Annotated in this window: 110 protein-coding genes, 2 pseudogenes, 3 riboswitches and 1 other annotated feature (1 of these 116 cut by a window edge); of the genes and pseudogenes, 28 read left to right on the top strand and 84 right to left on the bottom strand. The window is 47.7% G+C overall.

Translation table 11 applies throughout. The annotated features are described in order from the left end of the window. Positions 1-150: 150 nt before the first annotated feature. Both KNO99_RS06130 and KNO99_RS06125 read left to right on the top strand, forming a co-directional pair. Positions 151-372, top strand: coding sequence for a DeoR family transcriptional regulator (locus tag KNO99_RS06130; RefSeq protein WP_074033475.1), 222 nt, complete (start codon positions 151-153; stop codon positions 370-372). A 103-nt stretch (positions 373-475) separates the two neighbouring features. Beyond that, positions 476-1,102 carry a DUF3885 domain-containing protein gene (locus tag KNO99_RS06125; protein WP_214746364.1) on the top strand — a complete coding sequence of 209 codons (627 nt, stop codon included), beginning with the start codon at positions 476-478 and terminating at the stop codon, positions 1,100-1,102. Between the two features lie 70 nt (positions 1,103-1,172). Here KNO99_RS06125 and KNO99_RS06120 read toward each other — a convergent pair whose 3' ends face one another. Both KNO99_RS06120 and KNO99_RS06115 read right to left on the bottom strand, forming a co-directional pair. Next, positions 1,173-1,883: a pseudouridine synthase gene (locus tag KNO99_RS06120; protein ID WP_214746361.1), complete on the bottom strand. Its 711-nt coding sequence runs from the start codon at positions 1,881-1,883 to the stop codon at positions 1,173-1,175. After that, a complete protein-coding gene (locus KNO99_RS06115; RefSeq protein ID WP_214746358.1) occupies positions 1,883-3,580 on the bottom strand; it encodes a putative polysaccharide biosynthesis protein in 1,698 nt (565 codons plus the stop codon). Before KNO99_RS06115 ends, KNO99_RS06120 begins: the two co-directional genes overlap by 1 nt. Before the next feature lie 143 nt (positions 3,581-3,723). Between KNO99_RS06115 and KNO99_RS06110 the strand changes: the two genes are divergently transcribed. After that, a complete protein-coding gene (locus KNO99_RS06110; RefSeq protein WP_214693360.1) occupies positions 3,724-4,989 on the top strand; it encodes a BaiN/RdsA family NAD(P)/FAD-dependent oxidoreductase in 1,266 nt (421 codons plus the stop codon). A gap of 117 nt (positions 4,990-5,106) precedes the next feature. Here the strand turns inward: KNO99_RS06110 and KNO99_RS06105 are convergent, their stop codons facing one another. The 5 genes from KNO99_RS06105 to KNO99_RS06085 form a co-directional block, all read right to left on the bottom strand. Beyond that, positions 5,107-6,099, bottom strand: a complete 993-nt coding sequence (locus KNO99_RS06105; protein WP_214746355.1) for a DUF2268 domain-containing putative Zn-dependent protease — start codon at positions 6,097-6,099, stop codon at positions 5,107-5,109. Between the two features lie 159 nt (positions 6,100-6,258). Next, positions 6,259-6,771 carry a pyrophosphohydrolase domain-containing protein gene (locus KNO99_RS06100; RefSeq protein ID WP_214693364.1) on the bottom strand — a complete coding sequence of 171 codons (513 nt, stop codon included), beginning with the start codon at positions 6,769-6,771 and terminating at the stop codon, positions 6,259-6,261. A gap of 17 nt (positions 6,772-6,788) precedes the next feature. Beyond that, positions 6,789-7,916: a hypothetical protein gene (locus KNO99_RS06095; protein ID WP_251130970.1), complete on the bottom strand. Its 1,128-nt coding sequence runs from the start codon at positions 7,914-7,916 to the stop codon at positions 6,789-6,791. A 117-nt stretch (positions 7,917-8,033) separates the two neighbouring features. Beyond that, positions 8,034-10,439, bottom strand: coding sequence for a leucine--tRNA ligase (gene leuS, locus KNO99_RS06090; protein WP_214746349.1), 2,406 nt, complete (start codon positions 10,437-10,439; stop codon positions 8,034-8,036). A gap of 39 nt (positions 10,440-10,478) precedes the next feature. After that, positions 10,479-10,694, bottom strand: a binding site (T-box leader). A gap of 39 nt (positions 10,695-10,733) precedes the next feature. Next, the gene (locus tag KNO99_RS06085; protein ID WP_243834736.1) at positions 10,734-11,924 is read right to left on the bottom strand and encodes an MDR family MFS transporter; all 1,191 of its coding nucleotides are present in this window, start codon (positions 11,922-11,924) and stop codon (positions 10,734-10,736) included. A 179-nt stretch (positions 11,925-12,103) separates the two neighbouring features. Between KNO99_RS06085 and mnmL the strand changes: the two genes are divergently transcribed. Further along, entirely contained in the window at positions 12,104-13,078 is a 975-nt protein-coding gene (gene mnmL / locus KNO99_RS06080) for a tRNA modification radical SAM protein MnmL/YtqA (RefSeq protein ID WP_214746346.1), read from the top strand. Further along, positions 13,032-13,604, top strand: a complete 573-nt coding sequence (gene mnmM, locus KNO99_RS06075) for a tRNA 5-(aminomethyl)-2-thiouridylate-methyltransferase MnmM (protein ID WP_214746343.1) — start codon at positions 13,032-13,034, stop codon at positions 13,602-13,604. Before mnmL ends, mnmM begins: the two co-directional genes overlap by 47 nt. A 31-nt stretch (positions 13,605-13,635) precedes the next feature. Here mnmM and KNO99_RS06070 read toward each other — a convergent pair whose 3' ends face one another. Both KNO99_RS06070 and KNO99_RS06065 read right to left on the bottom strand, forming a co-directional pair. Further along, on the bottom strand, positions 13,636-14,349 hold the full coding sequence (locus KNO99_RS06070) for an alpha/beta hydrolase (protein WP_074033486.1): 714 nt from the start codon (positions 14,347-14,349) through the stop codon (positions 13,636-13,638). Between the two features lie 88 nt (positions 14,350-14,437). Continuing rightward, positions 14,438-14,908, bottom strand: coding sequence for a GNAT family N-acetyltransferase (locus KNO99_RS06065; protein WP_214746340.1), 471 nt, complete (start codon positions 14,906-14,908; stop codon positions 14,438-14,440). Between the two features lie 164 nt (positions 14,909-15,072). Between KNO99_RS06065 and KNO99_RS06060 the strand changes: the two genes are divergently transcribed. After that, complete coding sequence (locus KNO99_RS06060; protein ID WP_214746338.1) at positions 15,073-15,594, top strand: hypothetical protein; 522 nt, start codon at positions 15,073-15,075, stop codon at positions 15,592-15,594. Positions 15,595-15,638: 44 nt separating this feature from the next. On the opposite strand, the gene metK is transcribed toward KNO99_RS06060, so the two are convergent. Next, complete coding sequence (metK, locus tag KNO99_RS06055) at positions 15,639-16,847, bottom strand: methionine adenosyltransferase (RefSeq protein ID WP_214746335.1); 1,209 nt, start codon at positions 16,845-16,847, stop codon at positions 15,639-15,641. Positions 16,848-16,979: 132 nt separating this feature from the next. After that, positions 16,980-17,099: riboswitch (SAM riboswitch) on the bottom strand. A gap of 322 nt (positions 17,100-17,421) precedes the next feature. Between metK and pckA the strand changes: the two genes are divergently transcribed. Further along, on the top strand, positions 17,422-18,993 hold the full coding sequence (gene pckA, locus KNO99_RS06050; RefSeq protein WP_214746332.1) for a phosphoenolpyruvate carboxykinase (ATP): 1,572 nt from the start codon (positions 17,422-17,424) through the stop codon (positions 18,991-18,993). Between the two features lie 25 nt (positions 18,994-19,018). On the opposite strand, the gene KNO99_RS06045 is transcribed toward pckA, so the two are convergent. From KNO99_RS06045 to KNO99_RS05990, 12 genes are all read right to left on the bottom strand, one after another. Then, complete coding sequence (locus KNO99_RS06045; RefSeq protein ID WP_074033491.1) at positions 19,019-19,783, bottom strand: alpha/beta hydrolase family protein; 765 nt, start codon at positions 19,781-19,783, stop codon at positions 19,019-19,021. Beyond that, entirely contained in the window at positions 19,764-20,237 is a 474-nt protein-coding gene (ytkD, locus tag KNO99_RS06040) for an RNA deprotection pyrophosphohydrolase (protein ID WP_074033492.1), read from the bottom strand. The genes KNO99_RS06045 and ytkD overlap by 20 nt, the downstream gene beginning before the upstream one ends. 99 nt (positions 20,238-20,336) lie before the next feature. Beyond that, entirely contained in the window at positions 20,337-21,689 is a 1,353-nt protein-coding gene (locus KNO99_RS06035) for a glucose-6-phosphate isomerase (RefSeq protein WP_074033493.1), read from the bottom strand. Positions 21,690-21,795: 106 nt separating this feature from the next. Next, on the bottom strand, positions 21,796-22,959 hold the full coding sequence (locus KNO99_RS06030) for an iron-containing alcohol dehydrogenase (protein WP_074033494.1): 1,164 nt from the start codon (positions 22,957-22,959) through the stop codon (positions 21,796-21,798). Between the two features lie 74 nt (positions 22,960-23,033). Further along, positions 23,034-24,026 (bottom strand): Gfo/Idh/MocA family protein, encoded by a 993-nt coding sequence (locus tag KNO99_RS06025; protein WP_214746329.1) that lies wholly within the window; start codon positions 24,024-24,026, stop codon positions 23,034-23,036. A gap of 101 nt (positions 24,027-24,127) precedes the next feature. After that, complete coding sequence (gene yugI, locus KNO99_RS06020; RefSeq protein ID WP_074033496.1) at positions 24,128-24,520, bottom strand: S1 domain-containing post-transcriptional regulator GSP13; 393 nt, start codon at positions 24,518-24,520, stop codon at positions 24,128-24,130. A 197-nt stretch (positions 24,521-24,717) separates the two neighbouring features. Then, on the bottom strand, positions 24,718-25,962 hold the full coding sequence (locus KNO99_RS06015) for a lysine N(6)-hydroxylase/L-ornithine N(5)-oxygenase family protein (protein ID WP_214746325.1): 1,245 nt from the start codon (positions 25,960-25,962) through the stop codon (positions 24,718-24,720). A 58-nt stretch (positions 25,963-26,020) separates the two neighbouring features. Beyond that, entirely contained in the window at positions 26,021-27,205 is a 1,185-nt protein-coding gene (locus KNO99_RS06010; protein WP_214746323.1) for an aminotransferase, read from the bottom strand. Beyond that, positions 27,202-27,696 (bottom strand): Lrp/AsnC family transcriptional regulator, encoded by a 495-nt coding sequence (locus KNO99_RS06005; RefSeq protein ID WP_074033499.1) that lies wholly within the window; start codon positions 27,694-27,696, stop codon positions 27,202-27,204. The genes KNO99_RS06010 and KNO99_RS06005 overlap by 4 nt, the downstream gene beginning before the upstream one ends. A 2-nt stretch (positions 27,697-27,698) precedes the next feature. Next, entirely contained in the window at positions 27,699-28,499 is an 801-nt protein-coding gene (locus tag KNO99_RS06000) for a glycosyltransferase family 2 protein (protein ID WP_214746320.1), read from the bottom strand. Next, positions 28,496-28,744 (bottom strand): NifU N-terminal domain-containing protein, encoded by a 249-nt coding sequence (locus KNO99_RS05995; RefSeq protein WP_012726804.1) that lies wholly within the window; start codon positions 28,742-28,744, stop codon positions 28,496-28,498. The genes KNO99_RS06000 and KNO99_RS05995 overlap by 4 nt, the downstream gene beginning before the upstream one ends. A 13-nt stretch (positions 28,745-28,757) precedes the next feature. Beyond that, the gene (locus KNO99_RS05990; RefSeq protein ID WP_214746317.1) at positions 28,758-28,988 is read right to left on the bottom strand and encodes a DUF1871 family protein; all 231 of its coding nucleotides are present in this window, start codon (positions 28,986-28,988) and stop codon (positions 28,758-28,760) included. A gap of 546 nt (positions 28,989-29,534) precedes the next feature. Between KNO99_RS05990 and KNO99_RS05985 the strand changes: the two genes are divergently transcribed. The 3 genes from KNO99_RS05985 to KNO99_RS05975 are packed head-to-tail and all read left to right on the top strand — an operon-like array spanning position 29,535 to position 33,328. Beyond that, positions 29,535-31,775 (top strand): ribonucleoside-diphosphate reductase subunit alpha, encoded by a 2,241-nt coding sequence (locus tag KNO99_RS05985; RefSeq protein WP_214746505.1) that lies wholly within the window; start codon positions 29,535-29,537, stop codon positions 31,773-31,775. A 49-nt stretch (positions 31,776-31,824) separates the two neighbouring features. After that, positions 31,825-32,331 carry a flavodoxin domain-containing protein gene (locus tag KNO99_RS05980; RefSeq protein ID WP_214746314.1) on the top strand — a complete coding sequence of 169 codons (507 nt, stop codon included), beginning with the start codon at positions 31,825-31,827 and terminating at the stop codon, positions 32,329-32,331. Beyond that, positions 32,288-33,328: a ribonucleotide-diphosphate reductase subunit beta gene (locus tag KNO99_RS05975; RefSeq protein ID WP_214746311.1), complete on the top strand. Its 1,041-nt coding sequence runs from the start codon at positions 32,288-32,290 to the stop codon at positions 33,326-33,328. Before KNO99_RS05980 ends, KNO99_RS05975 begins: the two co-directional genes overlap by 44 nt. An 85-nt stretch (positions 33,329-33,413) precedes the next feature. Here KNO99_RS05975 and KNO99_RS05970 read toward each other — a convergent pair whose 3' ends face one another. Both KNO99_RS05970 and KNO99_RS05965 read right to left on the bottom strand, forming a co-directional pair. Beyond that, the gene (locus tag KNO99_RS05970) at positions 33,414-35,318 is read right to left on the bottom strand and encodes an N-acetylmuramoyl-L-alanine amidase family protein (RefSeq protein ID WP_214746308.1); all 1,905 of its coding nucleotides are present in this window, start codon (positions 35,316-35,318) and stop codon (positions 33,414-33,416) included. A gap of 122 nt (positions 35,319-35,440) precedes the next feature. Continuing rightward, positions 35,441-36,229, bottom strand: coding sequence for a MazG nucleotide pyrophosphohydrolase domain-containing protein (locus KNO99_RS05965; RefSeq protein WP_251130969.1), 789 nt, complete (start codon positions 36,227-36,229; stop codon positions 35,441-35,443). Positions 36,230-36,314: 85 nt separating this feature from the next. Here KNO99_RS05965 and ytvI point away from each other — a divergent pair, with 85 nt between their 5' ends. Continuing rightward, positions 36,315-37,448: a sporulation integral membrane protein YtvI gene (ytvI, locus tag KNO99_RS05960; RefSeq protein ID WP_214746302.1), complete on the top strand. Its 1,134-nt coding sequence runs from the start codon at positions 36,315-36,317 to the stop codon at positions 37,446-37,448. 10 nt (positions 37,449-37,458) lie between these two features. Here ytvI and KNO99_RS05955 read toward each other — a convergent pair whose 3' ends face one another. Next, a complete protein-coding gene (locus KNO99_RS05955) occupies positions 37,459-38,118 on the bottom strand; it encodes a DUF429 domain-containing protein (protein WP_214746299.1) in 660 nt (219 codons plus the stop codon). Positions 38,119-38,250: 132 nt separating this feature from the next. Next, positions 38,251-39,693, bottom strand: coding sequence for a leucyl aminopeptidase (locus tag KNO99_RS05950; protein ID WP_214746296.1), 1,443 nt, complete (start codon positions 39,691-39,693; stop codon positions 38,251-38,253). Between the two features lie 325 nt (positions 39,694-40,018). Here KNO99_RS05950 and ptsP point away from each other — a divergent pair, with 325 nt between their 5' ends. Then, entirely contained in the window at positions 40,019-41,737 is a 1,719-nt protein-coding gene (ptsP, locus tag KNO99_RS05945; protein ID WP_214746293.1) for a phosphoenolpyruvate--protein phosphotransferase, read from the top strand. 50 nt (positions 41,738-41,787) lie between these two features. Here the strand turns inward: ptsP and KNO99_RS05940 are convergent, their stop codons facing one another. The 6 genes and pseudogenes from KNO99_RS05940 to KNO99_RS05915 all read right to left on the bottom strand — a co-directional run bounded on the left by KNO99_RS05940 (position 41,788) and on the right by KNO99_RS05915 (position 49,252). After that, a complete protein-coding gene (locus KNO99_RS05940; RefSeq protein WP_214746289.1) occupies positions 41,788-42,621 on the bottom strand; it encodes an aldo/keto reductase in 834 nt (277 codons plus the stop codon). A 127-nt stretch (positions 42,622-42,748) separates the two neighbouring features. After that, positions 42,749-44,788 carry a glucose-specific PTS transporter subunit IIBC gene (ptsG, locus tag KNO99_RS05935; protein WP_214746287.1) on the bottom strand — a complete coding sequence of 680 codons (2,040 nt, stop codon included), beginning with the start codon at positions 44,786-44,788 and terminating at the stop codon, positions 42,749-42,751. A 136-nt stretch (positions 44,789-44,924) separates the two neighbouring features. Beyond that, positions 44,925-46,424 (bottom strand): annotated as a pseudogene (gene ptsG, locus KNO99_RS05930) (glucose-specific PTS transporter subunit IIBC); the annotation flags it as partial. A 221-nt stretch (positions 46,425-46,645) separates the two neighbouring features. Continuing rightward, positions 46,646-47,491 (bottom strand): glucose PTS transporter transcription antiterminator GlcT, encoded by an 846-nt coding sequence (gene glcT, locus KNO99_RS05925; protein WP_214746281.1) that lies wholly within the window; start codon positions 47,489-47,491, stop codon positions 46,646-46,648. A 104-nt stretch (positions 47,492-47,595) separates the two neighbouring features. Next, on the bottom strand, positions 47,596-47,913 hold the full coding sequence (locus KNO99_RS05920) for a YuiB family protein (RefSeq protein ID WP_214746279.1): 318 nt from the start codon (positions 47,911-47,913) through the stop codon (positions 47,596-47,598). A gap of 127 nt (positions 47,914-48,040) precedes the next feature. Then, positions 48,041-49,252 (bottom strand): NAD(P)/FAD-dependent oxidoreductase, encoded by a 1,212-nt coding sequence (locus KNO99_RS05915; protein WP_214746276.1) that lies wholly within the window; start codon positions 49,250-49,252, stop codon positions 48,041-48,043. A 263-nt stretch (positions 49,253-49,515) separates the two neighbouring features. Between KNO99_RS05915 and KNO99_RS05910 the strand changes: the two genes are divergently transcribed. Then, complete coding sequence (locus KNO99_RS05910) at positions 49,516-50,493, top strand: NAD(P)/FAD-dependent oxidoreductase (RefSeq protein WP_074033516.1); 978 nt, start codon at positions 49,516-49,518, stop codon at positions 50,491-50,493. 39 nt (positions 50,494-50,532) lie between these two features. On the opposite strand, the gene KNO99_RS05905 is transcribed toward KNO99_RS05910, so the two are convergent. Together KNO99_RS05905 and KNO99_RS05900 are read right to left on the bottom strand one after the other, a co-directional pair. Continuing rightward, positions 50,533-51,387 (bottom strand): NAD-dependent epimerase/dehydratase family protein, encoded by an 855-nt coding sequence (locus KNO99_RS05905; RefSeq protein WP_214746273.1) that lies wholly within the window; start codon positions 51,385-51,387, stop codon positions 50,533-50,535. 114 nt (positions 51,388-51,501) lie between these two features. Beyond that, positions 51,502-51,858 (bottom strand): HesB/IscA family protein, encoded by a 357-nt coding sequence (locus KNO99_RS05900; protein WP_214746270.1) that lies wholly within the window; start codon positions 51,856-51,858, stop codon positions 51,502-51,504. Positions 51,859-51,956: 98 nt separating this feature from the next. Next, a riboswitch (FMN riboswitch) is annotated at positions 51,957-52,099 on the top strand. 163 nt (positions 52,100-52,262) lie between these two features. Here KNO99_RS05900 and KNO99_RS05895 point away from each other — a divergent pair. Next, the gene (locus KNO99_RS05895) at positions 52,263-52,850 is read left to right on the top strand and encodes an ECF transporter S component (protein WP_214693438.1); all 588 of its coding nucleotides are present in this window, start codon (positions 52,263-52,265) and stop codon (positions 52,848-52,850) included. A gap of 70 nt (positions 52,851-52,920) precedes the next feature. After that, positions 52,921-53,493, top strand: a complete 573-nt coding sequence (locus tag KNO99_RS05890; RefSeq protein WP_214746267.1) for a nucleotidyltransferase family protein — start codon at positions 52,921-52,923, stop codon at positions 53,491-53,493. Positions 53,494-53,531: 38 nt separating this feature from the next. On the opposite strand, the gene KNO99_RS05885 is transcribed toward KNO99_RS05890, so the two are convergent. Both KNO99_RS05885 and KNO99_RS05880 read right to left on the bottom strand, forming a co-directional pair. Continuing rightward, positions 53,532-54,743 carry a NupC/NupG family nucleoside CNT transporter gene (locus KNO99_RS05885; RefSeq protein ID WP_214746264.1) on the bottom strand — a complete coding sequence of 404 codons (1,212 nt, stop codon included), beginning with the start codon at positions 54,741-54,743 and terminating at the stop codon, positions 53,532-53,534. Positions 54,744-54,945: 202 nt separating this feature from the next. After that, positions 54,946-55,182: a YuzB family protein gene (locus KNO99_RS05880; RefSeq protein WP_074033523.1), complete on the bottom strand. Its 237-nt coding sequence runs from the start codon at positions 55,180-55,182 to the stop codon at positions 54,946-54,948. Between the two features lie 98 nt (positions 55,183-55,280). On the opposite strand from KNO99_RS05880, the gene KNO99_RS05875 reads away from it, so the two are divergent. Beyond that, entirely contained in the window at positions 55,281-56,336 is a 1,056-nt protein-coding gene (locus KNO99_RS05875; RefSeq protein WP_214746262.1) for an NAD(P)/FAD-dependent oxidoreductase, read from the top strand. A gap of 242 nt (positions 56,337-56,578) precedes the next feature. Further along, complete coding sequence (locus KNO99_RS05870; protein WP_214746259.1) at positions 56,579-58,009, top strand: S8 family serine peptidase; 1,431 nt, start codon at positions 56,579-56,581, stop codon at positions 58,007-58,009. A 91-nt stretch (positions 58,010-58,100) separates the two neighbouring features. Here the strand turns inward: KNO99_RS05870 and KNO99_RS05865 are convergent, their stop codons facing one another. The 3 genes from KNO99_RS05865 to KNO99_RS05855 form a co-directional block, all read right to left on the bottom strand. Continuing rightward, positions 58,101-59,387, bottom strand: a complete 1,287-nt coding sequence (locus KNO99_RS05865) for a globin-coupled sensor protein (protein WP_214746257.1) — start codon at positions 59,385-59,387, stop codon at positions 58,101-58,103. A 155-nt stretch (positions 59,388-59,542) separates the two neighbouring features. Continuing rightward, positions 59,543-60,826, bottom strand: a complete 1,284-nt coding sequence (locus KNO99_RS05860) for a globin-coupled sensor protein (protein WP_214746254.1) — start codon at positions 60,824-60,826, stop codon at positions 59,543-59,545. 136 nt (positions 60,827-60,962) lie between these two features. Then, entirely contained in the window at positions 60,963-61,250 is a 288-nt protein-coding gene (locus KNO99_RS05855) for a YuzD family protein (RefSeq protein WP_251130968.1), read from the bottom strand. 128 nt (positions 61,251-61,378) lie between these two features. Between KNO99_RS05855 and KNO99_RS05850 the strand changes: the two genes are divergently transcribed. Further along, positions 61,379-61,606, top strand: a complete 228-nt coding sequence (locus tag KNO99_RS05850; protein WP_012726833.1) for a NifU family protein — start codon at positions 61,379-61,381, stop codon at positions 61,604-61,606. A 19-nt stretch (positions 61,607-61,625) separates the two neighbouring features. Here KNO99_RS05850 and KNO99_RS05845 read toward each other — a convergent pair whose 3' ends face one another. Both KNO99_RS05845 and KNO99_RS05840 read right to left on the bottom strand, forming a co-directional pair. Further along, positions 61,626-62,405 (bottom strand): TIGR01457 family HAD-type hydrolase, encoded by a 780-nt coding sequence (locus KNO99_RS05845; RefSeq protein ID WP_214693457.1) that lies wholly within the window; start codon positions 62,403-62,405, stop codon positions 61,626-61,628. A gap of 4 nt (positions 62,406-62,409) precedes the next feature. Beyond that, positions 62,410-62,853, bottom strand: coding sequence for a DUF86 domain-containing protein (locus tag KNO99_RS05840; protein WP_214693459.1), 444 nt, complete (start codon positions 62,851-62,853; stop codon positions 62,410-62,412). A gap of 158 nt (positions 62,854-63,011) precedes the next feature. On the opposite strand from KNO99_RS05840, the gene glpX reads away from it, so the two are divergent. Continuing rightward, complete coding sequence (glpX, locus tag KNO99_RS05835; protein ID WP_047795127.1) at positions 63,012-63,992, top strand: class II fructose-bisphosphatase; 981 nt, start codon at positions 63,012-63,014, stop codon at positions 63,990-63,992. Positions 63,993-64,036: 44 nt separating this feature from the next. Here glpX and KNO99_RS05830 read toward each other — a convergent pair whose 3' ends face one another. The 8 genes from KNO99_RS05830 to KNO99_RS05795 all read right to left on the bottom strand — a co-directional run bounded on the left by KNO99_RS05830 (position 64,037) and on the right by KNO99_RS05795 (position 70,993). Continuing rightward, positions 64,037-64,708 (bottom strand): DUF975 family protein, encoded by a 672-nt coding sequence (locus KNO99_RS05830; RefSeq protein ID WP_214746248.1) that lies wholly within the window; start codon positions 64,706-64,708, stop codon positions 64,037-64,039. Positions 64,709-64,811: 103 nt separating this feature from the next. Next, the gene (locus KNO99_RS05825; RefSeq protein WP_214746245.1) at positions 64,812-65,117 is read right to left on the bottom strand and encodes a hypothetical protein; all 306 of its coding nucleotides are present in this window, start codon (positions 65,115-65,117) and stop codon (positions 64,812-64,814) included. Positions 65,118-65,280: 163 nt separating this feature from the next. Then, positions 65,281-65,649, bottom strand: coding sequence for a YutD family protein (locus tag KNO99_RS05820; RefSeq protein WP_074033531.1), 369 nt, complete (start codon positions 65,647-65,649; stop codon positions 65,281-65,283). A gap of 48 nt (positions 65,650-65,697) precedes the next feature. Beyond that, positions 65,698-67,044 carry a bifunctional metallophosphatase/5'-nucleotidase gene (locus tag KNO99_RS05815; protein WP_214746242.1) on the bottom strand — a complete coding sequence of 449 codons (1,347 nt, stop codon included), beginning with the start codon at positions 67,042-67,044 and terminating at the stop codon, positions 65,698-65,700. A 9-nt stretch (positions 67,045-67,053) separates the two neighbouring features. Next, the gene (locus KNO99_RS05810) at positions 67,054-67,899 is read right to left on the bottom strand and encodes a DUF72 domain-containing protein (RefSeq protein ID WP_214746239.1); all 846 of its coding nucleotides are present in this window, start codon (positions 67,897-67,899) and stop codon (positions 67,054-67,056) included. A gap of 11 nt (positions 67,900-67,910) precedes the next feature. Continuing rightward, positions 67,911-69,092: an MFS transporter gene (locus tag KNO99_RS05805; RefSeq protein WP_214746234.1), complete on the bottom strand. Its 1,182-nt coding sequence runs from the start codon at positions 69,090-69,092 to the stop codon at positions 67,911-67,913. 105 nt (positions 69,093-69,197) lie between these two features. Further along, entirely contained in the window at positions 69,198-70,517 is a 1,320-nt protein-coding gene (gene brnQ, locus KNO99_RS05800; RefSeq protein WP_214746231.1) for a branched-chain amino acid transport system II carrier protein, read from the bottom strand. Between the two features lie 203 nt (positions 70,518-70,720). Then, positions 70,721-70,993 carry an acylphosphatase gene (locus tag KNO99_RS05795; RefSeq protein ID WP_214746228.1) on the bottom strand — a complete coding sequence of 91 codons (273 nt, stop codon included), beginning with the start codon at positions 70,991-70,993 and terminating at the stop codon, positions 70,721-70,723. Between the two features lie 92 nt (positions 70,994-71,085). Here KNO99_RS05795 and KNO99_RS05790 point away from each other — a divergent pair, with 92 nt between their 5' ends. Beyond that, on the top strand, positions 71,086-72,468 hold the full coding sequence (locus KNO99_RS05790) for an alanine/glycine:cation symporter family protein (protein ID WP_214746225.1): 1,383 nt from the start codon (positions 71,086-71,088) through the stop codon (positions 72,466-72,468). Between the two features lie 35 nt (positions 72,469-72,503). On the opposite strand, the gene KNO99_RS05785 is transcribed toward KNO99_RS05790, so the two are convergent. From KNO99_RS05785 to KNO99_RS05715, 15 genes are all read right to left on the bottom strand, one after another. Then, the gene (locus KNO99_RS05785) at positions 72,504-73,487 is read right to left on the bottom strand and encodes an L-lactate dehydrogenase (protein ID WP_214746222.1); all 984 of its coding nucleotides are present in this window, start codon (positions 73,485-73,487) and stop codon (positions 72,504-72,506) included. Positions 73,488-74,038: 551 nt separating this feature from the next. Further along, positions 74,039-74,461: a DUF6678 family protein gene (locus tag KNO99_RS05780; RefSeq protein WP_251130967.1), complete on the bottom strand. Its 423-nt coding sequence runs from the start codon at positions 74,459-74,461 to the stop codon at positions 74,039-74,041. Then, a complete protein-coding gene (locus KNO99_RS05775) occupies positions 74,458-74,892 on the bottom strand; it encodes a hypothetical protein (protein ID WP_214746219.1) in 435 nt (144 codons plus the stop codon). The genes KNO99_RS05780 and KNO99_RS05775 overlap by 4 nt, the downstream gene beginning before the upstream one ends. Positions 74,893-74,975: 83 nt before the next feature. After that, complete coding sequence (locus KNO99_RS05770; protein WP_214746216.1) at positions 74,976-75,356, bottom strand: YciI family protein; 381 nt, start codon at positions 75,354-75,356, stop codon at positions 74,976-74,978. 2 nt (positions 75,357-75,358) lie between these two features. Continuing rightward, the gene (locus KNO99_RS05765) at positions 75,359-76,627 is read right to left on the bottom strand and encodes an RNA polymerase sigma factor (protein ID WP_214746214.1); all 1,269 of its coding nucleotides are present in this window, start codon (positions 76,625-76,627) and stop codon (positions 75,359-75,361) included. 205 nt (positions 76,628-76,832) lie between these two features. Continuing rightward, positions 76,833-78,230: a Fe-S cluster assembly protein SufB gene (sufB, locus tag KNO99_RS05760; protein WP_047795116.1), complete on the bottom strand. Its 1,398-nt coding sequence runs from the start codon at positions 78,228-78,230 to the stop codon at positions 76,833-76,835. A gap of 19 nt (positions 78,231-78,249) precedes the next feature. After that, the gene (gene sufU / locus KNO99_RS05755; RefSeq protein WP_026825487.1) at positions 78,250-78,684 is read right to left on the bottom strand and encodes a Fe-S cluster assembly sulfur transfer protein SufU; all 435 of its coding nucleotides are present in this window, start codon (positions 78,682-78,684) and stop codon (positions 78,250-78,252) included. Next, positions 78,674-79,894, bottom strand: coding sequence for a cysteine desulfurase (locus tag KNO99_RS05750; protein ID WP_214746211.1), 1,221 nt, complete (start codon positions 79,892-79,894; stop codon positions 78,674-78,676). Before KNO99_RS05750 ends, sufU begins: the two co-directional genes overlap by 11 nt. A 1-nt stretch (position 79,895) precedes the next feature. Then, positions 79,896-81,164, bottom strand: coding sequence for a Fe-S cluster assembly protein SufD (gene sufD / locus KNO99_RS05745; protein WP_214746208.1), 1,269 nt, complete (start codon positions 81,162-81,164; stop codon positions 79,896-79,898). Positions 81,165-81,176: 12 nt separating this feature from the next. After that, positions 81,177-81,938 (bottom strand): Fe-S cluster assembly ATPase SufC, encoded by a 762-nt coding sequence (gene sufC, locus KNO99_RS05740; protein WP_143180266.1) that lies wholly within the window; start codon positions 81,936-81,938, stop codon positions 81,177-81,179. A gap of 178 nt (positions 81,939-82,116) precedes the next feature. Then, positions 82,117-83,331: an MDR family MFS transporter gene (locus KNO99_RS05735; protein WP_214746205.1), complete on the bottom strand. Its 1,215-nt coding sequence runs from the start codon at positions 83,329-83,331 to the stop codon at positions 82,117-82,119. 100 nt (positions 83,332-83,431) lie between these two features. After that, positions 83,432-84,265: a MetQ/NlpA family ABC transporter substrate-binding protein gene (locus tag KNO99_RS05730; RefSeq protein WP_214746202.1), complete on the bottom strand. Its 834-nt coding sequence runs from the start codon at positions 84,263-84,265 to the stop codon at positions 83,432-83,434. Positions 84,266-84,295: 30 nt separating this feature from the next. Further along, a complete protein-coding gene (locus tag KNO99_RS05725; protein WP_012726857.1) occupies positions 84,296-84,958 on the bottom strand; it encodes a methionine ABC transporter permease in 663 nt (220 codons plus the stop codon). Then, positions 84,948-85,976: a methionine ABC transporter ATP-binding protein gene (locus KNO99_RS05720; protein ID WP_214693486.1), complete on the bottom strand. Its 1,029-nt coding sequence runs from the start codon at positions 85,974-85,976 to the stop codon at positions 84,948-84,950. The genes KNO99_RS05725 and KNO99_RS05720 overlap by 11 nt, the downstream gene beginning before the upstream one ends. A 77-nt stretch (positions 85,977-86,053) precedes the next feature. Continuing rightward, positions 86,054-86,160, bottom strand: a riboswitch (SAM riboswitch). 449 nt (positions 86,161-86,609) lie between these two features. After that, complete coding sequence (locus KNO99_RS05715; protein ID WP_214746199.1) at positions 86,610-86,867, bottom strand: thioredoxin family protein; 258 nt, start codon at positions 86,865-86,867, stop codon at positions 86,610-86,612. 177 nt (positions 86,868-87,044) lie between these two features. On the opposite strand from KNO99_RS05715, the gene KNO99_RS05710 reads away from it, so the two are divergent. After that, the gene (locus tag KNO99_RS05710; RefSeq protein ID WP_214746196.1) at positions 87,045-88,103 is read left to right on the top strand and encodes a PTS sugar transporter subunit IIC; all 1,059 of its coding nucleotides are present in this window, start codon (positions 87,045-87,047) and stop codon (positions 88,101-88,103) included. A 45-nt stretch (positions 88,104-88,148) separates the two neighbouring features. On the opposite strand, the gene gcvH is transcribed toward KNO99_RS05710, so the two are convergent. The 6 genes from gcvH to KNO99_RS05680 all read right to left on the bottom strand — a co-directional run bounded on the left by gcvH (position 88,149) and on the right by KNO99_RS05680 (position 95,203). Continuing rightward, on the bottom strand, positions 88,149-88,532 hold the full coding sequence (gcvH, locus tag KNO99_RS05705) for a glycine cleavage system protein GcvH (protein WP_026825478.1): 384 nt from the start codon (positions 88,530-88,532) through the stop codon (positions 88,149-88,151). Positions 88,533-88,580: 48 nt separating this feature from the next. Continuing rightward, complete coding sequence (locus KNO99_RS05700; protein ID WP_214693491.1) at positions 88,581-88,934, bottom strand: arsenate reductase family protein; 354 nt, start codon at positions 88,932-88,934, stop codon at positions 88,581-88,583. Positions 88,935-88,981: 47 nt separating this feature from the next. Continuing rightward, entirely contained in the window at positions 88,982-89,713 is a 732-nt protein-coding gene (locus tag KNO99_RS05695) for a hypothetical protein (RefSeq protein ID WP_214746161.1), read from the bottom strand. Between the two features lie 89 nt (positions 89,714-89,802). Continuing rightward, positions 89,803-91,587, bottom strand: a complete 1,785-nt coding sequence (locus KNO99_RS05690; protein WP_214746158.1) for an acyl-CoA dehydrogenase family protein — start codon at positions 91,585-91,587, stop codon at positions 89,803-89,805. A 13-nt stretch (positions 91,588-91,600) separates the two neighbouring features. Then, positions 91,601-92,773, bottom strand: a complete 1,173-nt coding sequence (locus tag KNO99_RS05685; RefSeq protein WP_012726865.1) for an acetyl-CoA C-acetyltransferase — start codon at positions 92,771-92,773, stop codon at positions 91,601-91,603. 18 nt (positions 92,774-92,791) lie between these two features. Next, entirely contained in the window at positions 92,792-95,203 is a 2,412-nt protein-coding gene (locus tag KNO99_RS05680; RefSeq protein WP_214746155.1) for a 3-hydroxyacyl-CoA dehydrogenase/enoyl-CoA hydratase family protein, read from the bottom strand. Positions 95,204-95,417: 214 nt separating this feature from the next. Here KNO99_RS05680 and KNO99_RS05675 point away from each other — a divergent pair, with 214 nt between their 5' ends. From KNO99_RS05675 to KNO99_RS05660, 4 genes are all read left to right on the top strand, one after another. Then, the gene (locus KNO99_RS05675; RefSeq protein WP_214746151.1) at positions 95,418-96,320 is read left to right on the top strand and encodes an SDR family oxidoreductase; all 903 of its coding nucleotides are present in this window, start codon (positions 95,418-95,420) and stop codon (positions 96,318-96,320) included. Positions 96,321-96,440: 120 nt separating this feature from the next. After that, on the top strand, positions 96,441-96,983 hold the full coding sequence (locus KNO99_RS05670) for a YcxB family protein (RefSeq protein WP_214746149.1): 543 nt from the start codon (positions 96,441-96,443) through the stop codon (positions 96,981-96,983). Positions 96,984-97,022: 39 nt separating this feature from the next. Next, positions 97,023-97,595: a YcxB family protein gene (locus tag KNO99_RS05665; protein WP_214746146.1), complete on the top strand. Its 573-nt coding sequence runs from the start codon at positions 97,023-97,025 to the stop codon at positions 97,593-97,595. 26 nt (positions 97,596-97,621) lie between these two features. Beyond that, positions 97,622-97,954: a hypothetical protein gene (locus KNO99_RS05660; protein WP_214746143.1), complete on the top strand. Its 333-nt coding sequence runs from the start codon at positions 97,622-97,624 to the stop codon at positions 97,952-97,954. Between the two features lie 53 nt (positions 97,955-98,007). On the opposite strand, the gene KNO99_RS05655 is transcribed toward KNO99_RS05660, so the two are convergent. From KNO99_RS05655 to KNO99_RS05640, 4 genes are all read right to left on the bottom strand, one after another. After that, positions 98,008-98,925 carry a proline dehydrogenase family protein gene (locus tag KNO99_RS05655; RefSeq protein ID WP_214746140.1) on the bottom strand — a complete coding sequence of 306 codons (918 nt, stop codon included), beginning with the start codon at positions 98,923-98,925 and terminating at the stop codon, positions 98,008-98,010. Positions 98,926-99,082: 157 nt separating this feature from the next. After that, positions 99,083-99,754 carry a PAQR family membrane homeostasis protein TrhA gene (gene trhA / locus KNO99_RS05650; RefSeq protein WP_051829405.1) on the bottom strand — a complete coding sequence of 224 codons (672 nt, stop codon included), beginning with the start codon at positions 99,752-99,754 and terminating at the stop codon, positions 99,083-99,085. 95 nt (positions 99,755-99,849) lie between these two features. Continuing rightward, positions 99,850-101,292: a carbon starvation CstA family protein gene (locus tag KNO99_RS05645; protein WP_214746137.1), complete on the bottom strand. Its 1,443-nt coding sequence runs from the start codon at positions 101,290-101,292 to the stop codon at positions 99,850-99,852. A gap of 175 nt (positions 101,293-101,467) precedes the next feature. Beyond that, on the bottom strand, positions 101,468-103,753 hold the full coding sequence (locus tag KNO99_RS05640; RefSeq protein WP_251130966.1) for a bifunctional 2',3'-cyclic-nucleotide 2'-phosphodiesterase/3'-nucleotidase: 2,286 nt from the start codon (positions 103,751-103,753) through the stop codon (positions 101,468-101,470). A gap of 142 nt (positions 103,754-103,895) precedes the next feature. Here KNO99_RS05640 and KNO99_RS05635 point away from each other — a divergent pair, with 142 nt between their 5' ends. Next, on the top strand, positions 103,896-104,132 hold the full coding sequence (locus KNO99_RS05635) for a hypothetical protein (protein ID WP_214746134.1): 237 nt from the start codon (positions 103,896-103,898) through the stop codon (positions 104,130-104,132). A 160-nt stretch (positions 104,133-104,292) separates the two neighbouring features. Here KNO99_RS05635 and KNO99_RS05630 read toward each other — a convergent pair whose 3' ends face one another. The 4 genes and pseudogenes from KNO99_RS05630 to secA2 all read right to left on the bottom strand — a co-directional run. After that, entirely contained in the window at positions 104,293-104,781 is a 489-nt protein-coding gene (locus KNO99_RS05630) for a hypothetical protein (RefSeq protein ID WP_214746131.1), read from the bottom strand. A gap of 21 nt (positions 104,782-104,802) precedes the next feature. Further along, entirely contained in the window at positions 104,803-106,137 is a 1,335-nt protein-coding gene (locus KNO99_RS05625) for a hypothetical protein (protein WP_214746129.1), read from the bottom strand. Between the two features lie 100 nt (positions 106,138-106,237). Then, on the bottom strand, positions 106,238-106,681 hold the full coding sequence (locus tag KNO99_RS15490) for an SLAP domain-containing protein (RefSeq protein ID WP_371743047.1): 444 nt from the start codon (positions 106,679-106,681) through the stop codon (positions 106,238-106,240). After that, positions 106,679-107,125: pseudogene (secA2, locus tag KNO99_RS15485) on the bottom strand (accessory Sec system translocase SecA2); the annotation flags it as partial. The pseudogene secA2 and the gene KNO99_RS15490, both read right to left, overlap by 3 nt. A gap of 236 nt (positions 107,126-107,361) precedes the next feature. Here secA2 and KNO99_RS05615 point away from each other — a divergent pair. Both KNO99_RS05615 and KNO99_RS05610 read left to right on the top strand, forming a co-directional pair. After that, entirely contained in the window at positions 107,362-108,657 is a 1,296-nt protein-coding gene (locus KNO99_RS05615; RefSeq protein ID WP_214746126.1) for a Y-family DNA polymerase, read from the top strand. Continuing rightward, on the top strand, positions 108,654-108,983 hold the full coding sequence (locus tag KNO99_RS05610; RefSeq protein ID WP_214746123.1) for a YolD-like family protein: 330 nt from the start codon (positions 108,654-108,656) through the stop codon (positions 108,981-108,983). The genes KNO99_RS05615 and KNO99_RS05610 overlap by 4 nt, the downstream gene beginning before the upstream one ends. Here the strand turns inward: KNO99_RS05610 and KNO99_RS05605 are convergent. The 6 genes from KNO99_RS05605 to KNO99_RS05580 form a co-directional block, all read right to left on the bottom strand. Continuing rightward, positions 108,980-110,536, bottom strand: coding sequence for a SulP family inorganic anion transporter (locus KNO99_RS05605; protein WP_251130964.1), 1,557 nt, complete (start codon positions 110,534-110,536; stop codon positions 108,980-108,982). The two genes, KNO99_RS05610 and KNO99_RS05605, sit on opposite strands and share 4 nt — an antisense overlap. Before the next feature lie 133 nt (positions 110,537-110,669). After that, positions 110,670-111,752, bottom strand: a complete 1,083-nt coding sequence (locus tag KNO99_RS05600) for a hypothetical protein (protein WP_251130963.1) — start codon at positions 111,750-111,752, stop codon at positions 110,670-110,672. Positions 111,753-111,919: 167 nt separating this feature from the next. Beyond that, the gene (locus tag KNO99_RS05595; protein ID WP_214746117.1) at positions 111,920-112,561 is read right to left on the bottom strand and encodes an ABC transporter ATP-binding protein; all 642 of its coding nucleotides are present in this window, start codon (positions 112,559-112,561) and stop codon (positions 111,920-111,922) included. Between the two features lie 11 nt (positions 112,562-112,572). Then, a complete protein-coding gene (locus KNO99_RS05590; protein ID WP_214746114.1) occupies positions 112,573-114,066 on the bottom strand; it encodes a hypothetical protein in 1,494 nt (497 codons plus the stop codon). 12 nt (positions 114,067-114,078) lie between these two features. After that, on the bottom strand, positions 114,079-114,858 hold the full coding sequence (locus tag KNO99_RS05585; RefSeq protein WP_214746112.1) for an ABC transporter permease: 780 nt from the start codon (positions 114,856-114,858) through the stop codon (positions 114,079-114,081). Positions 114,859-114,861: 3 nt separating this feature from the next. Then, a protein-coding gene (locus KNO99_RS05580; RefSeq protein ID WP_371743046.1) for a permease prefix domain 1-containing protein crosses the window boundary here: on the bottom strand, positions 114,862-115,343 show its 3' portion. The gene runs 259 nt beyond the window's last position; only the last 482 of its 741 coding nucleotides appear in the window; the start codon falls outside the window, past its right edge; its stop codon occupies positions 114,862-114,864.

Genomic DNA, 115,343 nt, shown 5'->3' with positions numbered 1-115,343 from the left:
TTTACAAACAGATTGTTCGTGCTTTCTGCTTGCATTTTTGTACAGGAGCGGTATACTAAAGGTGTAATTTTAGAAAATAACAATTTTATATTTCATTTTGTCGTCTGTAGGTATGGTTTATCATTATTCTACACATTGGGAGGTTATCCAATGAAAGGCTCAACAGATCGGATGTTAACGCGCATCAAGTCCATTTATTTGTTCATCAATGAAAGGGAGACAGTTACCACTTCAGAACTAGTAGAAGAGTTCGGTATTACGTCGCGCACTGTGCAACGTGATTTGAACGTGCTTGAGTACAATAATCTTGTGGAGAGCCCTAGCCGTGGCACGTGGACTTCATCGAAACGTTCACTCAAGACGGCAAATTGAAACGTATATGTAGATTCAAGAGACCTGACATTCAGGTCTCTTTTTTATGAAAGAAGGTCTTGTGGTTTTGGATTGTATCAAATGTTCAAGATGAGGTGATGATGTGAAAGAAGAAATAATGAAGTACATAGATAATCATTTTTCAAACCGCTCTGGAGAAGTCCATCTAAGATTCGAACTCGGCGAACCGTATAAAAACGGAACGGATGAGAGAATAGAGCAAGTGGTAAAAAGAGTGACAACATTGTTCGAGGAAGTGTTTCAATCTGATGATTACATCCATATCTTTATCAAGGATTGGAACGAAACAGAGGACATCATGTTCGGGAATACCACTCCCGAATATTTGTATGGTTTATTCATGAAGCAACAGATTGAAGAAGAAACGTTATTCGAATTAGATGAAGATATAGACGAAAAAACAGGGGAAATTATAGAAATCAAACATGAATATAAAGCGAAATTTGTATCCTCGCAGATAAAGTCAATCTCTTACGAGAAAATCCTTAGAGGTATAGGAAATTACGAGCAAGGAAGAGAACCTTCTATTGGACAAACGGTATACTTTATAAGCACTGAAAAGAACATCGTTTTTCATATGTATGATGATCGAGGTTGTACCATAAGTTCAAATGAAGTTGAACCATTAGTCCCTTTATATCACAAATACAACGACTGGTTAGTTAACTATTGGCGTGCTGATTTTGATGCCATTTTCAAAAAGATATGATCGAAAATTAGAGCTTTTTATACAAAAAGAGAATCCGCCCAATTGGGCAGATTCCCTCTCACCTCTTTAATTATTGAAGAAACAATTGAACTTCTTCTTCCGTCAACTCACGATATGCCCCGAGCTCAAGCGTCTCATCGAGTTCAAGCTCCCCGATTTGTACACGCTCCAATCGCTCGACGTGTTTGCCTACCGCTGCGACCATTCGTTTCACTTGATGATATTTTCCTTCAGACAATGTGAGACGAATGACAGAGCGACGCCCGCTCCGACTCAAAATCTCGAGTCGGGCTGGCTTCGTCGTATATCCATCCTCTAATTCGACGCCGTTTGCAAACGACTTGATGTCGTCCACGGTCATCTCTCCATCGACTTCGGCGATATACACCTTGTCGACATGTTTTCGTGGTGACATGAGCGCATGATTGAACGCGCCGTCGTTCGTGATGAGGAGAAGGCCTGTCGTATCTTTATCGAGCCGTCCGACCGGGAAAAGGTCGTAATGGGCATACTCCGGATCAATTAACTCGATGACTGTCGTCTCGACTTGATCTTCCGTCGCACTGATGACCCCTTCCGGCTTGTTCATCATGAAATAGATGAATGGACGATATTCAACGACTTCCCCGAACACCGTGACTCGCTCTGATTCTGGGTTAACGTGCCGTTTCGCATCTTTTACAGGTGCATCATCGACTCGTACTGCCCCTTGTTTTAATAGGATTTTTACATCTTTTCGTGACCCATATCCCATGTTCGATAACAATTTATCAATTCGCATTATCCGTTCCTCCGATATTCAAAGCGTTTCCCTAATAATTTCCCTGCAAGATGGCTGCGCCAGCCGAGATATCCGTATACGAGAATCCCGACGATGACACCGACGATTGTCGCAAAGATGTCATTTCCCCAACTCGCTTCATCTTGCAACGTGACGAGAAGAGAAAGGTAAACAGCCGCAAACATCGCCGCCCCCATCAAGAACATCAAGATGGTCCGACGAAGCAATTGCTTATACGGGAAGTGAAGAGAGCGCTGAATCATCCAAACCATGAGCACGATCGCCACGATGTATCCAGCAATCGTCGCATAACCCGCACCGATGCCACCGAGCCAATAGACGAACGGCACGTTCAGGGCGAGTTTCGCCAATAGCCCCATCGATGTAGCAAAGATGGTGAAGTACTGACGGTTAATCCCTTGGAGGATCGCAGCCGCAACCGAGTAATAGGCTAAGAAGAAAGCACTCGGTGCATAATGAAGTAAATACACCCATCCTTCACGGTCTCCCGGGAACAACGTCCCAAACAGCGGCTCCGCGAGAGCCACTAGACCGATGACAGCAGGAATTGTCACGAAGAACGAGACTTGGAAAATATGATTGACTTGATTTCGTACCTTCAGCATATCTCCTGTCGTGAAGGAACGGGTCACGAGCGGGATGGTCGCCATCGAGACACTCGCCGCAATCGACACGGGGATCAATACAATTTTATGTGCGTTTCCAGTTAAGAATCCATAAGCTGAAGTCGCTTCGGATACGGTCGCACCCGAACTGAGTAATGTATTGACCATCGTCAACTGATCAATCAGCTGATAGAGAGGGGTCGATACCCCGACCATCACGATTGGGATCGAGTAACTGAGCAACTCGAGTAACAACGACTTCATCGAACGGACAGGTGTGCCCGCTGGATTATCCGTCTGACGATGGATGTCTTTTCGACGCTTCCAATACATCATGAGTACGACGAAACTACCGATCGCCCCGACAAAAGCACTGAACGTCGCAATCGTGACGGCAATGACTTTCAATCCATTCAGTTCAGTCGTCTCGACGGATTGCGTCCCTCCAAGAGCATTCGCGATTGGTCGAATGAAGTCAGAGTCCGCAAAGACGAACAAGACAAGCATCGTCCCGCTGAGAAGAAATAGAATGCGTACAATCTGTTCGACGACTTGTGAGATTGCCGTCGGAGCCATGTCTTGATGTCCTTGGAAATAACCACGAACCATACTCATCGCTGGGATGAGTAGTAACGCAAAACTGACGCTTCTCGTCACGAGTGTGAGCGAGTCAATGTATTGCTGATTGTTCTCCGAATTTCGGACCATCAGCTCGGATAGCCATGGTGCCGCAAAAAAGAGTAATAAAAAAGCGACGACACCGGTCGCAAGCATCAGCTTCATTCCTTGTCGGAACAATCGTTGACTCGTTCCGTACTCTCCTAGTGCATTGTATTTGGCGATAAATTTCGAGACGGCAACAGGAATCCCTGCCGTCGATATGGAGATCATGATTGCGTAATACGTATATGCAGCTTGATACAACGTCACTCCGGCAATCCCGACCATCGCTTGGAACGGGAATGTGTACAACAGCCCTAACATCCGGGAAATCAAGTTTCCCGCCGATAAAAGAAGCGTTCCTTTGACGAAGGAGGCTCTTCCTGAATCCTGTTTGGCGCTTGATGACATGAGGCACCTCCATCTATAAATCAACTATTCATATGAATTCGGTTTTACAAAACAACCGCTTCTCATTATACTCTTACTGTTACGGATAATAAAGTTACGATAATTTTACTAATCATATAGATGAAGAAATGAGGAGATTTTACATGAAAGATGTCATCGTCATCGGCGGAGGTCCAAGCGGACTTATGGCCACGTATGCAGCTGCAAAGAGCGGCGCATCGACCTTGTTGATTGATAAAGGGTCTAAACTCGGTCGGAAACTAGCGATTTCAGGTGGAGGGCGTTGTAATGTCACGAACCGAAAACCAATCGATGAATTGATTCAGTTCATCCCTGGGAACGGCCGCTTCTTATATAGCGCCCTCGCCCAGTTCGACAACCAATCGATTATCGACCTCTTTACAGGATTCGGCATCCCACTGAAAGAAGAGGATAACGGGCGCATGTTTCCTGTGACGGATAAGGCACAAGACGTGGTCAACACATTGCTTCGTGCCATTGAAGACCTCGGTGTCGAGATTCGAAAAAAAGCAGAAGTTAAAACGCTTCATTTTAATGAAGAAAACGAGTTTCACGCGGTCGAGTTGATGGACGGTGAAATGATTGAAGCGAAAGCATGTGTCGTCGCGGTCGGTGGACAATCCGTCCCCCACACCGGGTCGACGGGTGACGGTTATCCGTGGGCACAAAAAGCCGGGCATACGATTACGGAACTATTCCCGACAGAAGTGCCGATCAAGTTGAACGATTCGTTCATCGGAACGAAACAACTTCAAGGATTATCGTTACGTGACGTCGCGTTGACGGTACACGGCAAAAAGGGGAAAGCCATCAAGACGCACCAAGGTGACATGATTTTTACCCATTTCGGGATCTCTGGTCCAATCGCACTCCGTTGCAGTCAATACACAATCAAAGAGCGGAAGCGCAGCAAAGAGCAAGTCGTCCTTTTGTCACTCGACTTCTTCCCGGACACATCACGAGATGCGCTCGTCCAAGAACTGTGGAACCAAGTGCAGAGCCAACCGAAGCGTGCCGTTAAAAACGTATGGAAAGGCTATATCCCCGAGCGACTTCTTGACTTGTTGCTAGAAGAACTCGCATTTGGAGAAGAAGACGCCAGTCAGTTGAAGAAGCAATCCGTCATTGATTTCGCAACGCGTTTAAAAATGTTCGAGATGCACGCCGTTGGGACACTCGACTTTGACAAAGCATTTGTCACAGGTGGTGGCGTTTCGGTTAAGGAAGTTGCGCCACAGACGATGATGTCAAAGAAAGCACCAGGTCTCTTCTTTGCCGGTGAAGTGCTCGACATTCATGGATACACAGGTGGCTACAACATCACGGCTGCCTTCACAACGGGACATTGTGCCGGATCGCACGCAGCTGAACTGGCGACAGAGCGATAAAGGGTTCGGCCCAACGCATCGTCTGCGTTCTATCGTGATCACTAAAGCATATATGCACAATCAAAAGGCTTGATCCTGTCTCATTCAGGGTCAAGCCTTTTAACATTCTTTTTCAACTTAATTTTCCAATCCCATCACATCTCGATATTTATATCCTTCTAAAATTTCATGACCTTCTTTGAACGTCCATTCGGGAATCGACAGCTCTGGGTGCGCCGTCAAATAGTCATGGAGCACATCCCTCCCTAGAATATAGTTACTCCAACGTGGCATATCTTTTTGATAATTACCAACTGCAAAATCGGTATAGGTTGTTTCATAATCATTCACTCGGCTCGCGATGTGTTCCATGGTCGCTTCATCAATCTCTACATTCCACGGGGGAGTCACATCTTTGACGATGTGATCAGCAAACGTATCGGCTTTTCCTTCAATGATGACAGAATCGAGAATTGTTTTAAGACGGAACCCAGGGTGATTCTGAACAATCAGATGATGATACTCGTGAGCCGTCGTATAGGCTAGCACACCTTTATCAAAATCTGTATCGAGAAACAAGATGAATGCGTCCTTGTACGCCGCTCCTGCTACACCTTTCAACGGTTCACTATCGTAGAAAAATTCAGGATTATAAGGGGCAACAAACACCGTACCTTTCTTTTTAGGAAAGATTTGATTTGAATCTGCGTATGTTGATGCAATAATCTCTTTAATCTCGTCATGCTGATTGATCAACGAATCCAGTTGCTTTAGCAATTGTTGCTTATGAGGGGTCGGCTTTAGTGAAAAATCAGTTTTCAATATGGATGTATCAATCTTTTCTTCCTCTCCGACCTCCCCTATGTAATCTAGTACATATTTCTTGAAGTTCTGTTTGTTCTCCTCCGCATCGGTTGTTTCAAGGGATGCATTCAAATATTGTTGGTATTGGGTGTAAAGTGGGACGATTGTCAATTCATTCTCTTCGTTGATTTTTATCGTTTCGATTGAAACGTCAGGCTCAGACGTTTTAGATTCTGACGTTTTTTCATCATCACTACATGATGCTAACAGAAGTACTGAACTACAACATAGAATACCGAATAATTTTTTCAGCTGAATGACCTCCATCTCAATGATTAATATTCATCGTTCGCTTACTTATGTTAAATTATACCATTAATTACTCTCATGACCTTCCTAATCTCATCTAATACCATGATGTCATTATGACCTTCACAACAAAAAACGACTCAAACCCTTTCTAATGAGGGCTCAAGCCGTTTGTGATTATTCTTTCCCTGCAATTTGACGACGCACTTCTTTTTCTAGCTCCGGCTCCGGAGGCATCCAACCTTCAGGTTTCATAACTTTGTTGTCCGACTCGCGTAAAATCGGTTTCCCGTCCGGTCCAAGCTTCGCCATATTGGCACGCTGGACGATTTCAAACAACGGAACGGGATCAAGTCCGAGTTCAACGAAACTGCCCATCACAAAATATAACGCATCCGTTAACGCATCCCCTTGACCAACGAGGCGTTCCACATCATCTGACGGTGGTGCGTCTTGTAATGATTTTTGGACCGCTTTTTGGAAGCCTTCTTGGAATTGCTCGATGGCCTGTAAGAACTCTTCTTCAGTCTGTGACGATTGGTGTAAAAATTCAACGACCGCTTCCTCTGCCGTCCAAACCGATCGTTTTGTCGCACGATCAAGTGTCAACGGTTGCGGAGATTTTGCTCCTGGATGTCCGAAAGTCTCGTGGAATTGTTTCACTTCTTCAAAAAAGTAACGTTTGCTCATCTGTTCTTCCCCCATTGTTAGTCCACGGAAACGAATGCATCCAAATCGAATACTTCCGGGTGGACGATTGCAAAGATTTCATTGTCTTGTAAAAACATGCCGGTCGAGTCATACACGCGAGGTGTCACCATCTGACCGTTGATGGTACCTTCTTCCGGGTTGACCGTATAGAGGACGAGCTCTTCCGAGTCGAGCACGTATATTCGGCCTTGTCGCTCGACAAGCCCAACGCCTTCGAATCGCTCAAACTTTTGCTGGATTGAGGCGCTCATCCCGTCAGCCGATAACGCTTGACGCGAATCGAGCATCCATTCCGTTTCCGGTTCTTTTTCCTCGACTGCCTCATCTGGCGTATCCTGTTCATTCTCAGGTGCCTCTTCTTCCGCAACGGCTGTGTCACTAGAGACACCGTCACTCGTCGAAACGTTTTCTGTTGTCGTTTCTTCTGTTGATTCTTCAGTGCCTTCAACATTATCATCAGATTCTGTCGATTCTTCTAACTCGTTTTCCGCAGGCGCTTCCGGTTCAATTTCACGCTCTTCGATATAGAGGAGCTCAAGGTCCGGCGTGTCTGCTAATCGATTCATCATGAACAGACGATTCGATTCTCGGTCATAGCCGAGACCAAAGATTCGGTCTTCCGATACGAGACCTTTGATTTGTTTTCGCGGTCGTTCGCCCCAACGTCCTTCTTCCCGCTCAATCGTGATGAGCGTCCCGTTTGCTGTCACCGCATATACGAGGTTCTCTTCGACCATCCGCATCCCGATAAAGTCATCGAGGCGCATCTGTCCCGTATTTTCGAGTTGAAGCACTGAGTTGACGCGTGTGCCGTTCCCGCTCACTTCGAAAAATTCAGCCTGCTCGGTAAGCACGAGATAGGCCCCGATCGTATCGCTATAGTACACTTCATCGATCTGGTTGATTTGCTCGAGCGCATCGGTCGTATCAATATCTTCGTCATCTTGTGCTGCCTCCACAGGTGGGAGGGATGCCGTTTGATGACTCGTTTGAATGTCGATTTTTTCAAATGTCGAGGCGACCTGCCGCTGAATCTCTTCATCAGAGAAGACAAAGACATAGCAAAGGATCACGCCGACCACGACAGCACATAGTGTCGTGTATAGCACATAAGAACGTTTCATGGACATGTCGTCCCCTTCTACTTCAGTATCGCCCTTTAGTGTATCAAAACCGACCGTAAAAGAAAATGACCTCACCAAAAAGAAAAGAATGTGCGACAATGTCACACATTCTTTCGATTATCCAACTACGATATTGACGAGTTTTCCAGGGACGACAATGACTTTACGAACCGTCTTGCCTTCTGTGAACTCTTGGACACGCTCGTTGCCGAGTGCCTCCGCTTCAAGCGCTTCTTTTGATGCGTCACGCGAAACGTGCATTTTCGCACGAAGTTTCCCGTTTACTTGAATGACGACTTCAATCGTGTCACTCACAAGTTTTGACTCATCGTACGTCGGCCAAGCCGCATACGTCAACTCTTCCGTCATGCCCATCTTCTCCCACAACTCTTCAGACAAGTGTGGAGCGACCGGTGAAAGCATCTTGATGAAGTCGACCATTTGCGATTTTGGCAACGTCTCTTGCTTATTCGCTTCATTGACAAAGACCATCAACTGAGAGATTGCTGTGTTGAAGCGAAGTGCTTCATAGTCTTCAGTGACTTTTTTCACCGTCTGATGATACGTACGTTCAAAGTCGGCAGTCGGTGCCACGTCCGCAAAGTTCGTTTGATCGAACAAACGCCATACGCGGTCGAGGAAGCGACGTGCCCCGTCAAGACCATTCGTTGACCATGCGATTGCTGCGTCAAGTGGTCCCATGAACATTTCATAAAGACGGAGTGTATCGGCTCCGTGTGACTTCACGATATCGTCTGGGTTGACGACGTTCCCACGAGATTTTGACATCTTCTCGTTGTTCTCACCGAGGATCATCCCTTGGTTGTAGAGTTTTTGGAACGGCTCGTTCGTTGGGACGACACCGATATCAAAGAGGACTTTATGCCAGAAACGTGCATAGAGCAAGTGAAGAACGGCATGTTCCGTACCACCGATATACAAGTCGACTGGAAGCCAACGTTTGAGTTTTTCAGGGTCCGCAATCATTTCTTCGTTATCTGGATCGATGTAACGGATATAGTACCAGCAGCTACCTGCCCATTGTGGCATCGTGTTCGTCTCGCGACGACCTTTTTCCCCTGTGACAGGATCTGTGTACGTCAACCACTCTTCTGCGTTCGCAAGTGGCGACTCACCCGTACCAGACGGTTTGATTTCATCGATGATCGGAAGTTCGAGCGGAAGCTCTTCGACCGGTACCGTCTTCATCGTTCCGTCTTCCATGTGAACGACCGGAATTGGCTCGCCCCAGTAACGTTGACGACTGAACAACCAGTCACGAAGACGGTATGTCGTCTTCGCACGACCTGTACCAGCAGCTTCGAGTTCTTCAATGATTGTCTTGATCGCATCGGCTTTATTAAGACCGTTCAAGCTACCTGAGTTGACGTGTTCTCCGTCTTCGACGTAAGCCGCCTCTTCCACGTTTCCACCTTTGACGACTTCACGGATTGGGAGGTCGAACGTTTTCGCAAACTCATAATCACGCTCGTCGTGTCCAGGAACGGCCATGACTGCACCTGTCCCGTATGTCGAGAGGACATAGTCTGCTGTCCAGATCGGAAGTTTCTCACCGTTTACCGGGTTGATCGCATAAGCGCCCGTGAAGACTCCTGTCTTCTCTTTAGCAAGGTCTGTACGCTCGAGGTCCGTTTTCTTTGAAACTTCCTCGATGTATGCTTCTACTGCCGTTGATTGTTCAGGCGTTGTGATCACTTTCGTGAACGGATGCTCTGGTGCGAGCGTCACATATGTCGCTCCGTGAAGTGTGTCCGGACGTGTCGTGAAGACTGTGACAATCTTGTCGTGACCGTCGACTTTGAAGTCGACCTCGGCACCGACCGATTTCCCGATCCAGTTGCGTTGCATCTCTTTTACGCTCTCTGGCCAGTCAAGACCTTCCAAGTCTTCAAGCAAACGCTCCGCGTATTCTGTGATGCGAAGCACCCACTGTTTCATCGGGACACGGTATACCGGGTGGTTCCCACGCTCTGACAAGCCGTCGATGACTTCTTCGTTCGCAAGGACCGTACCGAGTGCAGGGCACCAGTTAACGGCAACTTCGTCGACGTATGCGAGGTCACGCTCGAACAATTGCGTGAAGATCCATTGTGTCCATTTATAGTATTTCGGGTCCGTCGTGCTGATTTCACGGGCCCAGTCATACGAGAAACCGAGTTCTTTCAACTGACGGCGGAACGTCTCGATGTTACGCGCTGTGAATTCGCGTGGGTCGTTCCCTGTGTCAAGTGCGTATTGTTCGGCAGGAAGACCGAACGCATCCCAGCCGATCGGGTGAAGGACGTTATATCCTTGCATCCGCTTCATACGAGCGATGATATCCGTCGCCGTGTAACCTTCCGGGTGACCAACGTGAAGGCCGGCACCTGATGGATACGGGAACATATCAAGGACGTAGAAACAATCCTTCTCCGGGTCTTCTGTCGTTTTGAATGCGTCTTTCTCTTCCCAACGCTTTTGCCATTTCGGCTCGATTTCTTGATGTTTAAAATAGCTCAACATTCTTCCTCCTCTGCATAATAAAAAGCCTTCCGTCCCCGAAAATGGGACGAAAGGCTTGAAAGCTCTCCGCGGTACCACCCATGTTGCATTGCTGCCACTTGAGACGCCGATAACGAGGCGTAACCCCGGTTTTCCCTACTCGGTTCAGGAAAACAGCTCCAAGGCGAGTTCACGACCTCCATTTATCGATTCACACCAACCATCGACTCTCTTTGAAACGGAACGTTCGCTACTAATCCTCTTCATCGCTTGCTATTCATCGTAGTCTATTTTAGCCCATTCTGAAATTCAACGTCAACTTGATTTTTCAGCGACGCGAATGTCTTTCATAATGACGAATAGAGTAAGGGCGAACGTAGCGAGCAGAAGAAGCATGCCGAAGACCGCAGTAATACCGAACATGTCATAGACAAATCCAGACAATGTAGGCCCAATCATCCGGCCGACTGATGCTGCGATATTGACGAGTCCCTGATATTGTCCTGCTTTACCAGGCGGTGCGAGTTTCGCCGCAATCGTCGGGACTGCTGGCCAGACGAACATTTCCCCGATTGTCATGACGACCATCGCGACCATGAACATACCAAATCCGCCTGCGAACGGCACGATCAAGAAAGCACCGAGGAAAATCGAGGCTCCGATAATCAGTTGACGTTTTAAGTCATCCTCAAATTGTCGCAAGACACGGTTGAGTAACGGCTGTGCAAATACGATCATTGCCCCGTTCACCGTCCAAAGCAGTGAATATTGGCTGATCGTGACACCAAGGTCTTTCGAATGAACGGCGATCGTCCCTTGCCACTGAACGTACACGAACCAAAGCACGGCGTAACCGACGGCGACATACCACATCGACTTCATCGTAGCGCTCGAGAGCGTCGTGGCTGCTGCCTCTAGTTGCGACTGAACGACCGGACGTGCCGGGTTTTTCAAGTAACGAAGTCCAAATAAAAGGACCACGACAAATAAGACCGACAAGAAGAAGTTCGCATAAAAGATCCACTCGATGTTCAAGCGCGCGATTTGACCACTCATGGCCGTACCGAGTGCGACACCTACGTTTTGCGCAACATAAATCGCGTTGAACGAACGGCGTCCACCTTCTGGCCAGATGAGTCCCGCAAACGCGTAAACGGTCGGAAAGACGAGTCCACCTGAGAACCCAATCATACCGAGCCACACCAAATAGCCGAAGAACGTGGCGTGGAACAGTAAAAATCCGAGTGAGCTCGCAAGCAACAAACCGACAGAAATCATGAGCGTCATCTTTCCACCGATTCGGTCGAATAATGTCCCTCCGATGTAGTTTCCGACGATTGCGAGTGCGGAGTTCACAAGAAGTGCCACCCCAGCAAGTGTCATCGACTCACCTAAAAAATCATGAATATACAGTGTGTTAAATGGCCATAAAAAAGACGCCGCCGTTGTATTGAGCGCCATCGCAATGACTAGAATCCATACCGAAATTGGCATTTTATTGTTCACACCAAGTCCTCCTTTCATTCCTCTTTCACATCAAAAAAAATCGGCACAAATGGCCGAATCGACAAGATTTCCTTATCAAACCTAAACGAATGCCAAAGAAGTGTCAAGAAAAATTACTTATTATGAAGTTTTATCATTTTTCATTTGTGATAGCATGAGCAAGGAAGGAGAGATGTTGAATGAATCCATTTGGTCAAAACCGATATCATACGTTGAACGAGGCGTATCGCCGAGAATATGGAGGAAAGGTGTTCAAAGTCCCGCTCGATGGCGGATTCACCTGTCCGAACCGTGACGGGCGCGTCTCAAAGGGAGGATGTACGTTCTGTTCAGACGACGGAAGTGGTGATTTCGCGGGAAATGCCTGCGATCCAATCCCTGTTCAGTTTGCCGAAGTGAAGACCCGTCTCCATCGGAAATGGAAAGATGCCAAGTACATCGCGTATTTCCAAGCGTTCAGTAACACGTATGCGCCAGTCGAGCGGTTACGTGAATTGTACGAGCCGGCATTAAAAGAAGATGGGGTCGTTGGACTCTCAATCGCGACACGCCCGGACTGCTTGCCAGACGACGTCGTCGCCTATTTGGCAGAGTTGAATGAACGAACGTCCCTTTGGGTAGAACTCGGACTTCAGACAATCCATGACACAACTGCGAAAAAAATCAATCGTGGACATGACTACGAGACATTTTTGAGCGGTCTTGCAAAACTTCGACGCCACAACATCCGTGTCTGTGTTCATATCATCAACGGTTTACCCGGTGAGACACTTGAGATGATGCTCGACACAGCCCGAGAAGTTGCTAAAATGGACATACAAGGAATCAAGATCCATTTACTTCACGTCTTGAAGCATACACCGCTCGCCCGTCAATACGAAAAAGGCCTACTCGACTTGATGGAGGAAGATGACTATGTCTCCCTCGTCTGCGATCAGCTCGAATGTATACCTCCCGAGGTCATCGTCCATCGTTTGACAGGAGACGGCCCACCTGACTTATTGATTGGTCCGTTTTGGAGCCGTCACAAGATGCAGGTGTTAAACAAGATCCGTGCAGAATTGGAACGACGAGATTCTTTCCAAGGAAAAAAGAAGGATGAGATGTATGGGATTAATGAGAGTACTACCGTTTGCAAAACAATTACTACATGACCATCTCGAAGAAGGACATGTCGCCATCGACATGACCGCCGGAAACGGACACGATACGCTGTTTTTGGCGAACGCAGTGGGCGAAACGGGTTATGTGTATGCCTTTGATATCCAGTCAGAAGCGGTCGCGTCCACACGCGCACGTATACAGGAAGCCGGTCTCGATGAACGGGTGTCCGTCATTCATGACAGTCACGACACGGTCCAAGCGGTTGTCGCGAACGAGACGCGCCCCATCTCCGCTGCCGTCTTCAATTTAGGTTATTTACCAGGAAGCGATAAATCCATTACGACACACGGGAATACGACGATTGCCGCATTATCTCAATTATTAGAGGTCATGACCGTCGGCGGCGTCATCGTCATCGTCATCTATCACGGACATGAGAGCGGAAAAGTCGAACGGGATGAAGTGCTTCAATACGTGGAGTCGCTTGACCAAAAACAGGCTGGCGTCCTCCGCTACGGTTTCATCAACCAAATCAATCATCCCCCATTCATCGTGGCGATTGAAAAACGCGCATAAGCAAAAGGCGACTCATTCGAGTCGCCTTCTGTCATTCTTGAATCAATTCATAAAACGTCATCAATGTCTCTGCAAACTTGGTGTTCAAACGTTCATATCCAAAATGCGGGAATCCTTCCAACCGACGGATGTACACTTGATCGCCACCAATCTTCCGGCAAACGTTTAACGTCAACTTCACGTCCGCAAATTGATCATCCGGTGCGTAGAAACAAGCAAGTGGAAGTCGTGGTAAGTGCTTCTTCTCTTCTTGATGTTCCACGATTTCTTCTTCAATCTCTCGATATTGCGCATACGTAATCTCACCGAAGCGTGACGATTCCTCGCCTCCACCAGTGAATGTCATCATCCCGAGCGGTAGGTCTGGGCGGAAACGGTCGACAGCACTCGCGACGACTTGTTTCAATCCGCCGATTTGACGAGTGGCATGCCAATCAAATAAAGGAGAGATATACGTCAAACTCCCAAGCGGCACATCATACTCTTGCAAGAGTCGGTTCGTGAAAAGTGCCCCAAGACTGAATGCCACGACATGGATCGGTAGTTTGTATTCCCCTGCCTCACGCAACGCTCGCTTGATGAGCTGTTTATGGTCATCTGCCGTCAATCCGACCGATTGGTCACGGACGACAATCACTTCGTACTCGTCTTGGAGTCGGCGAATAAAGTTCTCACTAATCCGAGACGTGAACTGTAGCGGGTACACGATGACGATGACCCCTTTTCGTGCTTCTTCATATGTCATGCTGCCGTCACCTCATTTATAGACTATGTGTATTGTATCAAAAAAACATCAGCCGCAACTGATGTTTGAAGAAAATCCGTCTGGAGGCTTAGCTCGGATGATATCGTAAATGAATAAGTTCCATCGGTTGGTCGTATACCTCTTCTTGGATCCGATTCACTTCTTTGAACGATTGATGCAAAAGGAAGGCAATCGCTTGGTCATTTGAATTTTCAACGTACACTTCCATCGGTTGCACTTTTTTCGATTGGAGATAGTTTAAAAAGGCTGCCCCATATCCGTTCCGGTGATAATCAGGGTGAAGATAAAGACGAAGCATCTCCCACATGTCACCGCGATCGATGGCATGACAAAATCCGATGACATTTTCTTCGAACTCGCCGACGATAAAATATTGCTCTCGTGCTTCTTCACTCGAACTAATTGCTCGAACAATCTCTTCTTGTCGATAAGCGCGCTCCATCGCTTTCAAACGATTCAAATCATCCTCTGAAATCGTCGCAAGTGCAATCGTTCGAATTAATGCTGCATCTTCTGGAACTGCTTCCCTCATGTTCATGACAGCTTCCCCCTTTTGGCCAATCTATTTGTATCATTCCCTATCGTCACGTTTTTATCCTGCCATTCGTTTCTTTTTCGTGACGATTCATAAGAAAACGTTATGTCAGCAATCGACTAGGGTATAACACTATCAATGCCAATCACATGAAGGAGTGGAACAACATGGAACCAAAATTAGAGCATGATCCGAAAGTCGAACAAACAGAGAAACCGAACCGTCAATTTGACCAAATGGATGCAGGAGGTCCAAAAATCAGCGTTGTGACCGGGATGTTACTCGGTGCCCTCGTCGGTGGTCTCCTCGCCTTACTTAGCTCTTCGAATCGGGAGCAGACGAAACAATCGCTTACGAATGCAAAATCTTCGGTCGGAGGCATGGTGAATGAAGTCAAACAAGACCCAGCCGGGAAGGCATCTCAAGTGATCGAACAAGTGAAGACCGCTTCTGGCAAGATTCAGGAAGTCTCCACAGACGTCCAAAACGTATATGAAAAAGTGGTCGGAGAAGTCGATACGGTCAAAGAAGACGTCAATAAAATCGTCGAGACGGCCCAAGAAGCTAAATCTGATTTACAAGACATCGGTGAAAAAGTCGTCGAAGCGAAGGATACTGCGCTTGGACAAGAAACCACTTCAACTGATTCGTCATCGAATGACAATAAACAGACACCACCAACGACTTGAACCTAAAAAAAACGACCTTTCCGCGGAAAGGTCGTTTTTGTTGATTACGCGAAACGCTTCGCGCCTTCTTCAAGAACTGCTGCTTTATCTGTTTGCTCCCATGGGAGTTCGATATCTGTACGACCGAAGTGACCGTAAGCTGCTGTTTGCTTGTAGATCGGACGGCGAAGGTCAAGCATCTTGATGATGCCTGCTGGACGGAGGTCGAAGTTCTCACGAACGAGTTCAACGAGCTCTGTTTCGCTCAATTTACCAGTGCCGAACGTGTCGACTGCGATTGATACCGGGTGTGCTACCCCAATCGCGTAAGCGAGTTGAACTTCTGCTTTATCCGCAAGTCCTGCTGCAACGATGTTTTTCGCTACATAACGAGCTGCGTATGCTGCTGAACGGTCAACTTTTGTAGGATCTTTACCAGAGAATGCGCCACCGCCGTGACGAGCGTATCCACCGTACGTGTCGACGATGATTTTACGTCCTGTAAGACCTGCATCTCCTTGTGGTCCACCGATTACGAAGCGACCAGTCGGGTTGATGAAGTATTTTGTTTCAGCATCGATGAGTTCAGCCGGGATGACTGCTTCGATGACATACTTTTTCAAGTCTTCTTGAATTTGCTCGAGTGTGATCTCTTCTGCGTGTTGTGTCGAGATAACAATCGTGTCGATGCGAACAGGGTTGTTGTCCTCATCGTACTCAACCGTTACTTGCGTCTTACCATCCGGACGGAGGTAATCAAGCGTACCGTTCTTACGAACTTCAGCAAGACGACGTGATAATTTGTGCGCCAATGAGATTGGAAGCGGCATGAGTTCAGGTGTCTCGTTTGTCGCGTATCCGAACATGAGACCTTGGTCACCTGCTCCGATTGCATCGAGTTCCTCTTCAGTCATCTGACCTTCACGTGCTTCGAGAGCTTGGTCAACACCTTGCGCGATGTCTACTGATTGCTCGTCAATCGACGTCAAGACTGCACATGTTTCTGCATCGAAACCATATTTCGCACGTGTGTATCCGATTTCACGGATTGTTTCACGGACAACTTTCGGGATATCCACGTAAGTTGACGTTGTGATTTCACCAGCTACGAGTACAAGACCCGTTGTGACAGACGTTTCTGCCGCAACACGGGCATTCGGGTCTTCCGCTAAAATGGCATCCAAAATCGAGTCAGAGATCTGATCACAAATTTTATCTGGATGTCCTTCAGTAACCGACTCTGAAGTAAAAAGTCGACGGTTCAATTTTGACATTCAAAAAACCTCCTATAATAAGGGTGATATGTGGACGGTACTCGTTCCCCTTACGCGTTGCTTTGGGACGGTAATGAAAAAAACCTCCCCCGATGACATACATGGGGAAAGGTTGAATCGTTCTTCCTTACCCTCTTATCGTTCGAAGCTAATGGCTTCGCTTCAGGATAGCACCTTTTCCGCACAAGACTTCATGTCGGACGGTTGCTGGGCTTCGTAGGGCCTTGTTCCCTCCACCGCTCAGAATAAGAGTATCCGTTACGAAAACCATCATATAAATGACGCTCGATTATGTCAAGGGAATCGGACGAATTCGTTAAAGTTTTCACTGACTTGCAAAACATTTCTGTTTGTGAATCGTCAAACATTTTTTTAATTCGTTTCTGTTTTTTAACACCTTGTGATAAGAGAATGTGATAAACTGTCTTTGTAAGAAAGCGCTTACTTAGAGAGAAGAAACGCTTGTGTTTAATTAGTGTGTCACATATAATTAAAAATGTCATACTGATTAATCGTAATCGCGGAAGTATGCGGATTTCATCCACATCTATTTAGGGGAAAGGTGGGATTCAGGATGGCGACAACGCTCCTGAAAATCGAAGAATTAATTAATGGTGCCGACATGAAACGGAACTTGACGGTTCCAGAACTGGTGGAAGAAGCCATCCAAAATGGTGAAGGTGTACTGACAAAAGACGGGGCTTTATCTGTCAGCACCGGTGCTTTTACCGGACGGTCACCGAAAGACAAATTCGTCGTACAAGATGAAGTCAGCAACAACCTTGTCGATTGGGGAAAAGTGAACCAACCGATCGCGGAAGAGAAGTTTTCAGCACTTCTTGACAAAGTACTCACCCATTTAGAAAAGAAAGACAAACTTTATTACCTCGAAGCGTCTGCTGGTGCCGATGAGCACTACACGTTACCGGTTCGTGCCATTACGGAATATGCATGGCATAGTCTGTTCGCAAAACAGCTGTTTTTACGCGAATGGCCAACGAAAGGTGCGTTCGATCCGTTCACTGTTATTTATGCACCGAGTTATAAAGCAGATCCTACAGTGGATGGCACGAACTCAGAGACGTTCATTCTCGTTTCATTCGCCAAGCGCACGATTCTGATCGGGGGAACAGAATACGGTGGCGAAATTAAAAAATCAATCTTCTCCGTCATGAACTTCTTGTTACCTGAGCAAAACGTCTTATCGATGCACTGTTCGGCAAACGTCAACGATGCAAACGAAACGGCACTCTTCTTCGGGTTGTCGGGAACTGGGAAGACGACACTTTCAGCTGATCCACAGCGCCACTTAATCGGAGACGATGAGCACGGATGGTCACCGGATGGGGTCTTCAACATTGAAGGCGGTTGCTACGCGAAGACGATCAACTTGTCGCGTGAGAACGAACCACAAATCTATGATGCAATCCGTTTCGGTTCATTGATTGAAAACGTCGTATTGAATGAAGATCGTACGCCGGACTACAAGAACATCTCCTTGACTGAAAATACGCGTGCGGCATATCCAATCGAATTCATCGACAACGCGATGCTCCCATCACGTGCCGGTCATCCAAATACGATCGTCTTCTTGACGGCCGATGCGTATGGTGTCTTGCCACCGATCAGCAAACTGACGAAAGAACAGGCGATGTATCACTTCTTGTCTGGTTATACGTCTAAGCTTGCTGGGACAGAGCGTGGTGTCACAGAACCACAAGCGACGTTCTCGACTTGCTTCGGTTCACCGTTCCTTCCGCTCGCTCCTGAGCGTTATGCGGATATGCTCGGTAAATTGATTGAAGAGCACGATGTAGATGTCTATCTTGTCAACACGGGCTGGACAGGTGGAGCATACGGCGAAGGTTCGCGTATGAAACTCGCCTATACGCGCGCGATGGTCAATGCTGCCGTCAACGGCCAGCTCCGTGATGTCGAAACGATGAAACATGACATTTTCAATGTCGAGATTCCTGTAGCCATCGATGGTGTACCGAGCGACGTGCTCAATCCGCGAGATACGTGGAGCGACCCAGCTCGTTACGACGTCGAGGCAAAAGCGCTCGCCATGAAATTTAAAGAAAACTTCAATCGCTTCACGAAAGCAAGTGAGTCCGTCATCGCAGCCGGACCACTCGTTATCTAACACAAAAGCACTGACTCGATTTTTTTTATCGAGTCAGTGCTTTTTCCTGTCGCAACATCCAATCCATCGCTTGTTCGGTCGTCTCCCATTTATCCCAAAACGGGAGCTGGTGACCGAACGGGAGCACCCAAAACTCTGCCTGTTCCCCTAATTTCTCGGCGACGGCTGTCGCATGACGTAAGCGAACTTGTTCATCGTCCGTACCGTGGATGAGCAGTGTCGGGGCGACCCATTCCTTGTAAAGCGGAGAACGGTCGACATACGCAGATTCTGCAGACTCGGGGTCCCCACCCGTCATCCGACGTAACATCTTCCGCATCGAACGCTGTTCTTCATACGTCCACTCGAGATTTGTCACGCCAGCCCATGAAGTAACCGTCGTGACCGGTCGTTCGGAAGCGAGCGAGAGGGCCATCATGCCCCCTCTTGAAAAGCCGAGGACGTGAACCGGTCGTCCACTCATGTGGACACGGTCGAATAGCGAGAGCACGTCCTCTAAGTCTTCTCCTCCAAAGTCTTCTTTTCCCGTCCCGCCGTGATTGCCACGATAGACCGGGGCGACGACATGAAAGCCCCGCGATGCAAACTGCATGAGACGTGGTAAACGGACATCCCCGATTCGAGCCGTTCCTCCTCGTAAGTACATCAACACTTGGCCGTTTGAACGTTTCGGCTCAATCGAATACGCCACGACCTCTTCCCCATCTGTCGTCGTATACCATCCTCGTGTCACTCGGTAACCCGCATAAGGTGGTAACACATCGATTCGGTCAAACCAGTTTTTGATCATAAAGAACCCTCATCGTTTCCGGTAGGACACGGTCTTTCATCATGAAGCTGTAGCGTGGATTGCGCAATAAGTTATCCGGCAAGGCATCGATCAGGACAGCCCCATCTGTCTCGTCAATGGCAGGATGATCCTCGAATCGCTCAATCTCCGCATAATAAATGTTTTTGATGACCGTATCGCCTCTACCTAGCACACGGTACTGTCCCAAATATCGTAATGTTTTGACGACGCCACCGGTCTCTTCATATACTTCCCGGATGGCGGCATCGTCCTCGTGTTCTCCTGGCTCGACTTTCCCACCTGGAAACTCGAGTCCGCGCTGTTTATGCTTCGTCAATACCCACTTGTCTTCATATCGGGCGACGACCCAGACGTGGAGCGGCGTGTCTGAGAACGGATAATGGGTGAAGCTTAACTCGACTTGATTATGATAGTAATCCTTGAATGTCTTCATAGTCCATCCCTTTCTTTCCCCTGTCTACTCTCACTTTACCTTGTCTTCACCCAGTTTCAAACAAAAAAATCGGTCCGACACGCGGACCGATTCGTTTTCTTATTGATTCAAACGTTTTTCGAGCTCTGCTTTTTGTTCTTCATAACCCGGTTTGCCGAGTAACGCGAACATGTTCGCTTTGTAAGCTTCGACGCCTGGCTGGTTGAACGGGTTCACCCCGAGGATGTATCCGCTCATCGCACATGCTTTTTCGAAGAAGTAGAACAAGTAGCCGAGGTGATAAGGTGTCATCTCTGGCAATTCGACGACCAAGTTCGGGACATCGCCGTCAGTGTGTGCGAGAAGTGTTCCTTCTGTCGCTTTGTCGTTCACGAACTGAATCGTTTCGCCTGCGAGGAAGTTCAAACCGTCCAAATCTTGAGCGTCTTCTGGGACGTTCATCGAGTGACGGACTTCTTTCACACGAATGACCGTCTCGAACAAGTCACGACGACCTTCTTGGATATATTGCCCCATCGAGTGAAGATCCGTTGAGAAGTCGACAGCCGCTGGGAAGATCCCTTTGTTGTCTTTTCCTTCTGACTCACCGTAAAGTTGTTTCCACCATTCTGACACGTAGTGAAGAGCTGGCTCATAGTTGACGAGCATCTCAATCGATTTGCCTTTCGCGTAAAGGGCGTTACGTACGACTGCATACTGATACGCTTCGTTTTCAGCCAATTCTGGTGAGCTGTAAGCGTTTTGTGCGTCACGTGCACCTTCCATCAATGCATCGATATCAATTCCAGCAGCGGCAATCGGAAGAAGTCCGACTGGCGTGAGGACAGAGAAACGTCCACCGACATCATCTGGAATCACGAACGTCTCGTATCCTTCTGCGTCCGCAAGTGTCTTGAGTGCACCACGGGCACGGTCTGTCGTTGCATAGATCCGCTCACGCGCTCCATCTTGACCGTACTTGTCTTCCATGAACTGCTTGAGGACACGGAATGCAATCGCAGGTTCTGTCGTCGTTCCTGATTTTGAGATGACGTTGATTGAGACCTCTTTGCCTTCAAGTACTTGAAGCAACTCTCTCATATACGTTGAAGAGATATTGTGGCCCGCATAGAATACTTGTGGTGCCTTGCGCTCTTCTTTTGACAATACGTTGAAGAACGAATGTTGAAGCATTTCGATCGCTGCACGGGCACCGAGGTAAGATCCTCCGATTCCGACGACGACGAGAACGTCTGAATTCTCGCGAATTCGTTCCGCCGCAGCTTTGATTCGTGCGAACTCATCTTGATCGTATTCGGTCGGAAGATCGACCCACCCAAGAAAATCACTTCCGGCACCGCTCCGCTCGTGAATCACCGAGTGAAGGGTTTTTACCGTTTCTTGCATTTGGTCGATTTCGTGCTTCCCTACGAATGAGAGCGCGTTTGAATAATCGAAACGTACAGTTGACATGTCATTTCCTCCTTTAAATCGCTCGTAAAAGAGCCATACATGACCCATCATAAACGGAAACGCTAGATTCGTTCAATCATTATTGCAAAATAGGCAATAAATTGCCTTATTTACTGAGTTCGAGGATATGCGCGACATCTTCACGTTCGAGCGTACGGAAACGACCGAATGCGCCACGTTTCATCGCAGAATCGAGAATCGCATCGAATGTCGACTCATCGATATCGTAATCACGGAGTGAGTTTGGTGCGCCGAGTTGGTCGAAGAATGCACGAATCGCTTCGATTGTACGTTTCCCAGTCTCCAAGTCGTTTTCACCTGGTTCCACATCGAATACTTCCGTACCGAGTCGGGCGAAACGTGCCGCATTGTCTTCATCCAATACATGCTCCATCCAACGTGGGAAGAGGATTGCGAGACCACCAGCGTGCGGGATGTCGTGGACAGCCGATACGGCGTGCTCGATGTTGTGCGATGCCCAGTCACCAGCAGCACCCATTTGAAGGACGCCGTTCAACGCCATCGTACCTGAGAACAAGATGATGGCACGAAGATCGACGTTTTCCAAATCATTCACGAGTTTCGGTGCCGATTCAACGACCGCCTTCAAGACACCTTCTGTCATGCGTTCTTGTACCGGCGCATGGTTCGGGTGGAAGTATTGTTCGAAACAGTGGCTCATCATGTCGACAATACCGTAAATCGTCTGATCTTTTGGAACCGAGACTGTATAACGTGGGTCAAGGATTGAGAATGTTGGGAAGACGAGTGGGTGACCCCAACCGAACTTCTCTTGTGTTTCCCAGTTTGTGATAACCGAGCCTGAGTTCATTTCTGATCCTGTTGCCGCGAGTGTGAGGACCGTCCCAAATGGTACCGCCTCTGTCGGGATATGTTCACGGAGCACGATGTCCCATGCATCCCCTTCATAAGGAATTGCTGCTGAAATCAGTTTTGTACAGTCGATGACGGAACCTCCGCCGACTGCGAGCAACGCATCGATGTTTTCTTCACGTGCAAATTTGACCGCACGACGTACTGTCTCAATACGCGGGTTCGGTTCGACGCCAGAGAAGTCTACGTATGAGATGCCAGCCTTTTCAAGCTCAGCCACGACTTCATCGTACGTTCCGTTCTTTTTGATGCTTCCGCCACCATAGACGAGCATCACTTTCTTCGCGTCGAGCGCGCCAAGTTCTTTCGATAATGTTTCGACTTGATGTGTACCGAAGATCAGTTTCGTCGGGTTTTTGTATTCAAAGTTGTGCATGATTCATCCTCCTCGTAGAAATATGTAACACCTACACTATATACCCTGTTTTCAAAGAATGAAAAGTATCGTGCTTATGCGTAAATGCGATCGATGATGCGATGGAGTATGACGGCTTCCTCTGCTTGCCGATAGTTCGGTTCTTTTCGGCACGCTTCGAGAAACAGCTGAATTTGACGTTCATACGGATCATATTCAGTCAAATAGGCAGGTCGTTCGTCAAACAACGCCCCATATTTCTCCGTGTGAAGCGTGAGTGGAAACAGACTGGCTCCAGCTTTCGTACCGCGACATTCCACACGCATCGTATCCTTTGTTTCAATGTTGGCCATATAACTGACATCGAGTAACAAAGACGCGCCTGTCTCGAAGGTGATCATCGCTCTCGCCGTGTCTTCGACAGACAGCGATTCATGGTCCCATTTGCCCATCAAGCCTACACCCGGACGGTTCCCTAAATATTGCCCGACGTGACCGACAACCTCTTTCGGTTCCGGATAATCCATCAAGTGAAGCGCGAGATCTAACATATGGACGCCGATATCGAGTAGTGCCCCTCCACCCTGAAGCTCTTTATTCGTAAACACGCCCCATCCAGGAATGCCACGTCGGCGAAGGGCAAGTGCCGTTGACGCATAGATGTCCCCCATCTCTCCTGCGTCAATCATCCGTTTTAAAAGGACCGTGTCGGCCCGATGCCGATAATGAAATCCATAATGGAGCGTCTTTCCCGCTCGTTTCGCTGCTTCTAACATCTCCACCGCTTCCTTTTCCGATATGCCCGGAGGCTTCTCGCAGAGCACGTGGCACCCTGCTTCTAGTGCAAGGAGCACTTGCTCTTTATGTAAGGCGTTCGGCGTACAGATGCTGACCGCATCGAGCTGTTCGTGCGTGAGCATCTCTTCGACCGTTTCATAGACGTTCGGGATGTTAAACTGACGTGCGACACGTTCACCGTTCGCCCGTGTCCGGTTCATGACCGCTACCACATCCATCCCTGCTTTTACATAATTCGGAATGTGAGCACTCGTCGCAATCCCGCCCGTTCCAATGATGCCAATCTTCATCTAATCTCCCCCTATTCGAATTACAGTTTCGTCATAAGACTCATCGATTCCTGTAAAACACAAAAAAGGTGACCCGCTTAGAGCGGGTCACCTTGGAACACTTACTTCTTGAAGTTTGTGTTTTTGATCCAGTCTTCAAGTTTGTCTTTGAGGACTGTGAATCCTGGAGCTTCTTCTTGCTTGAAGTTTGAAGATGCTTCGTTGCGGCGTGGCGCACGACGAGCTGGCTTCGCAGACTTCTCACGTTTTGGAGCTTCTTGAGTCGCTTTCATTGAAAGCTTGATCTTTTTAGAAGCTTCGTCCACTTCAAGGATTTTCACTTCAACTTCTTGACCAACTTGAACGTAATCGTTTACGTCTTTTACGTAGTCGTGTGAGATTTCTGAAATGTGTACAAGACCTTGAGTCTCGTCATCGAGTGCTACGAAAGCACCGAAAGGTTGAATTCCTGTTACTTTACCTGTTAATACTTGATCTTTTTCGTATTTTGCCATTACAAACAACTCCTATGCTAAATTCATCAACTTACTATAACATACTTTTTTCGATAAAGTGTACAAATTAGTAAAAAAGATTATTTTTGACGTGTTGATATGTTTTAAAGTCGAAGCGCGGGGTAAATACAAATCAAGCAAGACTTCAAGTATTCCCCCCTGATTCCGCTAGGCGACTCGCCTAGCCCTTTTTTTGTTCAAAACGTCGTGAACGGCTTTTGATGGTGAATCGGATAGACCGGTTCTCCAGCCATTTCGTTCAACATCACCGCATTTCGATAGACGGCCATCCCTAGATTCGTTGCTGCGGGGCCATGGGAATGCTCCAAATTCGTGTGCGTGAACAGTTTCCCTTTCAATGATTCGCTCATGACCACTTCGTACGTATCATGAACAGCCCACTCACCCTCTGCTTCCCAGACAATCGGGAGCTTCTCGACCCACGCCGGAATGATTGGACGATATCCCGTTGCCACGACAACAAGGTCATACTCCTTTTCGACCACTTCTTTTGTATATTGTTGCGTCCCTTTCAAGCGATGCGTCAACCAGTCATAGGAAATGGATTCTACCTCGACTTGCGTAAGCATCTCTGCTCGCTTTGGCTCACCTTCTGCAGTCCGGTGATAGAGCGCCTCATAAATCGCCGTCATCGTCTCAGGATTGACGCCATGGCGGAAACGTTCAAATGACTGAAGCAATTGTTGACGTGCTTCGTAAGGTAAGCCGTGAAAATATTCGACATAGTCCACACTAAAAATCTCATCCCCGAGCTTTCCTGCTTCTAGTGACTCGAAATGATCGGAACGTGTAATCCAGTCGACACGTTGTTCATCCGTCGCTTCACGGAATAAATCTAGAAACACTTCTGCCGCACTCTGTCCACTCCCGACGACCGCGACGCGATAACGGTCTCGAAGGACGTCCCGATAGGTCAAATACTCGCTCGTATGGATCACTTGTTCAAAACCTTTCGGCACAAACGGTTCTGCCCCAGTGCCAAGAACGACATGTGTAGCTTGAACTTGAGTCGTTTCACCGTTTGATTCGACCGTCACGAGAAAACCATTTTCCTCGACCAACACATCCGTCACCTCGTGATCGAAGTGGATGGTCGACAGCCGTTCGGCGACCCAACGCAAATATCGATTGTATTCCGTCCGAGGAATCTTATCCTGTTCTTGCGTGATGAACGTCTGGAGACGCCCCGTCTCACTCAAGTAGTTCAAGAAACTCGATGGGTTGGTCGGATCCGCGAGCGTGACGAGATCTTGTAAGTAATGTGTTTGCATCGTCATCCCTTCAATGAGCATCCCTTCATGCCACATCATTTCCTTCCGCTTTTCAAAGCAAATCCCGCGTAGTGATGTTTTTTCCGCGAGAGCCATTAATCCAAGATTATAAGGACCACATCCGATTGCAACAAAGTCAACTTGTTTCATTTTCTTCACCTCGCCCGTCTTTTCCCTCTCATTATATCGCTAAAACGGCAAAAGACCCTCACGAATGAGAGTCCTTGACCGCTGTGACTTCGAATTGCTGCATGAATCGATGGATGCGTCGAATCGCTTCTTGTAACTGTTCGAGCGACGTCGCATAGCTCGCTCGAACGAACCCTTCCCCACTCTCACCGAAGGCGTTCCCTGGGACGACGGCGACCCGTTCTTCAAGCAAGAGACGTTCCGCAAATTCTTCACTTGTCAACCCCGTGTGTCGAATCGACGGGAAGGCATAGAAAGCTCCACCCGGCACGTGTGTCGGGAGACCTGCCTCGTTCAGCGCCTGAATGAAATAGTTCCGACGTTGACGATAGCTCTTCACCATGTTCGGTACGTGTTGATGACGTGAACGAAGTGCCTCGAGTCCGCCGAATTGAACGAGCGTCGGGGCACACATCATGCCATATTGATGAACCTTCAACATTTCCCGCGTCACGATTTCAGGGGCACAAGTGAAACCGAGGCGCCATCCCGTCATCGCGAACGCTTTTGAGAAACCATTGATGACGATTGTCCGGTCCCGCATATCGTGAAGTGTCGCGAAACTCGTGAAAGGCTCGTCATAGCAAAGTTCTGCATAAATCTCGTCACTGACAACCCAAAGGTCATACTTGGTCGCGAGTTCTGCGATTTGCGCGAGCTCGTCACCGTTCATCGTCGCTCCCGTCGGATTGGACGGGAAGCAAAGGAGAATCGCCTTCGTCCGCTCGGTGATGACGCGCTCGACATCATCCCGGTCGAGGCGAAAACCCTTTTCAGGACGACAGGCGACAGGAACAACTTTCCCACCTGCCATCTCGATGAGCGGTCCGTAAGATACGAATGCTGGTTCGACGACGATGACTTCATCTCCTGGATTCAGTAGGGCACGGAATGCGATATCGAGCGCCTGTGAGGCACCTGTCGTCACAATTAATTCCGATGTCGGATCGTATTTGACTGAAAATCGTTCCTTCATATAAGTAGCAATCTCTTCGCGTAACTCGATGAGTCCTGCATTGGCACTATACGCCGTATATCCTTGTTCGAGTGCGACATAGCTCGCTTCCCGAACGTTCCAAGGCGTGATGAAATCCGGTTCTCCCACCCCGAGAGAAACCACGTTTTCCATCGTTTGCGCCAAATCAAAGAAACGACGGATGCCTGATGGCTTCATGGAGACGACTTGATTGGATAATGACTTCATGGCGTGATGTTCAATCGCTTGTCTTCAGTTTGTGGGGTGAACAAAATCCCGTCGTGCTTGTACGTCTTCAATTTGAAGTGTGTCGTCGTCGACAAGACCGAGTCAAGCGGTGACAACTTGTCGGAGACGAACGAAGCCACGTCCTGAAGCGAGCTCGCTTGAATGACGACTTGAAGATCGTAAGCACCTGACATCAAATAAAGGGCCGTCACTTCCGGGAAACGATAAATACGCTCGGCCACATCATCAAATCCGCGGCCTCGTTTCGGCGCAACTTTGACGTCAATAAAGGCAGTGACATCATGTCGATTGATTTTTTGCCAATTGACCATCGCCCGAAAACCAAGCAAAATCCCATCTTGTTTGAACTTCTCGAGCATCGACTCAATCGTCTCTTCATCGAGCGCCAACAAATCAGCCAACATCTTCGTCTCCAGATAGCCCTTTTCTTCTAACAACTCTAATAGTTCAAGTTCTTTTGATGAATACATACTTATTCTCCTTCCGTCCGACCAGGTAACACGCCTGTGAACGTTCTCTCTGTCTGCCTCACATATGGACGTCGTTCCTCTTGGACCATATGGAAATTCTTCATCCCCATGTCTGTCAGCCCATGCTTCTGACAAAAGTGGTCAAAGTAACGACGTCTCGTTTCGTCTTGTTTTGCCGATAGGTTGTCCGTCCCATTGAATGCGTAGAGAACCGTCGCGCGAGCGGGATGGGACACGGTGAACGTCTCCATGACCCTCAAGAAGAAATCCCAGTCCCAATAATTATAGACGTCTTCATCGAAGAGACCGATTGTGTCATGGATTGATTTGCGATACATCGTACCGGACGGGATGAACGTCGAGTCCTTTCGCATCCGCTCACGGTCGAAGTCATATGCGAACGGTTCCCAGTCCGTCACTACTCGACGACCGCCTTCCCATGCAAAGCGGAATAGCTCGGCATCCGTATAGACGAAGTCCGCTTCTTGTAAATCGCGTAGTCCATCTTCGATGTGAGTCGGCATGAGCAAATCATCATCGTCTAACAGTAAGATGACGTTCCCTTTCGCTTCGAGCACGCCACGATTCCGCGCACGGACGTGATGATTCTCCCCGACTTCAATGACACGCACATCCAATTGATTCAAAAAAGGCGCCAAAATATGCTGTTTTGGCGGCCCTTCATTATTCATGACCAAGACTTCGAACTGCTGAAACGTTTGGACCGTTAAGCTTTCAAGCAGCTCCGTCAATTCCATCTCGCGCTTATAGGCTGGAATGACGATCGAGACAATCGGGTTCATCCGCGATATGCCGTCTCAACGTGCGGAAGGATTGCTTCCCAACTCACACCATTCTCTTTTGAAACGGTTACGAAGTCGCCGTATGCGAATACACTTTCGACACCTTCAATCTCGACAAGTTTCGCAAGGAGCGGTTGATCTGTCGCTTCCCCTGCTTTCACACTTTGGCTTTTTGCGCCGAATACGTTTTCTGGAAGTGTGACTTTCATTGCATTCGGGTTTGGTGTTGGATCAATTCGTAACATTAATTCTTCCTCCTTATAGTTGGCAAGATGACGACGCGAATAGTTGCTGCGCCATCTTCATGATTTCTTCTTCAGGGGGACACTCATCGAACGCCTCAAGAAGCGTGCGGCGAATCACATCGGTCAATTGTTCTGAAGATTCGACATAGGTTAATGCTACCATCACCTCATCGAACTCCGGTCCGTATGAACCTGTTCCATAACCGAGCGGGTCCCATGTTAATAATAAGTCTTCTGTACGCACTTGTTAAACCCTTCTTTTCGTTGAAATCCATGTCCTACCTCATCAATCTACCTTACTTTTTGCTCGGATACCAGCCTTGACAAACGGATTCATTCGTCACGATTTGACGAAACACTATATCTAGTGTCGACCGATTCATGCAGGTATTCTGATGATCGACGTCAAATACAATACATTCGTGCCTATATAGAGGTTCAAACACCCCTTCTTCGAAGATGAAATCGAATTCATTTTTCTGTGAAGAACTGTGCAATTAGAATTCATAAAAATTTTTCATCTCATTTCTCTGTCTCAAATTGGGTCATGAAGCCCTTTTCGAACAAAAGCAAAACACCGCCCTGCACATTCAAGAATGTCAAGGATTGAAAAACTAAATATAGGTGTTTTATGATTAAAAAGATAAAAATGTGTCAATATATAGTTAACAGCTATTTTGGTCGTTGACACATTATTGTGACAGGTTAGGAAGTTCTTATTATACTTTCATAACGTCTACATCTATTAAAGGAGTGATCGATTTTGACATCCCCTATCCACCACGAGACGATGCTACCAGCGACGCCAACGCTTGCTGATGTCTCTTCTCTTATTCAATCTATCCAAACACGGTATCCTCATTTAAGTGTACAGCGTTACGAGGAACGCGCGATTCGGGCGCTCGAGACAAAGACGCTGACACAAGATGTAGTATATGACTTATTGACGATGCATGCGCTCGATATGTTGAAAGCCGAAGAGCCGGACTGGACGTTCGTGGCGACTGAGATGTATTTGAACCGTCTCTATCTCGAGGCGGCACGTAATCGCGGCTATGATGCGTCGATGCGCTACGGCAACTTCCATCACTTGATCGAGACGTTGACATCAAAACGCATCTTCACTTCAGCACTGATGGATACGTATTCAAAAGAAGATATGGACCACCTCGAGTCGTTGATTGACCCGTCTCGCGATCGCCTCTTCACTTACATCGGACTTCGTACGTTATCGGACCGTTACCTCGGCCGCGACCATGTGAAGAACTTATACGAGCTTCCACAAGAGCGCTTCATGGTCATCGCGATGACCCTCATGCAAAAAGAGGATGAAAAAACACGCCTCAAACTCGTCGAAGAAGCGTACTGGGCGCTCTCAAACCTTTATATGACCGTCGCAACACCGACGTTATCGAACGCTGGTAAGTCATACGGTCAGCTCAGCTCTTGCTTCATCGATACAGTCGACGACTCGCTTCGCGGCATCTACGATTCCAACACCGACGTGGCGACACTTTCAAAAGGCGGCGGGGGAATCGGTGTCTATCTCGGTAAAATCCGTTCGCGCGGAAGTGACATCAAAGGATTCAAAGGCGTCTCGAGCGGTGCGCTTCCTTGGATGAAACAATTGAACAATACGGCCGTTTCTGTCGACCAACTCGGCATGCGCCAAGGTTCAATCGCCGTATATCTAGACATCTGGCATAAAGATATCTTCGAATTCTTAGATGCGAAGTTGAACAACGGGGATGAGCGTCTACGGACGCACGACTTGTTCACAGGAGTCTGTTTACCGGACCTATTCATGCGTACGGTCGAGGCACGCGGTGAGTGGCATTTGTTCGACCCGCATGAGATTCGCACGGTGATGGGATATAGCCTTGAGGACTACTTCGATGAAACAGAGAACGGCGGTAGCTTCACAGAGAAATACATGGAGTGCGTCAACACACCAGAATTGTCTCGCGTGACCGTACCTGCCATCGACCTCGTGAAACGTTACATGCGCTCACAGCTTGAAACAGGTACACCTTACATGTTCTTCCGCGACTCTGTGAACCGGGCAAACCCGAACAAACACGCCGGTATGATCTATAGCTCGAACCTTTGTTCAGAGATCGCACAAAACATGTCAGCAACGACGATTGAAGAAGAGTACACACAAGACGGAAAAATCGTCATCACGAAAACACCAGGTGATTTCGTCGTCTGTAACTTGAGCTCAATCGCACTCGCCCGTGCGGTGAAAGCAGACGTGCTCGAACGCCTGATCCCGATTCAAATGCGTATGCTCGACAACGTCATCGACTTGAACACCATTGAAGTGCCACAAGCGATGATCACGAACCAGAAGTATCGCGCGGTCGGTCTCGGCACGTTCGGATGGCATCATCTACTCGCCCTCGAAGGAATCCGCTGGGAATCGGTCGACGCCGTTCAATACGCGGAGAAACTCTACGAGAAGATTGCCTACCTCACGATCCAAGCTTCGATGGAGCTCGCGAAGGAGAAAGGCGCGTTCGGCGTCTTCGAAGGATCGGAATGGCATACAGGTGAATACTTCAAGCGCCGGAACTATCGCTCGCACGACGAGTTGGATTGGGATGGTCTCGCAGAAGCCGTCCACCAAAACGGTGTTCGTAACGCCTATATGATGGCTGTTGCACCGAACTCGTCGACTGCTATCATCGCGGGTAGTACCGCTTCGATTGACCCGGTCTATAAAAAAGTCTACTCAGAAGAGAAGAAGAACTATAAGATTCCGGTCACGGTGCCTGATTTGACACCTGAGACGAACTGGTTCTATAAATCAGCTTTCGAAGTCGATCAACTATGGAGCATCCGTCAAAACGCATCGCGCCAACGTCACATCGACCAAGCAATCAGCTTCAACTTGTACGTGAAGAACGATGTGAAAGCGACAGAGCTTCTCGCGATGCACTTAGAAGCTTGGTCTCTCGGTATGAAATCGATTTATTACACACGTTCAACGACCGTTGAAGTAGATGAATGTGAGTCTTGTGCCTCATAACTTGTTCGATTCATCATTAGTCCGTTTTTAATGAAAGGTGGTTAACGACATGAACATTGCAATCATTTGTCATTCGATGAGCGGAAATACGGAAGAAGTGGCGACGCTCATCGAGTCGACCCACCATCATCGTGGTGACCACGTTGTCCGCTACGACGCGGATCGGGTCGGATATCGGGAAGCCCAGTCTCTCACAACGTGTGACCTCGTCTATTTTGGGTCTTACACATGGGCAGATGGCATCTTGCCGGATGAAATGAAGGACACGTTCCGTCTCGTGCTAAAAGAATTGAATGTACCGATTCGTCAGGCAGCCGTATTCGGAACGGGTGACAAAATGTTTGTTCATTTCTGTCGAGCGGTCGATGAGATGGCGTACCACCTTTCAAAATACGGAATCCCACTCGCCGGTGAACTGCTTAAAATCGAGCAGTCGCCTCGCAACCAACCGTTCAACGTCCAGCACTGGGCAGAACGGATGGCTCAGAATGTAGAAGAAGGAGTCATGCACCATGTCGATTCAGAAAATCAAATTATTGTCGCCCAAACATCCTAACCGGGCAACCGCCATCATCGGTGGCGAAACAAGCTCAATCGTGAACTGGAACGATATCGCATATCCTCAGTTTTATACGATTTATAAGCAATTACTTTCAAACTTTTGGATCCCAGATGAGATCTCGATGTCGAAAGACATGCAACAGTGGCCGCAACTAACTGAACGTGAACAAGATGCGTTCAAGCGAATCATCGGGCTGTTATCAATTCTCGACTCTGTCCAGACACGATATATCCTCGAGTCGTCAATGTTCTCGTCAGACTCATCCGTACACGCCGTACTTGCCGTCATCGCGCAACAGGAAGTCGTACACAATCAATCGTATAGTTACGTTTTATCAAGCCTTGTCCCACTCGCTGAACAAAATCGCATCTTTGATATTGCGAAAGACGACGAGATGGTCATGAAACGTAACCAATTCATCCTGGACTTATATGAAGAATTCCGCGACACGCCAAACGCAGAGAATTTCGCAAAATCACTTGTGGCCTCGGTCATTTTGGAAGGCATCAACTTCTATTCTGGATTCGCCTACTTCTATAACTTGGCCCGTCACCAAAAGATGGTCGGGACGTCAACGATGATCAGTTATATCCAGCGCGACGAGATGCAACATTCTTACTTCATCAGCCAGTTGCTCCGTGCTGTCTTGACTGAAAATCCAAAGATTGATGCGGACGGACAGTTCAGCCAATTCGTATACGATACGATGGCAGAGGCCGTCGACCTTGAGATTGAGTGGTGTGAATACGTCCTTCGCGACCTCGATGGACTCGACGTCAGTGAGATGCGTGACTACGTCAAATACTTGGCAAACAAACGTTTACGCGTAATTGGTCTGAACGATTTGTACGTAGGATATGACGAAGATGTCATGCCTTGGATCCGTGCATACTCAGACGACTCACTCAACGCAACAAAATCTGATTTCTTCGAACAAAAATCGCGTTCGTATGCGAAAGTGACAGACGCGAACGGTTTCGACGACTTGTAAAATTCTTCTCAACCGAACCTTTACATGGTTCGGTTTTTTTGATGCATCAAAAAACCTTAGACACGTTCGTCTAAGGTTTTTCGAATCAATGATAAGTTTGTACGTATTTAGCGATTCCTTCCGCAACACCTTCTGCCATACGTTGGCGAGATGCGTCACTCCGAAGATACGTCAAATCCGTTGGAGAAGAAATGAATCCGAGCTCTACGAGAGCAGATGGCATCGTATTATACGTGATGACGTGATAATTTGCTGTCTTCACACCACGGTTCGACATCCCACTCATCTTACTAGCTAGGTTATTTTGAATATTTGAAGCCAACACGCGACTACGAGCACTATGAGCTGAACGTGTTGAGTAGTATGTTTCCATCCCTTTTGCGGAAGAAACATTTAAAGCATTGACATGCATACTGATGAACAAGTTGCCACGTAACGACTTCGCCGCAGCGACACGCTGTTCGAGCGTCAAATAGACATCTGTCGAACGTGTCATGCGTACCGTATACCCATATTTCGAACGAAGATATGCCTCTACCCGTTTCGTTACATCTAACACGATTGTTTTTTCATAAAGCGAACCATTAACCGCACCTGGATCCCTTCCACCGTGCCCTGGATCAAGAATGATAACAGCGTTTGACGAAGCAACAGGTTTAGAAGTTTTTATGAATGCCGAAAAAATATAAGCAAATTGCCCATTAAATTTAATTTTATGAAATCCGTTTTCCGTACCATAATATTCAATCTCAGTTCCATGTTTTAACGTTCCCACTTGCTTTGAATTAACGGAAGCAGCTTGACGAACATTAAGTACATCACCCGGAACGTTCACATAAATAACACCTAGAGAATCAACATCCGGCTTCCCAGAGATAACCTTACTCGCCTCAGCATAATATACGTTCGATCCGATATAAACTTTTATCCACTTTTCATCAATTTTACTATATGTTAGATTTTCGTGTTTTTGGAGTTCTTTTACAATAGTCGCATTGCTTGATAATTGATTGTATAAGATAAGTGTTTGCGATGCATATCCTTGAATCTTTTCTTCTACCGGCTTTTCGACTGGAACTTTCCCAACAGTAATCCATTTCGTCAAAGTAAAATAGGTTTTTGTACCTAAATAGACCATCGACCAATCTGAATTATACTTGCTATAAGTCATTTCTTTTTTACTTGGCAACGTGTTGACGACTGTCGACTTTTGGTCTGTTTTGCTATAGAGTTTTAAAGGTTCTTTCGCATAACCAATCACCTTTGTCACTTTCACTTCTGTGGTAACAGGTTTGATGTAAGCTTTCGACGCGTAATATGTTTTCCCACTTATTATCACTTTGACCCACGATGAATTGTACGATGCATAATCAACTTTTGTATTCTTTTTCAGTGTCTTATACACTTTCCCGCTTAAACTAGGGGACGTACGAATATTTAAATTGCTCGTCAAAATCCCTTTCAAAACGTTCGGAGTAGATGTTACTGATGAAGAAGGTGTTGTAGTTACTGACTTTACATATTTCTTCGAGGCATAGTATGTCTTTCCACTGATGACCACTTTGACCCACGATGAGTTATGGGACGCGTAATCGACTTTCGTATTCTTCTTCAATGTTTTATATATTTTTCCACTTAAACTAGGGGACGTGCGGACGTTTAGGTTTGCTGTTGTAACTCCTTTTGTCGTTTTGACAGTGGAAGTTGTGCTAATTTGTGATGCCTTTATTGGAACAATGTAACGTTTCGAAGCATAATATGTTTTCCCATTCAGATATACCTTTACCCAACTACTATTGTAGTTACCGTAATTTACACTACTGTTTTTCTTTAGTGTTGTGTACACTTTTCCATTCAAGTCTGGTTTTACACGAACATTTAAATTGACAGATGTTTTGCCATTATATGTGGCTGCTTCAACTTGATGAACCCCTATGCTTGCAAAAACGACAAAAACCGACATGACGAATGTAAATAATTTCTTTTTCATCCACTTTTCCTTTCATTGAAAGCTTTTGACAATGGTTGTTAGAAATATATTAACAAATATTAAAATAGTCGATACTTTCTTTTTAGAAAAAGAGATAAATGATTTATCTTTTTTTATGTTTTTTATAACTTTGGACGAATGACGACATAACCTTGAGTATTGTATACCTCGATAGTTACCTTGAAATCACTAGGTAAGTTTAAGTCTTTTTCAACATTTTCAGGAACAATTAGTCCATCTCGACCCAACTTGATCACAAATCCATCAAGCCCCTCAATACGAGCAATTTTCAAAAAACGTTCCACGTGTTTCTCTCTCTCCATATATCGGTCAAACCGCTCAAAAGGTTTAGGATCAATCCCACCCCAATAACGTCCAGACTGATACGTGACATAGCTTCTGACGGAAGCTTCCGTAATCGGATCCGGTGTATGATCGAAACGCCCGAAGTCACGTGTCGATTTTTCATCAATTAATGCATACAATGAGTCAAACAGTTCGTAGTTGCACTGTTCTCCTAAAGAAATCACGGCACGTTGCAGTTGCTCGATATGCAGCTGTAACGACTCTCCTTGGCGATTCGGCTTCAGCTTTTTATCTCCTTCGTAAGCATTCAATATCCTCGCCACTTCGCCGGCCTCTTCTACGATTTGAAAATATAACTGTTCTTTCGTCACTTCTCTTACATCCGCTTCTTGTTGTTGAAGTGAGATTGCATACTGGTTCGCGAGACACGTGGAAATGACGAGCACATCGAGCAGTTCTTCTTTTAGCTCCTCCGCTGATCCTCTCCGCATCGCTCCCCCCACTTCCCCCACTTCTTCTAATAATCGTGCCAGCCCCGATAGCGGTCTCCAGTAGCCTCCCAAATGAAGAATCATCGTATCAATTTTTTGTTGAATCTCTCTCATGTTCATTCACCTATCTTTCTGCTTTATTTACCGTCTACATGATATACTATGCTCAATCTAACTGTCCGGAAAGGGTGGGTTTTTCATGTCTTCGGTAAGACTTTGGCAACTGCTTCGGTTCGTACTTGTCGTGATTGGTCTATTTTTGATCACATGGGTACTGAACATCCTCTTCGAATATACGTATCCTTTCGTGTTTGCCCTACTCTTATCTCTCTTGACCGTTCCACTCGTCAATTTCTTCGAACGAAAAACAAATATGCCGCGTGCACTCGGGACACTCATCTCGTTGTTGATCGTCCTCAGTATCGTCGTCGGCATCATCACCATCGTCATCATCCAATTGATTCATTATGCGACAATCGCAGCGGAGCGACTTCCTGAACAAATCCAAACGTTCACTGAATATGTCCAGCGCTTGTTCAACGAAAAGATTGCACCACTCGTCAACGATGCGTACGAGAGTTATCAACAATTGAATCCTGGACAGACGACTTCATTAGAAGGCGGCATCACAGAGCTCGGTGTCCAACTCGCGGCCGCAATCGGTGTTTTATCCCGTGGTGTGGCAAGTGTCCTACAAGGCATGTTGGCCGCACTCCCACTCGTCCTGCTGCTTGTCGTCGTCATTGTGCTCGCCTGGTTCTTTATTACAAAAGACTGGCCCTCTTACGTGACGTCTCTAAATCGCCTGAATAAACGCAAAGGATTTAAAGAGTTCGAGGAAGTGATGATCAACCTGAAATCCGCTTTATTCGGTTACGTTCGGGCACAACTTACGCTCATTTCCATCACCTTCGGAATCGTACTGGTCGGTATGTTCATTCTCCGAGTCGACAATCCGCTCTCATTCGCTTTACTCGCAGGGTTCTTCGACCTTTTACCTTATTTAGGTGTCGGTACACTACTCATTCCGTGGGCCGCCTATGCCGCAGTATCAGGCGATTGGTTCGTCGCGATCGGATTGATTGTGCTATACATCATCGTCATCGTTCAACGAAACTTGGCTGAACCGAAGATTGTCGGTTCCCATATCGGGTTGAATCCGCTTGCTGCACTCATCTCGATTTTTGTCGGTCTAAAACTATTCGGTGTATTCGGCTTCATCTTAGGTCCCGTACTCGCCGTTCTGCTGAAGGCTTTATACAACGCCAAAGTCTTTCACTATATGTGGCGGTTCGTCGTCGGTCCGTCCGCTACGACAGCAAAAGAGCGATGAAATCAACATTTCATCGCTCTTCTTTCATTTGAGGTACAGCTACTTTCGGCTCATTCGCTTCAGCCGGGTGTAACGAAAGACCACTCATCCCCGCTTCATAGGCGGCTACTGCCAAGATACAAGCATCGATAATATCATCGATTTGCACGTTCGACATTTTCCATTTCCACGGAGAGCTTTTCGAGTATTTTCGAAGTAACTCGATTCGTTCGTCCTGCCCTTCGACTGTCTTTTTCGAATGACTTGCCTCATGCCCCATCATCACCGAGAAGCATACTTCTGGGTGAGATTCGTAAACGTCCTCCGCTAACACATGCTGGAACTCACGGATACGCGGAACCAAATGCCAAGCCTGTTTGCTAAGCCCTTTATCGATCAACATTCGACTTTGTTTGTTCGCTTCCTCGTATGTCTCTTCATGAAGCACTTCTTGAATCGGCGGGGTAAAGACGGACGATTTCCGCTCGACGAGTTGACTCCGCATCCACGCGTCACATGCTCGACTCGGATGGTCGACCGTCCCTAAATCTTTCGGCATATCCACGAAATGCATCGCACCGTCAATGAGCAACTCCTCTAGCGTTTCTGAAATCGTCAAACATAAGGAAATGCTATCGTATGTGATGCGCACCCAGCCTCCGCGTGCACCGTCAATTCCTACTCCTACCATGTCTTACCTCCTGTAACATCATCAACACGCCGAACACGGCGAAAAATACTGTACATCCTAACCAGATCCGGTTCGGCCAAACCGTGTACGCGAAGCCACACAGAATCGCCAAACCGATCAAGAGGAGCGCTCTTAGCGCTCCCACGTTTCAATCATCCGTGCAAGCGTTCGGACCATGACACCAGTCGGGCCTTTCGGGCCAAGGTCGTTCGCTGCCGCACGTTCGCTCGTTCCTGCGATATCGAGGTGAAGCCACGGTGTATCGCCGACAAACTCGCCGACAAACGCTCCACCGAAAATCATGTGACCGAAGCGACCAGGTGAGTTGTTCAAGTCGGCTACTTCTGATTTTCTCACTTTGTCGATGAACACATCAAAGTATGGCATTTGCCAAACAAGTTCATTCGTCTCGCGACTCGCTTCTTCGAGTGAGCGATAGAGGGTATCATCGTTCGTCAGACAGCCCGTCACGTCTGTACCGAGTGCGACGAGTACACCGCCTGTTAGCGTAGCTACGTCGATGATTGCTTTTGGCTCATACGTTTTCGCGAACGTGACAGCATCCGCTAGAACGAGGCGCCCTTCCGCATCTGTGTTGAGTACTTCGATCGTTTTGCCGTTCATTGCCGTGATGACATCATCCGGCTTGAAGGCATCGCCTGAAATCATGTTGTCTGTCGCACCGATGATTCCGATGACGTTTTTATTCGGACGTGTGCGTCCGAGTGTCTCGAATAGTCCAAGGACAGTAGCCGCACCACCCATATCGCCTTTCATTCCGACGATGCCGTCTTTCGGCTTGATTGAATAGCCACCTGTATCGAACGTGACGCCTTTTCCGACAACCGCAATCGGAGCTTCTTCCTCTGCACCACGATATTCCAACACAATCAATTTCGGCGGGATCGTCGAGCCTTGGTTTACGGCGAGGAGTGCACCCATTCCGAGCCCTTCCATTTCTTCTTTTTCTAACACTCGGTATTTGAAATCATGGCGTTTCGCTAATTCGACCGCATAATCCGCCAACGTCTCTGCTGTCAAAATATTAGCCGGCATCATCGTCAACGTTCGAGCGACATTGACCCCTTTCCCATAAGCGACACCTGCATCGATGTCTTCTTGCAACACATCCCCAAGAAGTGTGATGTTTGGCTCTTCGACCGTTTGTTTCGGCTCTGACTTGTATGTAGGATGAGCATACGTCGCCATTTCAAATGCTTCTGCGAAAATGCAAGCCGCGTCGTTTGTGAACGTGTCGAGTGCGACTGCAACGTCCTTTAATCCACGCGCGTGGACGAGCTTCGCCACTTTCCCGAACCAGTTCCGTACATTTTCTGTCGTGATGTCGTTTCGTTGTCCAAGTCCGACAAACAAGACGCGTGCCGTTTCCCCGGCGAACGTCGGCAATAACGTCACTTCTCCTGTTTTCGTCGAAAGATCTCCTGATTGAATGAGTGCTTTCACTCGTCCACCGAACAATGTGTCGAGCCCTTCGTCGATTGAATCGGCCGCACCGATTCCAACAATCATCGTGTCATATGAATCTGTCCAATTTAATTGAGCAATTTGATACATCTTGCCACTTCCCTTCTTTATATATGGTAAGCATAGCGAACTTCTCCAAAATAATGAAATAGTATGCGTAAGAGTCAAGAAATCTTCGAATTCGTGGGCTATCTCCTCGTTGTGACGTTGTTTTATTTTATGATAGGATAAGAAAGTACGCAATCGGGCTTCTCTTCATCGTGAAGTGAGGCCAATTTGACTGGTCGAGGCTTCCCCTAGTCGTAGACCGTTGCTACTTTAACTTTCTTCGTTCTCGTTAATTCTTTTTTCTTTTCGGGTATGAAGTAACGAGGCAGGAAAGTACACTATTTCTTTGAAAAGAGGGACTACGCTTATGTCACACATTAAAGGTATTGGTGCATCTGCAGGAATTGCAGTTGCAAAAGCATTCGTCATGGAGACACCTTCATTCGATATCCCAACACACAAGATTGAAGATGTCGCTGCAGAAAAGGCACGTTTCCAAGATGCAATCGCACAATCTAAAACGGAGCTTGAAGAAATCCGCGAGCACACGCTTCGTGAACTTGGTCCAGACAAAGCCGAGATTTTCTCAGCTCACCTTTTAATCGTTGAGGATCCAGAAATCGTTTCGCAAGTGAACGATAAAATTGAAAGCGAAAACATGAACGCTGCGAAAGCACTTGATGAAGTCGCACAGACGATGATCATGATTTTCGAATCGATGGACAACGAATACATGCGCGAACGTGCAGCTGACGTTCGTGACGTGACAAAACGTGTTTTGGCACACATTCTTGGGGTGACATTCGTGACCCCTGCATCGATCTCAGAAGAAGTGATCATCATCGCTGAAGACTTGACGCCTTCAGACACGGCACAACTTAACCGTAAATACGTCAAAGGGTTCGCGACAAACATCGGTGGACGTACATCACACTCTGCCATCATGTCACGTTCACTCGAAATTCCAGCGGTCGTTGGTACGAAAGTGGCTCTTGAAGAAATCAAAAACGGTGACCTCGTCATCATCGACGGTACGGAAGGTGACGTGTTCGTCAACCCTTCTGAAGACCTCGTCAAAGAGTACGAAGGCAAACGTGCTGATTTCGAAGCTTACAAAGAAGAGTTGAAGCAACTCGTCAACGAAGAGTCTGTCACTGCTGACGGTCATAAAGTGAAGCTTGCAGCGAACATCGGAACGCCAAACGACTTAGAAGGCGTCTTGAAAAACGGTTCAGATGCAATCGGTCTTTATCGTACAGAGTTCTTGTACATGGACTCTGAAACATTCCCGACAGAAGAAGAGCAGTACACAGCATACAAAACGGTTCTTGAAGGTATGGAAGGCAAGCAAGTCGTCATCCGTACACTCGATATCGGTGGCGACAAAGAATTGTCTTACCTCGACCTCCCGAAAGAGATGAACCCGTTCCTCGGCTATCGTGCGATTCGTCTTTGCCTCGAGGAAACAGATTTGTTCCGCACGCAACTTCGTGCCCTTCTCCGCGCGTCAGCTCACGGTAACCTCGCAATCATGTTCCCTATGATTGCGACACTTGAAGAGTTCCGCGCAGCGAAAGCCCTTCTCCTTGAAGAAGAAGCGAAGTTGAAAGAAGAAGGAATCGAAGTCGGTCAATATGAAACAGGGATGATGGTTGAAATTCCATCTACAGCTGTCATGGCGAAACAATTCGCAAAAGAAGTCGACTTCTTCTCAGTCGGTACAAACGACTTGATTCAATACACGATGGCGGCTGACCGCATGAACGAAAAAGTATCTTACTTGTACCAACCGTTCAACCCTGCCATCTTGAACCTTCTCCACAACGTCATCACAGAAGCACACAAAGCTGGCAAATGGGTCGGTATGTGTGGAGAGATGGCTGGAGAAGAGCTCGCGATTCCAATCCTTCTCGGTCTCGGACTCGATGAATTCTCGATGTCAGCTTCAAGCGTCCTTCGTGCACGTAGCCTCGTGAAGCGCTTGACGAAGACAGAAACAGAATCGATCGTCAACGAAGTCCTCAACATGGACACAGCTGAAGAAGTCGTGAACTTCCTTAGCGAAAAGTTTGACATCAAAAAATAACGCCAAAAGTCCTTCTCTCGAGCGAGAGAAGGACTTTTTTTACATACTATTTAAAAATCGAAGTCGTCCGGGTCTGGACCGACACGTTTATGTTGGTCGAGTGCGTCGATCCGTTCCATTTGTTCTTTGCTCAATTCAAAATCATGCAGGCTGAAGTTTTCTTCGATTCGATGCGATTTGACCGACTTCGGAATGATGACCCACCCTGTCTGAAGGTGCCAGCGCAATATCACTTGAGCGACAGAACGCTCCACTTCTTTCGCGATTGTAACTAACGTAGGCTGTTCGAACAATCCACCTTGCATGAGCGGTGCCCAGGCGACCGGTACGATTCCATGCTCGCTCATATACGAGGACAACTCGGTTTGACGTAGCAGCGGATGCCGCTCGACTTGGTTCACGGCTGGAACGAGTTCACTGTTTGCAGCCAATGTCTCAAGGTGATGAATCTGGAAGTTGCTCACTCCGACCGCACCGACACGTCCTTCGCGATACAATTGTTCAAGGGCGCGCCAAGAGTCAACAATTTTGTCTTCCACCGGCCAATGAATCAAATACAAATCCAATTGTTCTAAGCCGAGGCGTTCGAGTGAAGCTTCATACGCAGCGATGGCTGATTCATATCCTTGATCGGCATTCCAAAGTTTTGAGGTGATGAACAAATCATCCCGGGAAATATTCGCCATCTCCATTCCTTTTCGAATTCCGATTCCGACACCTTCCTCGTTCTCGTAGACGGCTGCCGTATCGATGTGGCGGTATCCTTGACGAATCGCTTCCACGACGGCATCGATGACCGTATCTCCGTCCTCTACTTTAAAGACGCCAAGTCCGATGGTAGGAATGGCTTTCTGACCGTGATTCAACTCTATAGATTGTTTCATTTGTACCCCTTCTTTCGTGAGAATTCTTCTTCACTATAAAGGGGATTCTCACTTTCCGGAATAAGGCACATTGAAGTAACTATACAAAAAGAGCCGCCCCATTACTGGAGCGGCGTGTGAAACTTGGTTACTCTGGACCTCTATCATCGGCTCTAAAGTCGAGCGCTTCTCCTGCGACGACCGTCTCACCGAACGGTACGACGACGACTTTTCCGTCTCCGTTCGTCCAAATGATCGGTGTGATGAGTGATGGTACTTTATCTCGAATCGCATTGAGATCGACTTCGAGAAGAACATCTCCCGCTTCGACTCGGGCACCTTCCTCTACTTTCGAAGTGAATCCTTCCCCTTTCAGATTAACCGTATCGAGACCGACATGAATCAATAGTTCGCGTCCATCGTCAGCCAAGATGCCGATTGCATGTTTCGTCGGGAAGAATGTCGTGATTTGACCGGTCACCGGCGAAACGACCTGACCTGAGCTTGGTTCGATCGCAAATCCTTCTCCCATCATGCGACCAGAGAAGACTTGATCTGGCACATCATCGAGTGATAACAATACACCCGACATCGGAGCGAGGAAGCGATGATCGGCTTGTTCAGCCGCTTCCGGTGTAATCACGGCTTTTTCAACTTTTTCTTTCGGTTTATACTCGCCACCTTCGATGATGGTCGCGATTTGTGATTTAAGCGTATCCGATTTCGGTCCGAAGATGGCCTGAATGTTATCCCCTACTTCAAGGACACCAGCAGCACCGAGATCTTTTAATAGATCTTTGTCGACTTGTTTGACGTCGTTCACGGTGACACGAAGTCGCGTGATACAGGCATCCAAGTGTTTAATGTTTTCAGGACCACCGAGTCCGACGAGCACTTCATATGGCAAGTCGTCCCCAATACCGGCTTTGTCCCCTTTCGCGCCGGTCTGAACGTCACGTCCAGGGATTTTCAGGTCGAACTTCGTAATGGCGAAACGGAATCCGAAGTAATAGATGACCGCAAAGACGAGTCCGACCGGAATGACGAGCCACCAGGCGGTTCGGTTCGGCAAGACTCCGAAGAGAAGATAGTCAATGAGACCGCCAGAGAATGTCATCCCGATCTTGACGTTCAGTAGATGCATCGTCATAAAGGAGAGACCTGCAAAGACGGCGTGAATTCCAAAGAGAAGTGGTGCAACGAAGACGAATGAGAACTCGACTGGTTCTGTGATCCCTGTCAAGAATGACGTGAGGGCAGCTGAGAAATAGAGACCTTCGACGTCTTTCCGACGTTCTTTCGGAACCGTGTGGAACATGGCGAGACAGGCAGCAGGTAACCCAAACATCATGAACGGGAATTTCCCGGTCATGTACGTACCAGCTGTGAACTCGACGCCGTCACGTAGTTGTGCGAAGAAGATCCGTTGGTCACCTTGTACGAGATCACCGGCTTGGTTCGTATATTCCCCGAATTGGAACCAGAACGGAGAATACCAAATATGGTGAAGACCGAACGGAATCAAGGAACGTTCTACCAATCCAAAGATGAATGCTGATAAGGCAACGTTTGCCTCGATGACCGTACTTGAGAACGTATTGATCGCATTCCCGATCGGTGGCCATATATACGCGAGCGCAATCCCGATAATCAAACTGAATGCGGCCGTCGCAATCGGGACGAACCGCTTCCCTGCAAAGAATCCTAAGAAATCTGGCAACTTGATGTTGAAATACTTGTTGTATGCATATGCTGCAACAAGACCTGCGATAATACCCCCGAATACCCCCATTTGGAGCGTCGGGATACCGAGAACGGTTGCATACTGCGGGTCGCCTTGAGCGATTTCCGCGGTAATCCCGTTCCACGTGCTGATGACTTTGTTCATGATCAAATAACCGACAATGGCTGCTAGACCAGCAACCCCATCCCCGTTCGCCAGGCCGATCGCGACCCCAACGGCAAACAGTAACCCTAAGTTTGCGAAGACGATGTCCCCGGCATCTGTCATGACTTGCCAAATCAGGACAAGTGAGTCATTCGCCAGAAACGGGAGCAATTCAACGAGGTCCGGGTTTTGGAATGCGGTACCAAACGCCAAGAGAAGACCGGCTGCCGGTAAGATCGCAACCGGAAGCATGAGTGCTTTCCCGACCCGTTGTAAAACGCCAAACACTTTCTTCCACATCATGGTTCCCTCCTTTGTCAGAATACTTACTTTTTCCCTCTAACGTTTGGATGAAACCGTTTCATATAAAAGAAAAAGACCAACCCCGAAGGATTGGTCTAGATGATGATTAGTTTGCTTTCTTTTCGTTACCTGAAGCGATAACTGCTTGAATCTCTGATTTCAATGCATCCGAACGTGGTCCGAAGATTGCTTGAATGTTGTTACCAACTTCAAGGACACCAGAAGCGCCAAGGCGTTTCAACTCATCTTTGTTTACGTTTGCTTTGTCTTTAACTTCTACACGAAGACGTGTGATACATGCATCGAGGTGCTTGATGTTTTGTGAGCCACCAAGACCAACGAGGATATCTTGTGCAAGTTCCGAACCAGTAGCTGTTGATTGTTCAACAACCTCATCTTCACGGCCTGGTGTTTTAAGGTTGAACTTACGGATAACGAAGCGGAATCCGAAGTAGTAAACAACCGCAAACACGAGACCGACTGGAATGACGAGCCACCAAGCCGTACGACCTGGAAGAACTCCGAAGAGCAAGAAGTCGATCAAACCACCAGAGAACGTCATCCCGATCTTAACGTTCAAGATATGCATCGTCATGAACGAAAGACCTGCGAACACTGCGTGTACTGCGAAGAGAAGCGGTGCTACGAACAAGAATGAGAACTCGATTGGTTCTGTGATACCAGTCAAGAACGATGTAAGGGCAGCAGAAGCCAAGAGACCGCCGACAACCGCTTTACGCTCAGGACGTGCTTCGTGGTACATTGCGAGTGCTGCTGCAGGAAGACCGAACATCATGAACGGGAATTTACCAGTCATGAACGTACCTGCTGTCAACTCAGCGCCGTCACGAATTTGTGCGAAGAAGATCGCTTGGTCACCACGAACGACGTTACCCGCTGCATCTGTGTATGAACCGAATTCAAACCAGAACGGTGAGTAGAAGATGTGGTGAAGACCGAATGGAATCAATGAACGTTCGATCAAACCAAAGATAAATGCTGCAAATGTACGGTTTTCATTCAACATGAAGTTTGAGAATGAGTTCAATCCGTGTTGAACTGGTGGCCATACTAATAGTAAGACGAAACCAGCAACGACGGCTGCAACTGCCGTTACGATTGGAACGAAACGTTTACCAGCGAAGAAACCAAGGAACTGTGGCAATTCGATATTGAAGTACTTATTATAGGCCCATGCGGCGATGAGACCCATGATGATCCCTCCGAATACCCCTGTTTGGAGTGTTGGGATACCGAGTACGTTCGCGTATGCTGGGTCACCTTGCGCCAACACTTCAGGTGTGAGTTCGAGCCAAACACCCATCACTTTGTTCATGATCAAGAATCCAACGATTGCTGCAAGTCCGGCTACCCCGTCACCTGCTAAACCGATGGCAACACCGACTGCGAACAAGAGCGCCAAGTTCGAGAAGATGATTCCACCTGCTTGCTCCATCAATTGAGCGAATTTCACGACGCCTTCGTTTGTTAACCAACCAGCGCGTGATGTAAGTTGTGGGTTTTGCATTGCGTTACCGAATGCAAGAAGAAGACCGGCTGCCGGCAAGATCGCAACAGGAAGCATAAGTGCTTTACCGACTTTTTGAAGAACACCAAAGATCTGCTTAAACATCAACATTTCCTCCTTTTTTTAAATACGTATAAACAATATGATAGCGGTGTAGATGTCAGACAACCGACGTATCTAAACGTTTTCATAAATCACGTTTATAAAAACAGAAAAGGCATGAATAAGGATAGAACGTAGACCTCTCCCAACGGAGAAATCACATAACGTTCCACTCCTTACTCATGCCTGATCGAATCAGTAACACGTAAGACACGTGGTATCATTTATCTACTTGTTAGGCGCTGGAGATGCATCGTCAAATATGTCGCTTCACCTCGTGGGACGGGACGCTTTAATTCGCGTTCCATGATGCCCATCAGCTCCCAAGCAGTACTATAGCATAGCGGATATTCGTCGCGCAACACCTTTTCAATTTTTTGTGGTGCCTCGACCATCTCACCCGTCGCAACCCGCTCAACGGCGTACCTTAAGTGCCGAAGTAAGCGCTTATAATCGAGTGAAGTTCGGTCCAATTTTACGTTCAAACGACTCTCAATCGTCTGGACGATTTGGCCAATGATTTGGTTATGACGATTCACTTCCAGGACATTTTTAAACGTCGTCGCTGAGTGGATGTGCAGCGCAATAAATCCAGTCTCCGCATCCGGTAGGAGCACGTTCAATCGTTCATGGAACATATCGACAATCCGTTCCGCGAGCGCAAATTCGTTTGGATAAAGTGATTCTGTCTCAAGTAAAAACGGATTCGTCACTTCCATCCCTTGTTCGATTCGTTTCATCGTGAAGAACAAGTGGTCGGTCAAGCCGATATGAATGTGCTCATCGACTTTCTTACCTGTACTCGTCTCGATGAAGCCGACAATCTCTTGCATGAACGCAATAAAATCCTCATCGACATGTTTGACGAGCTCTTGATACTGCGACTGTTCTTCTTTATCTGTCAGTTGATACACTTTCTCCGGGACGCTGGCCGGGTCGACGAGGTCGCCTGGTTTTTTGCCAAAGCCAATTCCCTTCCCGAGTAGAATGACTTCCGGATCCGTATCATGTTGACAAATGACAACGCTATTATTCAACACTTTTTTGATCGTATACATCGGTAATGTCATTCGCATCGCATCCCTTACTAAAAATCGTTTCGCTATCTAGTATATCGGTTCATGCCCTAAAAAAGTAGGGACAAAACAAAAAAGGCGAACATTTCTGTCGCCATTTAAAACATTGAATAACCGCTCTTCCGTAAGAAACGAATCGTCACGCCAGCCAAGATTGCTCCGAGCAACCCGAAACCGAGCATGAACAAATCGAGAAGTTGCAATCCGACGAGTCCTTCGTAGATCCCCGCGAGTGCAGTTGACGTCTCGGTCACGTAACTTGAAAGTTTGACATTATCAATCATCATGATGACAAAAATTGGATAAATGAACACGAGTGTCCATGTCTTTTTAAGTAACATATTCAAGATGAAGCCGATACTGAAAAAAATCGTCATATATAAAACGGCCCCAATGACTGCTTGGATAATATGCATGTGATGCCCCCCTTGTCCGCTCTCCATTATACAAAATTTCAACCGACGTGGTCAAAGAACTTCCTATGACAATTTCGAAAGAAAACAGCTCGTTCTGAATCAGAACGAGCCGTACGTTAATCGAAAATTAGAACTTTCCTTTTTTGAGGACGAGTCCGTATTTTTTCAATTCGATGAAGTGTTTGTTGTCGATGACTTTCTTCATGAATGAAGCGTTGCGACCGAAGATTTTTTTACCCATCACGATTCCGATTCCATCGTTATGACCGAGCGAAGCGACTGTTCCTTTGCTCTCGTAAGTGAACTTCGAAGTCGATTTGCCATTGATGAGTGCCGCGATGTTTTTCGCAACGTTGTGCGCTTGTTGTGTTGCGATTTGTGCCGTCGGTGGGTATGGACGGTTCGAAGCAGGGTCCATGACTGCCGAGCAGTCACCGATGATGAAGACGTTGTCGTGACCTGGTGCACGGTTGTCCGCTTCCACCATGACACGGTTACGAACCGCTTCAAATCCTGATTTTTCAATAATCGGGCTACCACTTACGCCACCTGTCCAGATGATCGTGTTGGCGTGGATCGTTTCCGTCGTGTCACCTTGAAGTGGACCAAACGTAACGACACCTGGCTCAACACCTTTGATTCCGTTACCGAGTTTCATCTCGACACCGTTACGCTCCAACCATTTCTGTGCGTACGTTGTGAGTTCTGGGTCGAAACCTGGAAGAACCGTTGGCGCTGCTTCAATGTTGACGATGCGAACAGCTTCGCGTGGAACGTCATATTGTTTGCAAAGCTCTGGGATTCGGTTGACGATTTCACCGAGGAATTCGATTCCTGTGAATCCAGCACCACCGACAACAATCGTTACGAACGAGCTGTCAGAAGAACCGTTTGTTTTATATTGAGCGAATGAGTACTCGATGTGCTCTTTAATTTTACGAACGCTGTTCAATGAGCTGATTGTCATTGCGTTTTCTTTCAAGCCTGGGATACCGAATGTTTCCGGTACACCGCCGAGGCCGATGACAACGTAGTCGTATTCGACGACAGAACCATCTTCAAGCGTGACTTGTTTCGCAGCAGTATCGACGCGATCGACGATCCCTTTGACAAGTTTCACACGTGATGGGTTCACAATGTCGTTAATGTAAATGCGTGCTTGGTCTGGGTTCATCGTTCCAGCAGCTGGTTCGTGAAGCCAAGTTGTTTGGTAGTGATAATCATGCTTGTTGATGAGCGTGATGTTCGCGTCACCTGCAGCGAGTGTCTTTTGAAGGTTGACGGCTGTAATGAGTCCGCCAAAGCCCGCGCCAAGAATAACAATGTTAGGTCGTTTCATGTTCATTTCCACCTTGTTTAAAGTTTTGTTTTTTTGAACAACTATGTTGTGTGTTTCTTCACATAGATGTTCACAATAAAGCCCATTCTTGTTCAACATCTGTTCACAATTGCTTCTGTTTCATTGTACGCTCTTTAAATTGAATTCTCAATGAAAAAGCTTATCTTCTTGAATTTTTTTTGAAAGTGTTGCATGTTTGTACTGAATGGATTTAATTCAATAAACTCTCTATAGTAAATGTATACGCTTTGAGGAGGAATTCGATGAAGACGACGAAAGATGTAATCATCATCGGTGGAGGTCCGGTTGGATTGTTCACCGCATTTTACGCAGGCATGCGCCAACTCGATACGACGTTGATTGAAAGTTTACCGCAACTCGGCGGTCAATTGTCAACGCTCTATCCTGAAAAATATATTTATGATATCGCTGGCTTCCCGAAAGTGAAAGCACAGGATTTGATTGATCAATTAAAAGCACAGGCTGATCAATTCGAGCAAGACTACCGCCTCGGCGAAACGGTCGAAACGGTGGAACGTCTCGAAGACGGCACGTTCGTTTTGACGACGAATAAAGAAGAGTACCATACGAAAGCGGTCATTATCACTGCCGGAAACGGTGCCTTCTCGGCTCGTCCACTCGGTCTTGACGGTTGCGAAGATTACGCAAACCTTCATTACTTTGTCGATAACATGGAGAAATTCCGTGATCGCCGCGTCATGATTGCCGGTGGTGGCGACTCTGCTGTCGACTGGGCACTCATGCTCGAAGGCATCGCAAAAGAAGTACACATCGTTCACCGCCGTGACCGTTTCCGTGCTCACGAACACACGGTCGAACAAATGAAGGCATCGACGATTAACGTCCTTACGCCGTACAACATCGAGTCACTCTCAGGTGAGACACACATCGAATCTGTTGAATTGACGGATAAAGACGGCGAGTCAAAAATCGTTGAGATTGATGATTTGATTTGTAACTACGGATTCGTGTCATCTCTTGGTCCAATCAAGAATTGGGGAATGGAATTTGAGAAGAACACCATCCGTGTCGACTCACGCATGGAAACAACAGTCGCCGGGATCTTCGCTTGCGGTGATATCGCCACATACGAAGGAAAAGTGAAGCTGATTGCAACAGGTTTCGGTGAAGCACCGATTGCCATCAACCAAGTGAAGCAACTTGTGGATCCGACTGCTCGTCACCCACAACACTCGACATCTGTGTTTGCCGGGAAATAATGATTAATCCTCTGTGGACTGTGTCCACAGAGGATTTTTTCATTTCCGCATCGTTTGAATGATGACCCGGTCAATCCAGTCATCGAGTTGCGTGAACACGAAGCCCGCCTTTTTTGCTTCAGCAATCGACATGTAATAGTCGACGTCCGAATCATATGGGGACGACTCCCCATCTTTTATGATATGGACAGGTTTTCCGACATGTTGCCCGATTCGCTCCATTAAAGCACCCATGGAGATGAGACCGTCACTCGCTGCATTGAAAGGTCCAGTCACGTTCGCACGTCCCACCCATTCTAAAAATGCTGCTGCTTCTGCGCTCGAGATGAAGCCCATTTTCGCTTCTGGATGATGCAACACAATCGGTTCCTCGTTGCGAATCGCGTCCACATAAAATTTGAGTCGATCTGTATAATCATCTGGTCCGAGGACAATCGGTAAGCGTACGGTCGCAACTGGGAACGAAGCCCGGTGGAAGAAGAACGACTCTGCCTCTCGCTTCCCTTGTCCGTAGTCATGCTCAGCTTCTAGATGATATTCATAATGGAGCGGATTAAAGTCACTCTCCTTTAAATCAGGTCCCGGCGCGTATACCGACATTGTAGACGTCAGGACATACTTTCCGACTTTGTCCATAAACGCATCCGAGGCGATTTTTGCCTGATACGGGGTAAAGCAAATATTGTCGTAGACGAGGTCATACCGTTCTCGTGCCAAGTCTTTCATCGTCGCGACTGATTGTCGGTCTCCTTTAATGGACCGTATCCCTTCGGCTTCTGGTACTTGCAACTGTCCCCTCGTCACAATCGTCACATCATCCCCCGCCTCCGCGAGTCGTAAGGCAAGTCGTTTCCCGAAATAGCGCGATCCTCCAAAAATCAATACTTTCCTCATCACCCTAGCCCCCTTCAATACGATTCTCTTCCCTACATTCCCTTTCACCGACGTTCCGTAACTGGTCGAATCGCACAAAAAAAAAGACTATGGCGCTCCATAGTCTAAAAATAATTAGCATTCTCCTGGCGTACCGGCGTTCGTTGCCGTTCGGAAACTTGAGCCGCAACCACACGTGGCGATGGCATTCGGGTTTTTAATCGTGAAGCCCCCACCGAGCATCGACTGTTTGTAATCAATCTCCAGCCCATCGACGACACCGTGATCGACTTCCGCAACGATGACGCGGACGCCGTGATGGTCGAATTGAATATCTTTATTCGTCTTTTCCTCATCAAAGCCCATTCCATATGAAAGTCCTGTACATCCGCCACCTTGGACCTTCACTCGCAAATATTGTGCATCCGGGCGTTCGGTCTGTTTCATCATCTCTTGTACTTGAAGTGCTGCTGATTCTGTCAAATGAATCATCTGAACTCCTCCTCACTTTATCTTCAATTCAAGTCAATTGACTTGTAGTTTTGTGCATTATCTTGTATAACTAAACTGTAACAAAAAAAATTAAATCGTTCCATCTTCGGGGCAGGGTGAAATTCCCGACCGGCGGTATTGAAGAATTTATTCTTCTCAGCCCGTGAGCGAGCAAGGCGTTGCTTGCTGATTTCGTGAGATTCGAAAGCCGACAGTACAGTCTGGATGGGAGAAGATGGCGGCATCCGACCGATATTCGGATGTTTTCTTTGACGTGGACTTTTCCACCTCGGAAAACATCTATTTCGTATGCGCGTAAACTCTCCCGATTGTCTTCATTGCAATCGGGTTTTTATATGCGACGGGTGCCATTCATCGAGGAGCGACCTAAAGGAGAGATTCTGATGAAAACTACGCGCAACAAACGACTGACAACTATGGTGACTTTGGCGATGCTCGGGACGATTTCGTTCGTACTCATGCTATTCAACTTCCCGCTCCCATTTTTACCACCATTCCTCAAAGTGGATTTCAGTGACATTCCTGCACTCATTGCCGGTATCGTCTTTTCCCCACTCGCAGGTGTCGTGGTCGTCGGATTGAAAAACGTCTTGTACTATGTCTTTAACGGTGGCGGTGTCCCGGTCGGAGAAGTCGCAAACTTCTTCGCAGGTGTCGCATTCATGTACCCGGTCGCATGGTTCTACCACAAACGGAAGACGAACAAAGCACTCGCTTCTGGACTACTCGCCGGTACAATCACGATGGCACTCAGCCTCGCCATTTTAAACTATCTCGTCATCTTGCCAGCCTATGCCTTCTTCTTCGGAATGGCAGACATGGCCGACCCGGCCGTGAAGACGGATCTCGTCCTTTACGGAATCTTACCGTTCAACTTAATTAAAGCGATCTTGATCAGCGCACTCTTCGTTCCACTCTTCTTGAAATTGAAGCCGTGGATCGAACGTCAGCGCGTACAACTTCAAGCATAATCGATATACGAGCACTTAGGCGTTGCCTAGGTGCTTTTTTCAATCCGATGGATCAGGAGGAGTTTGATTGATGAAACATGAAGAGGATTTGATTGATTTCTTACAACAAGATGCAGAACTTATGAACCTTCTTCGCACCGTTGCTACTCTTCGTCTGCCAGACTGGTGGATTTGCGCCGGCTATATTCGCGCAAAAATATGGGACCATCTTCATGGATACGATACACCGACACAAACGGACGACGTGGATGTGATTTATTTCGACCCGACTCAAACATCAGAACGAATCGAGAAAGAATTAGAGCAGACGTTGTATCAACGAGATCCAGACGTGCCTTGGTCTGTCAAAAACCAAGCAAGAATGCATCATGTGAACCACCTCCCACCGTACACCTCATCGACGGATGCACTAGCCCATTTCCCTGAGACGGTAACAGCAATCGGGGTACGACTTGATTCAAATGACGAGCTCATCCTCGCCGCGCCATACGGAACTCAAGATTTGCTCAGTCTGCAAGTGAAGCCAACACCGTTGTTTGAAGTAACTTCTTCAAAGCATTCGATTTACTTGAAACGACTCGAACAAAAGAACTGGGGCGCCCAGTGGCCAAACATCACACTCCAACAATCATCCGCATACTAAAAAGCGACCACCGAAGTGATCGCTTTTTCTTATATCGATTAGAGAAGAAGTCCAGCCAATGTAGCTGACATCAAGTTTGCAAGCGTACCTGCGAGAATCGCGAGGACACCCATACGTGCGATGTCACCACGACGGTTTGGTGCCATTCCACCAAGACCACCGAGAAGAATCGCGAGTGATGAAATGTTGGCGAAACCACAAAGTGCGAATGCAATCATTGCTTCTGTACGAGCTGACAAATCACCAGAACCGATGATTGGTGCAAACTCAGAGAATGCAACGAATTCGTTCAAGACTAGTTTTTGACCGAGGAAGCTACCGAATTGTACTGCATCTGCCCACGGAACACCGATAACAAATGCAAGTGGAGCAAACACGTAACCAAGGATCAATTCGAGTGACAAGCTATCAAATCCGAAGAGTCCACCGACTGAACCGAGAATCAAGTTGACGAGCGCAATCAATGAAACGAACGCAAGAAGCATTGCACCGACGTTCAAAGCAAGGAAGAGACCGTCAGAAGCACCACGTGCCGCTGCATCGACAAAGTTCGCCGCTCTGTCTTCTTCTTCCTCTACAATCTCGATGTCATCATCGTATTCTTCTGTTTCTGGAACGATGATTTTTGCGAACAAGAGACCAGCTGGCGCTGCCATGAAGCTCGCTGCGAGCAAGTACTCGAGTGGTACACCGAGCGCTGCGTATCCAGCAAGTACAGAACCGGCAACCGATGCGAGACCACCGACCATAACTGCGAAGAGCTCAGACTGTGTCATCGTAGGAAGGTACGGCTTGATAACAAGCGGTGCTTCCGTTTGACCGACGAAGATGTTTGCCGTCGCTGAAAGTGACTCTTTACGTGACGTTCCTAACGCTTTTGCGAGTGCCGTACCGAGGATACGGATGACCCACTGCATGACGCCAAGGTAGTAGAGTAACGCGATTAATGATGACATGAAAACGATAATCGGAAGGACTTGGAATGCGAAGACGAAGTTGTCGCCGCCGACCGCTGTTCCGAATACGAACGCAATCCCGTCACCCGCAGTGTTCAAGATTGCTTGAACCCCGCTCGAGATCCATTCAAGTGCTGCACGTCCCCAAGATGTGTACAGAACAAGGAAAGCAAACGCGAATTGAACAGCGAACGCTGCCAAGACCGTGCGCCATTTGATGGCTTTACGGTTGGTAGAGAAGATGTAAGCGATTGCAATTAGTGCCAAAATACCAACCACACTCATGATTTTCATTGATGTTGTGCTCCTTTCATATTAAACAAAGCTATTATATGTGTCATACCCGAAAAGAGATGTGCCCTACCGTTTGAAACGCTTTCTTTTTCTCGTTGTTAAACGTCAGACAACCTACATTCGAACCTCTTAGAATATAACATCCCTCTTTTTAAAATGCAACGGGTGAAATAAAAAAGTTTGAGGTCATCCCTCAAACTTTTTACCATGCCATCTCTTCTATTTTTTCATACACCTTCGTCACCAACTCATCCGGCGTTTCACCGGTCACGACTTCCCCGTCGACGAGGCAAAAGAGGTCGAGTGAACAGACGCCACAGTAGCCTGTACAGCCGTATTCGACCACATCGAGATCAGGGTCAGACTCTAATTTCGCTCGGGCCACTTGTGAGCCCATCGCTAAATTCGAGGCGCAAAATTCGATGATTGGATTCATCATATATGTCACCGTCTTTCTTTACGTGAATTATCGGAAAATGGTTCTTCTACGGCAGATTATAACATGATACAGTTGAAGAGTAACAAAGGGGGATTATTATGCGCAAATTAGTCGTCTTAGGGGGCGGTTACGGGGGTATGCGTGTCATCGAAAGAGTTCTTGGACATCAGTTGAAGGACGTATCGGTCACGCTCGTCGATCGCTTACCTTATCATGGATTAAAAACAGAGTATTATGCGCTCGCTGCAGGAACGGTCTCGGACCGCGATATTCGCATCGATTTTCCGGAAGAAATTGACTACATATACGGACAAGTCACGGATATCGATACGGAAGACAAGATGGTTCTTCTCGCGAGTGGAGAAAAAGTACCGTATGATGACCTCGTCATCGGATTAGGCTGTGAAGACAAGTATCACAACGTCCAGGGGGCAGCAGAGTTCACGTACAGTATTCAAACACTTGAAGAATCACGAAAAACACAGCAAGCGATCAACGGGTTACGACCTGGCTCGGTCGTTTCAGTCGTTGGAGCGGGATTATCCGGCGTCGAACTCGCAAGCGAACTACGCGAGAGTCGTCCTGATTTGACGGTTCGCTTGTTTGACCGTGGACCTTCCGTATTATCATTCTTATCCAATCGTGTCTCCATGTATGTGCAATCTTGGTTCGAAGAGCACGGAGTCGAAGTCATCAACAACGCCAATATTACGCGCGTCGATGCCGATGGATTATGGAATCATGAAGATTTGTTCCCTTCCGACTTGACGGTATGGACAGCCGGTATTCAACCTGTCGCTGTCGTACGCAACCAAGGATGGGAGCTCGATGGAGGCGGACGTGTCAAACTGACGGAACATCATTTCGTACCAGGCTTACCGGACGTATTCGTCGTCGGAGACAACGCGAGCTTGCCGTACGCACCGTCCGGACAACTCGCCGAAGCTCAGGCAGAACAAATCGTTCAAGTGCTCCTCTGTAAGTGGAAGGGGCTCGCCTATCCAGAGTTACCTGACATCAAATTGAAAGGGACGCTCGGTTCCCTCGGGAAGAAAGCAGGCTTCGGGGTGTTCATGGGGAAACAATCACTCACCGGAAAAGTCGCCCGCTTGTTGAAGTCCGGTATTCTTTGGAAACATAAAGTCATTAAGTAAACAATTGCGAATGGACCTGACGGGTCGATTCGCTTTTTTTATGCATCGCATCATCGATTTTCTGTTACCGTTGCGTCCTCTTGAGTCAAAAGTCTTGTATCTGAATCCCTTGTATCCTTATCTAAATATTCAGATTTTTAATGCCATCGACATATTCTATCCGTTGGAAATACTTGTTACTCTATGAACACGGCAGTACGACATCCTGTCATCTTGCCTACTACCTTAAAGGAGGAAACAAGTTGAAGAAAATCTGTAGCACCGTCCTTGCATCATTGCTCGTCTTATCAACCGTCCCAGGAGGCGCGGAAGCCGCCCCGAACAAGGAGAAAGAACGCGTCCTCGTCGTCTTCAAAGAATCGGCAAAGAAAATTCCGCTCTCGATTGAAGGCATGGAAGTTAAACAACAGTATTCGAATATTCCTGCAGCAGCACTCGAAGTTCCGAAATCTGCTTTGAACGGACTGAAGAATAACCCGCATGTCGCACACGTGGAAGTCGATCAAACGGTACATATCGAAAACCAAAACCAGGATTGGGGAATCCCTAAACTTCAAGCTCCTTCCGCTTGGCAAAGTGGATTCACTGGGAAAGGTGTCAAAGTATCCGTCGTTGATACGGGTATCTCCGCTCATCCTGACTTAACGATTGCTGGTGGTGCCTCGTTTAGTACGGTCACGAGTTCTTACGCCGATGACAACGGTCACGGTACGCATGTCGCCGGGATTATCGGAGCCCGCAATAACAGCATCGGTACGGTCGGAATCGCTCACGAGGCAAGCATCTATGCCGTCAAAGCACTTGAGGCGAACGGTAGCGGTAGTCTATCAAGCATCATCGCCGGCATTGATTGGTCGATCACAAATGACATGGACATCATCAACTTGAGTCTTGGGACGACAAGCCCTTCGACGACACTCCAACAAGTCGTGGATCGTGCGAATAACGCAGGCATCCTTGTCGTTGCGGCAGCCGGAAACAACGGACGTACCGATGGGTCGGGCGATCTCGTCAACTACCCAGCGCGTTACAGTTCGGCAATCGCCGTCGCTGCAACGGATATCAACAACAACCGTGCCTCGTTCTCAGCTACAGGTGGCACAGTCGAAGTCGCGGCACCTGGTGTCAGCATCAATTCAACCCTCTCAAATGGCGGCTACGGTCAAATGAGCGGGACATCGATGGCGACGCCTTACGTTGCAGGTAACCTTGCGCTCATGAAGCAAGCCTTCCCAACGTTATCGAGCACGCAACTCCGTACGAAATTATCGCAAGATTCGATTGACCTCGGTACGGCAGGTCGTGACACTTGGTTCGGAAATGGACTCGTCCAAGCCCCTACTTCTGGTGGTACGACACAACCGGTACAAGCACTCACGACGACAGTATCGACTTCGAAGTCATACTACTACGCGGGTGAAGTCGTCTCGATTTCTTCAACAGTTCGTAATTCGAATGGTCAAGCGGTCGCAAACGCCGATGTCCGTGTGACGGTCACACAACCGAACGGCGCGACGCTCGTCGGTACAGGCAAGACAAATGCTTCAGGTGCCATCACGTTCACACTCTCTACGAACTCTTGGTCACAGCGTGGTACGTATCAAGTGAAGTCTGACGCGACGCTTACAGGTTACACGGCTGGTTCAGCAACGTCATCGTTCCAACTTCTCTAAACAAAAAAAGTCGAGCGCTTCGCTCGACTTCACTGATTGACGAACCACGTCGCTTCATACGACCTGGTTCGTCTTTTTGTAGTGTGAACATCTACAATCGTTGCGCCGTATCCATCAACTGTGTCGAAGATGTCGCAATTTGTGTCGTCGCCCGCTTAAGTTCGGCAATCGACTCCACAATCTCATCGATGTCCCCGGCAAGACTCCCCATCTGCCCGTCGGCATGCTCCGAGTCGCCAGAGATCTGGAGGAAGGCATCCGTCACTTGATTGATTCGTCCCATCGTCTGCTTCATCTCTTGCTCGGTTGAAAGCACTCGACTCGATGTCTCTTCCATTTGATTCGTCAAACGCTTCACCAAATCCTCAACTTCTTCCGCTGCTTGCTTGGACTGACTCGCAAGCGTCCGGACCTCGGAAGCGACGACTTGGAACCCTTTCCCTTGCTCTCCAGCCCGTGCTGCTTCGATGGCCGCATTCAAACTGAGCAAGTTCGTCTGATTGGCGATTTGCTTCACCGAATCCGCAATCGTCATGATCTCGTTCATCAACTTTTCAAGCGCCTTGATTTCTTGGGCAGAATCTGAAAGGTCTCGAGTGATTTCATCGAGGCGGCCTGTCTCGGACAGAATGGCGTCTTTCCCGCTCACCGACGAATGAAGCACCGTCCTTAACTTCGTCTGAGTCAATGAACTTGAATGTTTCATATCATCTGCTCTCTCGTTCATCGACTGGAAACTGGCCATGACCTCTTGCGATAGCGCCGCTAAGTCCTCACTAGCCTGTTGAATCGTTTGACTGATCTCATCTTTCACAAGTTGCATTTGGTCACGAACGACTTCAGCCTCATCATCGAACATCTCCAGTACGATCTGTTGCTCGAAATTAAAGATTTTCGAAACGGCCATCATCAACTTCATCTTTGATTCGGCGTCGAGTTGCTCATCTTGAATCGATAAGACGAGTGTCTCAAATATTTTTTGGAAGGCAGCCATGTACCACTTTCCTTTTAAGCCAATTAAATAGTGACGTTTGGCGATCGCGAGGCGTCTGTTAATATACGCTTCATTCAACTTTCCTTCAAACATCTCCATGATGTGGTTCGAGAGGGTCAGTTTCAATTTGTCCGAAGACGAGTGTTGCCGAATCAAGTCTTTCATCTCATCAATCTTTTCGAGCTCCTCATAAAACACATCAACTAAACGGGGGGTCAACTGACGTAGTTCATGTTGATAGGCACGCAAATACGCGAGATCTTCATGTTCGAGGCGAATCAACTGACGTTGTCTTTCTAAATCCTCTGGTAACGCGATCAACAAGTGCTCCATTTGGGACGAGGTGTCTAAATGGATCGGCATGTTTCGTTTTCGGGCAAACATTGAACAGTCCTCCTTCAATGAATATTTTCATTAAGTTTTCGAAATATTATAAAAAATTATGCAGGTTATGTTCAGTTTAGACCGATATACAAAAGTTGTAAAATATTTTTCCAAATAACAAGTTAGTAAAAAACTGACCTTTGACAAAGGTCAGTTCAAAGTCTCTCTGTAGAGACCAATAATTCTTCAGACGATGTCGCGATCTGACTCGTTGCTTTTTGTAATTCAATAATTGCATTCGTCACGTCTTGAATCTCCTCGAACAGATGATTCATCCTTCCATCCGTTGCAGTCGTGTCGGTTGCGATTTTGACGAACAGTTCCGTCACTTGGTGCATCCGAACCATCGTATCTCTCATCTCTCGCTCCGTCGTCGTCACACACGCTGTCGTTTCCTGAATTTGTCGATTTAAGCGTTTTGTCAGTGCCTCGACTTGTTCAGCTGACGTTTTCGATTGGTTGGCTAGCTGCCTTACTTCCGTGGCCACAACTTGAAATCCTTTGCCCTGCTCCCCAGCACGTGCCGCTTCGATTGCAGCATTCAAGCTGAGCATATTCGTTTGCTCGGCAATCCGTTTTACGCCGCTTGTGATCGAAGAAATTTCAGACATCGATTGATTGAGTTCTCCCATTTGATTTGCAGAATCGGACAATTTTTCAGATATAGTTGTCAGGTGTGTCGTCTCATTTACTAATGACTCTTTCCCGGACTGTGAGGAAGCACGCATGTTTCCGAGCGTGACTTTCGTGCCCTCACTCATCGATCGCATTGCCCCAATCTTATCATTCATCAAACTAAAATTAGCCGTCATTTCCTGAGTCATCGAAACAAGTCCTTCGGTTGTCGCTTGGACCGTTCGACTCATTTGTTCACGGTAATCCATTTGCTGCTGCATGTTGGACGCTTCTTCATCAAACATTTCTAGCACAATTTGTTGCTCAAAGTTGAAAATTTTCGTCACCGCTGAGAGAAGTCTCATCTTCGAAAACGGGTCGAACGGTTCTGCTTCGATATTCTCTAATACATGATCAAAGATTTTTTGGAAGGCCGCCATATACCATTTTCCCTTGAGACCGATCATATGATGACGTTTCGCAATTCGATAACGTTTTTCAATATACGCTGAGTCAATGACTCCCTCAAACATCTCACCGATATGCGTCGTTAAGGTCACTTTGAGCCGGTCCGAAGATGAATGTTGATTGATCATCTGCTTTAATTCTTCGATTTCTTCTAAGTGACGATAAAACAAATGAACGAGTTGTGGTAGTGCTTCTTGAATGTAAAATCGATAACTTCTCAAATATGCTAGATCTTCTAAAGTCAGTTGAATCAACTGTCGTTGTTGATTTAGTTCTGATGAAAGATCGATTTTGACTCGATCCATTTCAATCACTTGATCCAATCTATTTTGTACGTCTATCTTTTTTCGAAACATCGCCGTCGCCTCCTATACTTCCTACAATAAATAGGATACAAAAAGACGAACTTATTTCCTTCATTCAAAAATAAGGAGTTTTTGTAGACGAAAAAGACGACTTCATCACACATGAAATCGTCTCATTTTCATTATTTCACTTTTGCTTTGCCTCAATCGCCGCATACACTTTTCGTAACTGAACGACCCCTTCGTCAATCACTTCCCCGTCTAGCAAGACGAGCGGATAGAACCATTCGTCTTCTTTGAGCGCCTGGGCGAACTCGTCTTCACTCTGTTCGAAGTCGATGTATTCGAACGAAAAGGATTGCTCTGGATACTTTCGTCCGAGTGCACTTTGTAACCATTCATACGTCTCGGTCGAGCTCGGTGCACCGACACAACTCGCACATTGAACTTCAGCCCCATATACCGTAATTTTCATTTTCATTCCCCCTCAAAACCATTATACAAAATCCTTCCCTTACTCGATGATGAAACGCTCAGCGTAAATGATTGAGAAACACTCTCAAACTTGCTAGAATAAAGTAGAACGAGAAAGGGGTAGATACCATGGAAATGTTTGATCAAGTCCAAGAAGTGCTCGATAAATTGCGTCCGTTCTTGCTTCGTGACGGCGGAGACGTCGAACTCGTAGATGTCGAAGAAGGCATCGTCAAGCTCCGTTTGATGGGTGCTTGCGGCAGCTGCCCGTCTTCAACAATCACGCTAAAAGCCGGTATTGAGCGTGCGCTCATCGAAGAAGTACCAGGCATCGTCGAAGTAGAGCAAGTATTCTAAGCAAAAAGGGAGACATTCGTCATCCCTTTTTTTCATGCTTCCATTCATCTAAGCTCTCGACCATATAGGTTGGGAGTTTTTCTTGTTCTTGGATAAATGCCGGTCCATGTACACCTGAATTCACATGGAGTGTACGAATGCCACCATTGATTCCAAATAAAATATCTGTGTGATAGTTATCCCCTACCATGACGACATCTTCTTTATTCAACCCAATCATATCGAGTGCGATGTCGATCATAACCGGTTCCGGCTTTCCGATGAAGAAAGGATCTTTCTCCGTCGTCACGGTCAACACGGACGTGAGTGATCCGTTCCCCGGTAAAAATCCACGTTCGGTCGGAATGGCGATATCCCCATTCGTCGAGATGAATCGAGCCCCCGAGCGGATGGCGATTGCGCCTCGCGCCAACTTCTCATACGTGATGTGTCGGTCGAGTCCGATGACCACGTAGTCCGCCTTCGGTTCATCCGTGACATGAAAACCACGAGACTCTAACGCGAGACGGAGTCCGTCTTCCCCAATCATATAGACGGTTGCTCCTGGCGACATCTTCTCAATATAAAAAGCCGTCGCCATCGCGCTCGTCAAGACGTTTTCTGCCTTCACGTTTGCGCCCATCGCAATCAATTTATCCGCGATCTGTTGTTGTGTCATCGATGCGTTGTTCGTGACGAACAAATACGGAACGCCCGTCGCTTCTAATTCGTTGACGAAATCAACCGCTGCCTGAACGGGTTCTGTACCGGCATACATCGTGCCGTCTAAATCAAACAAATATCCTTTAATCGGTTCCATCCAATCACTCGCTTTCTGGTAAGAATGCGGACACTGGTCCAAGCTCGACTTCTAAGTAGTGACGAACTTGTTCGGAGAACGCCGTGAAGTCTTGTTTCGACGTCTTCACCCACTCATCAAATTTTGATGCATCGGCGTGCACAAACTCACGAACGTAGTAGGCACGTAATCCGACGAGCGCTTTCGTCGCGTTCGCCGTCGTCTCATCGAGTACGCGCTCATCCAGTAAGATCTCGACAATGTCTTCATAACTGCCCGGATCTCGCATAATGAACCCGTCAATCATCGAGTTCCCAACATCGATGACACCTTCCATAAGAAGGACGGCCATTCGCTGTTTCGCAAGTTCCACCGTGAACGCATCCCCCGTCAATTGATCGGTATGCGCTAACATCGTCTCCATTTGTTCCAGTGTCTGATTAATCTTCTCTCTATTCACAAAATACATGATGATCCCCCCTGCTGTTAATACTAATCTTTTTTCGGTCAGGAGAAAAGAATCTGTCCTATTTACATCATTTATAAAATTGTGATACACTAATCAACGGATTTAAGCCGTAAAAAGTATAACACATTGAATAGAGATAACGTGGAGGGTACAACACTATGGAACGTGAATTAGCATTAGAAATCGTACGGGCAACGGAAGCAGCAGCACTCGCATCATCGAAATGGATTGGACGCGGGCAAAAGAACGAGGCCGATGATGCGGCAACGTCAGCGATGCGAGAAGTTCTTGGAACGGTCAACATGGACGCGACAGTTGTCATCGGAGAAGGAGAACTCGATGAGGCTCCAATGCTCTACATCGGGGAAAAACTCGGAACGACATTCGGCCCGAAAGTTGACATCGCTGTCGATCCACTCGAAGGAACATCCATTGTCGCAAAAGGCCTTGGAGATGCGATGGTCGTCATCGCCGTTGCTGATGAAGGTGCCCTCCTCCACGCACCAGATATGTACATGGACAAGCTTGTCGTCGGTCCGAACTTAAAAGGGAAAGTCTCACTCGACGAACCGCTCGAGTCAATCATTGAAAAAGCTGCGAAATATAATAACAAGCGTATCGAGGAAGTCACGGTCATCATGCAAGACCGTGACCGTCACGAACACCTTCGTCAAGCCGTCATGAACGTCGGCGCACGCGTCAAGCTATTCGAAGATGGCGATGTGTCTGCGGGAATCGCTGCTGCCGTCAAATCGAACCCGATCGATATTTTCATCAGTACAGGCGGAGCTCCTGAAGGAGTCATCACAGCCGCTGCTGTCAAAGCGCTCGGTGGAGACATGCAGGCCCGTCTACATCCGATGAACGAAGAGGAATCAGCTCGCGTCATCTCAATGGGAATTGAAGACCCACTTCAACTCCTTACGCTCGATGACCTCGTCAAGAGCGACGACTGCATCTTTGCTGCGACGGGTGTCACGTCAGGTGAGTTGCTCGATGGCGTCAAGTTCTTGACCGATGATATCGTCGAGACGACGTCACTCGTCATGCGCTCGAAGACACGCACGATTCGTAAAGTCGTGGCTGAACATCACTTGTCATTGAAGCCATACTTACAAAAAACTGAAGTCAATGCCTAAAAAAAAACGCCTTGCTCAATAAAATGAGCGAGGCGTTTTGTTGATTAGAAGCCTTGTTCCGTTCCGTGTACCGGCTCGTCCGAACCAACTTGATTGTCGCGAATCGAGTCATAGAACGTCGCATACGTTGTCGAGAAGTAAGGGCCGATAAAGAAGAACCCAATCCCGAGCGTCAAAATCCCGACGAGGAACCATCCGAAGAACGACAAGAAGAGCATGAATGCTTCCATCTTGTGCCCGTCCATGAGACGACGCGATTCCGTGATCGATTCGAGTGCCGAAAGCTCAGGCTGATCGCGTAAGATATACGGCGTAAGCGAGTACGAAAATCCTTTGATGATTCCAGGTACGATGAGCAATAACGTCCACAATACGAGGAACACACCCATCACGAAAGACGTGATGACATGTTTCACATAACGTTTTTGGAACGGCTTGAACAATGTCGAGAGTGATGCGCCATTTCCGCGTGATACGTTAAGCGCGAGCCATGACCAACCGATGGCAAGTGGTGCAATCAAGATTTGAAGCACGTTCGACACGAAACTTAACGTGACGTCTGTCGATGTGAACGCTTCTGGTGAGTTGGGATCCATTTCAGGAGCGAACCACTGTGGAATTCCGTTGACGATGACAAACAAAAGCGCCAATCCAGCCATTAGCCACCATTTTCCTTTCAGTGCTTGTCGTGCATGTTGTTTCCATTCAGATCTCATTGTAACCCATCCTTTTTTATAGTCTTCTCTATAGTGTACGTGAAAAGGTTGAAGGACGTTTCAAAAAAACATAAAAAAAGGGAAAGGATTTTTTCCTTTCCGCTTAACGAATCATTACGTTACCTAAAAAGAACTGAGACATGGATAAGATCAACAAGAGCACTCCGAGCGAAAACGCAAGGTGAGACGTAACTTTGAAGACACGACTCCGTAAAAAAGAGTGGCTGTATTCAAAGCGACGGACGATCAACACATGAATGAGTTCAAAAAGAATGACTGCCGCCGTAAAATAGAAGGTCATCATGATATGAAAGCCAAAAAAGAACATGACCAGTATCCCTAGTCCGAGATTATGAATTCGATTATGGACGTCATCCCGATCCCCGACGGTCGTTTGCACATGTTGCATCCAATCACCTCACTCTAAAAACCAAAACTACGTAGCTATCCTTAATGACAATTTATCACATTTTTCCAACCCTTAAACTCGAAGTCATGACTTTTTACCTAAACGAAATATTTGGAAATTAACTGTAATATAGAAATATAAAAAGTGCTGATTGCTCAGCACTTTACGCATTCGTCTCTTCAGTCTTGTTGAACTTCCGCTTCAATTTCAGTTTCTGCTTCGTTCCACCAAAGACAGGACCACTCTCTTCTTCGTTAATGTCCGTCTCTTTCTTCAGAACGAAATAAGGACATCCGAAATTACAATACTCGTATACATAGTCCATCACGTGATCGATCCGGTTCTCATACGTCGCTAACTTTGATTGCGGTTCATAGAACCCCTTCAAACGCAGCTGTCCGTGTCCCCAGTCGCCGACAATATAGTCGTATTTATCAAGCACGTCACTATACCGTGCGATAAACGCTTCTTCATCAAATCCGTCGCGCTTCTCTTCTAAAACGGTATATCCGTGGCGATTCACTCGAATCATCGCTCCCACCTCCACTCTACTATCATAGCATGTCCCGCTATGACGGCTCTATCCTTTTCGAATGACCTCATGACGAGCGACAATTGTCTCTCGCAACACATCCCTTAATAATTCCGGCATGAAATATCGCTTCGGCTGGTCTGCTAAGTATGGAAGGAGCGGTCCAAACGTCAACATATCGACCGTCGCGACGCGATATGTCCGATTCGGTTCTAGCTTTTCTCCCATGACGTAGTACTGACCGTCCCGCTGTTCGATTTGATAGTAACTCGGCTCACCGAGTACGGTGCCTCTGAATCCTAGACCTCTGACGTGCATATTCGTGAACGTTTCCTCATTTACGTCATGTAAAAATCGTTCGAGCGTCTTACCGTCAAGTGTCAGGACACATGGGTTGATTGGATGTGGACAGATCCGATGCAACATGTTCAGCGTGACTTTTCCTGGAGCGAGACCGTCTAGGACGACTCCGGACGGAATGATTCCGACATCGGCTGCACACCATTCGACCATCCCCTCTACAAGCAACTCACCAAGTGGAGAATGCCCGAACCAATCAGATGCATATCCTTCAGTTTCTGCAATTGTGATATCAAGGAGGCGTTCGGCATCTGCCCCTTCTGTATCTAACAACGCCAACGTATCTGGACTATCTGATTGTTGTGACAGTTCGTGGAGGCGAGCTTCTTTCGAAACGACTCCTGACTCATCGAGCGTCAGCGTCACTTCCCCGACATACTTCCCATATTTCCCGGCTTGTGCAATGAGCACTCCGTTCGTCGTCACGCCTTCATCTAAAACGTGATGCGTATGGGCCCCGAGGATGACGTCAATGTCAGGATACATGTCTGCTAATCGTTCATCCCCGAAGAAACCGAGATGACTGAGTGCGATGATGACATCACAATGTGCCAACCGCTCTAGCGCTCGCTTTGTCGCTTCGTAAGGCGATTCGATTTGCCAACCAAGTTCGGGATACAACTCTTCATAAGGGGCTGTGACACCAAATAAGCCAATTTTCAACCCATTACGCTCAAGAACAAGGGTTTCTTCGACCCAATCTGGTCGCGATCCGTCTGCTTCATACACATTCCCAAGCAAAATCGGGAACGTCGCCTCTTCATATAGATCGGCTAACCAATCGTGTGGAAACGTGATGCCTTCATTGTTTCCAATCGTGACGGCCGTCGGTTGAAGTCGCTCGAGTAAGCGAACGTTCAACTTCCCACGCGTCACTTCAGTCGCCGGATGTGTGCGATCGGCATGATCCCCTAAATCAAAGTAGAGGGTATCGTCCGTGCGACGTTCTTCTAGAAATGAAACAAGTTTCGGCCATTGGTCGAACTTTGAGTGAAGATCATTGTAATGAAAAATAGTAAGTTTCGTCACGGCCATCCCTTCCTTCTAAAACAGACTAATTTGTCTAGGTGCAAGCTCGTATTCGAGCCCAAGAATTTCAATCAAACGTTTGGCGTTCGGAGCCGCGTCCCCGGCCGAGTTGTTGTTAAAGTATACATACACATCTTTCGCTTCACGGTCAATCTCGCGGAGCGAGGCGGCGAGTTCCTGAAGTTCTTCCTCACTATAGCGATATAGACAACGGACGTGCCGCCATTCTTGACTCGTCATTCCCGGTTTCTTGAGCCAACCTGATGTATTACGTCCATGTAATCGAACGACGGCTACCTCAGGGTGCGTCACGACCGGCACGAACGGAATACTGCTCTCTTTCGTTTGTGGCTCGTCACAAATCGTATTGATGAATCGCTGTTCCTTCAAAAATTGGAGCGTACGGTCTCGGAACGCTTCAGAGAACCAAGTCGGGTTACGAAACTCGATAGCAATCTCATAATCAGAGAGTTCGGCACGGAGTGTTCGTAAATAGTCGAGATGTGGTTTCGATACGTCGAACCAAGGTGGTAGCTGGACGAGCACTGCCCGCAACTTCCCTGCCTGTTTCAATGGATCGACCGAAACACGATAACGCTCAAACAATTCAATAAGTGGTGTTTTCGGTTCACGGTCATGTCCGCTCATTTCCCGGGAAACTTTGACGACGAATTGGAAATGGTCCGGCGTCTCGGCATCCCACTTCTCGAAATTTTTCACGGGTTGTATCGCATAAAATGTCGAATCGACTTCAACGGTCGGGAAATGACCCGCGTACGTCGATAGTTTATGTTTTCGTTCCTCTGGGGTCGTGTATAACAGATCGTGGTCACCCCATCCAGTCACACCAACGTAAATCATAGCGTCCTCCTTTATGACTCCGAAATGACGGTCGCTTTCCGTTTCGACCAGTTCCATGTGCCTGTATACGTAATGAGCAACAAGACCAACCCCATGATGAACGGATAGTGCATATCAATATCAAACGCAATACCCGCGAGTGTCGGTCCTAAAATATTTCCGATGCTCATATAGGCGTTGTTCATCCCCATCGCAAGTCCTTGCTCGTTTCCGGCAAGTTTTGAGACGAGCGTGTTCAATACCGGGCGCAAGATGGACGTCGACAAGAAAATGACGAGTGTCACTGCAAAGAACAACATATACGTTCCCACGAAGAGCGATAATAAGAAACCAAACGCCGCAAGCGCGATGAAGGCGAGGACGACTTTGACCTCTCCCATCAACTCGACTAAACGGTCGACCGCAAACAGTTGGACGATGACGCTGACAACGCCCGTTCCCGTCACCATGATGGCAATCTCTTGAGGCGTCGCGCTGAACATTTCACTGACGTATAATCCAAGCACTGATTCATACGCCATGAGTCCGAACGCCATGACCAAGTTGATCAATAACACGAAGAAGTATGGCTTGCGCGTCGACATGACCAATTGTGTCGGTAACGATTCCTTTATTTTCGGCGCTACGTAAGGAGCACGGTCCGGTTCTTTTAAAAGAAGGACGGATGAAATGACAGCAATGAACGAAACGATTGCTGAGACGAGTAGTGGTGTCTTTAGCCCGAACTCGGCAAAAAATCCACCAATCCCTGGTCCGACGACAATTCCTAGTGACATTGCCGCGGAAATATAACTATTCCCTCGCGCTCGCTGTTCGAGCGTCGTGATATCCGCGACATAGGCAAAGATGGCCGGAATCAATAACGCAGCGCCGACTCCCCCAATGGCACGCGATACGAGCAGGATCGTTAAATTATCCGATAGGTAGAAGACGCCCATCGAGATGGTGAATCCGATGAGACCTAAAATAATCATCAAGCGACGACCATACACGTCTGCCCATTTCCCCGCAATCGGTGACATGACGAGCTGAGCACCCGCAAATACGGAAATCATCAACCCGGCGGCGGTTCCCCCTTCGCCAATCATCTTTAAGTAATCCGGAATAATCGGGATGATGATCCCAAAGCCGGCGACGGCGATAAACATATTTAACATGAGGATCGCCAATTGATTTTTTTGTTTTGTTGTCAACGCATGTCACTCCCTTTTCATCTTTCCATTTTACTGTTTGAGCTCACATATGGGCAAACAATAAGACAGAAAAAAGCCCATCCTTGACCAAAGGATGGGCTAGACTTATGAGATGCGTGACTGAGCAAGTGATTCTTGCGATGCACCCTTCGGAAGAAGGAGTGTGATCGCATAGACAATCATCGTTGGAACCGCCCAAGCAAGACCGATTTCCGCCATTGGCAAGCTTGAGATCCAAGAAGTGACCGCAGACGGCTGGATGCCATTCCACGTCTCAAACAACGAAAGAACGAGTGCCGTGTAAATCGTAGCCTTCATCGCCACACCAGGGTTGCGTTGAAGACGTTCTGTCACCGACACGAGCACGAGCGCGATCATGACCGGATAGAGAAGCGTGAGAAGTGGGACCGCGATTTGAATCAACGTGCCCAATCCGACGAGTGAGATCAAATAGCCGAACAATGTAGTCGCGATAACGACATGGTGGTATTTGAGTGAATCAAACTGATTGCTGATGAAGCGTGAGAACTCTGAGATGAGTCCGACCGCTGTCGTCAAACAAGCGAGGAAGACCGCTAACCCGAGAGCGAGCATTCCGACTTGTCCGTATGACGTACCAGCGAACGCTTGGAGAAGGCTTGCACCACTCGTTGTTCCTTCTGCGACCGTCATATTCGCACCGATCGATCCGAGCGAGATGTAGACGAGCATCAAACAGGTAACCGCGAGCATCCCTGCAGAGCGAAGGAGTGAAGACGCTTCTTTTTGGTCACTCAATCCATTGGCTTTCAACGTGACGAGGACGATTGCCCCAAAGACGAGGGCCCCGAATACATCCATCGTCAAATAACCTTGTTGGAAACCTTGGCCGAGTGCGCCAACCCATGTCTCAAATCCTTCCGCCGGAGCTCCTGGCTCTCCGAGTGGAGCGACAAGGTTTGTGATTCCAATTGCTGCGAGCAAGAACAAAAGGATTGGTGTGATGATGCGTCCGATGACTTCAATCAACTTTTGAGCACGGAGCGTCAAGAAGAACGTCAACCCGAAAAAGACGGTCGAACTCATCGCGAGTGTCAAAGTTGAAGGTGCGTCGAGAAACGGAACAAGTCCCATTTCATACGTGACAGCAGCCGTACGTGGGATTCCGAAGAATGGCCCGATGGCTACATACATCAATCCCGTCAAGACGAGCGCGAGACGTTTAGGAATGTAACGAGCAATTTGGTCTGTTCCGCCGCCGACCCGAGCGACTGCGAACAAAGCAAGAAGCGGTAAACCGACACCCGTAATGACGAACCCGATCATCGCCGGTACGAGGTTTTCTCCCGCCAAGGCGCCGAGCTCTGGTGGGAACAGCAAGTTCCCGGCCCCAAAGAATAAAGCAAAAATCGTAAACGCTAACGGGAACAATGTCGATTTTTTCATACAACTACCTCCATACACTTGATATTCCGAACGAATTAACAAAAAAATAATAACTAAATTTTCTGACAATATATCGCTTGGTCTATTCCATTATACACACTTCCTATCGTTTGACCACCCCATCTCCAAAATTCGAGGTTTAATTTTTTGAAATGTAGATTTCACAAAAAATCCCCCTTCGGCCCGAAGGAGAATGTAAGCGTTTAATAACGTATTTCGAACTTCCGAAAGCCTTGATCATCTGTCTTCGCTTCGTCAATTCGCTCGACGCCGACGAAACGATTTCCATCTTTTAAGGCTTTTTGAAATGACTCGATGTCTTCATGCGTACCTTCTACATGAAGTTCGACCGTCCCGTCATTCAAGTTTCGCACCCATCCTTTGATTCCGTATTGGCGAGCGGTCTCTTGGGAAAAATATCGAAAACCAACACCTTGGACACGTCCAGATACAATTAAATGTTTAGCGACTCTCATTCTATATTCCTCCTTTATTTTGACAAAGATGTTTAGAGGTCCTTACTTTAGGAAACAGTATTTAAGTAAAATAATGGAATTGGAGTGGTTATATGAATGCAGTTATCGATATCGTCACGAGTTTTTCAAATTGGCTTTGGGGTGTGCCGATCATCTCGTTACTCGTCTTGTCCGGTGTGTTTCTCACGATCAAACTTGGTTTCTTTCAGTTTCGTTATCCGATCTACATATTTAAGCAAACATTCGGCAGCATCTTTAAAAAACCAAAAGGTGAAGGCGACATAAGCCCAAGACAAGCCTTAACGTCAGCGCTCTCTTCAACAGTCGGGGCCGCGAACATCATCGGTGTACCTGCAGCGATCATGTTCGGGGGACCGGGTGCCATCTTCTGGATGTGGGTCATCGCCATCATCGGCATGGCCATCAAGTTCTCGGAGAGCGTACTGGCCGTGCACTATCGTGAAAAGAATGACGCCGGCGAATTCGTCGGTGGACCTGTCTACTACATATCAAAAGGACTTCGTTGGAAATGGCTTGCGACTTGGTTCGCCTTCGCCCTCATGATCGAACTTATTCCGAGTATCATGGTGCAGGGGAACGCCGTCAGTTCCGCCGTCCGTGAGACGTTCAACGGGAACACGCTCATCACCGGCATTCTCGTTGCCGGACTTGTCGGCATCATCGTCTTCGGTGGACTGAAGCGCATCGCGAAAGTCACGGAGATTGTCGTTCCCGGCATGGCACTCGTCTACGTCGGAGCCGGACTCGTCATCGTCTTGATGAACTTGTCTGAGATTCCAAACGTGCTCAGCCTCATCTTCTCTTACGCGTTCGAGCCGATGGCCGCGTTCGGTGGTTTCGCCGGAGCCGCAGTCGCCGAAACGATTCGTTGGGGCTTCGCCCGCGGTCTCTACTCGAATGAAGCCGGTCTTGGAACGGCACCGATTGCCCATGCCGCTGCACAGACGGATCATCCGGTACGCCAAGGATTCTGGGCGGTCATCGGAATCGTCATCGATACGTTGATCATTTGTAGCACGACTGCCTTCGTCGTCTTGTCTTCAGGTGTGTGGACGGCAGACGGAGCGATGGATGACCCAGCCGCGTTGACGACGATTGCCTTCCGTGAATACTTCGGGTATACAGGTAGTTTACTCGTCACCATCTCCCTCATTTTCTTCGTGCTCTCTACAATCATCGTCATTATCTTTTACGGTTCGCGTCAGGCCGAGTACTTGTTCGGTTTGACGGCGGGAAAAATCATGAAGGCCGTTTATATCGCCTCGATTGTCATCGGTTCAATCGGTGGGGCCCAAATGATTTGGAACTTCCTCGACTTGATGCTCGCGATGATTCTCATCCCGAACATGATTGCCGTATTGTTACTCAGTAGCGAAGTGAAGCGATTGACGACCGAATTCTTCACGTCCGAGAAGTACTATAAGAAAGATATCGCCGAAGAAGAGGCGTCTTAACCAACAATCCGACTGCTCACGCAGTCGGATCTTTTTTAGGATGCGGGTTCGACTTTCTCGATTCCCGCCTTGATGGCTTGTACCGAGGCGTCAAACTTCCGTTGTTCTTCCTCCGTCAATTCAATCTCGATGATCTTGCGAATACCGCTCCGGTCGATCAAGGCCGGTACACCGATATGCACGTCACTCGCTCCGTACTCGCCGTCTAAATGAGCCCCAATCGTGACGACGGAGTTTTCATTTCGCACGATGGCCCGAATGATACGTAGCAAGCCCACCCCAATCGCATAATAGGCGGCATTTTTATGCTCGATGATTTGGTAAGCAGCATCGCGCACATCTGTATAGATGGCTTCCAAATCCTCAAACTGATACGTTTCGTTCTCTGCTAACAGTTCATCGATACTCTTTCCATAGATGCGCGCGTTGTTCCACGCGACAAATCCCGTATCCCCGTGTTCTCCCATATAATAGGCGTGGCAGTTTCGTGGCGACAGTTCGAAATAGTCCCCGAGTTTATAGCGAAGTCGCGCCGTATCGAGGACGGTCCCTGACCCGATGACACGTTCTTTCGGTAAACCCGATGCTTTCCAAGCGACGTGTGCCATCACATCGACCGGGTTCGTCGCGACGACTAAGATGCCGTCAAATCCACTCTTCATCAAGTCTTGTGTCACAGTGCGGACGACTTTCGCGTTTTGCTCGACGAGGTCCATCCGCGTTTGGCCGAGTTTTTGCGCAGCTCCTGCCGTGATGACGACGATGTCTGCGTCTTTACAATCCGAATAGTCCCCTGCCCAAATTCGGACCGGTGTCGGGGCGAACGAGATGCCATGATTCAGGTCCATTGCCTCTCCTTCTGCCTTGGCGTGATTCGAGTCGATTAAGACGAGCTCCTCGCAAAGGGCAGCCGTCGATAATTGATAAGCAAAACTGACCCCGACCCACCCGGCACCGATGACGGCGATGCGGGTGATGTCTTTCGGGTCAATATCATCTTTATGCGGAATACGTGTCATGTAGATCCTTCCTTTCCATGAATCATTCTCTTATTTAGCATACCCGACTCTTCCATCTTTAACGACAAAAGCCGCATGAAAAATACACGAATATATTAAATTTTATTGTACAAAAGGCGAGTGACCCAGCATCAATCGGGTCACTCGCCTTTTCTCTTTTATAAGCTAAACTTAGTCAGAGGCTTTTCACTGTTTTGAAGTAATTAAGATCTTACTTCAAAGATTTTTAAAAATATAAAATACGGACAATTTTCAATATACTCCATAATGAGACAAATGAATATGTTGCCACAATACTCCAGTACAATTTGGGATTACTGAGCTTTTCAAAGTAATAAACACTTAAAAATGTAATAAAAACAGAAAATACTGGAGCCCAAAAAAGAGCTGAAAGAAACAATAGAGTAAAATTTTTAGTTGGAATGGATAAAATTAACTCATCAATTAAAATCCACCAAAAAATAAACGAAAGAAATATAAATAAAAATTTTTTCAATATAACCTCCATAAGCAACGATATTCGTTATGACTACTTTTATTTATTAAATATCCTACTTCGATTCAAAGATTCCTGTATTCCGAACATAACCAAAAATTTGAATCGTCTCACTTTCCAGAATGAACGGAATTTTTTTTCTCTCTAAAATTGAAATGAGTTCGGTGGACATATCACAAACATCTGGGTCAAGAATCACTCCCTTATAGAGCAGTACGCTTGGTCGCAAACGAATCCATTCGATGGAGCGTAAACGGGATTCCAGCCAAATCTCATCCCACTCTCCCCACGATATTTCATACTCGGATAACGAGTCACTTGGAAATAACGTATCCTCCCCTAAGTATTTCATTTGATACGACGGCGCATGCGTCAACGCTTCAGAGACAGCTCGATTGAGACGTTGCCATTTTGTCTCGTTCATTACCGATGTCAATTGGTGTCTCTCTATATATTGCAGTTCTTCTCGTCGGTTCATGCTGTTGAACCTTCTATCATAAGCTCTAATTTTTCAATTGTTCGTAATACTTCTTTACGATTCTGCTTGCGTTTCATCCAAGCGGGTAATCGACTTTCGAGACTACGGTTCGTTCCCTCGCTCGTCCGAATCTTTGCCTCGATATAATATTTAATATAGTTGAGGTGTTCACGGTTGTAAGCCCATAACACATGACCACAACAACCTGTTTGTAAAAATAGCGGCAAACCAAAATGAACATCGATTGGTTCTCCGACGTACTTCGTACCGCTCTCCTTCATTTGCAAATGACCGCAATGAAGACAACTGAGGCGCACCTCATCATTCTTCTCCCACACATCAGCCTGTCCCCCACATCTCGGGCAAATGACAAGCATGGGATTCATGAATGAATAAATCTCTCGGCTCTCTACTAAAAATCGATGGGTCACGTTATCGCCTCCTTATTTCATTATACAAAATATTCTCGACAACAAAACGGAACGCTATCGCGTCCCGTCTGAATCTTACTGTGTCACGTTTCTTTACGGTCATAGATGTAATGAATCGGTCGAACTTCTAGTCGCCAACCCAGCTCTTCTACTCCTTCCACTTGAGTCGTCGGATGCAGGGATGCGATGCGGACTGCATCCTCGAGATCATCGGCTTCGATCAAGAATGTACTCCCAATCACTTCTTTCGTTTCAGTGAACGGTCCATCCGTCACCGTAATCTGATTTGATTGACGCTTTAACACTTTCATACGTGTATCAAGTCCTAAGTCCAATAACACTCGGTCACTCGCATAAAGGTCTTTCATGAATGATTCACATTGACTCATGATTTCCTCCATTTCCTGTTCTGATTTTTCATCCATTTTTTCAGCATTGAAATAGCCAATTCCTAAAAATAACATGATTATCTCTCCTTTCCATTCAATTGATTTGCTTGAGCCTGTCGAGTGAGAAATACTCGTTCCCTCTCATTTTCCGTTAGCGTAGACGCATGTTGAAAAGCTCGAGAGGCTTCATCATATCGCTCGAGTCGATGTAACAAATTTCCTTTGACGCTATAAAGTAAATGATAGTGTCGGAGTCGCTCTGTTTGTTCGATTTGACGTATCTGTTCCAATGCGACATCTGGACCATGAACCATTGAGATTGCCACCGTTCGATTCAGCGCAACCACAAGTGAACCGGTCAGTTCGTATAAGCCATCATATAACTTTATAATGGTTTTCCAGTCGGTGCGCTCATAGTGTGTCGCTTGGGCATGCTGCGCGGCAATCAATGCCTGATACATGATGAATCCCGGTGTTTTCGCGAACTGCATAGCTCGTGATAAGTGAGATAACCCTTGATCAATCAACTTTCGATCCCACTCAGAACGATCTTGATGTTCTAACAACACCATTTCACCTTCTCGATTAAATCGTGTTGATAAGCGAGAGGCTTGAAAACACATTAATGCGTTCAAGCTTTCGACTTCAGCATGTCCTGGGCGCCATACTGATAATTCTCTCCCTAGACGCATGGACTCATGACAAAGATCATGACGAATAAGCTGATATCCACTTGAATTTAAATAGCCTTCGTTGAACATAAGGTAGATGATTTGAAGGACACTGCTCAGATGTTGATCGTCATTTTCCGGATCAGGTAAATGAAAAGGGATCGACAGTCGCTGAATTTTCTTCTTTGCCCGTACAATCCGTTGTGAAATTGTCACCTCACTTGTCAAATAGGCACTAGCAATGTCATGTGTCGTCAATCCACAAACGTATTTCAACGTTAGGGCGATTTGTGATTCTTTTGAAAGCGATGGGTGGCATGCCATAAACATTAGACGGAGCATATCATTTCCAACGTCAGCATCTTGTTCGATTTGGCTAGCGAAATTTTGTTTAACAAGGTACTCGGTTTTAAGGACTTCATATTTTTGATTGAAGTTTTTCGTTCTTCTTAGATTATCGATTGCTCTGTACGTTGCGACTTTCATTAACCATGATGACGGATAAGTGGGAACGCCTTGTTTCGTCCAATGTGAAAAAGCTGTCTCAAATACATCTTGTGTCAAGTCTTCTGCTGTTTCGATGTGGTGTACGTATCGCATGCACGTAGCAAATACTTTACTATAATGCTCATTCCAAATCGTATCAAATTGGTCTATGCTTCGTTCATCAATCACCATACCGCCTCCCTTCGAACAAGCCCCTTATATATGTAACGAATGAATCGACCGTATTTCGACAGAACGCATGATTTTTATAAAACTTTTTATAACTCTATTCCCTTTCGACCCGATCTAACCTCTTGCCCGCGAACGTAAATAAAAAAGCGTGATTGATGTATGAAACATCAATCACGCTTTACGTTATTCGGACGGTTAATCCTTATCCAATCGAACCTTCCATCTCGAACTTGATGAGACGGTTCATTTCGACCGCATATTCCATTGGCAATTCTTTTGTGAATGGCTCGATGAAGCCCATCACGATCATTTCTGTCGCTTCTTCTTCCGAGATTCCACGGCTCATGAGGTAGAAGAGTTGCTCTTCTGACACTTTTGAGACTTTCGCTTCGTGCTCGAGCGACACTTGGTCGTTCAAGATTTCGTTGTACGGGATTGTATCTGACGTTGACTCGTTGTCCATGATGAGCGTGTCACACTCGATGTTCGAGCGCGCGCCCTTCGCCTTACGGCCGAAGTGGACGATTCCACGGTACGATACTTTTCCGCCTTGTTTCGAAATCGATTTCGAGACGATTGAAGACGACGTGTTCGGTGCGAGGTGAATCATTTTCGCTCCAGCGTCTTGGTGCTGTCCTTTACCAGCGAGGGCGATCGAGAGTGTCATCCCACGTGCGCCTTCCCCTTTCAAGATGACAGCCGGGTATTTCATCGTGAGCTTCGATCCAATGTTTCCATCGATCCACTCCATCGATCCACCCGCTTCACAGACTGCACGTTTCGTTACCAAGTTGTAGACGTTGTTCGCCCAGTTCTGGATTGTCGTGTAACGGCAGTATGCATCTTTGTTGACGAAGATCTCAACGACCGCTGAGTGAAGCGAGTTCGTTGTGTAAACCGGCGCCGTACATCCTTCGACGTAATGAACCGATGCGCCTTCGTCGACGATGATGAGCGTACGCTCGAACTGACCCATGTTTTCCGAGTTGATGCGGAAATAAGCTTGAAGCGGTTGCTCGAGTTTCACACCTTTTGGTACGTAGATGAACGAGCCACCCGACCAAACAGCTGAGTTGAGGGCCGCGAACTTGTTGTCCGTCGGCGGAATCAACTTCCCGAAGTACTCTTTGAAGATTTCTTCGTCTTCTTTGAGTGCAGTGTCTGTATCTTTGAAGATGACACCTTTGGCTTCGAAGTCTTCTTGCATGCTGTGGTAGACAACCTCAGACTCATACTGAGCCGAGACACCTGCCAAGTATTTTTGCTCTGCTTCTGGGATACCGAGCTTGTCAAACGTACGTTTGATTTCTTCTGGTACCTCATCCCATGAGCGTTCTGTCTTTTCAGATGGTTTGACATAGTAAGTGATTTCGTCGAAATCAAGTGCCGAGAGGTCTCCGCCCCATGTCGGCATCGCCATCTTGTTGAAGTGATCCAACGACTTCAAACGGAAGTCGAGCATCCATTGTGGCTCTTCTTTCATGCGTGAGATCGTCTCTACGATTTCTGTCGTCAAGCCGCGGCCTGAACGGAAAATCGAAACGTCCCGATCATGGAAGCCGTATTTATAATCGCCAATTTCCGGCATGTTCTTTGCCATATCGGTCTCCTCCTTCTCCTTACGCGTCCTCGTCTACTCCTTTTTCAAGCGCCTTCCACGCGAGCGTGGCACACTTGATTCGAGCCGGGAATTTCGATACGCCTGAGAGCGCCTCGATATCACCGAGGTCAAACGTATCCGTGTCGTACTCTTTGCCTTGAACCATTTCAGAGAAGATGTTGGCGAGTTGAAGCGCCTCTTCTACTGTTTTTCCTTTGACGATTTGGGTCATCATCGATGCTGAGGCGAGACTGATCGAGCAGCCTTCTCCTTCGAACTTCGCATCTTTGACGATGTCGTCTTCGACTTGTAGTTGAAGTCGAAGCGAGTCCCCGCACGTCGGGTTGTTCAAGTCCACCGTCACGCCATCTTCGATGACGCCACGGTTTCTTGGGTTTTTATAGTGATCCATGATGACCTGGCGGTACAACATGTCGAGATTATTAAAACTCATAATTGAAATACTCCTTCGTTTGACGTAATCCCTCGATGAAACGGTCGACCTCTTCTTTTGTGTTGTACAAATAGAAGCTCGCCCGCGCCGTCGATGATTGCTTCAAAAGACGCATGAGTGGTTGTGCACAGTGGTGACCGGCACGAACCGCGATGCCTTGCATATCGAGAACGGTCGCGAGGTCATGCGCATGCACGTCTTTCAAGTTAAACGTGACGAGACCGACGCGATCTTCAGGACCATAAATCTCGATTCCTTCAATCGTTTTCATCTGCTCGATCGCGTAAGACGCGAGTTCACGTTCGTGTGCTTCGATGTTCTCAAGCCCGATTTCTTCTAAGAAATCGATGGCTGCCGCAAGTCCGACCGCCCCAGCAATAATCGGTGTTCCCGCTTCGAAGCGGTACGGGATGTCTTTCCACGTCGATTCATATAAATCGACATAGTCAATCATCTCGCCACCGAACTCGACCGGCTCCATATTTTTGAGAAGTTGCTTCTTCCCATATAAGACACCGATCCCAGTCGGTCCGAGCATCTTATGCCCAGAAAAGGCAAGGAAGTCACAGTCGAGTGACTGAACGTCCAGTTTACGATGCGGTGCACTTTGTGCGGCATCAACGACCATGACGGCGCCTTTCTCATGCGCGAGTCGAGCGACTTCGGCAATCGGGTTGATTGTACCGAGCACGTTTGAGACGTGGCTCATCGCGACGATTTTCGTCCGATCCGATAAGACAGCTTGAACGGCATCCAATGTGACACGTCCGTCCGGCGTGAGTTCGACGTAACGAAGCGTCGCGCCTTTCCGCTTGGCGAGTTGTTGCCACGGAATCAAGTTCGCATGGTGTTCCATCGGAGTGAGGACGATCTCGTCGCCTTCACCGACATTCGCATCTCCGTAGCTCGACGCGACCAAGTTGATGGCCGTCGTCGTCCCACGTGTGAAAATGATTTCTTCAGGAACCGCCGCATGGATGAACGAGCGGACGCGTTCGCGTGCTCCTTCATACGCATCCGTTGCTTGCGTCCCGAGCGTATGGACGCCACGATGCACGTTCGAATGGTTGCGACGATAATAGTCCTCGATCGCCTCGATGACAGCGAGCGGCTTTTGTGAGCTCGCCGCGCTATCAAGATAAACGAGCGGGTGTCCATTGATTTCCTGATCTAAAATCGGAAACTGTTCACGAATCGAGGCGTTCAACATCTTAACGTACTTTCCCTTCGATGACTTCGCGGAGACGGTCTTTGACCGAATCGATTGCAAGTTCTTCGACGACAGGCGTCAAGAATCCGTGGATGATTAAACGCTCTGCCTCTTGGCGAGACAATCCACGGCTCATCAAGTAGTACAATTGAACATCATCGACACGGCCGACCGATGCCGCGTGACCTGCCATAACATCATCTTCATCGATGAGAAGAATCGGGTTGGCATCTCCACGTGCTTTTTCAGAGAGCATCAAGACGCGCTCTGTTTGAACACCGTTCGATTTTGACGCACCGTGGTGAATCATCGATGTACCGCTGAAGATCGCAGTAGCTGCGTCTTTTTGGACACCGTGAATCAAGATGAACCCTTCAGATGCTTTTCCGAAGTGGTCGGTACGGATGTTGAAGTTTTGTTTTTGTGCACCGCGACCGATTGTCACAGCTTTTGTATCCGAATACGTGTTGTCTCCGACGAGGTGAGTCTTCGTCTCGACGACCGAGTTCCCGTCATTCATGTGACCGAGCGCCCAATCAAGACGACCGTTCGCATAGACGACACCGCGACGGTTCATGAACGTAAGGGCTGATTCAGCGAGCTGATCGACACCACCGAAGACGACTTTCGCGTTCTCTCCAGCGAATACTTCCGTCACGACGTTGACCGTGTGCGGTTCGTTCGTACCAGAAAGGAAGTTTTCGATGTATGTCACTTCACTGCCTTCGTCAGCGACGAGAATCGTGTGGTGATAGAGGGCACCGTTCGCCTGTTCCATCGTGAAGATCGCTTGAAGCGGATCTTTCAATTGTTTGTTTTTCGGTACGTAGATGAACGCCCCACCGTTTGTGAGGGCAGCGTTCAACGCCGAAAGACGTTCTTCATCGACACGTACACCTTCCGTCATGAAGTATTTCTCAACGAGCTCAGGATGTTGCTCCATCGCTTCTTTGATTCCCATGAATAAGACGCCTTCCGGCATCGACAATTCGTTATAGACGACATGACCGTTGCGTTCAACGAGCACGTTTGTCCGGTGGTCTCCGAGAAGTGATTCGATGTCAGCTGTCAAACCGTCTTTCGGTTCGAGATTGACATCACCCGCTGCGAAGTCCCACTTATCAATCTTAATCTTTTCAACTTTTGGCAAAGCAAGTGTCGGCGCAAGTTCTGCTGCCTCTTTACGACGGTTGACCATCCATGCTGGTCCGCCGAGCGCTTCTGCACGTGCCGACAACGCTTGTGCATCCAATTCAAATTGTACGGTCATCGTACAGCCTCCTTACGCTTCTGTGTCTACTGTCATTCCGAGTTCTTGCTTCACCCAGTCGTAACCTTCTGCTTCGAGTCGCTGTGCGAGCTCTTTGCCACCAGACATGACGATTTTACCGTCCATCATGATGTGTACGAAGTCTGGCTCAATATAGTTGAGGAGACGTTGGTAGTGCGTGATGATCAGGCAACCGAACTCTTCTGAACGCATTTCGTTGACGCCTTTAGCAACGACTTTAAGTGCATCGATATCAAGACCTGAGTCGATTTCATCCAAGATAGCGATGTTCGGTTGAATCATCATCATTTGAAGAATTTCGTTACGCTTCTTCTCACCACCTGAGAATCCTTCGTTTAAGTAACGGTGTGCCATTTCTGAAGGGATTTCGAGAAGTTCCATCTTCGCATCGAGTTCACGGATGAACTTCATGAGTGAGATTTCTTGACCTTCTTCACGACGTGAGTTGATTGCTGAACGCAAGAAGTCCGCGTTTGTAACACCACTGATTTCAGCCGGGTACTGCATCGCAAGGAACATTCCTGCTTGTGCGCGCTCGTCGACTTCCATCTCGAGGACATCTTCGCCGTTTAATTCGACGCTTCCCCCAGTGACCTCATAAAGTGGATGACCCATGAGTGCTGATGCGAGTGTTGATTTACCTGTCCCGTTCGGACCCATGATGGCATGAATTTCGCCACCTTTAATTTCTAGGTTAAGACCTTTGACAATCTCTTTTCCTTCGATTGAGACGCGGAGGTCATCAATTTTCATTTGTGGTACGTTAGACATTCGGATACCCCTTCCGTATTTTCTCGCCATAGTGAATGGCGTAGATTAGATATATTCTAATCTTAGACTAGTCATTTTTTTATTTCAAGCGACTCACCTTAGAATTCATTCTCAATAAAATGATAAAAGTTGAGAATGCTAATAGTAGGAAATCAAGACATTATCCGGCATTCTCTTCGACGAGCGCGAGGACGGCTTTCCGCTCTCGTACTGCGGCAGCAAAGAAGAAGGCACCACATCCCGTTAAGAGCGCCAAACTCCCAAACACCGGAAGCGATGATTGGCCAAACGTATCGAGTAAAACGCCTCCGATAATCGGCCCAATCGTCTGACCGAGTGACGTCAACCCCATCGCCCCAAAATAAGTTCCCCGCAAATGTTCTGGCGCCAGTTCGTCCGTCAACACGTCCGTCATCGTGAACATCAAAACCTCGCCGACCGTGAAAATGGCCATTGCCACAAAGAGTACCCATTCAACTGTCGCAAACCCAATCAATAAAAGACCGAACGACAACGTCGAAATGCCGAAGAAGAGTGACTTGATCGGCGAGACACGAATCCCGAAACGCATAATTGGATACTGGACGATGAGCACCGTGATTGCGTTCGTCGTCAATAAGTAAGCGAACAATCTCGAACCGTCTTCTAACCCGTCGCTTAATGCGATGAATTGAGGAAGCGTCGAATTGAACTGACTGTAACCGATAATCGCGAAAATCATCCCGATGATGACCGCACGGAATGTCCGGTCGTCTCGTAGGACGCGAAACGTCTCCGTCAAGCGTGGCCGTGCCTTGACCCCGTCTCCTTCTTCAAACGGATACTTATAAAACAGGATCGAGATGATGATTCCATACAATATATACACTGCCGTCACGACAAAGAATGCGGTCTTTACACCGGTGAGTGATAGGACGACCGCCAAGAGTGGCCCGATGGCCGCGGCGATATTGATCATGAAGTAACGGACGTTATAGACGATGACCCGTTGGTCTGCCTGCGTCGTGTCACTGATGAGTGCCCGCGAAGCCGGTTCTAAGAAAGATCGCGACATGCCCATCAACATCGATAACATATAAAACCAAAACAACTCGGTCGCGAGCGCGAGACCAGCGAACGTGACGGCATTGAGCACGATTCCGATCAGCATGAGCTGTTTTCGCCCATATCGGTCAGAGAGTGTCCCCCCGAAGAAGCTCATGAACAGACCCGAAAGTGCCGTCACGGCAAAGATCGTTCCAATTACACTCGCCGAAAAGCCGAGCGTGGCCAGATAGATCGCAAAAAATGGCATGACGAAAAACGTCGCCAGTCGTGCAAAAAACGTCCCGAACAGGACGCCCCACGTCAGTGGATGAATCTGTCTGAGCTTCATCCAAATCCCCCCTTTTCTTTCATATATGTAGTGTACTTCTCTTTATGAAAGAACACTAGACAAAAAAAGACCCAGGGGATGACCCCTGAGTCGAGACTGCTTATTGTTGTACCGGCACGACCGCACCTTTGTATTCGTCTAAGATCCACTGTTGTGTCTCTTCAGAAGTCAATACTTCGAGGAGTGCTTTGACGCGCTCATCTTCTTCGTCTCCTTCACGTGTGACGATCAAGTTGACGTATGGTGAGTCTTCGCCTTCAAGTGCGATGGCATCTTCAAGTGGGTTGAGACCTGCATCGATAGCGTAGTTCGTGTTGATGAGGACCGCATCGCCTTCTCCGTTGTTGTAAGCTGTCGGAAGAAGTGCTGCTTCAACGTCCGTCTTGAATTTCAAGTCTTTCGGGTTGTCGACGATGTCAGAGACTGTCGCATCGACTGTCTTGCCTTCAGCAAGTGTGATGAGACCTTCTGATTGGAGCATCGTGAGAATTCGGCCGTGGTCAGCAACCGATGAACTCATGATGATTTCTGCGCCTTCAGGAAGTTCGTCGAGCGATTTGTAGTCTTGTGAGTAGACACCGATTGGCTCAATGTGAACGCCACCCGCAGATGCGAATTTATAGTCTTTGTTTTCAGCCATTTGTGATTTGAGGTATGGCTCATGTTGGAAGTAGTTCGCATCAAGCTCACCACTTGCGAGCGTCTTGTTCGGAAGCACATAGTCTTGGAACTTTTTAATTTCGAGTTTGTAGCCTTTTGCTTCATATTCTTCTTGTACGTGCTCTAAAATCTCAGCGTGCGGTACGTTCGACGCACCGACAACCAATGTTTTTTCATCGCCAGAACCTGTTTCTGCCTCTTCCCCGCCGCAAGCTGCGAGAACCGTGAATGCTGATAAAGCTGTCAATCCGAGTACTGTTTTCCAAGTTTTCATTATGAATCCCTCCAAATGGTGTATGTGTAATTAAGCTGAACGTTTATCAATTTTTGTGACGAGTCGGTCACCGATGAACTGGATGACGAACACGATGATCAAGATGAGCACCGTCGCCACGAACGTGACGTCGTTTTGTGAGCGTTGGAACCCTTCCAAGAAGGCCAAGTTCCCGAGTCCGCCGCCTCCGACGACACCGGCCATCGCCGTATAACCGACGATTGCCACAATGGTCACCGTGAGTCCTGAAACGATTGCCGGAAGAGCTTCCGGAATCAACACTTTATAAATGATTTGCCATTTCGTCGCGCCCATCGATTCCGCTGCCTCGATGACACCGCGGTCGACTTCACGAAGGGCAAGTTCGACCATACGGGCGTAGAACGGTGCAGCTCCGATGATGAGTGCCGGAAGCGCCGCCGTCGAACCGAGCATGGTACCGAGCAGGAACAACGTGAATGGGATGAGTAAGATGATTAAGATGATGAACGGGATCGAACGGAACACGTTGACGATCGCGCTGACGAAGACGTAAATTGGACGATTCTTCAATAATAGCGATTCGTTTGTAATATAAAGAATCAAACCTAAAGCGAGTCCGATCACAAACGTCGCGACACCTGCGACGAGCGTCATGTATAACGTCTCCCATGTCTGTTCCATCATGATTTGCCAGTCTACGTTAGGAAACATCGCTTTCCACCTCCACTTCTACTGATTGCGAACGAATCGACGCGATGGCGCGTTCGATTTCTCGTGCTTCCCCAATCAATTGGATGAATAGCGTGCCGAGCGCACCGACTTGTGACTGAGTCACGTTACCGCCGATGATGTTGAATCCGATGTCGTGCGTCTTAAGGACGTCAGATAAAATCGGCTGTTCTGCCGTTTCGTTCAAGAATTTCAATTTGACGATTTGCCCACTCGGATAGCGTGCTTTCAAATGTTCGAACGTGAGCGACAGATCGTCGACCGCCCCGATTTGCTTGACGAATTCTTTTGTGATCGGCTGCTCCGGATGTTGGAACACGTCAGAGACTTGACCTGTCTCAACGACTTTCCCTGCCTCCATCACGGCGACGCGATGACAAATCTTTTGGATGACGTGCATCTCATGCGTGATGAGGACGATTGTCAATCCGAGTTTCTTATTGATGCTGACGAGCAGTTCAAGAATCGAATCCGTCGTCTTCGGGTCGAGCGCGCTTGTCGCTTCGTCACAGAGGAGCACCTCTGGATTTGTAGCGAGCGCGCGGGCAATCCCGACTCGCTGTTTTTGACCGCCCGATAATTGTGACGGATAGCTGTCTTCGCGACCTGATAGTCCGACGAGCTCGACGAGTTCTTGAACCCGACGCTTCCGCTCACTTGCCGGAACCCCGATCAATTCGAGTGGGAAGCTGATGTTTTCTGCGACCGTGCGCGACCACAGAAGGTTAAAGTGCTGGAAGACCATCGAGACGTTTTTGCGAACCCCTCGTAATTCTTTCGGGCTGAGCTTCGTGAGCTCACTCCCGGCGACCTCGATTTCACCGCTAGACGGTGATTCGAGGCGGTTGAGCAATCGGATGAGCGTCGACTTCCCCGCCCCCGAATATCCGATTATTCCAAAAATTTCACCGCGATCAATCGTTAGTGATACATCATCGACCGCCTGGACACGACCATTCTTCGTATCGAACCATTTGGCGACGTTTCGTAATTGAATCAATACATTCCCCTCCTGACAACAAAAAAAGCGCGCACGTTTGAGCAAACGTGCGCACTTTATCGTACGGACAACGATTGCTCTCATCTCTCAAGGTTTCTCACCTTGCTGGAATTAGCACCATTTCGGATTGCTCCGCGGTTGCTGGGCGTCATAGGGCCAGTCCCTCAGCCTCTCTTGATAAGAGTGTTGTGTATTCGATTAGCTTTATCATAGCGACAGCTTTTTCTGCTGTCAAATCATTTTTCAAAAAAATCAAAAAAAGGTGCCGTCCGAGGACGACACAGAACGTAGCACCTTGAGTCACGGAAGGACAGCCCATAGATGAAAATCTTTTGCCCGTTCAAGATTTACATCCTTATATGGGGGAAATTCACCAATCATCACTCGATCTTGACTTGGACCGTGCGATTATACGGAACGTCTTTCTTCGCTTGATTTTTTTGGGGGACAATCGAAGGGAAGACTAACGTGTATTCGTATAAAGGTAGCAGCGGCTTCACCAAAACGTCTTGATGTCGGGAATATCGCGTCCTATTTTGTGTTCAAGTAAGATGTTGTAATGAATATACCATTCGTGAACTTTCTGTGTCAACTGATTATTTAAAATTTTCAGATTATTCTAATGTTCCTCTCTCACTTCACGAAAGAGAGGACGTGTTGCACGTTTTGAAAGGCATAAAGACGATCCCGAACCTCGCCATTTTCAAGCTTTAAGAGTGCTGGGACACTCATCACCTGATAAGCTTCAAGCTCTTTTGGGATATAGTTCGCATCGCGCTTTTCAATCCGAATTTCAGGGTCGACCGCCTCGACGACCGTCAACATTTTCTCCGCGACAGCGCATGTACCACACATTGGCGCGTATATATATAAGAATCCGTCTGTAATCATTTTTCTCACCTCTCCTGTCATTATAATGGTCGTTCGAGTTCCATTCAAAAATCGTGCTTTCGTGAAATTTCAGAATTTTTCAATGATTCTCTTGACTCTTTTGTCGGATAGGAATAATATGGGTTCTAACTTTATCGCTTTTGTACATAACAGCAAAGAAGAAGGACAGGTGAATGAATGATGACGGAACAGGCAACAGGTACGACAAAGCAATTTACGATGAACGTCTTAAACGGTCTCAGTATGGCGATTCTGATCGCCCTCATCCCGAGCGCGCTGCTCGGTGAACTCACGAAAGCTATACTCCCTTATTTTCCGTCTCTTCAATTTATATTGGATGCGACGACGATTGCGATGCGCCTCCTCCCGGCCATTATCGGTCTTGCCGTCGCGATGCAGTTCGGGCGATCGATTTTAGAGGCTGGAACGATTGCCATCGCAACCTATGTCGGCAGTGGCGCCGTTCGAATTAACGAAGGTGCGTTCGTGATGGCCGGAATCGGTGACGTGATCACAGCCGGTGTGACCGCTGCGATCGCTACGATTCTTGTCATGAAGCTCGCTCCCCACTTGAAGACGTATACGGTCATCGTCATGCCGATGACAGTCATTGTCGTCGCAGGCGGCATCGGTGCCTTCTTATTGACGTATATCTCACAGATTACGACATACATCGGATACCTCATCATGACGATGACGGATCTTCAACCGGTTCTCATGGGCATCTTGATCGCGATGGCGTTCTCGCTCATCATCGTCTCGCCGATTTCGACTGTCGGGATTGCGACGGCCATCAGTCTATCAGGCGTTGCAGCCGGTGCGGCAAACCTCGGCGTCGTCGCCGCTGGGTTCGGTCTCGCCATCGCGGGTTGGCAGGCGAACGCGACCGGTACATCGATCGCCCACTTCCTCGGGTCACCGAAGATTCAAATGGCAAACTTCGTCCGACGCCCGATTATGATGCTTCCGATTTTGGCGAATGCGGCCATCCTCGGTGCGCTCGCTGGTATATTAAGAATCGAGGGGACTCCAATCAGCGCAGGGTTTGGCGTATCTGGACTCATCGGACCGGTAAACGCGCTACAACTCATGCCTGGCGGATTCGCCTTGTTCAACGTACTTCTCGTGATCGTCTTGTTCGGGCTTATTCCAGTCGGACTCGGGATTTTCTTCTATCGTGTGTTCGAACGGGCGACGCTCGTCAAATCGGACCACTACCGTCTCGATTTCGAGTAAGCATTAAAAAAGCCGGCTTCTCCAATTAGGAGAGGCCGGTTTTACTTATCCTTGAATCATCGCTTCATATTCTTCTGCAGACATGAGCTTGTCGAGATCTGACTCTTCCGTCAACTCAACTTCGACCATCCATGCATTTTCAAACGGTGACTCGTTGACGAGTTCTGGAGAATCTGCAAGGTCTTCGTTTACTGCTGTGATGCGTCCAGATACTGGCGCATACAACTCAGAGACCGTCTTGACTGATTCGACTGAACCGAATGGCTCGTCGAGTAGGATTGTACCATCAACTTCTGGGAGTTCCACAAACACGATATCCCCTAGTTCGCTTTGTGCGAAATCCGTGATGCCGATGCGGGCTTTCGTTCCGTTCACTTCTACCCACTCATGTTCTTTTGAATAACGTAAATTTGCTGGTACTTTGCTCATCCTAACTTCCCCCTCAAATAAATTAGACTCACATCTGTATTATAGCACTTAGCCCCAAACGTCCGTAAAGGACTTTTCTGAAAATCCGACCGTCGTTTTTTCACCATTTGTGACGATTGGACGCTTCAAAAGCATACCATTGCTAGATAATAGCTCGAGTTGTTCGTCTTCTGATAGATTTGGTAGCTTGTCTTTGATGCCTTCGTTCCGATACACTTGCCCGCTCGTATTGAAGAATTTCTTAAGCGGTAAGTCCGATTGTTTCCAAAGCTCGGCGAGTTCTTCTTTCGTCGGTGTCGATTCGACGATATGAACGTATGTATACTCGACCCCTTGCTCTTTCAACCATTTTTCTGCTTTTTTACACGTACTGCATGGTGGATAGCCGTATAGTGTCACCATCTGTTCATCACCTCTCTCATCAATGTAGCACATCTAGAGAAATCAATTCACGTCTCAAGCAACCGTTCGATCTCTCGCTTCATCGTCGGATTGACCGCATGTCGCTCTTCGATAAAACGTAAGATGACCGCCGCCGCGACGCCCGACTTGCCATATCCTAATACCCCGCCTATCAAGAAAGAAATCATTTGTGGATGTCTCGACTCAACCCGACGTGTCGGGTTGAACGGGTCCCCTTGCCCACCGAGCGCCTTCAAGACGTTTTGAACGGCTGCGACTTGGACGAGTTCGAATCCGGCGAGCGTCTCGCCCCGACGTTCCCGAAGCAAGCCGACATATAGGTTCGTCAACGCTTCTTCATAATAGTAAGCCGTCGCTTCACGCGCGATCTCGAGACGTGGTGACGCGAACACGTCGAGTGCTTCGTCCCGTCTCCAGACGACCCGTCCTGGTGTATAGGCGATCGTCGAGAGTTCATGTACTTCAAAGACGGCGAACTCACCGTAGATGCCGTCGTGATACATGATTTTGTGCCCATCTTTCGTGTTTTGGAATTGATAGTGAAGCGGCTCGACTTCAAGCCAGTCGAGTCGGTCGATAAAGCGTGCCTTCTGCCCGTCCTCGACAATCAAAAAGAAATCGAGGTCCGAGTAATCATCCAACCGCTCCGTCTCTTGTCCGATCGACCCTAATGCCAGCAGCATCAGCGTTCCTTCGTGTGCGGCAACCGATTCTCCGATTTGTTCCATTCGTTCAAGCAATTTATCGCGTGTTCTCATCGTCTCTCCCCCTCGTTTCTATTGTACGTGGCGAACAGACCAAAAAGAAAGGGTCGACCGCGTCCGGTCCACCCTTTCTGTCGATTGGATTACACGATAAACTTGTTCGCTTTGATGAGGCTCGCTGCGACTTCACGCTTCGTCCCGATCACATTGATCGGCTGGTAGCGGCTGAACTTCTTCATTGCCGAGAGAAGCATGCGCTGCTCGTCACCAGACGCCGCTGCATACAATACTTCTTTCGCCATGAGTTCGACTTGTTTGAACACTTGTTCCGCAAAGATTTCTGTGTAGCGGACTTTGAGCGTGTTCTTCTCTTCGCCTGTGCGTGCGATCGCTTTGTCTGTACGAGCGATGGCTGCTTCAAGCGCGTAGATGGCACTGATCATGTCTGCGATCTTCGCCAAGATTTCTTGTTCGTTTTGAAGGTCTTGTTGATACTTCTGAACCGCTGTACCTGCGACCATCAAGTTGATTTTCTTCATGTTCGAAAGGAGCATCTTCTCGCGTGCGAGTGGTGAGCCGTCCAATTCTTGCGGCATGTAGCTCATGAGCTCTTTTTGAAGTTTTTGTGCTTCTGCGAGGAGCGGCAATTCACCTTTCATCGCTTTCTTGAGAAGCGTACCCGGAACGATCAAACGGTTGATCTCGTTCGTTCCTTCAAAGATGCGGTTGATGCGTGAGTCACGATAGAGGTTTTCGACTTCATACTCTGCCATGAATCCGTATCCACCATGGATTTGAACTGCTTCGTCGACAACGTAGTCGAACGTTTCAGAAGCGAATACTTTGTTGAGTGAGCATTCGATCGCATATTCAGCAATCGCTTGTGCCACTTTTGATCCGTCACGCATGTTATCGTCACCAAGTGCGTCGAGGCTATCTTGGAACAAGCCGCCCGTACGATACACTGAGCTTTCCATCGCATAGATGTTGGCTGCCATCGTTGCCAATTTCTCTTGGATGAGTGGGAATTGGCTGATTGGTGTCTTGAACTGCTTACGCTCGTTCGAATATTGTACCGAGAGGTCGAAGGCACGTTTTGATGACCCGACCGCACCGACTGCAAGTTTGTAACGACCGACGTTCAAGATGTTGAAGGCGATGACGTGACCTTTTCCGATTTCACCGAGAAGGTTGTCGACTGGTACTTCGACATCTTCAAGGATGAGCGTACGTGTCGACGATCCCTTGATCCCCATCTTCTGCTCTTCCGCGCCAGTTGAGACTCCTTTGAAGTCACGCTCAACGATGAAGGCACTGAACTTGTCGCCATCGATTTTCGCGTAGACGACGAAGACGTTCGCAAAGCCAGCGTTTGTGATCCATTGTTTCTCACCGTTCAAGACGTAGTGCGTGCCCGCCTCGTTCAAGACAGCCGTCGTTTTCGCACCGAGGGCGTCAGACCCTGAGCCCGGCTCCGTGAGCGCGTAAGCTGCAATCCATTCCCCTGTCGCGAGTTTCGGCAAGTACTTGTGCTTTTGCTCTTCTGATCCGAAGAAGACAATCGGGAGTGTCCCGATTCCAACGTGTGCGCCGTAGCTGAGTGCGAACGAACGTGCTTTTGCGAAGCGCTCCGTGATGATCGAAGATGAGATTTTATCGAGTTGGTAACCACCGTACTCTTCTGGAACGTCTGCTCCGAGGAGACCGAGCTCGCCTGCTTCTTTCAACAATTCGACAGAGAGGTCGAACTCGTGTTTTTCGATGCGCTCGAGAACTGGCATGACGCGGTCATCGACGAATCCTGCTGTCGTGTCCCCGATCATCTTATGCTCATCTGAGAAATCCTCTGGTGTGAAGAGACGCTCTGCGTCGAGTGCGTCAATGACAAAGCTACCGCCTTTAATCAATTCATGTTCTGTACGTTCCATATCCGATTCCCCCTTAAAGTAATTCGAAGACACCAGCCGCGCCCATTCCGCCGCCGATACACATCGTGACAACCCCATACTTCTCATTACGTCGTTTCATCTCATGCAAGATCGAGACAGAAAGTTTTGCCCCTGTACATCCAAGTGGGTGACCGAGGGCGATAGCGCCACCATTCACGTTCACTTTCGATGGATCGATTCCGAGTTCACGGATGACACCGAGTGATTGGCTCGCGAACGCTTCGTTCAACTCGAACAATCCGACTTCTTCTAACTTCACGCCAGCCATTTCGAGTGCTTTTGGAATGGCGACGACTGGACCGATTCCCATCACTTCCGGACGGACACCGCCGACTGCGAACGAGAGGAACTTCGCCATCGGTTGTAACCCCTGGCGTTCTGCTTCTTCACGATCCATGACGAGGACTGCTGCCGCTCCGTCTGACACTTGTGAAGCGTTACCCGCCGTGACCGAACCTTTAATTTTGAAAGCTGGGCGAAGTTTACCGAGCGCTTCGATTGTCGAATCGGCACGGACACCTTCGTCATGCTTCACGACTTTCTCCACTTCTGCGACTTTCCCGTCTTCACCGAGCACGTGTTCGATGACCGTCACAGGAACGATTTCTTCCTGGAACTTGCCACCCGCGATCGCTGCAGCCGCTTTTTGGTGACTGTTGATAGCAAACGCATCTTGGTCTTCGCGCGAAATGTTATATTCAGCCGCGACACGCTCTGCCGTATGACCCATGCTCATGTAGTACTCGGGTGCCGTCTCCATGATGTGCGGGTTTGGACGGATAACGTGACCACCCATCGGTACTTGGCTCATCGACTCCATACCGCCGGCGATGATCGCCGTTGCTTGACCGATCATGATTTTTGCCGCCGCATCTGCGATGGCTTGAAGACCTGACGAGCAGTAGCGGTTGATGGTGATCGCTGGAACTTCGTGCGACAGTCCCCCCCGGACCGCCGCATAGCGAGCGATGTTCATCCCTTGCTCCGCTTCTGGCATCGCACAACCCATGATGACGTCATCAATCGGGCCTTTATATCCTGAACGCTCAAGCGTTGCCTTGATGGCATATCCCGCGAGCTCGTCCGAACGAACGTTACGGAACGAACCGCGTTTTGCTTTTCCGACCGGCGTCCGTGCGCCGGCTACGATGACTGCTTCCCTCATCTGTTATGTCCCCCTTTATCAGTTCCGTAGTGGTTTGCCTTTCACGAGCATATGTTGCATCCGTTGTTGTGACTTCGGCTCCCCGATGAGGCTCAAGAAGGCTTCACGCTCGATGTCGAGGAAGTACTGTTCGTCGACGAGCGTACCGTATGCCAAATCGCCACCACTGATGACATGTGCGAGTTTCTTCGCAATCTTCAAATCATGCTCTGAAATATAACCGCCGTAGAACATTTCGTACGCCGCAAGTTCGAGCGTCGCTTTACCCGTTTGACCGACGACTGGTAACTTCTCACGAACCGGTGCCGTATACCCATCGGCAAGTTCGAGTACCGTCTGTTTCGCATCGAACGTCAAGTGATCACGGTTCATCGAGATCCCGTCGACCGCACGGTGGTAACCGAGTGTCTTCGCATCAAATGCCGACTTCGATACTTTCGCCATCGCGATGTTCTCGAACGTCTGTTGCGCAGCCTTCTCGATGTTTTGCATCGATTTTGGCGTCTGTTCGAGGAGTCGACGATACGTGTTGACGTTTCCGCCCCCACCCGGGATGAGACCGACACCGACTTCGACGAGACCCATGTATGTCTCAAGCGCAGCTTGCATACGTGCTGCTGGTAAGCTGATTTCCGTTCCGCCACCAAGCGTCATGCCATATGGTGCAGCAACGACCGGGCGACTTGAATAACGAATCTTTTGAACGACTTGTTGGAACTTGTTGATGATCCAATCGAGTTCGAACCAGTTCTCGTCTTCTGCTTCCATGAGCATCATCGCAAGGTTCGCACCGACACAGAAGTTCTTGCCGTCGTTCGCGAGAACCATTCCTTTGAAGTCTTGCTCGACACGGTCAATCGACTGTTCGATCATCTGCATGATGTCGACACCGATCGCGTTGTTTGGTGATGTGAATTCGAGTGCGACGACGTCATCGCCGATATCGACGAGGCGTGCCCCACCGTTCTCTAAGATGATGCCGTTTGATTTTGCGAGTGGCTTGAGTTTCAATTCTTTCGGGTTGACGGTCTTCTCGACATACGCCTTCGACGCTTTATCGTAATACTGGTCTCCCTTGTAGAATGACGTGTTGCCTGCAGCAAGCATCTCATCGATCCATGCCGGGACGTCGTAGCCTTCCGCTTTCATACGTTCGACTGATTTTTCAACACCGAGGGCATCCCACATTTCGAACGGTCCGAATTTCCAACCGAAGCCCCACTTCATCGCATCGTCAATCGCAACGATTGTGTCTGCAATTTCTCCAGTAAGACGTCCCGAGTAAGCGAGCGTCTTCGCCGTGATTGGCCAGAGCAGTTGTCCGACGCGACCTTTGTTCAAGATGGCACCTTTCAACTTCGCTTTCGAACCAGGAAGTGACTTGATTTGATCGAGTTCAGGACCTGTAATCGCTTTCAATTGTTCGTATTCGAACGTTTGAAGATTCAATTCCTGAATGACCTTTCCTTCTTTCTTATAGAAGCCTTGACCGGCCTTTTGTCCGATCCAACCTTTTTCCACGAGTTGCTTCATCTCTGAAGGGACGTCGAACGTGTCCTTCTCTTCCCCAGCTTCGAGCGTCTCGTAGACGTTACCCGCCACGTGGACGAACGTGTCGATTCCGACGACATCGAGTGTGCGGAACGTCGCTGATTTCGGACGACCGATGAGTGGACCTGTGATCGAATCCATCTCTCCGATTGACGCGTTTTGCTTGAGCATCTCTTCGAACGTGACGAGGAGACCGTATGTCCCGATTCGGTTACCGATGAAGTTCGGCGTGTCTTTGGCTTCGACGACACCTTTCCCGAGACGGTCTTCCGCGAAGCGTGACATGAAGTCGATGACCGGGCGTGCTGTCTTCTCCGTCGGGATGAGTTCGAGCAACTTCAAGTAGCGCGGTGGGTTGAAGAAGTGCGTTCCGAGGAAGCGTGATTTCAATCCTTCCGGAAGGGCACTTGCCATCGCTTCGATGGAAATCCCTGACGTGTTCGAGCTGAGGATCGCATCTTCACGGATGTAAGGTGCAATCTTCTCGAAGAGCTGTTGCTTCACATCGAGGCGCTCGACGACGACTTCGATGACCCAGTCCGCTTCTTTCAAACGCTCTAAATCATCTTCTAAGTTCCCGACTTCGATGAAGTTGAGATGGTCGGCTGTCGCAAGTGGTGCCGGATTTTGTTTCAATAGCTTCTGACGGTTTTCTGAGGCGATGCGATTTCGTACTTCTGGTGACTCGAGCGTCAACCCTTTCGCTTCCTCTTTTGCTGTCAATTCACGTGGTACGATGTCGAGCATGAGCGAACGAATCCCCGCGTTCGCCAAGTGAGCCGCAATCCCCGCCCCCATTACTCCTGAACCGATGACGACCGCAAAACGAATTGAGTTCGTCAAACGGAGGTCGGTTGATTGTTCGATGTGACTCGTCATAGTGTTCCCCCCTAAAATGAGAATGAATAGTGATTCATTTCACGCGTAAAAAAAATCGCAATCACCATCGTGTTTACTCTTCTATCATAAATGAATGAACATTCATTCGCAAGCGTTCATTTTTCAATTTCATTCCATTTTTTGATTGAGCGATTAGTTTTCAATCGATGTGGTATAGACAAAAAGAGTCAAATTCAGAAAGGGGAATGTACGCATGCGCGATAATCGTCTGAACACTGCAGGTAGTCGAAAGGATTTTGAGTCGTTTAAAAAGGACGCACAAGAACAGGCGCACCAACCAGGAATCGATTCGAAGATGGAGCCCTTCCCGATCTATGAACGGGAAGACTATAAGGGAAGTGACAAGTTAAAAGACAAGGTCGCGATCATCACCGGCGGGGATTCCGAGATCGGGAAATCGGTCGCCATCTTCTTCGCCCATGAAGGTGCGAACTCGGTCATCGTCTATAAGGATCAAAACGAGCTCGAAGACGCGGAAGCGACGAAAGAACGGATTGAAGACTTGGGCCAAGCCTGCCTCTTGCTGCAAGGAGACCTCGGGGAATCTTCCTTCTGTCAACGAATCGTCGAGGAGACGCTCGAGACGTTCGGTCACATCGACATCCTCGTCAATAACGCCGCCGAGCAGCATCCGCAGGAATCACTCCTCGACATCTCGGACGAACAGCTCGAGAAGACGTTCCGCACGAACATCTTCAGCATGTTCTACTTAACGAAAGCCGCGCTCCCCTACTTAAAAGAAGGAGCGAGCATCATCAATACGACCTCGATTACGGCATATGAAGGAAACGATCAGTTAATCGACTATGCGTCGACGAAAGGCGCGATCACCGCGTTCACCCGCTCGCTCGCCAAAAACTTGGCGGACAAAAAGATTCGCGTCAACGGGGTCGCACCAGGACCGATTTGGACACCGCTTATCCCGTCAACATTTGATGCAGAGAAAGTGAAATCGTTCGGGGACTCTTCCGGTATGAAACGTCCGGGGCAACCGGCCGAACTCGCACCGGCCTATGTCTATCTTGCAAGCGATGACTCGACGTATGTCAGTGGTCAAGTCATTCACGTCAATGGCGGTACAGTGATTAATGGATAATAGGTTAGACTCAGCGATTGCTGGGTCTTTTTTTGTTAATTCCTTTTGTTTCCCTTCTCCATCTTTTCTATGTTTCAATAAGGAAGAGATTACCACTTTCTATAGAATGGAGGAAACGTATTGACCACTCACTATCACTTAACGGAACATGATTTTTTCGCTCTTCAAAAAAGTTCCTTTCACCAATTACCATTTCATAAAAAAAGACGAATTGCCTTTACAGTTGTATTAGAAATACTCGCCATTTTTTATGGGATTTTATTATTGGCTAATGTATTTCCTCAACAGAATGCGTTATATCCACTTGTCGGAGGTTTGATTATCGGGGTGTTGCTTTTGCCATTCATCACGAAACTCTATCAAAACATCGTTCTCCGACAAAATCGACTCATTTTAAAAACGGATACGAAGTGGCCAAGAAAAATCACCTTACGCTTGAGTGAAAGCGGCATTGAATTTCATTCAACCCACCGTAATGTCACCAAACATATACACGTGGCATGGGAAGCGATTCAAAAAATGAGTGAAGATGAAACAAACCGCTATTTATATTTCCAAACAAATGAAGTGTTTATCATCCCAAAGCGGAATCACGGAATAAGTGAAATCGACCAAACTGAAATTAATCGATGGTTACAAGACCGTCTAACTATCAAAAAGTAATCAAATCAATATGCTGATTGACAAAGAAGTTTGAAAGGAGTGGACGAATTGACGTTCACGTATCAAATGACAGTAGAAGATGCCGTATCTTTTGAAAGAGAATTGATCCATCACACTGAAGAACATAAAAGAAGACGTAAAGTATGGATGAAATATATGCGCGCCATTCTGATTGCCATCGGGTATTTAGGGACACTCTTTTTCCCGTATCGACCTGAGTCGACCACATTACATATATTGACTGCCGTCATCGTCGGATTCTTGTTCGCACTTTTGCTGACACCACTTTTAAATGATCTATATGCACCGTATATGTTGCGACTAAATCGTCGTTTCTTGCAAAAGAGTCAGACTTGGCCAAAAGAGACCACCCTTCAGTTATATGAGACTCACGTCGAAGTTCATTCTGTTAGTACAAACATTCATCGAACGACTCAAGTTCCTTGGGAATCCATTAAAAGAGTGAACGAGGACGAAACATATCGCTTCTTGTATTATGAAGAAGATGAGGCACTGATCATTCCAAAAGCAAGACAAGGAATCAGTGAAGCTGAACAGCTTGAAATCGATCGGACACTCGAAAAATATTTGTCTATCTCGCCAAATGTATGACTTCGGTCAAGGAGGAGAATTCATTCATGAACCACGATCAGATTTTCTTCAAAGGACGAATCAGTTTGCTCCTTGTAGCCCCACTCTGTTTCGGCTTAATCGCAGGCTGTTCTTCCATTCAAGACAAAGATTATAGCGAGGTCGATCTTCAAGGGACCATTTTAGAAGTGAATGTTGAGAAGAGAATGATGTTAGTTGACAATCAATCCGACGGACAAGTTTGGGTAGATATGTCCGATTTGAATGACGAGATGGAACAACTGCACAGTCCGCTAGAGGTCAACGTTTGGTTAGACGAATCCACAACTGACAACACCTCCACTATAGCGAGGGCCGAACGAATCGATGTCATTAAATAATAGAGAACACATCAAAAAAGCACGAACATCCTTGACGGACGTTCGTGCTTTTCTCATTTTTTCACCATTCCTTTTAATACGAACGCCACGTTTGCCGGACGCTCCGCGAGGCGGCGCATGAAGTAACCGTACCAGTCACGGCCGTATGGCACGTAGACGCGGACTTTATACCCTTGGCGCACGAGCTCGAGTTGACGCTCGACGCGGATGCCGTATAGCATCTGGAACTCGAACTGGTCGAGTGGGATGTTGTTTTCTTTGACGTGCTCGATGACGGCGTCAATCATATGGTCATCGTGTGTCGCGATGGATGCGTAGTTCCCGTTCGCAAGATGGAGTTTGACGAGCTTCACGTAGTTATGGTCGACGTCCTCTTTTTCAGGGAACGCGACCGTCGCCGGCTCTTTGTATGCCCCTTTGACGATCCGGAGGTTCGGCTTGAGCGGTGCGAGGTGATTGATGTCATCTTCCGAGCGATATAAGTACGACTGGATGACCGTCCCGAGACCTTCGAATTCAGACTTCAGCTTTTTGAACAATTCGAGCGTCTTCTCACAGCGCTGCTCATCTTCCATATCAATGGCCACAAAGACCCCGACTCTTTGTGCGACCGTCAAAATTTGACGCATGTTGTCTTCAATCAACTCGTCCGAGATATCGAATCCGAGTGACGTCAACTTGAGTGACATATAGGCATCTAATTGCTCTTCTGCCATAATTTCAATCGCACGCATGATCTCGTCGCGATTCGTATTCGCCTCTTCGACCGTCTTAATAAATTCCCCGAGGTGGTCGACCGTGACCGACAACCCTTTCGCGTTCAATTCGCGAATCGTCGGAACGGAAGCCTTAAAGTCTTCCCCTGCTACAAAGCGTGATGCACCAAATCGTAGGCCATATTTCTTTGCCAAACTGTTGAGTGTTTTGTTTTGTGACATGTAGATAAATCCATCGCGCAACACTTTTTCCATCTGATTTTCCCCCTTACTTTTACACCCATCTATCTCTATGATGATGTCTGCAATTATTATGACACACAAACGTCAATTCGTCTGTATTTTTGTAACCGTTTGCAGCACTTTCTTCCCAACTTTTCAAAAAAGACAGACGCCCCGTAGGACGGCTGTCTTATAGGCTTGTCGAAGGTGCGACATAGAGCAAAATACTGAGGAAGATGAACACACTTCCGGCTAGGACGAACAAGTGCCAAATCGCATGGTTGAACGGCAGTTTTTGCCACACATAAAACACGATTCCGACCGAATAGGCGATCCCTCCCGCGAGGAGAAGCATGAACCCTTGATGCCCGAGTGATTCATATAGCGGACGGATGGCGATGATGCAGATCCAGCCGAGTGCGAGATACGTCACATTCGACACCCACATATACTTCCCGGTCGAAAACAGTTTCCAGACAATCCCGAGAATCGCCACTCCCCATACGATCCCGAACAACGTCCAGCCGAGCGTCCCGTGAAGCGTCACAAGGGCGAACGGCGTATAGCTTCCGGCGATGAGTAAGTAAATCCCCGCGTGGTCGAACACTTGCAGCACCCGCTTCGCCCGTGGATGCGGGATGGCGTGCATGAGCGTCGAGAATAAGTAGAGTAAAATCATCGATGCCCCGAACACACTTACCGCCGTGACGTTCCACGTGCTCCCACTTTCCGTCGCACTCATGACGAGTAAGACGAGGGCGACGATGCTGAAGATGACTCCTAAGCCGTGCGTGATCGCGCTCGCAATCTCTTCCCCGAGCGTGTCGGCATGGAGCATCTCTTTGAGTTGTTCTTGTTTCATATGCTCCCACCTTCCATAACTGTTCCTTCTAGTATGGACATTTCCCGATTCGAACGCAAACAAAAACACGGGCTACCGATTAGCCCGTGTCGAGATTATGCGACTTCTTTCACCGGAACGTCACATTCCATTTGTGCAGCCCGCATCGCGCGTGCCCGTTTGTGGAACAAGACGAGCAGCGTCAACGTACCGAGTGTCGAAATGACATACGGAAGGACCCCGTCCAGCTTGAATCCAATCGGTGCCGTCAAAATATAGAACCAGACCGCATACAACATGAACGTCCCCGGAAGGAGCGCGATGTAATGGTTCTTCCCTTTGATGTAGAGGTACATCGCCCCGACGAACAGTGCGATGACCGCCGTCGTCTGGTTCGCCCAGTTGAAGTATTGCCAAAGCATCTGGAAGTCCATGTTCGTGAGCACGTATGAGATCGCGAAGAGTGGAAGTGCGATCCAGAGGCGCGACGAGAACTTCTTCTGTGCGATCGACAAGTAGTCCGCGATGATCATACGGGCACTACGGAATGCCGTGTCGCCTGACGTGATCGGTAAGACGATGACACCGAGAATCGCGAGCGTTCCACCGATGCTACCGAGCATGAGTGTCGCCACTTCTTGGACGACGAGTGCCGGCGTCCCTGAGTTGATGAGTCCAAGCAATTCACCTGGCTCGAAGATGGCCATCGCAGCCCCAGCCCAAATCATGGCGATGACGGCTTCCGCGATCATCATACCGTAGAAGATCTCACGGCCGTTGCTTTCTTTCATCGTCGTCCGCGAAATGATCGGCGACTGTGTCGCATGGAAGCCCGAGAGCGCCCCACACGAGATTGTGAAGAAGAGGAGCGGCCAGATCGGCAAGCCGTCCGGATGCATGTTCGTCAATGTCATTTCTGGGATTTGGTAGCCTTGTGCGAACAAGCTGACCGCGATCCCGATAGCACTGACGACGAGTAATGCCCCGAAGAACGGGTAGATGCGCCCGATGATCTTATCGACCGGAAGGAGCGTCGCCAAGATATAGTAGGCGAACACGCCGAAGATGACGAACATGAGTGTCGATGCGTTTCCATCAAACAAGTTGTTGATCATGTTACTCGGAGACGTGACGAACACTGTTCCGACGAGTAAAAGAAGTAAAAGTGCGAATCCGTTGACGATATGACGGAGCGAGCGTCCGAGGAACTTCTCCGCTAGTTGTGGCAAGTGTGCCCCGTTATTCCGAAGGGAAATCATTCCTGTCAAATAGTCGTGTACCGCCCCGGCAAAAATCGACCCGAAGACGATCCAAAGAAATGCGACCGGTCCGTAGAGCGCCCCCATGATCGGTCCAAAGATTGGTCCGACACCGGCGATGTTCAATAATTGAATCATCGAGTTCCGCTTTTTACCCATCGGCACGTAATCGATGCCGTCCTGGGAAGCGTAAGCGGGCGTCGTCCGCTCTTCCTTGATGCCGAACGTCTTCTCGACGTAACGACCATATACCAAATACCCGACCAAAAGTAGTGCGAGTGCGACAAAGAATGTAATCATCTGTCAGTCCCCTTTTCCGTCCATATGTAGCTGATCCCCGTCAGCTCTTCGGTTTACATGTGTCATGTAACCGATTACATGATTGATTATACAAGAATAATCTATTAAATGTAAGGGTTTTCATTCACATTTTTGCCACAAAAAATGAGCCCCCATTCAGGAAGCTCATTTCCAATTAACGAAGCGCTGGTTCACCGACGTGGCCGGCACCGACGACTTTCATTTCTGACTTCGTCTGACCGTCTTTTTCACTGACGACTTCGACTGTTTGGCGAAGCTTGAGCGGTTTGACAGACAGTACGTATTCCCCGTTCTCATCCGCGACCGTCTCAGTCAATACACGATTGCCGTCACGAAGCGTCACGTCAGCTCCAGGAGCCGTCATCCCCGTCACGCGTTTCGCTCCCGGTTTGATTGTATCTACCGTGAGAGTCAATACGAACTCTGGTGCTGTCGGCTCGAGACCGAGCGTATACGTCCGGAAGAGACGACCTGCCGCGTCCGCACGAGTCGCATCCGTCGCTTCGATGCCTTCGTAAAGGTTCAAGTACTGCTTGCCGGCATCCGCCGTCTCAAACGTCACAGTACGTTTCGCGTCCGTGACAATCTTCCAGTTGTTGTCGGCTTTATAGTCCAAGTTGCTGCCACTCGACACGATATAGTCCGAGATGACGTTACGTGTCTCATACGCTGAGCGATAGACGATGTTCTTCCCGCCACCGAGACCCGGGAATGAAGACGAACCGGCACGGTAGTTGTTCGTCGCGACCAAGAACTCTTGGTCCATCGTGATCGGTTGACCGTTATACTCGACGTTCTTCACACGGTTGGCGTTCTCGTTGACGAGTTTCCCGCCGACATCGAACTTCGCCGGACCTGTGACATCGATCTCATACGTCAAGCCGTCGAGGACGTCGAAGTTATAGCTACGGAACTGGAGGTTGAGGAGGTTTTCCCCATCTGTCTCGATTTGGTCATATGCCCCCGCTGACATCTCGAGCCAGTCCATGACGTCCTGCCCTGTCACTTTGACGACTTCGAGCGTGTTCGGATAGACATAGAGGTCCGCCACGTTCTTCAAGGCGATTTGACCTTTCGGGATATTCGTGTAATAGCTCGCGTCCGTCAACTCACGACCGCCCGCTTTGAACGGTGCCCCTGCCGACAAGAGTGGCAAACCTTTGTACGGTGAAAGTTCTGGGTTCGTCTCGAGTTCTTTCTCGACGTACCATTTCTGTGCGTTCGTCACGAACTGGACCGATGCATCGTCACGGACGAGCGCGAAGTAGCTTTGAATATCGTCTTGAATTTGTCCGACCGGTTGGTTGATGTAGTCGATCGTCGCCAAGTGGTCGTCTTCGATCAACGCTTGGATTGTCGGGTCGACCGCCGTATCGGCTGTCACCGTGTCGAGCGCGGCCGATGCGTCAAGAATCTGCCATTTGCCGTCGACGAGCTCGAGTTCGAAATCGATGACGCCGAGGTCTTTCCCTTGGTTGTTCGCCATGACGACCGGTTTGCCGTTGATCGTCCCTTTTGCCATATCGACGTTCGGGAACGAAGCGAACATACCTTTCGCATCCGGGAAGCGACCGTGCTGGTGCCCCGTCATGACCATGTCGAGCCCATCAATCTTCGTGAGCGCATATCCGACGTTCTCTTCGCTGTCGAGTTGTTCGTCCGCAAGTGCTGCACTTTCGCCGATGCCTGAGTGCGCGAGCGCGACGACGACGTCTGCTCCTTGGTCTTTCAATTTTTGAACCGATTCACGTGCCGATGGGATGATGTCCTCTGCCGTCACGCGGCCTTGTAGGTTCCCTGAATCCCATGACATGATTTTCGGCGGAACGACACCGAACACACCGACTTTGATTGTATGTGTTTCCCCGTCCAAGTCTGTGACCGTCCGTTCGATGATTTGGACCTCTTGTCCATCCACGTTGAACTTCGAGACGATTGGGTTGCCTTCTAAGTCTTTGACGTTCGAGTTGACGAAACGGAGCTTCCCTTTCGATCCTTCCATCGCGTTGTACAAGAATTCGAGCCCGAAGTTGAACTCGTGGTTCCCGAGTGTGACGGCGTCATAGTTGAGTGCTGCCATCGCCTTATACATCGGATGTTCGAACGCTTCATTCTTGCCCGCTTGAAGCTCACGGACGTAGTCGCCAAACGGTGTCCCTTGAATCGTATCGCCGTTATCGAACAAGAACGTGTTCGATTCCCCAGCGGCTGTACGATGTTCATTGATGAGTGTCGCGACTTTCGTCAACCCGATCGTGTTGTCGACTTTGTCTTGGAAGTAGTCATAGTTCGTGATGTTCGTATGTAAGTCTGTCGTCTCTAAGAAACGGAGCTTGACGATATCCTCGTCGACTTCTGCCAAAACGTTTGGTGCCTGTAGCGGTAAAACGGTTGGTAACACGAGCGCGGTCGCGATCGACCATTTTAAGGCTGTTTTCATGTTCATTTCCCCTTTTTACAAAAAATGACCTAACCTCTTTCACTATACCACCCGTTTGTAAACGCCACCATTATTTTTTGTAAAAATTGACGGATATTTAGACTAGGATGAAAGTACACTAATTGCGAGGAGAGGGAGCTCGTTGATTATCGAAATTGATGGCTATTGGGGCAGCGTTTGCCTGAGCGGAAAGAAGTGCTCCAAACAGAGAATAAGTGAAATGTATCGACAAACGAAAGAAATGGTGACCTATATACAAGACTTTCCGGACATGTTTTGTCGGCTCTACGGTTTTGACCGTATTCCGTATTCAGACGAGGTGAGCATCGATCTCGTCCTAGACACGGACACGGACCATATTTATACCCCGTTTGAATAAGTACACGAAAAGACTCAACCCCTCCAATCGGAGAAGTTGAGCTTTTTCATGTAGTGTTGAATTTTCCCATACATCGCGTTTTCTTTTTAATCGTATAGTGATGCGTTCTCAAGTAATTAATCTGCTCTGTGGGTACTTATGTGACTTAAGAAACAACTTTTTAAAAATCGTTTAATTTTTTAAAGCCTTCATCGAATGTGTTAATGAAGGAATTCTCATCATAGTAAAAAGTTAAGTAAGGATTTTTTTCTTCTTTATTTTTGAAAATAACCTTGTATAGATAGTTAGTTGAAACTTCAAATTCTTGAGCATTTATAATCTCATGTTTTGATGAAATTTCCGTTTCATACATCTCAAAATCATTTTGAATCTTTTCAATATTTTTCTCATCTTCAGAAGATAAAGGAATTTTAGATGAAAGCATTAAATATTTTTTATTCTCTTCATCAATGACAACAAACGATTCATTATCAACTAAAAAAGAAGGGTTATTCGGATTCTCGAAAAATCGGCTTTCAGATTCAACGATAAATTCAAAATCATTCCCATCCACTAGTGATTTTGCTTTACTAATCGAAGATTGATTCATATAGAAAAGCACTCCCACAATAACAATTAGAAACCCTAAAATACTTATTAACTTCTTCATGATGGGACCCTACTTTCATGATTAATCTGGTGTTATTCCTTGTAAATACCAAGCTGCAGATGCCGTTCTATTAAGGTAAAGATATGCATCGCCTGTTGTAGTTGCCCAATGGTCGTTAATGCGAACAAACTCGTTAGTAAAGCTTCTCGTAATTGCAAATCGATCTTTATAAACTGTTTTATATTTTGCATAGCCTTTAACTGTGACAGTGTGAGCACCGTAAGGAGCATGATTGATACTTAAGTATGAGGGTCCGTAAGAATTAATATAACTCTTATATTCGCTATAGCTGGCGCCTAGTTTCCAACTTGGATCATTTGCAGTAGACTGAGTTCCTTTTCCCATAGCTTGGGCGCCTACTTTAAAAAGATCATCATTATGATACCAGTATACTCCATTCGCAGAACTAAAATAAGACGATTTAATCATAGCGGCATAGCCTTTGTCTCTATTCGTCTGACTTTGCGAACCGTAATGATAATTAATAATTTCTAAAGTTGCAATTACTGCGCAGTCATTTTTTTCTTTATAGATTGTCAAATCTTGATTAATTTCGCCAACACTTTTTGTAGCGCTTTCAATTTGAGTTACGCTTAAGTTGGTAATCCCACTTTCCTTATTAGGATAATACCGTAATAGCCATAATTTTGGATCAGTAATTTTGTCCCCTACACCATTCCCTTCATTGGCCCCGTAATAGATAGAATCTAAAATTTCTTCTGCAGTTTCTACATTTTCAATAAGAGGTTCTTGATTTTTTTCACTAGATTTATTTACTTTTTTAAATTCTCTCTTTAATTCCTTTAAAGATTTATTTGAGTATTTTTTATCCACTATATTATTATGTTCGTCAATTGCAAAATAGCCGAAACCATCCGAATATAATTTTGAGCTTTCTTCAAAGTATCCTTCTTGAACTGATTCATGTGAGTATCTGACGAGTTCTCCTGAAACAGAATCTACAATGATATATCCATGATCAAAAATCAACATAGTTTCTATTGCTTCTTCACTTAAATCAAATATTGGAATTACCTTCTGAATTTCAAATTCTCCTTCGACGAAGTCTTTACTCCATATGGATTGTTTATCTCCTTCTGCAATTAAAATCGCTTCAGTAAGTCCACTAGCAACAGAGACAATCAACTGCTCAGAGTTTACCGTTCTTAAAGACGAATGCATTTTTTTAGGAATTTTATCAAGTAATTTTTGCTTCATTTTTGTAGACATATCTGCAATTCGATTTTCATTTACGCTTTTTAAATTAAACGTTGCCTCAACGGTTCCTATTTGAGCAATGGGTAAAATGACAATAGTAGAAAAAATAAAACTTTTTAAAAGAAATGAATTTTTCATTAAATTACCTCCTTTTTATTCCTTTTTATAAAACTAATTACAATAATAATACAAAAAAAGTATTGTAATAGTAAATACGTTACATAATAAGATGATTATGCTAATTTTTAGATAATCCCTTTAATCTTTTTTTATAAGCGACGCCATTAGTGTTTGAAATGGATATCAATGATATATGCCAAAACAAAAGCCCAAGTTCTCCGTGTCGCGGAAAACCTGGGCTTATCTTTATGAACGTGAATGGTCCTGTTGCTTCAATCGCTTCAAACGTCGCCCGCACCGGGTAAGCATGCTTCCCGCGCACCGCTTCTGTGAGGCGGACGACCGTCAAGGCGACCGCTTCGTCCCCGCACATCAATTCGAGCGGTAACTGTTCGACGTTCAAGTCTTGGCCATAGCCGTTTCGGAGCAACAGCGTCGCCGTCACGTCCGACTCGTTCGTCTCGATGTGGACGAGCATCATGTTGAACTCGTTCTCGCCGACCGGTGGCGTCGACACGTTCGTCCGGGCGAGCTGTTCCCACGCGGCTGTTGAGAACGGAATTTGTCCGATTTGCTTCGCGTCACGTGTCGCGAGGTATTCGTTCACGGTGATGACGTGGACGCCTTTTCCTTCAAGCGCCTTGACGTAACTCGGCAAAGCGGCGACGAGCGTCTTCCCTTCCCCTGTCGGCATCTCCGAGATGTTTCCTTCGAGAAGGGCAAATCCACCGATGAGCTGGACGTCGTAATGACGCATCCCGAGCACGCGGACCGATGCTTCGCGGACGAGGGCGAACCCTTCTTCGGCGATGTCATCGACTTTCTTTCCATCCAAGAGACGTGCCTTGAGCGTCTCCGTATATGTACGCATCTCGTCATCCGAGAGTGCTTGCATCGTTGTCTCTAAGTCGTTGATTCGCGCGACCCGTCGTTCGTACGCTTTCAAACGCCGGCTTTGATCATTCGTTAATTGTTTTACAAATTGGATCACACTAATAGCCTCCATCTTTCTGTCAATTCATCTGTTACATACTCGTCTATTATAACGAAAATCGAGTGAATTCGGAGATTTTTTTACTAAAACTTCCTAAAAGTTGGTTTTTTCATGTTAAAAACCTATAATTTTTGGTTAATTTTCAAAAAGTCTTTGTAAAAATATTTTCAATTCACTATTTGAGACGGCGTGAGACCGTGTTACGATGAGAAAAACAGAACATTTGTTCGTAAAAAGGAGTGGTGACGATGCGCAGACGAATCTTTTGTATCGACAGCGTCTCGTTCTATGCCAGTTGCGAGTGTGCCGCGCGCAACAAAAATCCTTACCGCACGAAGCTCGTCGTCCTCTCAAATCTACAGGATAGCGGTGCGCTCGTCCTGGCGGCGACCCCGAAGATGAAGCAGCTCGGCATCAAGACCGGGTCGCGTCGCTTCCACATCGACCGTCTCCCGTGGCACGAGCGACGGGACGTTTTGTATGCCGAGGCGCGGATGAGTCATTACTTGAACGTCTCCATCCAAATCATCCATATCCTCCATCAGTTCGCCCCGCCCGAAGCGATTCGCGTCTACTCGATTGACGAGACGCTCGTCGACATGACGGGAACGGAGCGGTTGTTCGGAAGTGACGAGCACGTCGCCCACCTCATGCGTGCGACGATTTTTCGCTATACGGGCATCCCTGTGACCATCGGCATCGGACCGAACAACGTCCTCGCCAAGCTCGTCCTCGACTTGCATGCGAAAAAGAAAGGGGTAGCCACATGTTTCCTCCACGACGTCGAGCGACTGATTCACCCTGCCCCGATTGAGAAGATGTGGGGCGTCGGGTCGAAGATGGCAGTCCACCTGCAACGGCTCGGCATCTGGACGATTGGTGATTTGGCCCGCTATCCGCTCGAGTCTCTTCATGAAAAATTCGGCGTCATCGGTGCCGAACTGTGGCATCACGCCTGGGGCATCGATGAGTCGCCGACCATCTTGCCGGCGAGTTCCCTGTTCGGGGCGAAACGGACGCGACCGAAGTCAATCGGGCACGGAATCACCCTCATGAAAGATTACACAACGTACTCCTCGATTCGACTCGTCCTACAAGCGATTGCGGTCGAGGTCGGGATGCGGACCCGGCAAGCGGGACTCGTCGGGGGTACGATTCATCTCGGGGTACGCTATACGCGAACGAGCGACCGGGGTGGGTTCAGTAAACAAAAGAAGCTCCCCCGCTTCACAGCGGACGAGCAAGAATTTTTACCGATCTTATTGCAACTATTTTTAGACGGCTGGGAAGAGACAGAGGCCGTCCGCTACGTCTCGGTCGCACTCGGCAAACTCGAGCCACGGAGCGACCACGTCCAATTGTCGTTCTTCGAAGACGAATGGGCGAAGGCGAAACGGCTCGACTTCCTCGATTTGATTGACGGTTTGAACGTCCGGTTCGGTCGCGGCACGATCCGACCGGCATCGAGCTTACTGAAAGACAGTCCGCTCCGGACGCGCCAACGCTTAATTGGCGGACACAAACAAGGAGGCGATTCCTCATGAGCAAGACCCGCTATCGTGACCGAGGTGAATTGAAATGGATCCCATTTCTCATGCCCGAACACGTCGCCCTACTGAAACGTTATTATGCCCAAATCCAAAAGATTGAGTTGCCCGACTTAGACGAACAGCTCCTCTATCTCTGGCAAACCGAGCTCGAACGGGCTATCCGTGAAGGCGATCAGGTCGAGGTGACCTTGTTCGTGGACGGCTTGACAAAAAGCATGCGCGGCTACGTCCACGCCATCTATTATGCCGAGCGCGAAGTCGAACTGTTCGACGGTGAAGTACGGCGCGTCCCGTTCGGTGACATCTTGTCCGTTCGTTAAGACGCCTCGATTGCCTCTTGTGTTGTCTCGAAAGTCTCAATCCCGTCGAGTAGTCCATAGTGAGCAAGCGTCGCACGGACCGATGGCGACAGATGCGCGAAGATGACGTGACGGTCGGCCGCTTTCAGTTCGGTGACGACACGACGCAATTCCTCAACCGCGGTCACGTCGATGACCGGGCAGCGGTGGAAGTTGAAGATGAACACGTTCGGCTCCCGATGGATGTGATGGAGGACGTGCTCGAACAGCTCGACCGCACCGAAAAAGAGGGGACCTTCGACACTGAAGACGATTTGTCCGTCCCGCGTGACGTACCGTTCTGTCCGTTCACGCACGTCGATCGTATCCGCCATCCGCTTCGCGAAGAGCGCGAGCGCACAGATGACCCCGACCTCGACGGCGACGACCAAATCGACGAATACCGTCAATAGTAGCGTGACAAGAAGGACGAGCGACTCGGATGAACGATGACGTAACATCGCCATCACGTGATGACGCTCGGACATGTTCCAGGCGACCCGCATCAAAATCGGAGCGAGTGCGGCGAGCGGCACGTAACTCGCGAACGGTGCGAGGATGAGCACCGCAACGAGGACCGTGATGCCGTGAACAACGCCGGCGCGTCGGCTGACCGCTCCCGCCTGAATGTTCGTCGCCGTCCGAGCGATGGCACCTGTCGAAGGGATTCCACCGAAGAACGGTGTGAGCACGTTCGCAATCCCTTGTCCGAACAGTTCCTTGTCCGGCTTCATCTTCGTCCCCGCCATCCCATCGGCGACCGTTCCCGATAAAAGTGACTCGAGCGCACCGAGGAAGGCGATGGCGAACGCAGACGGAAGAAGCGTCGTGATCAAGTCGACGTCGATGGCGAGCCAGTTGAATTCTGGCAGTCCGCTCGGGATGCCGCCGTAGGCACTCCCGATGGTCGCGACTGTACCTGGGATGAGGAGACTGACGAACGTCGGAACGAGCATCGCCATGAGTAAGAGCGGTAAACGAAACGGCAGCTTCGGCACGAGCCAAAGCGTCAAAAAGCCGATCCCGGCAATGACAATCGGCCACATCGATGCTTCGGGCAACGCCTGACCGAGACGAAGCAGATTCTCGTGAAAATGTGGCGCTTTCTCAAACGTGACCCCGAACAACTCATCGAGTTGGCCGACGAAAATGACAACGGCGATTCCTGCCGTGAAGCCGATGGTGACGGCACGGGGCATGAAGCGGATGAGCCGTCCGACACGAAGCACACTCATGAGGAGCAGTAAGATGCCCGCAAGAACGGTCGTGACGAGCAATCCCTCATATCCGTATGCGAGAACGACACCCGAAACGATCGGGATGAACGCTCCCGTCGGCCCGGCAATTTGGAACGTCGAACCCCCGAACAGGCTGACGAGGATTCCCGCGAAGATGGACGTGTAGAGCCCATACACCGGCGGGACGCCTGAGGCGATGGCGAATGCCATGGCGAGCGGGATGGCGACGACACCGACCGTAACGCCGGCCGAGATGTCCTTTTGCCACATCTCACGTGTGGAGAGTGAGTCTTGCATCATACATTCCTTCTTTCCAATCAGTTCAAAAACGAGTTCAGTGTACGCCTGGAAAGAGGGCTTGTAAACGGGTTGAGAAAAACGTTAACAGAATGTACAAAACAAGCACCACGTTTATGATTGGTTAAAGAGATCATCGTTCAGTCAAACATGTTCTAGCAAGCTGTTTGAGCGAATCGTTCAATTCGAATAACCGAGTGGTGATTTCCTGCTTATCTCCATAACGAATGATATCTTCTCGCGTCAATTCTTCTTGGCTTAACAACTGATGATGGAGATACACCGTCTCCAGTAATTGGAGCAGTTGTTCCCCTCGAACTTCACGAATGATGGACTCGTCTCCGTCACAATAACCTTCGAGAAATCCTGTTGCTATGGCTTTCAATTGTTCTTCACACGTATCAAACTGATGCTTTCGGTAGCGCTCCGTTTGTGACAATGCAAGAAAGTAGTTCTCATATAAATTCATGAAGTTCCCTGCCATACCTCGCGGTGCATAGACGATTGGATACGGATCGATTAAACAGACATGATTCCCTTTCAATAAAATATTTTCAGGAGAAGCATCTTGGTTAACGAGACTTGGAACAGAGACCTGTTTGTTCCGCAACTCTGTCGCTGCATGAAGCATTTGCGCTACCACATCGTCTTGAATTTCAGGATATGCTTCACACAACACTTTGTAATCTGCCAACTGTTCGTCACTTTCTTCTCGTACAAACGTGTGTAGGTCACCGCTCAAACTACCGTGCAACTTCTTGTCTTCCCTCCAAATCAAATACCCTAGTCCTTCGACACCGTGTTCAATTTGATCCGTTTTCCGATAGATTTCCCCTACTTGGACTCCGATATAGGCAGCTTGCTCTATCGTCATTGTATATAACGAAAGTGAATCACCCCCGAACGATTCTAATGTATACGTGAAATCAGGAGACACATAGAATTCGTAAAAATCAGGAGCAGCCCCAGGAACCGCTTGGTTGACGGACTGATAATATAGCTTCGTAGCTGCGTACTCTGCCGTCAAGGCATTGTAATCGAACGTCACTCGCTTTCCATACGCCACTTCTTTCGGAATCCGAAGAACCCGTTCACAACCGTCTTTTACGACTTTCCACGCCTCATGCCACGCACCCTCACCTAGAAAGCTCGGTTCAGAGACCCCTGCATGCCTAAACACCTTGAGCCGTTTTTCATTATTCATTTGTTGAATCATAAAACTGATCACTCCTCCGTTTTCAACCTCAAGCGTTTGATTTGAATATATATGTTTTGTCCTTATGTACACTTTCTACTTTTGACAAAGTTACATTGATTGTACCGTACTTCCGAAAATTGGAACCAAAAAAGACGCACCTCTTAGATACGTCTACACGGTACAACTCATACAATTTTCTCAAGCTTGCCACGGTTGATTCGATAGACATCCTCACATAAGTAATCGATATCCTCTCGATTGTGACTCGTCATTACAATAGTCTTCCCTTCTTCTCGGAAAGCAAGTAATAGTTCACGTAACGATTCGACACTATCATGATCTAATGCATTGAACGCTTCATCCAAAATCAAGATGTGTTGGTTTTCCATAATCGCCTGAGCGATAGCAAGTTTTTGCTTCATTCCAAGCGAATAGTTTTTCACTTTTTGTGAATCGTCTGGGTTCAATCCCAACATCAACATTGTCTTTCGAATTGTCTCTTCATCAATCTGATTTTGAATTTGTGCCAGTTCTTTTAAGTTTTCAAATCCTGTCTTATTGGCAATATAACCTGGACGATCGATAATCATACCGACACCTTCCGGGAACCGTTTCTCTTTTCCAATTTGTTTCTCCTCAACGTAAACCTCTCCATGATCAGGGAACACAAATCCACACATCATTTTGAACAAGACGGATTTGCCAGATCCGTTCGGTCCGACAATTCCGACAATCCGCCCTTGTGGAACAGTCAAATCCACCGCATCAAATAACAAATTGCCTTTGTAGGATTTCGTTACATTTTTTAATTCGATCACTGCAGTCATATTCATCCTCCTCATACATGCAAACTTCTTCTTAACAACAACGTAATCCCGAGCATCAGTACAATCAGTGCTCCAATCAACTGTATAAACACGGTCCACATCGAAGTAGACTCAAGAACGATTAACGCGTTCATTCCGATTGGTAACCAGTTGACATGCAGACTTGGAAATAAAAATAAAGACAACAGACCGATAACGGTCGGTACAACATATACTTCTCGAATCATCCAAGACAGCATGAAGCAGAGCAACGTATACACGAGGCACTGCAAAACAGTACTCACAAACAGAAAACCTAAAACGCTCGCGAAGGTATATCCCTGATAAGTTTGATGGACGTTAAATGGTACATTCGACAGAAATGCCATAAGTAAGGTCAGTCCAATTAAACTGAGTGTAAGGATTGAGAAGAACACAGTCTCCTGAAGGAGAATATTGCGAAACCAACGATGCGGACTCTTATAACGAATCAACTTGTAATGACTAATTTCCAAAAGTTCTCGCTGCATGCGAAGTTGACTCATATAGGTCGCACCAAAAAAGAGAATCACATAGGACATAAAGGACAAATAAGAAAAATAATCTGCCCCCACTCCAATGAAGGTTGCTACGATCACTTCATCAGCCGTCGCCCCTTCTCTCCTATTCAAAATTCCGTTGTAAGAAATATGAAGGATGGCCAACCCAGCATATAAAAGGTATGCTCCGTTCCCTCTCCATTGCTTCCACTCTATTCGTTGAATCGTTGAAAGTTGACGGAACAGTAGTCCCTGACCCAAAATCATGCCTGTCAGGATGAGCGTGGCCACAATCAAATTTGAATACGAAACGGACGTCATTGAAATAGATAAATATGTCGTCGGCGACAGAAATGAGAATTGCTCGGGAAATAGTTTAAATCCTACGACTCCAAGTAAAAATGTGAAGATGGCCTGTGTGTACAACCATCCTTTTTTAACATGAAGAAGAAAAATCCCAGCTAACGAAAAATGAACTGTCGTCAGGAAAAGGAACCATAGACAAAGTTGAACGGGTAACGGGTACCAAGGAAGCGAGAAGCGACTTTGCAATACACTCGTCGCATTGACTTCGGTGACAATCTTCGTGTAATCACTCCAACTGGCTTCATATGGCAGTCCAATCATCATCAACGTACTGAGTATAAACAACACGGTGAAGAGCGGTGCGGCCTCTACAAAAAATAGTTTTAGCGTTCGGTAAATCCATGCTTGTGGAGTCAACATTCGAATGAGTACCTCATGACGATACTCCCGAATCAAAATCCCAACTGATAAAAATAACATGACAGGAAAGATAAAGTACGTCAGAAGATACATATCCGTCATAAGGGCATAAAATCCGTCCCATACATTCACCTCGACCTGATTCAAACGTACTGTGTCTAATATCTGTCGTTTTACCCTCAAACTATAGAGAAAGATGATGACCCCAACAAAGAGCCAGCTCCTTTTTGTAAATTCATTCATCAATCGATCAACAACCATCATTTTTCCTCCTCAAAAACTCCACTCCCGGCGTGACCGTAGATGGAGTAAATAGATGCCGAAACCAATGGAGAGAAAAAGAAGGAATGGAACGAAAATTGTCCAAATCGGTTGTGCCGTAATATTAAACGGAAATAGTGTGCTAAGTGGCGAGAATTGCGGAACCTGAAAAATCCCTGCCACAAAATTAAGAATGTGGTATGCCAAAAATGGGATAGAGATGGCTACAAATAAGTTGTCGAGTGTCAAAATCAACAGGTACGCCATCGTCGCATACAACGACCCGTTCACACCAATCCAGACAGCATAAGAGAATCCATAGAGCATCGGATGAATCTCTTGCAAAAAGGAAAACGTCGTAGTCGGGATCACTACTCCATTTGTCACAGCGGTGTACTCAACTAAATGGAATAGAGGTTCCACGTACATGATAAATAAAAACGTCATGAAAATCATGGAGAATAGCACGATCCCGCTCAAAATCACATTAACCAAACCTTTCGCAACCAGATACACAGATAAATCGATACGTGTTCGTGTATACGTCAAAAAATTGTGCCGATATTCAGCCAAGATATTTGGCAAAAAGATTAAGATGGCTAGCACCGGAAACAGCATGGCAGGAATGGTAGATACACTTTCTTCAAACACCTCGATTGGGCTAAAGAACTCATACCGATCCCGAATGGTCATAAATTGCACGAACGGCACGATGAAAATGATACCGATGTATACCATGAGAGAACGCGGTGTCCATAAATTAGTGAATTCACGTCGAATAAGCTGCTTCATTCGTTAGTCCTCCTTTTCCGTGGAGACCAATTGATTGGCCATCCAATAACCGAGCACGTTCAATAAAAATAAAAGCGTAAGACTCCACACGTTCAATCGTCTGTTTATATGTAGATTGATCACACCCCATACCATCGATAAGACCAGATAAATCGTCAATCCAATCAATAAAAGGAAACTGCCGATTTTACGTGGATCAATGACATCAATGACAACCAGCAATCCGTTCTCCAAATATGAGATTTCATTCGAGATGAGTCCCACAGCACCCGACCACCGCTTGGCCTCTGAGAAGACCTGTCGAGAATTGCTGTAGTCTGAAATCGTCACACCATGAATCAATCGACTCGTCTCGAGAATGGCTTGACTCATTTCTTCATCTGTTGAAGATTCAACAATATTCAGGTATACGGCATCTGCAAACACCAAATCATAACGCCCACCAATGACAATCGACGTGATGAACAGGAAAATCGATACGATCG

Source organism: Exiguobacterium sp. s189 (genome assembly GCF_018617615.1).
GTDB lineage: Bacteria > Bacillota > Bacilli > Exiguobacteriales > Exiguobacteriaceae > Exiguobacterium > Exiguobacterium aestuarii_A.
The sequence above is the reverse complement of the archived record's forward strand: the minus strand, read 5'-3'. Positions and strand labels throughout refer to the sequence as shown.

Coding starts and splice junctions, on each gene's coding strand:
- KNO99_RS06130 (WP_074033475.1), top strand. CDS start 151: ATGAAAGGCTCAACAGATCGGATGTTAACGCGCATCAAGTCCATTTAT.
- KNO99_RS06120 (WP_214746361.1), bottom strand. CDS start 1,883: ATGCGAATTGATAAATTGTTATCGAACATGGGATATGGGTCACGAAAA.
- KNO99_RS06115 (WP_214746358.1), bottom strand. CDS start 3,580: ATGTCATCAAGCGCCAAACAGGATTCAGGAAGAGCCTCCTTCGTCAAA.
- KNO99_RS06110 (WP_214693360.1), top strand. CDS start 3,724: ATGAAAGATGTCATCGTCATCGGCGGAGGTCCAAGCGGACTTATGGCC.
- KNO99_RS06105 (WP_214746355.1), bottom strand. CDS start 6,099: ATGGAGGTCATTCAGCTGAAAAAATTATTCGGTATTCTATGTTGTAGT.
- KNO99_RS06100 (WP_214693364.1), bottom strand. CDS start 6,771: ATGAGCAAACGTTACTTTTTTGAAGAAGTGAAACAATTCCACGAGACT.
- KNO99_RS06095 (WP_251130970.1), bottom strand. CDS start 7,916: ATGAAACGTTCTTATGTGCTATACACGACACTATGTGCTGTCGTGGTC.
- leuS (WP_214746349.1), bottom strand. CDS start 10,439: ATGTTGAGCTATTTTAAACATCAAGAAATCGAGCCGAAATGGCAAAAG.
- mnmL (WP_214746346.1), top strand. CDS start 12,104: ATGAATCCATTTGGTCAAAACCGATATCATACGTTGAACGAGGCGTAT.
- mnmM (WP_214746343.1), top strand. CDS start 13,032: ATGGGATTAATGAGAGTACTACCGTTTGCAAAACAATTACTACATGAC.
- KNO99_RS06070 (WP_074033486.1), bottom strand. CDS start 14,349: ATGACATATGAAGAAGCACGAAAAGGGGTCATCGTCATCGTGTACCCG.
- KNO99_RS06065 (WP_214746340.1), bottom strand. CDS start 14,908: ATGAACATGAGGGAAGCAGTTCCAGAAGATGCAGCATTAATTCGAACG.
- KNO99_RS06060 (WP_214746338.1), top strand. CDS start 15,073: ATGGAACCAAAATTAGAGCATGATCCGAAAGTCGAACAAACAGAGAAA.
- metK (WP_214746335.1), bottom strand. CDS start 16,847: ATGTCAAAATTGAACCGTCGACTTTTTACTTCAGAGTCGGTTACTGAA.
- pckA (WP_214746332.1), top strand. CDS start 17,422: ATGGCGACAACGCTCCTGAAAATCGAAGAATTAATTAATGGTGCCGAC.
- KNO99_RS06045 (WP_074033491.1), bottom strand. CDS start 19,783: ATGATCAAAAACTGGTTTGACCGAATCGATGTGTTACCACCTTATGCG.
- ytkD (WP_074033492.1), bottom strand. CDS start 20,237: ATGAAGACATTCAAGGATTACTATCATAATCAAGTCGAGTTAAGCTTC.
- KNO99_RS06035 (WP_074033493.1), bottom strand. CDS start 21,689: ATGTCAACTGTACGTTTCGATTATTCAAACGCGCTCTCATTCGTAGGG.
- KNO99_RS06030 (WP_074033494.1), bottom strand. CDS start 22,959: ATGCACAACTTTGAATACAAAAACCCGACGAAACTGATCTTCGGTACA.
- KNO99_RS06025 (WP_214746329.1), bottom strand. CDS start 24,026: ATGAAGATTGGCATCATTGGAACGGGCGGGATTGCGACGAGTGCTCAC.
- yugI (WP_074033496.1), bottom strand. CDS start 24,520: ATGGCAAAATACGAAAAAGATCAAGTATTAACAGGTAAAGTAACAGGA.
- KNO99_RS06015 (WP_214746325.1), bottom strand. CDS start 25,962: ATGAAACAAGTTGACTTTGTTGCAATCGGATGTGGTCCTTATAATCTT.
- KNO99_RS06010 (WP_214746323.1), bottom strand. CDS start 27,205: ATGAAGTCATTATCCAATCAAGTCGTCTCCATGAAGCCATCAGGCATC.
- KNO99_RS06005 (WP_074033499.1), bottom strand. CDS start 27,696: ATGTATTCATCAAAAGAACTTGAACTATTAGAGTTGTTAGAAGAAAAG.
- KNO99_RS06000 (WP_214746320.1), bottom strand. CDS start 28,499: ATGAACCCGATTGTCTCGATCGTCATTCCAGCCTATAAGCGCGAGATG.
- KNO99_RS05995 (WP_012726804.1), bottom strand. CDS start 28,744: ATGTTACGAATTGATCCAACACCAAACCCGAATGCAATGAAAGTCACA.
- KNO99_RS05985 (WP_214746505.1), top strand. CDS start 29,535: ATGCTACCAGCGACGCCAACGCTTGCTGATGTCTCTTCTCTTATTCAA.
- KNO99_RS05980 (WP_214746314.1), top strand. CDS start 31,825: ATGAACATTGCAATCATTTGTCATTCGATGAGCGGAAATACGGAAGAA.
- KNO99_RS05975 (WP_214746311.1), top strand. CDS start 32,288: ATGTCGATTCAGAAAATCAAATTATTGTCGCCCAAACATCCTAACCGG.
- KNO99_RS05970 (WP_214746308.1), bottom strand. CDS start 35,318: ATGAAAAAGAAATTATTTACATTCGTCATGTCGGTTTTTGTCGTTTTT.
- KNO99_RS05965 (WP_251130969.1), bottom strand. CDS start 36,229: ATGAGAGAGATTCAACAAAAAATTGATACGATGATTCTTCATTTGGGA.
- ytvI (WP_214746302.1), top strand. CDS start 36,315: ATGTCTTCGGTAAGACTTTGGCAACTGCTTCGGTTCGTACTTGTCGTG.
- KNO99_RS05955 (WP_214746299.1), bottom strand. CDS start 38,118: ATGGTAGGAGTAGGAATTGACGGTGCACGCGGAGGCTGGGTGCGCATC.
- KNO99_RS05950 (WP_214746296.1), bottom strand. CDS start 39,693: ATGTATCAAATTGCTCAATTAAATTGGACAGATTCATATGACACGATG.
- ptsP (WP_214746293.1), top strand. CDS start 40,019: ATGTCACACATTAAAGGTATTGGTGCATCTGCAGGAATTGCAGTTGCA.
- KNO99_RS05940 (WP_214746289.1), bottom strand. CDS start 42,621: ATGAAACAATCTATAGAGTTGAATCACGGTCAGAAAGCCATTCCTACC.
- ptsG (WP_214746287.1), bottom strand. CDS start 44,788: ATGTGGAAGAAAGTGTTTGGCGTTTTACAACGGGTCGGGAAAGCACTC.
- glcT (WP_214746281.1), bottom strand. CDS start 47,491: ATGACATTACCGATGTATACGATCAAAAAAGTGTTGAATAATAGCGTT.
- KNO99_RS05920 (WP_214746279.1), bottom strand. CDS start 47,913: ATGCATATTATCCAAGCAGTCATTGGGGCCGTTTTATATATGACGATT.
- KNO99_RS05915 (WP_214746276.1), bottom strand. CDS start 49,252: ATGAAACGACCTAACATTGTTATTCTTGGCGCGGGCTTTGGCGGACTC.
- KNO99_RS05910 (WP_074033516.1), top strand. CDS start 49,516: ATGAAGACGACGAAAGATGTAATCATCATCGGTGGAGGTCCGGTTGGA.
- KNO99_RS05905 (WP_214746273.1), bottom strand. CDS start 51,387: ATGAGGAAAGTATTGATTTTTGGAGGATCGCGCTATTTCGGGAAACGA.
- KNO99_RS05900 (WP_214746270.1), bottom strand. CDS start 51,858: ATGATTCATTTGACAGAATCAGCAGCACTTCAAGTACAAGAGATGATG.
- KNO99_RS05895 (WP_214693438.1), top strand. CDS start 52,263: ATGAAAACTACGCGCAACAAACGACTGACAACTATGGTGACTTTGGCG.
- KNO99_RS05890 (WP_214746267.1), top strand. CDS start 52,921: ATGAAACATGAAGAGGATTTGATTGATTTCTTACAACAAGATGCAGAA.
- KNO99_RS05885 (WP_214746264.1), bottom strand. CDS start 54,743: ATGAAAATCATGAGTGTGGTTGGTATTTTGGCACTAATTGCAATCGCT.
- KNO99_RS05880 (WP_074033523.1), bottom strand. CDS start 55,182: ATGATGAATCCAATCATCGAATTTTGCGCCTCGAATTTAGCGATGGGC.
- KNO99_RS05875 (WP_214746262.1), top strand. CDS start 55,281: ATGCGCAAATTAGTCGTCTTAGGGGGCGGTTACGGGGGTATGCGTGTC.
- KNO99_RS05865 (WP_214746257.1), bottom strand. CDS start 59,387: ATGTTTGCCCGAAAACGAAACATGCCGATCCATTTAGACACCTCGTCC.
- KNO99_RS05860 (WP_214746254.1), bottom strand. CDS start 60,826: ATGTTTCGAAAAAAGATAGACGTACAAAATAGATTGGATCAAGTGATT.
- KNO99_RS05855 (WP_251130968.1), bottom strand. CDS start 61,250: ATGAAAATTACGGTATATGGGGCTGAAGTTCAATGTGCGAGTTGTGTC.
- KNO99_RS05850 (WP_012726833.1), top strand. CDS start 61,379: ATGGAAATGTTTGATCAAGTCCAAGAAGTGCTCGATAAATTGCGTCCG.
- KNO99_RS05845 (WP_214693457.1), bottom strand. CDS start 62,405: ATGGAACCGATTAAAGGATATTTGTTTGATTTAGACGGCACGATGTAT.
- KNO99_RS05840 (WP_214693459.1), bottom strand. CDS start 62,853: ATGTATTTTGTGAATAGAGAGAAGATTAATCAGACACTGGAACAAATG.
- glpX (WP_047795127.1), top strand. CDS start 63,012: ATGGAACGTGAATTAGCATTAGAAATCGTACGGGCAACGGAAGCAGCA.
- KNO99_RS05830 (WP_214746248.1), bottom strand. CDS start 64,708: ATGAGATCTGAATGGAAACAACATGCACGACAAGCACTGAAAGGAAAA.
- KNO99_RS05825 (WP_214746245.1), bottom strand. CDS start 65,117: ATGCAACATGTGCAAACGACCGTCGGGGATCGGGATGACGTCCATAAT.
- KNO99_RS05820 (WP_074033531.1), bottom strand. CDS start 65,649: ATGATTCGAGTGAATCGCCACGGATATACCGTTTTAGAAGAGAAGCGC.
- KNO99_RS05815 (WP_214746242.1), bottom strand. CDS start 67,044: ATGGCCGTGACGAAACTTACTATTTTTCATTACAATGATCTTCACTCA.
- KNO99_RS05810 (WP_214746239.1), bottom strand. CDS start 67,899: ATGATTTACGTTGGTGTGACTGGATGGGGTGACCACGATCTGTTATAC.
- brnQ (WP_214746231.1), bottom strand. CDS start 70,517: ATGAAAAAATCGACATTGTTCCCGTTAGCGTTTACGATTTTTGCTTTA.
- KNO99_RS05795 (WP_214746228.1), bottom strand. CDS start 70,993: ATGAGAGTCGCTAAACATTTAATTGTATCTGGACGTGTCCAAGGTGTT.
- KNO99_RS05790 (WP_214746225.1), top strand. CDS start 71,086: ATGAATGCAGTTATCGATATCGTCACGAGTTTTTCAAATTGGCTTTGG.
- KNO99_RS05785 (WP_214746222.1), bottom strand. CDS start 73,487: ATGACACGTATTCCGCATAAAGATGATATTGACCCGAAAGACATCACC.
- KNO99_RS05780 (WP_251130967.1), bottom strand. CDS start 74,461: ATGAACCGACGAGAAGAACTGCAATATATAGAGAGACACCAATTGACA.
- KNO99_RS05770 (WP_214746216.1), bottom strand. CDS start 75,356: ATGTTATTTTTAGGAATTGGCTATTTCAATGCTGAAAAAATGGATGAA.
- sufB (WP_047795116.1), bottom strand. CDS start 78,230: ATGGCAAAGAACATGCCGGAAATTGGCGATTATAAATACGGCTTCCAT.
- sufU (WP_026825487.1), bottom strand. CDS start 78,684: ATGAGTTTTAATAATCTCGACATGTTGTACCGCCAGGTCATCATGGAT.
- KNO99_RS05750 (WP_214746211.1), bottom strand. CDS start 79,894: ATGTTGAACGCCTCGATTCGTGAACAGTTTCCGATTTTAGATCAGGAA.
- sufD (WP_214746208.1), bottom strand. CDS start 81,164: ATGACCGTACAATTTGAATTGGATGCACAAGCGTTGTCGGCACGTGCA.
- sufC (WP_143180266.1), bottom strand. CDS start 81,938: ATGAAAATTGATGACCTCCGCGTCTCAATCGAAGGAAAAGAGATTGTC.
- KNO99_RS05735 (WP_214746205.1), bottom strand. CDS start 83,331: ATGAAGCTCAGACAGATTCATCCACTGACGTGGGGCGTCCTGTTCGGG.
- KNO99_RS05730 (WP_214746202.1), bottom strand. CDS start 84,265: ATGAAAACTTGGAAAACAGTACTCGGATTGACAGCTTTATCAGCATTC.
- KNO99_RS05725 (WP_012726857.1), bottom strand. CDS start 84,958: ATGTTTCCTAACGTAGACTGGCAAATCATGATGGAACAGACATGGGAG.
- KNO99_RS05715 (WP_214746199.1), bottom strand. CDS start 86,867: ATGATTACAGACGGATTCTTATATATATACGCGCCAATGTGTGGTACA.
- KNO99_RS05710 (WP_214746196.1), top strand. CDS start 87,045: ATGATGACGGAACAGGCAACAGGTACGACAAAGCAATTTACGATGAAC.
- gcvH (WP_026825478.1), bottom strand. CDS start 88,532: ATGAGCAAAGTACCAGCAAATTTACGTTATTCAAAAGAACATGAGTGG.
- KNO99_RS05700 (WP_214693491.1), bottom strand. CDS start 88,934: ATGGTGACACTATACGGCTATCCACCATGCAGTACGTGTAAAAAAGCA.
- KNO99_RS05695 (WP_214746161.1), bottom strand. CDS start 89,713: ATGAGAACACGCGATAAATTGCTTGAACGAATGGAACAAATCGGAGAA.
- KNO99_RS05690 (WP_214746158.1), bottom strand. CDS start 91,587: ATGGAACGTACAGAACATGAATTGATTAAAGGCGGTAGCTTTGTCATT.
- KNO99_RS05685 (WP_012726865.1), bottom strand. CDS start 92,773: ATGAGGGAAGCAGTCATCGTAGCCGGCGCACGGACGCCGGTCGGAAAA.
- KNO99_RS05680 (WP_214746155.1), bottom strand. CDS start 95,203: ATGACGAGTCACATCGAACAATCAACCGACCTCCGTTTGACGAACTCA.
- KNO99_RS05675 (WP_214746151.1), top strand. CDS start 95,418: ATGCGCGATAATCGTCTGAACACTGCAGGTAGTCGAAAGGATTTTGAG.
- KNO99_RS05660 (WP_214746143.1), top strand. CDS start 97,622: ATGAACCACGATCAGATTTTCTTCAAAGGACGAATCAGTTTGCTCCTT.
- KNO99_RS05655 (WP_214746140.1), bottom strand. CDS start 98,925: ATGGAAAAAGTGTTGCGCGATGGATTTATCTACATGTCACAAAACAAA.
- trhA (WP_051829405.1), bottom strand. CDS start 99,754: ATGAAACAAGAACAACTCAAAGAGATGCTCCATGCCGACACGCTCGGG.
- KNO99_RS05645 (WP_214746137.1), bottom strand. CDS start 101,292: ATGATTACATTCTTTGTCGCACTCGCACTACTTTTGGTCGGGTATTTG.
- KNO99_RS05640 (WP_251130966.1), bottom strand. CDS start 103,753: ATGAAAACAGCCTTAAAATGGTCGATCGCGACCGCGCTCGTGTTACCA.
- KNO99_RS05630 (WP_214746131.1), bottom strand. CDS start 104,781: ATGAAGAAGTTAATAAGTATTTTAGGGTTTCTAATTGTTATTGTGGGA.
- KNO99_RS05625 (WP_214746129.1), bottom strand. CDS start 106,137: ATGAAAAATTCATTTCTTTTAAAAAGTTTTATTTTTTCTACTATTGTC.
- KNO99_RS05615 (WP_214746126.1), top strand. CDS start 107,362: ATGCGCAGACGAATCTTTTGTATCGACAGCGTCTCGTTCTATGCCAGT.
- KNO99_RS05610 (WP_214746123.1), top strand. CDS start 108,654: ATGAGCAAGACCCGCTATCGTGACCGAGGTGAATTGAAATGGATCCCA.
- KNO99_RS05605 (WP_251130964.1), bottom strand. CDS start 110,536: ATGCAAGACTCACTCTCCACACGTGAGATGTGGCAAAAGGACATCTCG.
- KNO99_RS05600 (WP_251130963.1), bottom strand. CDS start 111,752: ATGATTCAACAAATGAATAATGAAAAACGGCTCAAGGTGTTTAGGCAT.
- KNO99_RS05595 (WP_214746117.1), bottom strand. CDS start 112,561: ATGACTGCAGTGATCGAATTAAAAAATGTAACGAAATCCTACAAAGGC.
- KNO99_RS05590 (WP_214746114.1), bottom strand. CDS start 114,066: ATGGTTGTTGATCGATTGATGAATGAATTTACAAAAAGGAGCTGGCTC.
- KNO99_RS05585 (WP_214746112.1), bottom strand. CDS start 114,858: ATGAAGCAGCTTATTCGACGTGAATTCACTAATTTATGGACACCGCGT.